The organism is Filifactor alocis ATCC 35896 (assembly GCF_000163895.2).
Classification (GTDB): domain Bacteria; phylum Bacillota; class Clostridia; order Peptostreptococcales; family Filifactoraceae; genus Filifactor; species Filifactor alocis.
Genome location: NC_016630.1, coordinates 1 through 115343 on the forward strand (window position 1 = coordinate 1; position 115343 = coordinate 115343).

General features: G+C 36.1%; 93 protein-coding genes, 2 pseudogenes, 1 CRISPR repeat array, 1 riboswitch and 1 other annotated feature (1 of these 98 running past the window's edge). Of the genes and pseudogenes, 83 read left to right on the forward strand and 12 right to left on the reverse strand.

What is annotated here, in order from left to right; all coding sequences use genetic code 11:
- The first annotated feature begins 87 nt into the window (after positions 1 to 87).
- The 57 genes from dnaA (at position 88) to HMPREF0389_RS00295 (ending at position 72800) form a co-directional block, all read left to right on the forward strand.
- Entirely contained in the window at positions 88 to 1419 is a 1332-nt protein-coding gene (dnaA, locus tag HMPREF0389_RS00005) for a chromosomal replication initiator protein DnaA (protein WP_014261683.1), read from the forward strand.
- Between the two features lie 411 nt (positions 1420 to 1830).
- The gene (gene dnaN, locus HMPREF0389_RS00010; protein ID WP_041250718.1) at positions 1831 to 2919 is read left to right on the forward strand and encodes a DNA polymerase III subunit beta; all 1089 of its coding nucleotides are present in this window, start codon (positions 1831 to 1833) and stop codon (positions 2917 to 2919) included.
- Between the two features lie 162 nt (positions 2920 to 3081).
- The gene (locus HMPREF0389_RS00015; protein ID WP_014261685.1) at positions 3082 to 3993 is read left to right on the forward strand and encodes a D-2-hydroxyacid dehydrogenase; all 912 of its coding nucleotides are present in this window, start codon (positions 3082 to 3084) and stop codon (positions 3991 to 3993) included.
- Positions 3994 to 4375: 382 nt separating this feature from the next.
- On the forward strand, positions 4376 to 8584 hold the full coding sequence (locus HMPREF0389_RS00020; RefSeq protein WP_014261686.1) for an acyl-CoA dehydratase activase-related protein: 4209 nt from the start codon (positions 4376 to 4378) through the stop codon (positions 8582 to 8584).
- Positions 8585 to 8939: 355 nt separating this feature from the next.
- Positions 8940 to 9908: a copper amine oxidase N-terminal domain-containing protein gene (locus tag HMPREF0389_RS00025; RefSeq protein ID WP_014261687.1), complete on the forward strand. Its 969-nt coding sequence runs from the start codon at positions 8940 to 8942 to the stop codon at positions 9906 to 9908.
- 364 nt (positions 9909 to 10272) lie between these two features.
- Positions 10273 to 10980 carry an ABC transporter ATP-binding protein gene (locus HMPREF0389_RS00030; protein WP_041250719.1) on the forward strand — a complete coding sequence of 236 codons (708 nt, stop codon included), beginning with the start codon at positions 10273 to 10275 and terminating at the stop codon, positions 10978 to 10980.
- Between the two features lie 31 nt (positions 10981 to 11011).
- Positions 11012 to 13369 carry an ABC transporter permease gene (locus HMPREF0389_RS00035; RefSeq protein ID WP_014261689.1) on the forward strand — a complete coding sequence of 786 codons (2358 nt, stop codon included), beginning with the start codon at positions 11012 to 11014 and terminating at the stop codon, positions 13367 to 13369.
- 222 nt (positions 13370 to 13591) lie between these two features.
- Complete coding sequence (locus HMPREF0389_RS00040) at positions 13592 to 14851, forward strand: efflux RND transporter periplasmic adaptor subunit (RefSeq protein ID WP_014261690.1); 1260 nt, start codon at positions 13592 to 13594, stop codon at positions 14849 to 14851.
- A gap of 548 nt (positions 14852 to 15399) precedes the next feature.
- A complete protein-coding gene (locus tag HMPREF0389_RS00045; protein ID WP_014261691.1) occupies positions 15400 to 16053 on the forward strand; it encodes a hypothetical protein in 654 nt (217 codons plus the stop codon).
- Between the two features lie 751 nt (positions 16054 to 16804).
- Complete coding sequence (gene yaaA, locus HMPREF0389_RS00055; RefSeq protein ID WP_014261692.1) at positions 16805 to 17017, forward strand: S4 domain-containing protein YaaA; 213 nt, start codon at positions 16805 to 16807, stop codon at positions 17015 to 17017.
- 7 nt (positions 17018 to 17024) lie between these two features.
- The gene (recF, locus tag HMPREF0389_RS00060; protein WP_014261693.1) at positions 17025 to 18092 is read left to right on the forward strand and encodes a DNA replication/repair protein RecF; all 1068 of its coding nucleotides are present in this window, start codon (positions 17025 to 17027) and stop codon (positions 18090 to 18092) included.
- An 11-nt stretch (positions 18093 to 18103) separates the two neighbouring features.
- Positions 18104 to 20020 (forward strand): DNA topoisomerase (ATP-hydrolyzing) subunit B, encoded by a 1917-nt coding sequence (gene gyrB, locus HMPREF0389_RS00065; protein ID WP_014261694.1) that lies wholly within the window; start codon positions 18104 to 18106, stop codon positions 20018 to 20020.
- Between the two features lie 14 nt (positions 20021 to 20034).
- On the forward strand, positions 20035 to 22473 hold the full coding sequence (gyrA, locus tag HMPREF0389_RS00070) for a DNA gyrase subunit A (RefSeq protein ID WP_014261695.1): 2439 nt from the start codon (positions 20035 to 20037) through the stop codon (positions 22471 to 22473).
- Positions 22474 to 22652: 179 nt separating this feature from the next.
- Positions 22653 to 22934: a YtxH domain-containing protein gene (locus HMPREF0389_RS00075; RefSeq protein WP_014261696.1), complete on the forward strand. Its 282-nt coding sequence runs from the start codon at positions 22653 to 22655 to the stop codon at positions 22932 to 22934.
- Between the two features lie 82 nt (positions 22935 to 23016).
- Complete coding sequence (locus HMPREF0389_RS00080; protein ID WP_014261697.1) at positions 23017 to 23274, forward strand: DUF948 domain-containing protein; 258 nt, start codon at positions 23017 to 23019, stop codon at positions 23272 to 23274.
- Positions 23275 to 23297: 23 nt separating this feature from the next.
- Positions 23298 to 23621, forward strand: a complete 324-nt coding sequence (locus tag HMPREF0389_RS00085) for an STAS domain-containing protein (RefSeq protein ID WP_014261698.1) — start codon at positions 23298 to 23300, stop codon at positions 23619 to 23621.
- 21 nt (positions 23622 to 23642) lie between these two features.
- Positions 23643 to 24068, forward strand: coding sequence for an ATP-binding protein (locus HMPREF0389_RS00090; RefSeq protein ID WP_014261699.1), 426 nt, complete (start codon positions 23643 to 23645; stop codon positions 24066 to 24068).
- Positions 24069 to 24890 carry a SigB/SigF/SigG family RNA polymerase sigma factor gene (locus tag HMPREF0389_RS00095; protein WP_014261700.1) on the forward strand — a complete coding sequence of 274 codons (822 nt, stop codon included), beginning with the start codon at positions 24069 to 24071 and terminating at the stop codon, positions 24888 to 24890.
- 410 nt (positions 24891 to 25300) lie between these two features.
- The gene (locus tag HMPREF0389_RS00100; RefSeq protein WP_014261701.1) at positions 25301 to 26044 is read left to right on the forward strand and encodes a hydrolase; all 744 of its coding nucleotides are present in this window, start codon (positions 25301 to 25303) and stop codon (positions 26042 to 26044) included.
- A 442-nt stretch (positions 26045 to 26486) separates the two neighbouring features.
- Entirely contained in the window at positions 26487 to 27245 is a 759-nt protein-coding gene (locus tag HMPREF0389_RS00105; protein WP_207635078.1) for an N-acetylmuramoyl-L-alanine amidase family protein, read from the forward strand.
- 13 nt (positions 27246 to 27258) lie between these two features.
- Positions 27259 to 27993, forward strand: a complete 735-nt coding sequence (locus HMPREF0389_RS00110) for a SagB/ThcOx family dehydrogenase (RefSeq protein ID WP_041250721.1) — start codon at positions 27259 to 27261, stop codon at positions 27991 to 27993.
- A 485-nt stretch (positions 27994 to 28478) separates the two neighbouring features.
- Positions 28479 to 30200: a proline--tRNA ligase gene (locus tag HMPREF0389_RS00115; RefSeq protein ID WP_041250722.1), complete on the forward strand. Its 1722-nt coding sequence runs from the start codon at positions 28479 to 28481 to the stop codon at positions 30198 to 30200.
- A gap of 340 nt (positions 30201 to 30540) precedes the next feature.
- A complete protein-coding gene (locus HMPREF0389_RS00120) occupies positions 30541 to 31431 on the forward strand; it encodes a bifunctional 5,10-methylenetetrahydrofolate dehydrogenase/5,10-methenyltetrahydrofolate cyclohydrolase (RefSeq protein ID WP_014261705.1) in 891 nt (296 codons plus the stop codon).
- A 545-nt stretch (positions 31432 to 31976) separates the two neighbouring features.
- Positions 31977 to 32072, forward strand: a riboswitch (THF riboswitch).
- Positions 32073 to 32116: 44 nt separating this feature from the next.
- Positions 32117 to 32641: a folate family ECF transporter S component gene (locus HMPREF0389_RS00125; RefSeq protein ID WP_041250884.1), complete on the forward strand. Its 525-nt coding sequence runs from the start codon at positions 32117 to 32119 to the stop codon at positions 32639 to 32641.
- Between the two features lie 359 nt (positions 32642 to 33000).
- On the forward strand, positions 33001 to 35589 hold the full coding sequence (locus tag HMPREF0389_RS00130) for a CRISPR-associated helicase/endonuclease Cas3 (protein WP_014261707.1): 2589 nt from the start codon (positions 33001 to 33003) through the stop codon (positions 35587 to 35589).
- Positions 35590 to 35776: 187 nt separating this feature from the next.
- The gene (cas5c, locus tag HMPREF0389_RS00135; RefSeq protein WP_014261708.1) at positions 35777 to 36520 is read left to right on the forward strand and encodes a type I-C CRISPR-associated protein Cas5c; all 744 of its coding nucleotides are present in this window, start codon (positions 35777 to 35779) and stop codon (positions 36518 to 36520) included.
- Complete coding sequence (gene cas8c / locus HMPREF0389_RS00140) at positions 36517 to 38439, forward strand: type I-C CRISPR-associated protein Cas8c/Csd1 (protein WP_014261709.1); 1923 nt, start codon at positions 36517 to 36519, stop codon at positions 38437 to 38439. The genes cas5c and cas8c overlap by 4 nt, the downstream gene beginning before the upstream one ends.
- Positions 38432 to 39274, forward strand: a complete 843-nt coding sequence (gene cas7c / locus HMPREF0389_RS00145) for a type I-C CRISPR-associated protein Cas7/Csd2 (RefSeq protein ID WP_014261710.1) — start codon at positions 38432 to 38434, stop codon at positions 39272 to 39274. The genes cas8c and cas7c overlap by 8 nt, the downstream gene beginning before the upstream one ends.
- A gap of 2 nt (positions 39275 to 39276) precedes the next feature.
- Positions 39277 to 39930 (forward strand): CRISPR-associated protein Cas4, encoded by a 654-nt coding sequence (gene cas4 / locus HMPREF0389_RS00150; RefSeq protein ID WP_014261711.1) that lies wholly within the window; start codon positions 39277 to 39279, stop codon positions 39928 to 39930.
- A complete protein-coding gene (gene cas1c / locus HMPREF0389_RS00155) occupies positions 39927 to 40958 on the forward strand; it encodes a type I-C CRISPR-associated endonuclease Cas1c (protein WP_014261712.1) in 1032 nt (343 codons plus the stop codon). The genes cas4 and cas1c overlap by 4 nt, the downstream gene beginning before the upstream one ends.
- Before the next feature lie 3 nt (positions 40959 to 40961).
- Positions 40962 to 41255 (forward strand): CRISPR-associated endonuclease Cas2, encoded by a 294-nt coding sequence (gene cas2 / locus HMPREF0389_RS00160; protein WP_014261713.1) that lies wholly within the window; start codon positions 40962 to 40964, stop codon positions 41253 to 41255.
- Between the two features lie 166 nt (positions 41256 to 41421).
- Positions 41422 to 43752: a CRISPR direct-repeat array (repeat unit 32 nt; unit sequence GTCGCGTCCCACAGGGGCGCGTGGATTGAAAT).
- A 190-nt stretch (positions 43753 to 43942) separates the two neighbouring features.
- Positions 43943 to 44755, forward strand: coding sequence for a hypothetical protein (locus tag HMPREF0389_RS09120; RefSeq protein WP_207635080.1), 813 nt, complete (start codon positions 43943 to 43945; stop codon positions 44753 to 44755).
- 38 nt (positions 44756 to 44793) lie between these two features.
- The gene (locus HMPREF0389_RS00170; protein WP_014261715.1) at positions 44794 to 45030 is read left to right on the forward strand and encodes a hypothetical protein; all 237 of its coding nucleotides are present in this window, start codon (positions 44794 to 44796) and stop codon (positions 45028 to 45030) included.
- Between the two features lie 139 nt (positions 45031 to 45169).
- Positions 45170 to 45907, forward strand: a complete 738-nt coding sequence (locus HMPREF0389_RS00175) for a DUF4241 domain-containing protein (RefSeq protein ID WP_014261716.1) — start codon at positions 45170 to 45172, stop codon at positions 45905 to 45907.
- Positions 45908 to 46155: 248 nt separating this feature from the next.
- On the forward strand, positions 46156 to 46608 hold the full coding sequence (locus HMPREF0389_RS00180; protein WP_041250725.1) for a hypothetical protein: 453 nt from the start codon (positions 46156 to 46158) through the stop codon (positions 46606 to 46608).
- A gap of 230 nt (positions 46609 to 46838) precedes the next feature.
- The gene (locus HMPREF0389_RS00185) at positions 46839 to 47477 is read left to right on the forward strand and encodes a hypothetical protein (protein ID WP_207635081.1); all 639 of its coding nucleotides are present in this window, start codon (positions 46839 to 46841) and stop codon (positions 47475 to 47477) included.
- Positions 47478 to 47725: 248 nt separating this feature from the next.
- Entirely contained in the window at positions 47726 to 48520 is a 795-nt protein-coding gene (locus HMPREF0389_RS00190; RefSeq protein ID WP_014261719.1) for a DUF4261 domain-containing protein, read from the forward strand.
- A gap of 247 nt (positions 48521 to 48767) precedes the next feature.
- Positions 48768 to 49238, forward strand: a complete 471-nt coding sequence (locus tag HMPREF0389_RS00195; RefSeq protein WP_156775211.1) for a DUF6756 family protein — start codon at positions 48768 to 48770, stop codon at positions 49236 to 49238.
- A gap of 144 nt (positions 49239 to 49382) precedes the next feature.
- Positions 49383 to 49889: a YfbM family protein gene (locus HMPREF0389_RS00200; RefSeq protein WP_014261721.1), complete on the forward strand. Its 507-nt coding sequence runs from the start codon at positions 49383 to 49385 to the stop codon at positions 49887 to 49889.
- 581 nt (positions 49890 to 50470) lie between these two features.
- Positions 50471 to 50914 (forward strand): very short patch repair endonuclease, encoded by a 444-nt coding sequence (locus HMPREF0389_RS00205; protein WP_014261722.1) that lies wholly within the window; start codon positions 50471 to 50473, stop codon positions 50912 to 50914.
- A gap of 3 nt (positions 50915 to 50917) precedes the next feature.
- Positions 50918 to 52045 (forward strand): DNA (cytosine-5-)-methyltransferase, encoded by a 1128-nt coding sequence (gene dcm, locus HMPREF0389_RS00210; RefSeq protein ID WP_014261723.1) that lies wholly within the window; start codon positions 50918 to 50920, stop codon positions 52043 to 52045.
- 270 nt (positions 52046 to 52315) lie between these two features.
- Positions 52316 to 52549 (forward strand): hypothetical protein, encoded by a 234-nt coding sequence (locus tag HMPREF0389_RS00215; protein ID WP_014261724.1) that lies wholly within the window; start codon positions 52316 to 52318, stop codon positions 52547 to 52549.
- 18 nt (positions 52550 to 52567) lie between these two features.
- Positions 52568 to 54499 carry a hypothetical protein gene (locus tag HMPREF0389_RS00220; protein WP_014261725.1) on the forward strand — a complete coding sequence of 644 codons (1932 nt, stop codon included), beginning with the start codon at positions 52568 to 52570 and terminating at the stop codon, positions 54497 to 54499.
- Positions 54496 to 55431, forward strand: coding sequence for a hypothetical protein (locus tag HMPREF0389_RS00225; RefSeq protein ID WP_014261726.1), 936 nt, complete (start codon positions 54496 to 54498; stop codon positions 55429 to 55431). Before HMPREF0389_RS00220 ends, HMPREF0389_RS00225 begins: the two co-directional genes overlap by 4 nt.
- Positions 55431 to 56234 (forward strand): DUF6339 family protein, encoded by an 804-nt coding sequence (locus HMPREF0389_RS00230; RefSeq protein WP_014261727.1) that lies wholly within the window; start codon positions 55431 to 55433, stop codon positions 56232 to 56234. Before HMPREF0389_RS00225 ends, HMPREF0389_RS00230 begins: the two co-directional genes overlap by 1 nt.
- The gene (locus tag HMPREF0389_RS00235; protein WP_014261728.1) at positions 56231 to 56650 is read left to right on the forward strand and encodes a hypothetical protein; all 420 of its coding nucleotides are present in this window, start codon (positions 56231 to 56233) and stop codon (positions 56648 to 56650) included. Before HMPREF0389_RS00230 ends, HMPREF0389_RS00235 begins: the two co-directional genes overlap by 4 nt.
- A gap of 844 nt (positions 56651 to 57494) precedes the next feature.
- Complete coding sequence (locus tag HMPREF0389_RS00240; RefSeq protein ID WP_014261729.1) at positions 57495 to 59636, forward strand: beta-propeller domain-containing protein; 2142 nt, start codon at positions 57495 to 57497, stop codon at positions 59634 to 59636.
- Positions 59637 to 60009: 373 nt separating this feature from the next.
- Positions 60010 to 60483, forward strand: a complete 474-nt coding sequence (locus tag HMPREF0389_RS00245; RefSeq protein ID WP_014261730.1) for a QueT transporter family protein — start codon at positions 60010 to 60012, stop codon at positions 60481 to 60483.
- A gap of 152 nt (positions 60484 to 60635) precedes the next feature.
- Positions 60636 to 61136, forward strand: coding sequence for a hypothetical protein (locus HMPREF0389_RS00250; protein WP_041250726.1), 501 nt, complete (start codon positions 60636 to 60638; stop codon positions 61134 to 61136).
- A gap of 34 nt (positions 61137 to 61170) precedes the next feature.
- The gene (gene trpS, locus HMPREF0389_RS00255) at positions 61171 to 62166 is read left to right on the forward strand and encodes a tryptophan--tRNA ligase (protein WP_014261732.1); all 996 of its coding nucleotides are present in this window, start codon (positions 61171 to 61173) and stop codon (positions 62164 to 62166) included.
- Positions 62167 to 62175: 9 nt separating this feature from the next.
- Positions 62176 to 62640 carry a signal peptidase II gene (gene lspA / locus HMPREF0389_RS00260; RefSeq protein WP_014261733.1) on the forward strand — a complete coding sequence of 155 codons (465 nt, stop codon included), beginning with the start codon at positions 62176 to 62178 and terminating at the stop codon, positions 62638 to 62640.
- Positions 62641 to 62734: 94 nt separating this feature from the next.
- Positions 62735 to 63328, forward strand: a complete 594-nt coding sequence (locus HMPREF0389_RS00265; protein WP_014261734.1) for a tRNA (mnm(5)s(2)U34)-methyltransferase — start codon at positions 62735 to 62737, stop codon at positions 63326 to 63328.
- Between the two features lie 81 nt (positions 63329 to 63409).
- On the forward strand, positions 63410 to 64294 hold the full coding sequence (locus tag HMPREF0389_RS00270; protein ID WP_014261735.1) for a DMT family transporter: 885 nt from the start codon (positions 63410 to 63412) through the stop codon (positions 64292 to 64294).
- A gap of 236 nt (positions 64295 to 64530) precedes the next feature.
- Positions 64531 to 64824: a hypothetical protein gene (locus HMPREF0389_RS00275; RefSeq protein WP_014261736.1), complete on the forward strand. Its 294-nt coding sequence runs from the start codon at positions 64531 to 64533 to the stop codon at positions 64822 to 64824.
- A 65-nt stretch (positions 64825 to 64889) separates the two neighbouring features.
- Positions 64890 to 65675 carry a hypothetical protein gene (locus HMPREF0389_RS00280; RefSeq protein ID WP_014261737.1) on the forward strand — a complete coding sequence of 262 codons (786 nt, stop codon included), beginning with the start codon at positions 64890 to 64892 and terminating at the stop codon, positions 65673 to 65675.
- 249 nt (positions 65676 to 65924) lie between these two features.
- The gene (locus tag HMPREF0389_RS00285) at positions 65925 to 66098 is read left to right on the forward strand and encodes a hypothetical protein (protein WP_156775212.1); all 174 of its coding nucleotides are present in this window, start codon (positions 65925 to 65927) and stop codon (positions 66096 to 66098) included.
- A gap of 408 nt (positions 66099 to 66506) precedes the next feature.
- Positions 66507 to 72800: an S-layer homology domain-containing protein gene (locus HMPREF0389_RS00295; protein ID WP_014261739.1), complete on the forward strand. Its 6294-nt coding sequence runs from the start codon at positions 66507 to 66509 to the stop codon at positions 72798 to 72800.
- A gap of 138 nt (positions 72801 to 72938) precedes the next feature.
- Here the strand turns inward: HMPREF0389_RS00295 and hydF are convergent, their stop codons facing one another.
- The 5 genes from hydF to HMPREF0389_RS00320 all read right to left on the reverse strand — a co-directional run bounded on the left by hydF (position 72939) and on the right by HMPREF0389_RS00320 (position 79240).
- Positions 72939 to 74120 carry a [FeFe] hydrogenase H-cluster maturation GTPase HydF gene (gene hydF, locus HMPREF0389_RS00300; protein WP_014261740.1) on the reverse strand — a complete coding sequence of 394 codons (1182 nt, stop codon included), beginning with the start codon at positions 74118 to 74120 and terminating at the stop codon, positions 72939 to 72941.
- A gap of 17 nt (positions 74121 to 74137) precedes the next feature.
- The gene (gene hydG / locus HMPREF0389_RS00305; protein WP_014261741.1) at positions 74138 to 75562 is read right to left on the reverse strand and encodes a [FeFe] hydrogenase H-cluster radical SAM maturase HydG; all 1425 of its coding nucleotides are present in this window, start codon (positions 75560 to 75562) and stop codon (positions 74138 to 74140) included.
- A gap of 78 nt (positions 75563 to 75640) precedes the next feature.
- Positions 75641 to 76636 (reverse strand): [FeFe] hydrogenase H-cluster radical SAM maturase HydE, encoded by a 996-nt coding sequence (gene hydE / locus HMPREF0389_RS00310; protein ID WP_014261742.1) that lies wholly within the window; start codon positions 76634 to 76636, stop codon positions 75641 to 75643.
- Between the two features lie 4 nt (positions 76637 to 76640).
- A complete protein-coding gene (locus HMPREF0389_RS00315) occupies positions 76641 to 76895 on the reverse strand; it encodes a TM1266 family iron-only hydrogenase system putative regulator (RefSeq protein ID WP_014261743.1) in 255 nt (84 codons plus the stop codon).
- 698 nt (positions 76896 to 77593) lie between these two features.
- Positions 77594 to 79240: a Na+/H+ antiporter NhaC family protein gene (locus tag HMPREF0389_RS00320; RefSeq protein ID WP_014261744.1), complete on the reverse strand. Its 1647-nt coding sequence runs from the start codon at positions 79238 to 79240 to the stop codon at positions 77594 to 77596.
- A gap of 550 nt (positions 79241 to 79790) precedes the next feature.
- Between HMPREF0389_RS00320 and HMPREF0389_RS00325 the strand changes: the two genes are divergently transcribed.
- From HMPREF0389_RS00325 to HMPREF0389_RS00350, 6 genes are all read left to right on the forward strand, one after another.
- Positions 79791 to 80312, forward strand: a complete 522-nt coding sequence (locus HMPREF0389_RS00325) for a hypothetical protein (RefSeq protein WP_014261745.1) — start codon at positions 79791 to 79793, stop codon at positions 80310 to 80312.
- 351 nt (positions 80313 to 80663) lie between these two features.
- Positions 80664 to 81344, forward strand: coding sequence for a hypothetical protein (locus tag HMPREF0389_RS00330; RefSeq protein ID WP_014261746.1), 681 nt, complete (start codon positions 80664 to 80666; stop codon positions 81342 to 81344).
- Positions 81345 to 81698: 354 nt separating this feature from the next.
- Positions 81699 to 83300, forward strand: a complete 1602-nt coding sequence (locus HMPREF0389_RS00335; RefSeq protein ID WP_014261747.1) for a CTP synthase — start codon at positions 81699 to 81701, stop codon at positions 83298 to 83300.
- A 192-nt stretch (positions 83301 to 83492) separates the two neighbouring features.
- Complete coding sequence (locus HMPREF0389_RS00340; protein WP_014261748.1) at positions 83493 to 84989, forward strand: 4Fe-4S dicluster domain-containing protein; 1497 nt, start codon at positions 83493 to 83495, stop codon at positions 84987 to 84989.
- Positions 84990 to 85149: 160 nt separating this feature from the next.
- On the forward strand, positions 85150 to 85800 hold the full coding sequence (locus HMPREF0389_RS00345; RefSeq protein ID WP_041250892.1) for an HAD family hydrolase: 651 nt from the start codon (positions 85150 to 85152) through the stop codon (positions 85798 to 85800).
- Positions 85801 to 85864: 64 nt separating this feature from the next.
- Positions 85865 to 86536 carry a trimeric intracellular cation channel family protein gene (locus HMPREF0389_RS00350; RefSeq protein WP_014261750.1) on the forward strand — a complete coding sequence of 224 codons (672 nt, stop codon included), beginning with the start codon at positions 85865 to 85867 and terminating at the stop codon, positions 86534 to 86536.
- Between the two features lie 355 nt (positions 86537 to 86891).
- Here HMPREF0389_RS00350 and HMPREF0389_RS00355 read toward each other — a convergent pair whose 3' ends face one another.
- Together HMPREF0389_RS00355 and HMPREF0389_RS00360 are read right to left on the reverse strand one after the other, a co-directional pair.
- The gene (locus HMPREF0389_RS00355) at positions 86892 to 88253 is read right to left on the reverse strand and encodes an APC family permease (protein WP_014261751.1); all 1362 of its coding nucleotides are present in this window, start codon (positions 88251 to 88253) and stop codon (positions 86892 to 86894) included.
- 532 nt (positions 88254 to 88785) lie between these two features.
- Positions 88786 to 89484: a cysteine hydrolase family protein gene (locus HMPREF0389_RS00360; RefSeq protein WP_014261752.1), complete on the reverse strand. Its 699-nt coding sequence runs from the start codon at positions 89482 to 89484 to the stop codon at positions 88786 to 88788.
- 573 nt (positions 89485 to 90057) lie between these two features.
- Here HMPREF0389_RS00360 and HMPREF0389_RS00365 point away from each other — a divergent pair.
- From HMPREF0389_RS00365 to pheT, 15 genes and pseudogenes are all read left to right on the forward strand, one after another.
- A pseudogene (locus tag HMPREF0389_RS00365) lies at positions 90058 to 90465 on the forward strand (IS30 family transposase); the annotation flags it as partial.
- Positions 90466 to 90480: 15 nt separating this feature from the next.
- Positions 90481 to 90672: pseudogene (locus HMPREF0389_RS09325) on the forward strand (Maf family protein); the annotation flags it as partial.
- Between the two features lie 33 nt (positions 90673 to 90705).
- The gene (radC, locus tag HMPREF0389_RS00370; protein ID WP_014261754.1) at positions 90706 to 91389 is read left to right on the forward strand and encodes a RadC family protein; all 684 of its coding nucleotides are present in this window, start codon (positions 90706 to 90708) and stop codon (positions 91387 to 91389) included.
- Positions 91390 to 91464: 75 nt separating this feature from the next.
- Positions 91465 to 92253 (forward strand): rod shape-determining protein MreC, encoded by a 789-nt coding sequence (gene mreC / locus HMPREF0389_RS00375; RefSeq protein WP_169308497.1) that lies wholly within the window; start codon positions 91465 to 91467, stop codon positions 92251 to 92253.
- A gap of 14 nt (positions 92254 to 92267) precedes the next feature.
- Positions 92268 to 92759 (forward strand): rod shape-determining protein MreD, encoded by a 492-nt coding sequence (locus tag HMPREF0389_RS00380; protein ID WP_014261756.1) that lies wholly within the window; start codon positions 92268 to 92270, stop codon positions 92757 to 92759.
- Between the two features lie 4 nt (positions 92760 to 92763).
- Complete coding sequence (locus tag HMPREF0389_RS00385; RefSeq protein WP_014261757.1) at positions 92764 to 95580, forward strand: penicillin-binding transpeptidase domain-containing protein; 2817 nt, start codon at positions 92764 to 92766, stop codon at positions 95578 to 95580.
- 98 nt (positions 95581 to 95678) lie between these two features.
- Positions 95679 to 96395 carry a septum site-determining protein MinC gene (gene minC, locus HMPREF0389_RS08660; protein WP_014261758.1) on the forward strand — a complete coding sequence of 239 codons (717 nt, stop codon included), beginning with the start codon at positions 95679 to 95681 and terminating at the stop codon, positions 96393 to 96395.
- An 18-nt stretch (positions 96396 to 96413) separates the two neighbouring features.
- The gene (gene minD / locus HMPREF0389_RS00395; RefSeq protein WP_014261759.1) at positions 96414 to 97208 is read left to right on the forward strand and encodes a septum site-determining protein MinD; all 795 of its coding nucleotides are present in this window, start codon (positions 96414 to 96416) and stop codon (positions 97206 to 97208) included.
- 11 nt (positions 97209 to 97219) lie between these two features.
- Positions 97220 to 97489: a cell division topological specificity factor MinE gene (gene minE, locus HMPREF0389_RS00400; protein ID WP_014261760.1), complete on the forward strand. Its 270-nt coding sequence runs from the start codon at positions 97220 to 97222 to the stop codon at positions 97487 to 97489.
- A gap of 34 nt (positions 97490 to 97523) precedes the next feature.
- Positions 97524 to 98663, forward strand: a complete 1140-nt coding sequence (locus HMPREF0389_RS00405) for an FtsW/RodA/SpoVE family cell cycle protein (protein WP_014261761.1) — start codon at positions 97524 to 97526, stop codon at positions 98661 to 98663.
- Between the two features lie 142 nt (positions 98664 to 98805).
- Positions 98806 to 99069, forward strand: coding sequence for a hypothetical protein (locus HMPREF0389_RS00410; RefSeq protein WP_156775213.1), 264 nt, complete (start codon positions 98806 to 98808; stop codon positions 99067 to 99069).
- A 480-nt stretch (positions 99070 to 99549) separates the two neighbouring features.
- The gene (locus HMPREF0389_RS00415) at positions 99550 to 99981 is read left to right on the forward strand and encodes a flavodoxin (RefSeq protein WP_014261763.1); all 432 of its coding nucleotides are present in this window, start codon (positions 99550 to 99552) and stop codon (positions 99979 to 99981) included.
- 4 nt (positions 99982 to 99985) lie between these two features.
- Entirely contained in the window at positions 99986 to 100630 is a 645-nt protein-coding gene (locus tag HMPREF0389_RS00420; RefSeq protein ID WP_014261764.1) for a DUF3793 family protein, read from the forward strand.
- A gap of 549 nt (positions 100631 to 101179) precedes the next feature.
- Positions 101180 to 101392, forward strand: a binding site (T-box leader).
- A 115-nt stretch (positions 101393 to 101507) separates the two neighbouring features.
- Entirely contained in the window at positions 101508 to 102527 is a 1020-nt protein-coding gene (gene pheS, locus HMPREF0389_RS00425; RefSeq protein ID WP_014261765.1) for a phenylalanine--tRNA ligase subunit alpha, read from the forward strand.
- Positions 102528 to 102554: 27 nt separating this feature from the next.
- Positions 102555 to 104927: a phenylalanine--tRNA ligase subunit beta gene (gene pheT / locus HMPREF0389_RS00430; protein ID WP_014261766.1), complete on the forward strand. Its 2373-nt coding sequence runs from the start codon at positions 102555 to 102557 to the stop codon at positions 104925 to 104927.
- Positions 104928 to 105247: 320 nt separating this feature from the next.
- On the opposite strand, the gene HMPREF0389_RS00435 is transcribed toward pheT, so the two are convergent.
- Positions 105248 to 105499, reverse strand: a complete 252-nt coding sequence (locus HMPREF0389_RS00435; RefSeq protein WP_041250727.1) for a hypothetical protein — start codon at positions 105497 to 105499, stop codon at positions 105248 to 105250.
- Between the two features lie 250 nt (positions 105500 to 105749).
- On the opposite strand from HMPREF0389_RS00435, the gene HMPREF0389_RS00440 reads away from it, so the two are divergent.
- The 4 genes from HMPREF0389_RS00440 to HMPREF0389_RS00455 all read left to right on the forward strand — a co-directional run bounded on the left by HMPREF0389_RS00440 (position 105750) and on the right by HMPREF0389_RS00455 (position 109932).
- Entirely contained in the window at positions 105750 to 106544 is a 795-nt protein-coding gene (locus HMPREF0389_RS00440) for a GTP pyrophosphokinase (protein WP_014261768.1), read from the forward strand.
- Between the two features lie 23 nt (positions 106545 to 106567).
- Positions 106568 to 107263: a metallophosphoesterase gene (locus tag HMPREF0389_RS00445; protein ID WP_014261769.1), complete on the forward strand. Its 696-nt coding sequence runs from the start codon at positions 106568 to 106570 to the stop codon at positions 107261 to 107263.
- A gap of 71 nt (positions 107264 to 107334) precedes the next feature.
- On the forward strand, positions 107335 to 108258 hold the full coding sequence (locus HMPREF0389_RS00450; RefSeq protein WP_014261770.1) for an alpha/beta hydrolase: 924 nt from the start codon (positions 107335 to 107337) through the stop codon (positions 108256 to 108258).
- A gap of 612 nt (positions 108259 to 108870) precedes the next feature.
- Entirely contained in the window at positions 108871 to 109932 is a 1062-nt protein-coding gene (locus HMPREF0389_RS00455; RefSeq protein ID WP_014261771.1) for a CPBP family intramembrane glutamic endopeptidase, read from the forward strand.
- A gap of 262 nt (positions 109933 to 110194) precedes the next feature.
- Here HMPREF0389_RS00455 and HMPREF0389_RS00460 read toward each other — a convergent pair whose 3' ends face one another.
- The 3 genes from HMPREF0389_RS00460 to HMPREF0389_RS00470 all read right to left on the reverse strand — a co-directional run bounded on the left by HMPREF0389_RS00460 (position 110195) and on the right by HMPREF0389_RS00470 (position 112973).
- Complete coding sequence (locus HMPREF0389_RS00460; protein WP_242821727.1) at positions 110195 to 111145, reverse strand: lysylphosphatidylglycerol synthase transmembrane domain-containing protein; 951 nt, start codon at positions 111143 to 111145, stop codon at positions 110195 to 110197.
- A 74-nt stretch (positions 111146 to 111219) separates the two neighbouring features.
- Complete coding sequence (locus HMPREF0389_RS00465) at positions 111220 to 111882, reverse strand: polysaccharide deacetylase family protein (protein WP_014261773.1); 663 nt, start codon at positions 111880 to 111882, stop codon at positions 111220 to 111222.
- On the reverse strand, positions 111876 to 112973 hold the full coding sequence (locus HMPREF0389_RS00470; RefSeq protein WP_041250729.1) for an MGDG synthase family glycosyltransferase: 1098 nt from the start codon (positions 112971 to 112973) through the stop codon (positions 111876 to 111878). The genes HMPREF0389_RS00465 and HMPREF0389_RS00470 overlap by 7 nt, the downstream gene beginning before the upstream one ends.
- A 386-nt stretch (positions 112974 to 113359) precedes the next feature.
- On the opposite strand from HMPREF0389_RS00470, the gene HMPREF0389_RS00475 reads away from it, so the two are divergent.
- Positions 113360 to 114202, forward strand: a complete 843-nt coding sequence (locus tag HMPREF0389_RS00475; protein ID WP_014261775.1) for an AraC family transcriptional regulator — start codon at positions 113360 to 113362, stop codon at positions 114200 to 114202.
- Positions 114203 to 114281: 79 nt separating this feature from the next.
- Here HMPREF0389_RS00475 and leuS read toward each other — a convergent pair whose 3' ends face one another.
- On the reverse strand, positions 114282 to 115343 hold the 3' end of the coding sequence (gene leuS, locus HMPREF0389_RS00480) for a leucine--tRNA ligase (protein WP_014261776.1). Its footprint extends 1350 nt past the window's final position; 1062 of the gene's 2412 nt are visible here — the last part of the coding sequence; its start codon lies beyond the right edge, outside the window — the gene reads right to left on this strand; the stop codon is at positions 114282 to 114284.

Sequence of the window (115343 nt, forward strand, 5' to 3'; positions counted from 1 at the left end):
CTTTTTCAAAATATTTTATTCTGACCGGTTTAATTTTTTTGTGGATAATCCCTCAAAAAAGTAAAAAATAGTTCAGGAGGGTAAGTTATGAACGCACAAGAATTATGGGAAGCAGTCAAGCAGGAATTTGCTGCCACAGTTTCTGCAAAAACAACAAATATATACAAAACTTTCATTGACCGATTGGAACCTATCATGATAAAAAACGATAAGTTGGTTTTGTTTGCTACAAACCAGATTATCTTAGAAATGATAGAAAGAGAATACTTAGATATTTTGAACGGTATCTTAGAAAAAAAATCAAACTCCTCTCTGTCAATTCAACTGATTCTGTCACTTGACGATTTGAATTCGGAACCGAAAGAAGAGAAAAAAGATATCTATCAAAAAAATATTACCTTGATTCCAAAGTATACTTTTGACAGCTTTGTTGTAGGAAACAACAATGTACTTGCACACTCCGCATGTGTTGCTGTCGCTAATGACCCGGCACATTCTTACAATCCGTTGTTTATTTACGGAGGAGTAGGACTTGGAAAAACTCACTTGATGCATGCCATCGGAAACCACGTGTTGTCTCAAAATAAGGATGTAAAAATTTTGTATCTTTCTTCTGAAACCTTTACAAACGAATTGATTAACTCTATTAAAGATGACACAAATGAAGAATTCCGAAATAAATATCGAAAAGATGTTGATATTCTTCTGATTGATGATATTCAATTCATTTCGGAAAAAGAAAGAACACAGGAAGAATTTTTCCATACATTCAATACATTACACGGAGCGGATAAACAAATTATTATTTCAAGCGATCGTGCACCGAAAGAAATTCCGATGCTTGCTGATCGTCTGCGCTCAAGATTTGAAATGGGACTGATTGTAGATATTCAACCGCCGGATTATGAAACAAGGATTGCTATTTTAAGAAAAAAAGCACAAGAAGAAAAACATCATGTTCCCGATCTCGTATTTGAATATATCGCAAAAAATATCAAATCGAATATTCGTGAGTTGGAAGGTGCTTTGACAAGAATTTTTGCTTACTCCGATCTTACAAAACGTGAAATTACACCGGAACTTTCTCAAGAAGCATTAAAAAATATTTTTCAAAGTAAACAACATGTTGAAATCACTCCGACATTTATCAAAGAAAAAGTTGCGGAATCCTTCTCGATTCAGGTAGATGATTTTTCTTCAAAAGGTCGTAAGCGAGAGATTGCTTATCCGCGACAAATCGCAATGTACCTCTGTCGTGAATTGACAGGCTTGTCACTTCCTAAAATCGGAACGGAATTCGGAGGAAGAGACCATACTACCGTAATGCACGCATGTGATAAGATTACAAGTGATATCAAAATAGATGAAAAAACAAAAGAACTGATTGAAAATCTAAAAAAAGATATTCAAAATGCATAATTCATGAGATAACTTTTTTGTTATTTAAATAACAAAGTGAGAGAAAAAGAAAGATTGTTTTCTAAAAAAATTTTTATTTTTTTCTTTCTTTGTTATTTTTTTTATTGCTTGAAATTCCAATATTTTATTAAAAGTACATTTTTTCCGTTGTGATTTGATTATCCACATTTTATTTTTATGTTCTGTTTTTTATCCACATACTTTTTCAAAAATCCAACTCCTATAAAACAATTATTTGTGTGAGTTATCCACATATTCACACTCTCTACTATTACTACTATAATCTGTTATTATTTATATTTAGACAGAACTTCATCACAATTCGCTCTACAAAAAATTAAGTAACACAGATTTCTTTTTTTTGTGTATAATACTAAATAAAGAATTCACTGAATAAAAGGAGATTGTATGATGAAATTTACCGTAAACCAAAGAGAGTTTTCTGATGCACTGGCAATTGCATCAAAAGCAATTATTAGTAAAACTCCTCTTGATATTTTAAAAGGATTTTATTTAGAAGCGTATGAAAATGAATTGACTATCACAGGAAACAATTTGGAGATTGGAATTAGAACCTCCATTGATGCTGCTGTTGAAACAGAAGGAAAATCAGTTATTGATGCGAAAATTCTGTCAGATATTATTCGAAAATTACCTAATGAAGAAGTGACTGTTTCTATCAAAGACGGAAATGTTTTGTTACAATGTCAAAAACTGAAATTTACCATCAAAGAGATGTTGGATAACGGTTTTCCGACAGTTGACGAGTTGGAAGAGGCAGTTTATCAAAATATTCATCCTGCGATTTTGGAAGAGATGATTAAGAAAACACATTTTGCTGTTACAACAGATGAAACAAAACCTGTTTTTATGGGAGAGTTGGTAGAACTGGAAGATAATCAAATGAATGTGATTGCATTGGACGGATTCCGTTTGGCATACAAAAAATGTGAACTGAAATCTTCTGTCGGTTCACGAAGTATGATTATTCCGGGAAAAACAATGGTTGAAATTATGAGACTTTGTCAAACGATGGAAGAAGATGTGAAAATCGGAATCGAAGACAGACATGCCAGTTTCTTATTCGGAAGAACTCTTGTAAATACACAGTTGATTCAAGGGGAATTTTCAAAATACGAAGAAATTATTCCGAAAGAATTTTCTACTAAAATTAAAGTAAACCGTCAAAAATTTATTGATGCATTGGATCGTGCTACCCTGGTTTCTAAGAATTATTTGGTAAAACTTCGTATCCAAAATGATGAGCTTCTTATTACCGCACATGACAATGAAGTCGGAAATTTGGAAGAAATTTTGGATGTGGAATTAGAAGGAAAAAATTTGGAAATTGCATTTAATATCCGATTTTTCTTAGATTCTTTGAAAGTAATGGAAGATGAATACATTTACATGAACTTCAATACGAATGTGAGTCCTTGTATTATTAAACCGGAATTCGAAACAGACTATACTTACTTGGTATTACCGGTTCGTATTTAACAATAGCTTATCTTCAAAAACTTTTTTTCACATATGTTTTATCATCTCAAATCTATGATGATAAAAACAGAAGGAATCATAATTGACAGAAAATAAATATGTGATACAATGATATGGACAGGTTAATTATTGTGTTACATAAAAAATAGGAGGAATTTTGAGATGAAATGTTTAATTACTGAATTAGTACATCCATCAGGAGTGGATATTCTAAAACAACATTATGATGTAACTTTGGCTTACGGAAAAAGCTTAGATGAAGTAAAAGCGATGGTAAAGGATTATGAAATCTTAATCGTTCGTTCTGATACACCGGTTCAAAAAGATATGATTGATGCCGGAGTAAAATTAAAAGCAATCGGAATGGCAGGAATCGGTCTTAACCATATTGATACAAAATATGCAGAAGAAAAAGGTATCAAAGTATTCAATGTAAAAGATGGAAGTATTGATTCCGTTGCAGAATTGGCATTGACATTGATGCTTACCGTTATGAGAAAAGTAAACCCTGCAAACAATGCGGTAAAACAAGGTAAATGGGATAAAATGGGATTCACAGGAAACCTACTGACAGAAAAAACAGTTGGTATCTTAGCTGTCGGAAGAATCGGAAGTCGTGTTGCACAACTTTGTCAAGGATTCGGATGTAATGTAATCGGATATGACCCATATCTTCCGCAAGAAGTAGCTGATAAAATCGGTGTGAAATTGATGAGCTTGGACGAAGTGTTAAAGACAGCTGATATTTTATCTATTCATATGCCTTTGACACCTGAAACAAAACACATGATTGGCAAAAAACAATTGGATATGATGAAAGAAGGAAGTTTCTTATTCAACCTTGGAAGAGGTGGACTTGTGGATGAAGATGCACTATATGATGCATTAAAATCAGGACACCTTGCAGGAGCAGGACTTGATGTTGTGGAAGTAGAACCACCTGCACCTGATCATAAATTATTTGAATTAGATAATTGCATCATTACTTGCCATATCGGAGCAGGTTCTTATGAAGCTCAAGAAAAAATTGCAAAATCTTTAGCAAATCAAATTATTGAATATTTATCAAAATAAATCTTTGATTTGATGGTTTAGTAAGAATATCAGACTGATGTGAGAGTTACTTTGTGACTTCTCACATCAGTTTTTTTATATTTTTGATATATAATTGACAGAAAGTGTTTTTATAATTGAGAGATGGAAATTCAGAAACGATATAAAATCTTTATTTTGTATGATTTATTATTTCTATCTGTTTTAAAACAAATAGATTTTCACAGTATATTATAATCAAAAATATACTTACATCTATACTGTAAAATTCTTTCCGATATGAATGATTCCTATCACTAAATTTTGCAAATAAAAAAGTAAAATAAAGCATATTTTTATGAACGGTTTGTGATATAATTGGCTTGTCAAATTATTTATCTTCCTATGAGAAAGAAGGGGAATTATGTTATTTCATTTGGGCTTAGATGTAGGATCAACAACAGTAAAACTAGTCTTAATGGATGATACCGGAGAAGTACTATATGAAGTATACAGAAGACACAAGTCTGATGTCGTTGAAACAGTTAAGAATATCTTGAAAGAGGTATATGATAAATTCGGTAATTTGGATATCACGATTGCCGTTACGGGCAGCGGAGGTATGTTTGTCGAAAAATATTTCGGGATACACTTTGTGCAGGAGGTTATTGCAGGAACAAAGGCGATAAGAGAATATATTCCCGAAACGGATGTTGCGATTGAGCTTGGGGGAGAAGATTCAAAAATAACTTATTTGTCGGGAAATATCGAACAGAGAATGAATTCAATCTGTGCGGGAGGAACCGGCGCTTTTATCGATCAGATGGCTTCTTTGATGGAATTGGATGCCGGAACATTGAATGAAAGAGCAAAGAACTATCATAAGATTTATCCGATTGCTTCCAGATGTGGGGTGTTTGCAAAGACAGATATTCAAGCTCTTATGAACCAAGGAGCATCGAAGGAGGACATTTCAGCCTCTGTTTTTCAATCTGTTGTGAATCAGACAATTTCTAATTTGGCATGCGGAAGACCGATAAAAGGAAACATTGCGTTGCTTGGAGGTCCTCTTCATTTTTTAAGCGAGTTAAGAGTGAGATTTGAAGAGACAATCGGACAGGATAAAAACACTTTTATTGTTCCGGATAATTCACAGCTTTATGTGGCTTTAGGCGCTTGTTTGGCATCAAAATTCTGTGAAAAGACAACTTTTTTTGAATTGATGAAAAAGATAAACGGAGAAATCCTGTTGGAGATAGATGAAAGTCAAACATTAGATCCTCTCTTTACTTCACAGGAAGAAATAGACTCTTTCAGAGATAGTCATAAGGATGTGAAAGTTCAAAAGAACAGTATTGAGACTTATCGTGGTCCCTGTTATTTGGGAATTGATGCCGGATCGACAACTTCAAAATTAGTGTTGTTGGATGATGATTCCAAGATTCTGTATTCTCACTATTCAAATAATAACGGTAATCCGCTTGAGATAGCGATTGAAGTTCTGAAGGATATTTATGATAAGTTGCCGGAAGGTGCTTGGATTGCATCATCCGGTATCACAGGCTATGGGGAAGATTTTTTAAGAGCGGCGATAGGGATTGATGTCGGTGAAGTTGAAACGATTGCCCACTATACAGCAGCAAAATATTTTGAACCGGATGTCGATTTTATTTTGGATATCGGCGGACAAGATATGAAGGCGATGCACATTACGGATGGAATCATCGACTCCATTCAGTTGAATGAAGCGTGTTCTTCCGGTTGCGGTTCTTTTATTGAAACATTTGCCAAGTCTCTAGGTATGACGGTTGAAGATTTTCAAAATGCTGCACTGCGAGCAGAAAGACCGGTTGATTTGGGTTCAAGATGTACGGTTTTTATGAATTCTAAGGTGAAGCAGGCACAAAAAGAGGGAGCAAGTTCGAAAGATATTGCTGCAGGATTGTGTTATTCCGTCATCAAAAATGCTCTTCAAAAGGTCATTAAGTTGAGAGATCCAAGTAAACTGGGCAACAAGGTAGTTGTTCAAGGAGGTACTTTTTACGGTGACGGAATTCTAAGAGCTTTTGAAAAAATTTCCGGCAAAAAAGCGATAAGACCTTCCATATCCGGTCTTATGGGTGCTTTCGGTATGGCTTTGATTGCAAAGAAGAGACAGAATGAAACATCGACCTTATTTACTTTGGAGCAGTTGAAGCATTTTTCTTACAAGCAAAAGAATGCAAGATGTGGGCTTTGCCCTAACAATTGTGCCTTAACCATTAATATTTTTTCTGACGGTTCCAGATATGTAACCGGAAATAGATGTGAGAGAGGCGCAGGAGTGAAAAAGCAGACCAAGACATTACCTAACCTCTATGATTACAAATATAAGAGGGTGTTCGATTATGAGCCTCTTCCAATTGAACTTGCACCGATGGGAAGAGTCGGATTGCCGAGAGTTTTGAATATGTATGAAAACTATCCCTTCTGGTTCCGATTTTTTACAGACTTAGGTTTCTCGGTTGTCTTATCTGAAGATACGACAAGAAAGACTTATGAAAAAGGAATCGCATCCATCACTTCGGAAACGTGTTGTTATCCTGCAAAAATAGTTCATGGGCATATTGAATCTTTGGTAGAACAGGGTGTGGACCTTATTTTTTATCCTTCTGTTTTTTATGAGAAGAAGGAGTATGAAAAAAGTCAAAACCATCTGAATTGTCCTGTTGTAGCAGGATATCCGGAAGTGATTAAAAACAATGTGGATTCTATAGAAGAAAAAGGAATTGAATATCTGAATCCGTTTCTTTCTTTTGACTCACGAAAGGGAATGACAAAAAGATTGTTTGAAGTGTTCGGAAAGAAAGGAATCAGCAAAGAGAGAATTAAAACAGCAGTCTCTTCCGCTTATGAAGAACTCGAAAGATACCGAGAGGATGTAGCAAAAGAAGGAAGACGAGCTTTGGAATATATTGAAGAAAACAATACAAAGGCGATTGTCTTGGCAGGGAGACCTTACCATATCGACCCTGAGATTAATCACGGAATACCCGGTTTGATTACTTCACTCGGTTATGCGGTGATTTCAGAGGATTCTCTTGTAAAAAACTATGATATTTCACAAGAGCTTAGAGTTTTGGACCAATGGGTTTATCACTCAAGACTCTATCGGGCGGCGGAATTTGTCGGAAAGAGAAAAGACCTTGAAATGGTACAGTTAAATTCCTTTGGGTGCGGACTGGATGCGGTAACGACAGATCAGGTCAATGAAATCCTAAATGCCAACGGAAAAATATATACCGTGATTAAAATCGATGAGGTTTCGAATTTAGGTGCAATCAAAATCAGACTGAGATCATTGATGCAGGCGTTGGAAGATAGGAAGTTTGTTCCGAAAGAAGAATATCTTTTGGATAACTGTCATGTACCGTTTACCAAAGAAATGAAACGTGATTACACCATACTTTGTCCACAGATGGCAAAAGATCATTTTGAAATTTTAGAGGGAGCGTTGAAAAGCGAAGGATATCAAATCGAGTTTTTGCCGAATGTCAATTCACAGGTAATAGAAGAGGGATTGAAGTATGTCAACAATGATGCTTGTTACCCTTCCATTATTGTAGTTGGTCAAATGATGGATGCAATCTCTTCCGGAAAGTACAATGTCAACAAATTAGCTCTTCTTATGACTCAAACAGGAGGAGCCTGCAGAGCTTCCAACTATGTCGGTTTCATCAGAAGAGCATTGAAAGACAGAGGTCTGGAGCAGATACCTGTCATTGCAATTTCAGCACAGGGAATCGAAAAAAATCCTGGCTTTAAGATTTCGTTAGATTTGTTGAAAAAAGGACTCGGTGGGATTCTTCTTGGAGACCTGTTGATGAGATTGAGAAATGCCGTGAAACCTTATGAAAAAAAAGAAGGTGAAACAGACCGATTAAAATCTTACTATATTGAAAAATCTAAAAAATTTATTACAAATCCTGACATCATTCACTATAAGAAACTTGTGAATGAAATCGTTGATGCATTTGAAAAAATTGAGGTTTACGATAAAAAGTTAATTAAAGTTGGAATCGTCGGAGAAATACTTGTCAAATATTTGCCGGAGGCCAATAACAATTTACAAGATATCCTGGAAGAAGAAGGATGTGAGGTTGTTATGCCTGACTTGACCGATTTTCTGATGTATTGTCTGAGAAATTCTGTTCATAAGGGCGAGTTTTTCTCAAAATCCAAGATGTCGGCGATGTACGGACAGTTGGGAGTAGACCTAATCGAACATCTTAGAAAACCGATCAGAAAAAGATTGAAAGAGTCACGTTTTCATGAACCTGAGTACATTGAAAACTTGGAAAAAATGGCAAAACCTATTGTATCGCTCGGAAATCAATACGGAGAAGGTTGGCTATTGACATCGGAGATGATAGAGCTGATTCAACAAGGAGTGAGCAGTATTGTCTGTATCCAACCTTTCGGTTGTCTTCCAAACCATATTACCGGCAAGGGAGTTATCAAAAGAATCAGAAAAGATTATCCGAATGTTACCATCACCCCGATAGATTATGATCCGGGAGCTTCCGAGGTCAACCAAATCAACAGAATCAAATTGATGTTATCAAGTGTAAAAGAGAACTGTATGGATGAGTGATGAGAGACTTAACCATATCTCATAAGATGAAAAAGATTCCGATGTTTTGAATATAAAAATTAAGATTCCAACCAAGGATTAATTAAAATGACAGTAGAAATTTGATAATTTATACTGTGTCTATATGTTCAAATTATGTTCAGTGTCATATCACAAACTTAAGCAAACACTCTCTTTTTTGTCAGATGGATGAAAAAGAGAGTGTTTTTATGGTTTCATATTACATAGTAATTACGATATAGTATCATTTTAACGTAAAGTATGCTATTCATCGTTTTTATTGATAGAATGACTGTAAATATTATGTTTCAGTTATGATGTATGAAATCGAAAGTGATAAGGAGTGTGAACAATCATGAGGAATTACAAAAGGATTTTTGTGATGTTTGGAATGACGGTACTGTTGTTTTCAGGTGTTTGTAATGCAAGTTCGGTAGAATACCGGCTTATGGTAGACGGAAAACAGATTAAAACGGATGTAGAGCCTCAATTGATTCGAAATTCTACCTATGTTCCAGTCCGTTTTTTTGGGAACGGTGTGGGTGCAAGTGTTCAATTTAATAAGCCGAATATCACCATTCACAAAGGAGATACTACGGTTACCTGTGCGATAGGCAGCAGTGTCTATACAAGGAACGGAGAAAAATTTTCTACAAAAGAGAAACCTTACCTTTTTCAAAATCGAGTGTTTGTTCCTCTTCGTATCGTAGGAGAATTACTTCATTGTGAAGTGAACAGTTCTGTAAAATACAGTATGACAGACGAAGATAAAACCATTCATCATTTGGAGCTTCGTCAAACAACAGGTAAAGATGTGACTGTGACCGCAAAAAATCTTGAGAAAGAAATCAAAGTATCTCCCGATGGAAATTGGGGAATTTTGACCGATAAAATTGAAGATACAAAAAATAACAATGTATATGCATTCTATATTAAAAATATGAAAACACAGGAGATAAAACAGGTATACAGCTCAAATGTGTTTGCGACCGAAGATGCGGAGTGGATGAAGGACAATACAGTTCTGTTCGGTGGAATAGATAATACGAATGAAGATTACGCAAGAGTATTGATGATGTACAATCCAAAAAAAGATAAGATACAAGAACTGTTTCCTGCAAGCAGATACCGTTATTCTATGAAGAAACACAAAATTATCTATACCCATCAAACAGAAAATGAAAGAATGCGATTAGAATTGGGAACTCCTTATCTTTATGATGTTGCAACAAAGAAAAAAACTAAAATTACTCCTGAACAGTATGAAAAATGGGACGAGGAATACTGGCAGGAAAAATCCGTTGCTTCAAACAGTAAAAAATAATAAGTATCTTTTCTGTCGTTTTTACGAATACGAGAACTTTATGAAATCGTTATAACGGCATCTAAAAAATGTCCTGAAGTTCTATTTGTCAAAGTTTGGAATACCATACTTGATTTTGTGAATCAAATTGAGCTCTGTGAATAAAATGAGATGAGGAATTACAAGAAAAAATAGAGATAATACTGATTTATTGAAAATAGAGAATATGATGATAATAGAATCCTTAGCAAAAGTTTTGTGGGGATTCTATTTTTTATTTTGATAATATTATTTAATTGATACTATTTATTGAAATGGTAAATAATAAGAGATATAATAGAACCATAGAACAGTTTATTTGAATGATATGAGACGGGTGAATAGAATGAAAAATGTATTGATTAGCGCAAACAACATCTATAAAACATATTCGTTGGACTCAATAGAGGTTCATGCTCTGTCAAATGTCAGTTTTGAAATATATGACGGAGAGTTTTTGGTTATTTTAGGTCCTTCCGGTTCAGGAAAAAGTACCATGCTGAATATCATCGGAGGAATGGACACTTTGACGAAGGGAACTCTTTTCTTTGAAGATACTGCAATACACGATGCCAATGAAAAATATTTGACCGTCTATCGAAGAGAAAATATCGGATTTGTATTTCAATTCTACAATTTGATGTCCAATTTAACCGCACTGGAAAATGTGGAATTGAGCGCAGAAATTGCCAAAAATCCGTTTTCTGCAAAAGAAATGTTGCGTTCCGTAGGTTTGGAAGATAGACTCTATCATTTTCCGATGCAGTTGTCCGGTGGAGAACAGCAACGCGTCGCGCTTGCGCGTGCATTATGCAAAAATCCGAAACTTCTGCTGTGTGATGAACCTACCGGAGCGTTGGATTCCAAAACCAGCGTTGAAATACTGAAGGTTTTGAAATCGTTTCACACCGATTATGGCAAAACGGTGATTATTATCACGCACAATGCCGCCATTGCGGATATGGCGGACCGTGTATTTTTTATTAAAGACGGCACCATCACCCACATCCAAGAAAACCCTTCTCCGATTCCCGTCGAACAGTTGGTGTTCTAAATAACAGTCATCTTTCTTAGGAGGTGATACCATGATTCTATACAAAAAATTAAAAAGAGATTTGATAGGGAAAAAAGAATCCAATTTTGCGGTAATTGTCTTAATTGCGATCGGTATTACCGTTTTTTCCGCATTCGATATGCTCGGTGCCAATTTGGTCGATGCACAACAGAGTTTCTATCGTTCCTGTAACTTTGCAGACGGATTTATTGACATCCAATCCATTCCTTATCAAAAAATCAAATCTTTGAAACAAATTGAAGGAATTTTTCAAATTGAAGGGCATATTGCAGAAACGTTTCGTATGAATTTTTCGCGTAGTCGCGATGATATTTATATCAGGTTGATGTCCTATGACGATTCGGTCAATCAGGTCAATCAGTTTTTATTACAAGACGGCACATACCCTAAAACCGGAAAAAATGAGATTCTGCTTGACAGTAACTTTGCAGAATACAACCATTTGTCTGTCGGTGATACCATCTACGTCGTGTACAACGGAACGGAAAATCCGTTCACTGTCAGCGGAACAGGTGCAAGTCCGGAATTTATTTATGCACTGAAAGATGTTCGAGATATTGTTCCTGATTACAGTACCTACGGAATCGGAATTACATCATTGAGAACGATGGAAAAAATGACATCTCTCAATCAATCATACAACAATATCGTGTTTACCTTGAAAGAAGGATATGAATTTACCGATGTATCCGAAGTCCTCAAGAGTTTATTGAAACATTATTCTGTATCTTCCATTATCTCAAGGGAACATCAAACAAGTCACACTGTTGTAGATGATGAAATTAAAGAGTGTAATACAACAAGCCGTATTTTGCCGTCTCTGTTTCTTTTGATTTCTTCCATGATTCAGATTATGATGCTGGAACGGTTGGTACAGTCCCAACGAACACAAATCGGTATTATGAAAGCATTCGGTTATTCAGAACGACAAATCCAATTTCATTACATCATGTTTGCTGTGATCCTTGGAATTGTCGGATCTGTACTCGGAATTTTGCTTTCCGTTCCCATCCTGTATTCTTTCGTGGATATGTATGGTAATTTTTTTAATTTTCCGTACATTTCAAAAGCATTATCAATGCAGGTTTTTGGTATCAGTCTCTTGACAGGAACTCTTTTTTCCGTTTTTGCAGGGTACCTCGGAGCAAAAAAAATTTTATCGCTCTCTCCCTTAGATGCATTCAAGGCGGAAGAGCCGCATTATGTTCAAAAAAAGACCTTTTTAGATTCTTTTACCTTTTTGTTTCATACATTCGGTAAGATGTCGCTTCGCAATATCTCTCGTAACAGAAAGCGCAGTTTTTTTATTCTTATCGGAATTACACTCTCTTTTGCACTGACTTCAGTGATGTTTATGATGTACAGCCTATGGAATACCGTCATTACGGATAAATATAGCTACAATGAAATCTATACCGGAAAAATGGAGTTTCAGCGTGTTGTAAACAAATCGGATGCGATGTTGGAACTAAAAAAGAGACAGGAAGTTTCGGAGATTGAATCGTTGTTGGAAGTTCCTGTATCGTTTCAATATAAAAATCATATCAAAGAGGTAAATATTATCGGTGTGGAACAACATTCCGATTTGTATCATATTGTAGATGTTCACAACCATGAAGTTCCGATACAGAACGAAGAAGTCTTTCTTTCACACAAGCTTGCAGAAGTCTTGCAGGTGCAAGTAGGAGATATGGTATATGTGGAAAGCTCTTTCATGAAAAAGAGAAAAAAAGTTCCGGTACAAGTGACAAAAATCATTCCGCAAAGTGTTGGAGTCAACGCCTATATGAGTCAAAATACATTGGAAAAGTTGCTGAATCAAAAAAATATTGCAACCTCGCTTATTTTTCATGCAAGCCAAGAATCTGTGGAACAACTCAGAAAAGATTATGATGAGAGCAATATTGTATCGAATGTTGTTCACACCGGTGTCAGAAAACAAAAAATGTTGGATTTTATGGCTCATTTTCAATTTATGATGTATACCTTTTCCAGTCTTGGAGTGATTATGTGTTTCATCGTTATCTACAATTCCTACATTATCAGTATTGCCGAAAGAAATCGAGAACTGTCATCCCTTCTTGTGCTTGGTATGAGTCGTAAGGAAGTTGCTCAAATCATTGCATTGGAACAGCAAATCATTGCATTCTTCGGGGTGCTTTTCGGACTTCCGTTGACAAAGGTGTTGTTGAAGTATGTTTCCGTTGCTCTGTCAGATGACAATTTCAGTATTCCGACAACCATAATACCTTCCAAATTTGCAATCTCACTGTTGTGTATTGTCGTATCCATGGTACTTGCACAGTACTCCGGAAGGAAAAAAATCAATGAGTTGGTGATTGTGGAAGTATTGAAAGAACGTGAATAATATGAACATATCATAACAATTGTTATAAAAATAAATTTGAAAAATGTACCTTACTCTCGTCTTACTTGAAGTGACGATGTTAGATTGATGTAAGAGAGCAATCCTGTGGATTTATCATTTCAATCAATATGATAGCAGGAAAGTGAAACAGAACATCGTACAAAAATGAGATGGGAATACTTTTTATAAATAGGGAATACTATCAAACAAGAGGTGTAAAAGATGAAGAAGAAATACAAACTTATAGTAACAAGCATCATTTTAGTTGTCATACTTGGAATTTCGGTCATACACCTTACCGATAAATTGACCGTCAATACCGAGCAAGTTGAAAAGACAGACTTTCAGGATACCATTGAAGAAAACGGTTCTGTGGTAAGTGCAGATAAAGTGACACTGTCTGCTGAGCTGAACGGAGTTGTTTTGTCCGTTGTAAAAGAAAATACACCTGTCACACAGGGACAGGCAATCCTTACTATTGATTCCTCACAGATAGAACACCAAATTGCACAACTTCGAGGAAATTTACAGAGCATTCAAGGACAAAAAGAGATGAGTATGCCGTCGGTGTATCAGTCGCAAATCGAAGCGCAGAAGCTGGAAATCGAAAGTACAAAAGTTGCAATGCAAGATTTGGAAAAAAACATTCAGGATGCCAAACTGTTGTATGAAGCCGGTTCCATTTCAAAATCCGAATTGGATAACTTGGAGCTGTCGTACAAACAGCTCCAAATCAAGAAAAATGCACAGGAAAAACAACTGAATCTCATCTATGAACAGAGTAAACCGAAAGCAGGAACCGACAAAATGTATGACGGTCAACAAAAGTCCGTTTCCGAAAATATGAAATTGTTGGAAAATCAGAAACAAAAAGCGGTACTTCGTTCTCCTATCAACGGCGTTGTTTCGGAAATTTTGGTAAAATCCGGAGAACTGGCTCAACTTCAGTCACCCGTCGTTACCATCATTAACAAAGATCGCTTGCAAATCGAAAGTTATGTATTGACAGACGATGTCATTTATCTTCATGTCGGTGACAAAGTGAACATTCGTCAGGAAACCAACAGTGAAGACCTCTCCGGTACCGGTGTTATTTCAGAAATCAGTGCTTATGCAACAGAGCAACGCTCCGGTCTCGGATTAGACGAAAAAAAGGTGAAAGTTACCGTCTCCATTCAAGACAAGGGAACATTGAATATTTCTGCAAACTATGATGTCCTGCTTGACTTTGTTCTAAAAGAGATGCATGATGTTATCACTATACCGAAATCCGCAATGTTCCATTCCAAAGACGGAAAAGATGCGGTATTTGTTGTTAAGAACGGAAAAGCAGTCATTCAGGAAGTGAGCATTGCATACGAAAGCAATTCCAAATATGTGATTGAAGAGGGACTGGAAGAAGGAGATGAAGTCATCAAAGATCCGAATATAGAAGGACTGAAAGAAAATATTGCAGTCAAGTCAGAGAAGAAAAAGAATTAAAAATGGTCATTTTTCTTTTTAATTTCTACAAAATGTGATGAAAATTTAATAGATTGTGTTTTGAAAAATGTGTCTGAAAAAGCAAATTGTTTTTTTAGACACATTTTTTGTATCATACTGACGATAGACACTCCAAAACATCAGTCACAGAATTAAAATTATGATAAAACTTTTTTCTAATATATATACTATTCTTCAATAAAATAGCCACTTTTTTAAAATGACAAATTTTTTGGCAAAAAATATGAGATAAATAAAATATTCCGTCAAAATAACGATGGATTTTCAGTAGAATCGTAGTATCATGATACTTAACAGACTATTTTCAGAAAATACCATAAAATAAAGAAATAATTGATTGACAATTATGCAATAGTATTCTATGCTTTAAGTAAGGTATATTTTCGGTATAGAATACATACCTTATTTAGGAACTTACATACTGTATAGAAAGGAGATATTGTCATGACACCAAAAACATAAGTTAAGAGAGTTTTATGTTAAGCAAGTTGGTATATTGATATTGTAATGAAACTAAGGAGGTTTTTATGAATACTACATGGAAAAGAAAAAGTTTGTCGGCAGTTCTAATTGTTACATTATTGTTCTCGTTTATTTCTCCTCATCAAGTTTTGGCAACAGATATAACAACGAGTATGACAACTATGTACAATGGTGAGAGAGTAGAAATAACAGCGATAGATAGTCAAACAATATCTATTAAATCTAATTCTGAAAACGGAACAATCAAAATTTTGAATGATAACTATGCTACCAGAGAAATATCAATCAATAGCAGTAAAGAAGGTTCTTTTAAATTAATTTACGATAAAATAAACGGGACAATCTATTCAACCAAAACAGGGAAAACGATAGCCGTTCCTTATAGTTCTCCCTATGTTGGTCAAAGAAAAACTGTTCGTATCTCCTATAAAGAAATTAAAGATGAAGTAGAAAATGCTGGATCTGCAATAGCTATTGCCGCTGTTATTGCACTTTATTTTAGTGGAGGTACTGTTGAATTGCTACAAACGATTGCTACTCTTTTAGGTGGTATTATAGGAATCAATCACTTTGTAGCAGAAGGCGACCCTAATCATGGCATAAAAATTACTTGCATATATAAAGAGTGGAAGGTTACAAAAGGCGGACAAAAATATACATTGCGTGATTGGAAAGTAGAAAAATTCGGTACCTATTAGATAAGAAAGTAAATATTATGAAAAAACAAAGAAAAAATTTAATAAATGTAGAGGTGTTTTGTATGGTGTTGATGCAAACTTACGACATTCCACATCACCTTCGTGTTTTAAAATGGATAAATAGTATTCCAAAGCCTTTTATGATCCTATTTGTAATACTATCTGTTCCAATTTATGTCTATGGTATCTACACTTTTATCAAACAGAAAAATAAACGGAATTTGATATTCTCAATTCTTTTATTTTTGATATTTATGGCTCATGCTGTTGATTTTTTCTACCATCTTTTGTAAAAATAAGACAATATCATCCTATTGATTTGGGAAGATGACAATCAAAAAACAATTCTATTACGAATTGAAATGAAATATAATTTATCAAAAAGAACAGGTGTATCTCATCTGTTCTTTTTTGTAATCATACGAATGATTGGTTCAAGGAAAAATAAAAATAAGATAAAAAAAGTGTCAAATTTTTAATTTTATATTTTGTGAATATAAAAATATAGTAATTATGACAAGTTAGTAAATACATAGCAAATTTGTATTATTTTATAAAATATGATATAATTACGCTGTAAAAAATAGAAAATAAGCCTAAATAAATCTATCATTTTGATGGAGTACGGAAAAGTTATTTCTTATGTCATTGTTTATTTGATGAGAGGAATCCGTTTCTATCAAAAGTTCAGTTCAAAGCGTATTTTGTATGATATTGTGAAACGAAACGGAAAACAGAAGAGGAACAACGAATGAAAGAACAAAGAATTAAAATTGATACTGAATTTATCAAATTGGATCAGTTGCTGAAATTATCGAATCAAGTTTCTACCGGAGGAGAAGCGAAAGTTTGTATTTTATCAGAAGAAGTTAAGGTAAACGGTGAGATTGAAACTCGTCGCGGAAAAAAGATTCGTTCAGGCGACAAGGTGGAAATAAACGGAGAATTGATTGTTGTAGAGTAGGGTTTGTATGAAGATTCATCAACTGACATTAAAAAATTTCAGAAATTACGAACAGTTGGAACTGCTTTTCAAAGAAGGTGCCAATGTTTTTGTGGGACAAAACGGACAGGGAAAGACGAATGTATTGGAAGCAATTTCTCTCTTTTCGGTCGGGCGTTCCTTTCGTACGGTAAGAGATTTGGATATGGTTGCATTTGGACAGGACGCTGCAACGGTATCTGCAATAGTTGAAAATCTTCACGGACGGTACACGATTGATATGAAACTTGGAAAATCAATCAAAAAAGCTGTCAAAATAAACTCTGTTCCGATTGAAAAGTTACAAGATTTGTTTGGCGTATTGAATATCGTCGTGTTTTCTCCTGATGACTTGAAATTGGTCAAAGACGGACCGAAGGAGAGAAGGCTGTTTTTGGATCGTGAAATCTCACAACTAAAGCCACGATATTATCGGATTCTGTCGGAATATTACAAGGTGTTGAATCAAAGAAATACTTTGTTGAAACAGGAAGTTGACGAGGTGTTGCTTGAGATTTATACACAGCAGATTGCAAAGTCCGGATTTCAGATTCATAAGATGAGAGAGGAATTTATTGAGCATATAAGAGAGTTTGCACAGGAGATTCATTCCAAAATTTCTTCTAAAAAAGAAGTGCTTGAAATTGAGTATGAACCGAATGTGTATGCAATATCGGAAGAAGAATACTTCCGTTATTTGATGGATGGAAAAGAACACGATTTTATTCGAAAACACTCTACAAGAGGAATTCATAAAGATGATGTAGCACTTGTCATCAACGAGATGGATATTCGTCATTTCGGTTCGCAAGGACAAAAGAGAAGTGCTGCTATTTCTCTGAAATTATCTGAAATTCAGATGATTTATCAAGATACAGGGGAGTATCCGATTGTGCTGTTGGATGATATTTTCAGCGAATTGGATTACTCCAGACAACGGATGTTGTTGGATTATGTGACAAATACTCAAGTGTTTGTGACAACTGCGGAAAAATTTTTGGATAACGGCAAAATTTATGCTGTAGAAAACGGTAAGATTAGTGTTGAGGAAGGGTAGGAGGCAACGAGATGTCTGAAACAGAAAATAAGAATGTTCAGTATGGAGCTGATCAGATTCAAGTGTTGGAAGGCTTGGAACCGGTTCGTAAGCGTCCCGGAATGTATATCGGTTCTACCGGTGCAAAAGGATTACACCATTTGGTGTACGAGGTTGTAGACAATGCAATTGATGAGGCTCTTGCAGGGTTTTGTAAGACGATTTATGTAGCAATTGAAGAAGGAAATGCGATTCGTGTCATTGATGACGGAAGAGGGATTCCGACAGAGGTGCATCCGAAAACAGGAAAATCTACCGTAGAAACCGTATTGACCGTATTGCATGCGGGCGGTAAGTTCGGAACGGGAGGATATAAAGTTTCCGGTGGACTTCACGGAGTCGGGGTCTCTGTTGTAAACGCACTTTCCACTTTTTTTAGAGTGACCGTAAAAAGAGGCGGCAAAATCTATGTTCAGGAGTTCAGCAAAGGAATTTCCGAAACGGAGTTGCAAGAAGTCGGTGTGACGGAAGAAACAGGAACAATGGTTGAATTTCAACCGGATGCGGAAATTTTCGACGAGTTGGAATATCGCTATGAAACTTTGGAATACCGATTGCGTGAGCTTGCTTTTCTAAACAAAGGAATTTCTATTGTATTAGAAGATAAGAGAGCCGGACAGGAGCAGAAAAAAGAGTTCTCTTATCTTGGAGGACTCAAGGAATTTGTTGTTTTTTTGAACAAAAATAAGACTCCGCTGCACAAAGATGTGATTCATTTTGAAAAACAGATTGATGAATATTATTTGGAAATAGCAATTCAATATACAGATGCTTATATCGAGAATATCTATTCTTTTGCGAATAATATCAACACCATAGAAGGCGGAATGCATTTGATTGGGTTTAAGACCGCTTTGACGCGTACCATCAATGATTATTTAAAAAAATCCAACAAAAATAAAGAAGAGTCTCTGTCGGGAGAAGATGTTAGAGAAGGTTTGACGGCAATTATCTCTATCAAATTGCCGGAACCGCAGTATGAAGGACAGACTAAAACAAAACTTGGGAATCCGCAAGTTCGTTCTGTAGTAGATTCGTTCTTGGCAGAATATTTCGGAGCCTATTTGGAAGAAAACCCTCAAGTTGCCAAAATTATTATTGAAAAGGCAATGAATGCAAGAAGTGCAAGAGAGGCGGCAAAAAGAGCGAGAGATTTAACCAGAAGAAAGGGAGTATTGGATTCCACTTCCCTTCCGGGTAAGCTGGCAGACTGTAGTGAAAGAGATCCGGCGTTGTCTGAGATTTATATTGTCGAAGGGGATTCTGCGGGAGGTTCCGCAAAACAGGGACGAGATAGAAAAACACAGGCAATTTTACCGCTTCGAGGTAAGATATTAAATGTTGAAAAATCAAGATTGGATCGTATTTTGACGTCAGAAGAAATTAAAAATATGATTACTGCATTCGGTTGTTCCATCGGAGAAGAATTTGATGAATCCAAACTTCGTTATCACAAAATTGTCATTATGACCGATGCCGATGTCGACGGGGCGCATATTCGTACGCTACTTCTTACATTCATGTTCCGTTATATGAAGCCGTTGATTGAAAACGGATATGTCTATATTGCACAACCGCCGTTGTTCAAGATACATCGCGGAAAAAAAGAGGTTTATGCCTATAACGAAAAGGAACTTCCTGCTATTTTGCAAGAGTTTGGAGAAGGACATAAACCGGGTATTCAACGATATAAAGGTCTTGGAGAAATGAATCCGGAACAACTTTGGGAAACAACGATGAATCCCGATACACGCACCTTGCTTAGAGTAACGGTAGAGGATTTTTCGGGAGCGGACGATACTTTCTCCATGTTGATGGGAGATAAGGTAGAACCGAGAAGAGAATTTATTCATAACAATGCGCAGTATGTGAAGAATTTGGATATTTAGAAAGGAGGGTTATGATGAGTCAAGAAGAGATGAGAGATAAGATTATTGAGGTAGATTTGAAGCATGAAATGGAGCAATCCTATATTGAATATGCGATGAGTGTTATCGTCGGTCGCGCACTTCCTGATGTAAGAGACGGTTTGAAACCTGTTCACAGAAGAATTCTATACAGTATGGGACAAAATAATTTGACACCGGATAAACCTTACCGAAAATCCGCTACCATTGTAGGGGATGTACTGGGAAAATACCATCCGCACGGAGATACGGCGGTATATGATGCCTTGGTTAAGATGGCACAGGATTTTTCGATGAGATATCCTTTGGTAGACGGACACGGAAACTTCGGTTCGATTGACGGAGACAGTGCGGCTGCGATGCGTTATACCGAATCGAGAATGGAAAAATTGTCGATGGAAATGCTTCGTGATTTAAACAAAGAGACCGTCGATATGGTTCCGAACTATGATGAAAATGAGTGGGAACCGAGTGTTTTGCCGGCACGATATCCGAATTTGTTAGTCAACGGTTCCAACGGGATTGCAGTAGGGATGGCAACTTCCATTCCTCCTCACAATCTGGGAGAAGTTATCGATGCGGTGGTAGAGTTGATTGACAATGAAGATGCGACCTTGGAAGACATCCTGAAACACATCAAGGGACCGGATTTTCCGACAGGAGCTCACATTATGGGAAATTCTTCCATGTTGCAAGCATATCGAACAGGAAGAGGAAAAGTTGTTCAACGAGCAAAAACTTCCTTTGAAGAAATGTCAGGCGGAAAAACGAGAATTGTCGTGACGGAAATTCCATATCAGGTGAATAAGGCACGATTGGTGGAAAAAATTGCAGAGTTGATGAAAGACAAGAGAATTGACGGAATCACCCATATCGGAGATGAAAGTAACCGAAAAGGAATGCGAATTGTCATTGAATTGAGAAGAGATGTGAATCCTGATATTGTATTGAATCAGCTGTTTAAGTTTTCTCCGTTGCAACAGGTGTTTTCCATCATTATGCTGGCATTGGTCAACAACATTCCGAAAGTGCTGACATTGGAGCAGATGTTGCGATTGTATCTCAAACATCAGGAAGAAGTTGTCACAAGAAGAACACAGTTTGATTTGAAAAAAGCACAGGATAGAATTCATTTGGTAGAAGGCTTGTTGAAGGCGATTGACCATATTGATGAAGTCATTGCGATTATCCGTTCTTCCTATTCCGATGCGATGGAACGATTGATGGAACGCTTTGATTTTTCCGAGATTCAGGCAAAAGCTATTTTGGATATGCAGTTGAGAAGATTGCAAGGTTTGGAAAAAGAAAAATTGGAAGACGAACAAAAAGACTTGCAACAAAAAATAGACTATTATCAGGAAATCTTGTCAGATCGTTCACTGCTTCTTTCCATCATCAAAGAAGAAATTTTGGAAATCAAGGCGAAATACGGCAACGAAAGAAGAACGACATTCTTGGCGTCCTATGAAGATATTGATATCAAAGACATGATACCTGATGATGAGGTAACGGTTACTTTGACACATTTGGGATATATCAAAAGAGTTGGAATCGATACCTATAAGACACAGAAGAGAGGCGGAAAAGGGATTGCATCCATGTCTACCAGAGATGAAGATTTTGTGGACAAACTGCTTTTGACAAGCAACCATAGCAAAGTGATTTTCTTTACCAATATGGGAAGAATTTATCGTTTGAATACCTATGAAATTCCGGAAAGTTCCAGAACGGCAAAGGGAACCAATATTGTAAATATCTTGCCTTTGGAAGACGGAGAAAAAGTCAATACCATGCTTTCGATTCGTGAAGAACAGGCATCATCCGGATTTGTGGTAATGTGTACTCGCAAAGGAATTATGAAAAAGACACCGTTGGAAGAATTCCAACGAAGCAACCGAAACGGTTTGATTGCAATTTCACTCAAAGAAGACGACGAGCTGATCGGTGTGGAACTGACAGACGGAAATTGCAACATTATCTGTGTTGCCCGTAACGGAAAAGCAATCATGTTCGATGAGAGCGATATCAGAAGTATGGGACGTACTGCACAGGGAGTTCGCGCAATGAACTTGGAAGAAGGAGACGAAATCGTTTCTATGATGATTGCAGATCCCGAAAAAGATGTGTTGATTATTTCAGAGCGGGGATACGGAAAGAGAACACCGATTGCGGAATACAACCTTCAAACAAGAGGAGGAAAAGGTTCCCGAACCTATAAGATTACTGAAAAGACAGGGCGATTGGTAGGCGGAAAAGTGGTATCCAACGATGATGAAATTATGATTGTCAATATAGACGGAACCTTGATTCGTATGGAAGTCAAAGGCATTTCCGTACTGAGTCGTGTTACCAGCGGAGTTCGTCTGATGAAGACGGCAGAAAATCAGGATATTGCTTCGTTTGAAAAAATCGAAATCAGTGAAGAAGAGGAATAAGTGTCCGATTGATAAGCCTGCTGTGCAAATAGCGGAAAAAGGAAGGACTTCCTTTCATAGACAGAGTTTTGTGTCGTTAAATAGGATTGATGAAAAAATATTAAAAAAATGATTGAAAAGTATTTTTGTGGGTACTATTCAAGTATGATTATATTTAAAATACGGAACGGAGGGCAATTATGTTTACCAGAAGAAGAGAATCACACTTATTGCAAACGGTAGGAGCAACTGTAATCGGTATGAGTGCAGGAGTTATACTTGGAATGTTAATTGCACCGAAACAAGGAAAAGAAATCAGGGCATGCATTACCGATAAGACAAGAGGATTGGTGGACGGCGCAAAAGACTTGGGAAAAAATTTGAAAGAAGCAATTCAAGCGGATGATGAAGAAATCTTCTATTATGATGATGACGATAAGCTTGTTTTTTCGAAGAATTTTATGGAAAAGGAAGAGGAATAAATAAGTGAAAGAAAAAGCTCTCATTACAAAATAGAATGTTTGATGAGAGTTTTTCCCTTTACATAAGTAAGGAGGATTCTGTATGTGGGAAATAGGAGTTTTATTAGCCGGGATAGGATTTTTAATTTTATGCATTTTCGGAGCGGTAACGCTTAGGGATTTTGGATATGCAGCAAAAAGAATAAGTCATATTCTGGATGAAAATGAAAAAAGCATTAAGGAAATTACAGATTCTGTAGCAGACATTACAGATTCTGTGGACAATGTTTTTACAACATCCGAAAAAGTAATCAAAGCATTGACAACATTCGGTGCAATTAGGAGCGTTAAGAAAAAATAAAAAGAGGGAGAGGTTGATTTGATATGTCAGTTATCGTTGAAAAAAAATACAGTGAAGAGAACAATCAAACCGAGATGGTTGTATCAGGTGAAATAGATATCTATGGTTCCGAGAAGTTCAGAGAAGAGATTCAAGCCTTGGTAAAGCAATATCCGGATAAAGATTTATCCATTGATATGACCAATTTGGACTATATTGATTCGACAGGTTTGGGAGTTTTGATCGGTGCGCTGAAAGTGTTGAAAGCCAATCAAAAGAAAATTTCACTACACGGTTTGAAACCGAGTGTATATAAGGTATTTACGATTACAAGTTTGACGCAACTTTTTGAGGTAAAGGAAGCATAATATAGAAAGGCGGAGTTTTCATTGGTTCAAGATAAAATAATAAAAAAAGACTGTATTACAATGGATTTGCCTACAAATCCGGAATATGTTTCAGTGGCGAGGCTAACCGTTTCTGCTATCTCTAATACAATCGGATTCAATGTAGAAGAAATAGAAGATATCAAAATCGCTCTTTCCGAAGCATGTGCAAATGCGATTCGCCATTCTCAAAAAGATACATTCTCTTTACATTTTGAGGTGGAAGACGGGAAGTTGACCATTCAAGTGAGCGATCAGGGAGTCGGATTTGATGCAAAAGAAGTAAAAGAGCCGGTCGTAGAAGAAATGAAAGAGAGCGGACTGGGATTCTTCATTATCGAAAGTTTGATGGATGAAGTAAAAATTGACAGTGAGGTAGGAAAAGGAACAAAGATTCGGATGTCAAAATTTTTGGAGGATAATAAATAAATGAATAAGGAAAATGGAAAGAGCAATAAAAAAACTGCACAATCTTTTGCTGAAAATCCTAAATTCCTTGGAAAAACTGAAAAAGAATTATTCCTTTTGTACAATGAAGACAAACAAAACAGAGAACTTAGAAATGAATTGATTCAAAAAAATCTCTATATTGCAGAAATTTTATCCAAAAAATATCTGAATAAAGGGATAGAGTATGATGATATTTTTCAAGTGGCATCCTTAGGTCTTATTTTGGCAATCGAACGATATGATGTTACAAAAGGGTTCAAATTTTCTAGTTTTGCAACTCCAACCATCATTGGAGAAATCAAAAAATACTTTCGTGATAAAGGGTGGTCGATTCGTGTTCCGAGAAAAATTCAGGAACTGTCTAAAAAAGTAACTCAGGCAAGAGAATATCTACAAAACGAAAAAGGTGCCATTCCTGAAGTGAAAGATATTGCAGAATATCTGGAGATTTCGGAAGAAGAAGTGATGGAAGTGATGGAAGCATCACAGGTGTATCACTTAAAATCTCTCGATGTTACCTATGAAAACGGTGGAGAAGACAAGGAAGTATCTCTGATTGATGTATTGGGAGATGAGGATAAAAGCTTTTCCGAAATTGAAAACAGAGATTTTTTTGAGAAAATGTTCCAAAAATTGGATGATGTGGAACGAGAGATTATCATAGGTCGTTTTTTTAAGCAAAAAACACAGATGAAAATAGCGGAAGAATTGAATATTTCTCAAATGACTGTTTCGAGAATCGAAAAGAAAGTGCTTTCTAAAATCAAAAAAGAATATGAAAGAACGATGAGTGAAGGATAAGAAAAAACAGAACTTGTCTGTCGATATCACCGCTTGCCGGAATCAGAATGAGTATCGTGAAAAAAGATGAATTGTAAGGATTTGAAAAACTTTTGTAAAAGGTTTGTTGTCGTCGAATCCTACAAGCTTTTGATTCGGTAAAAAATTGTATCCGATTAGATATCAAAACAAGTCAGGGAATCGAAAGATGCAAGAGCGTGCGTTGTTCAAAATGGGATGCACTCAAATTGAGAATAAGAGATTACGTCAGGATGTCTGCAAAGTCATTCTGAAAGATAACAATTAGGAATATATTGTAAAAAATTTTTAATAAAAAAATTCCAAGAAAAATAATACTGTGTTACAATGAAAGAAGAGCGTAGTATTTGTGTTGGACATGATATCATAGCGGTAAGGAAGAGGGGGTTCATATGGCGGATTACGAAAATAAAGAAAAAAATTTAGATGAATACAAAGGCAATGTTATTCATAAATTAGAAAAAAGAGACAAAAAATATACTCCCGTGATTGAATCTAAGTTGAAAAAAAGAATTGTTGAGATGCCATCTGCAGTTTATTCAGCCAGTGGAATCAATATTTTTGGGAAAAGAATCAAATCTTTACTTTTTTCGACTGACTTATCAATTATCAAAAACAACAATGCAGACGGAATTATTGCAGTATATCCGTTTACTCCTCAGATATCAATCAGTCATGCCATTATTTCCGCTTCAGCCACACCGGTGTTTTGCGGTGTTGGAGGAGGAGTGACCTCAGGACAGCGCTCGATTGATATTGCGATGAGCTGTGAATTGAACGGAGCCTATGGTGTGGTATTGAATGCACCGGCAACCAACGCACTATTGATGGAAATGAGAAAAAGATTGGATATTCCGATTGTTGTGACGATTATTTCGGAAAAAGAAGACTTTGAGAAACGAATCAAGTCGGGAGCTGCAATTTTTAATGTATCGGGTGGTGTAAACACAGCGAAAATTGTTCGAAAAATAAGAGAAAATCACCCTTATTTCCCAATTATTGCAACAGGAGGAAATACAGAAGAAAGCATTTTGGAAACCATTGAGGCGGGAGCAAATGTCATTTCTTATACTCCACCTTCCACAGCAGAGATCTTCGCACAGATTATGAAGAATTACAGAGATACCATGTACTAAAAAAGAGGTAGCAACGAAATGAGGATGGCAGATTGCGTAATATCCTTCGGTTGCTACCTCTGTTTGTGTGCAGAACAAACGGTAAACGTTTGTATGCTAATGCGGTTATTTGTTTGAATTACCCTTATCTGATCATATCGAACGGATATCCATAACTTTATTCTCTCAGAATGCAGGGGGGAGCATGTTCTTTCACTCCAAGAAAGTTGAGATGGAGGAACGGTTTTTCAAATTTGAAGTTATGACAATGTATTAGGTTTTAGCATCATACCGAAACCCGATTACATTTCCGTAAATTTGAAACAGTTCTCTTTAGCCTTGTCATCACAGAAACAAGTAGAATCAGAGAAACAAAGTCATTGAACTGCGAAAGGAAACTTAATATTACGGCTGGGGGCAAGTGAAACGGATAATGGTATAAGAAAGTAAGAAAGGAAAAAATATGAAGAAGAGTAAGATGAAATCAGGATTGCTTTTGATACTTGCAACGATACTGTTTGTACAAGTGTTTGTAGTGGACTACAGTTTGGCAAAACCGAAAAAGCAGACGAAAACAGAGGAATTAAAAGGGATGGTAATCGGGCTTGATCCGGGACATCAAAAGAAAGGCGACAACAAAAAAGAACCGGTTTCTCCAAACTCCAAGAGGATGAAACCGAAGGTATCTTCCGGAACGGCAGGGGTTGTTACAAAAGTCTCCGAATATGAATTGAATCTTGCGGTAGCGAAGAAAATGAAAGCAAAACTGGAATCAATGGGTGCAACCGTTGTGATGTCAAGAGAGACGCATGATGTGAATATCAGCAATATTGAGCGTGCAAAACTCATGAACGATGCAGAGTGTGATATTGTGATCAGAATTCATGCAGACGGTTCGGATAAGAGCAGTGTAAACGGATATTCCATTTTGATTCCATCCGGAAAAGATACCACATCCATTCAAAAAAAGAGCAAGAGTTTTGCGACCTTGCTTGATAACAGTATGAAAAATCAGGTCAAAGGAATTCGTTCCAGAGGACTTGTGGAACGCTCCGACTTGACAGGATTCAACTGGTCCACCGTTCCGGTTATTCTACTGGAAATGGGATTTATGAGCAATCCGAGTGACGATAAAACAATGCAAACCAAAGAATATCAGGAACAGTTGATACAATCCCTTGCAAATGCTTGTATCCAATATCAAAAGGCGAACAAGAAATAAGGTGCATGATATGATGGATTATACAGAACATCGAAACATGATGAAATCAACCTTTCATATCCCAAAAGAAGAAAGGTCGGATAAGAGAAACGGAATTAAAGAACCTGAGCTTGTCAAACGAATTGCTGATGTGAAAGAGAAGATAGTTCTTCCATTTGATGGGCTCAAGCATTTGTCTGAAAAAAATTTGTGGGAGATTTCAGAGTCTCGAAAAAGTCGAAGAGTCTATACGGAAGAAAACCTCTCTTTGTCAGAACTTTCCTATCTTTTGGCACTGACACAAAAAATAGGGGAGAGAGGGGAGCATTTTCGCGTTGTTCCGTCCGGCGGTTCCCGTCATGCATACGAAACCTATCTTGCCATTCAGAGAGTAGACGGGTTGAAACAGGGGATTTATCATTATCATTCGAAAGAACATGCGTTGGAACTGGTGGAAGAGATTGACAACTTACAGGAACCACTTTTGAAAGTTGCGGAACGACAAGTCTTTTTGGCAAAGGGAGCTGTTGTTTTCTTTTGGACATGCATCCCTTATCGGGGAGAGTGGAGATATATGGAAGACTCGCACAAATCCATGCTTTTGGATGCGGGGCACATCGGACAGGCACTGTATCTGGCGGTAGAGGCAATCGACCTTGGAGTCTGTACTGTTGCCGGCTATCATCAGGAAGAGGCGGATGCTTTGGTTGGTGTGGACGGAACAGAGGAGTATACGGTATATCTGGCATCTGTCGGAAAATGTAAGTAATTTCAATCGCTGATTAAAATTAAAAGCAGAATCTGTTTTTTTTGATGCCATTCGCGTGTTTCTTTGTCATAAGCTACAGGAGTCTATCGTTTAAGAAAGTGTTTCGTATTAAAAGTAAAAGGAAACGGATTCGAGGGATGGAATGGACAGTTATCACATGGGTTGATAGCGAAAAATTTGAGCTGACAGTCAAAAGTATAAAACAAAACCAACAGTGCATTCTGATACGCAGGAGATAACTCATTCTATGAATTTATTCGGATATAAGTACACTTTGTATCGAAAGAGAGAAGAAACAGTTTGAAGTATTGAAAGCATTTGAAATAAGTGATAAAATTTAACGGTATATCGTTTTTATAGTACAATGAGCAAATTTGGGAACAAAAAACGAAAGTTTCATGAAATAAGTCTTACAAATGTTGAAATTTGCTTATTTTATAGAAGGTGGACATTACGCCCACAACAACGGAAAAGGGGAATTTTTTATGAAAATGTCAAGAATGTATTTGCCTACATTGAGGGAAGTACCATCTGATGCTGAAGTAATCAGCCATCAATTGCTTCTTCGTGCGGGCTTGATTCGAAAATTGGTATCAGGCGTGTATTCTTATCTTCCACTTGGAAAAAGAGTACTTGCAAAGATTGAGCGTGTCATTCGAGAAGAAATGGATGCTGCAAACAGTCAGGAAGTGTTGATGTCTGCGATTCAACCGTCCGAATTGTGGAAAGAATCCGGTCGTTGGGAAAATTTCGGGCCTGAGATGTTCCGTCTGTACGATCGTAACGAAAGAGAGTTTTGTCTTGGACCGACACATGAGGAAATCTTCACTTCTTTGGTAAGAGATGAGCTTAAGTCTTACAAACAGTTACCGCTCAGTTTGTACCAAATTCAAACAAAATATCGTGATGAAAAAAGACCGAGATTCGGTGTGATTCGTGCAAGAGAATTCATTATGAAAGATGCCTACACATTTGACAGAGATCCCGATGGCATGAAACAGTCTTACCAAGAAATGTGGGAGGCCTATACCAAAATTTTTGACCGTCTGCACATGAAATATCGTGTAGTAGAGGGAGATTCCGGTGCAATGGGAGGTTCCGATTCTCACGAATTTACCGCAATGGCAGAATCCGGAGAAAGCACGGTCATGTATGCGGAAGGTTGCGACTATGCGGCAACTGATGAAAAAGCGGAATGTATTTTTGAACTTCCTGTACAGGATACAGAGAAAAAAGAACTCGAAAAAGTTTCTACTCCAAATGTCGGAACGATTGAAGACTTGGAGAACTTCTTTCAAGTTTCCGCAGATCGTTTTGCCAAAACATTACTCCTTACAGTAAAGGGAGAGCCGATTGCAGTCATGATTCCGGGACACAGAGAACTGAATTTGATTAAATTGCTCAAGGTTGTTGACGCAGCGGAACATGAAATAGAAATGGCGGAAGAAGAAACGGTAAAAGAGATTACAGGAGCTCGTGTAGGGTTTGCAGGTCCGATCGGTTTGAAAAAAGACATTCCTCTATACATTGATAAGAGAGTAACAGAAATGACCAATATCATTGTCGGAGCGAACGAATCCGACTTCCACTATAAAAATGCAAACTATGGAAAAGATTTTGAAGGAACCGTTGTGGATGATTTGATTTTGACACAGGAAGGGGATATTTGTCCTCAAGACAGAAGGTTGAGATTGAAATCAGACCGCGGAATTGAAGTAGGAAATATCTTCCAACTCGGAACAAAATACAGCGACAGCTTGAATTTGACTTATTTAGATCAAGACGGAAAGAGCAAAAAAGTTTGGATGGGCTCTCATGGAATCGGTGTAAGCAGAACCATGGCAGCCATTATCGAACAAAATTATGACGAAAAAGGAATTATTTGGCCGTTGGTGGTTGCTCCGTACCATATTTTGATTACAGTAGTCAATGCGAAGAAAGAAGACCAAATGCAGTTGGGAGAACAACTGTATCAAGAGTACACCAAATTGGGATATGAAGTGTTGTTTGACGATAGAAACGAAAGAGCCGGAGTAAAGTTCAATGATGCGGATTTGATTGGAATTCCGATTAGAATCAATGTAGGAAGACGCGCGGAAGAAGGAATTGTAGAGTTTTCACTTCGCCGCGGAGGAGAAAAAGAAGAAATTCCGGTTTCGGAAATTGCACAAAAAGTGAAAGATGAATTTGCATATCAAGGATTATAAGATGGACATCTATCGTTATTGGGAAGTCTGTGCCAACCAACAGATGGACGAAAAAAAAGATAGGAAAACCGATTGTTCTTTGACAAAAGTAATAAATAAAAAGCCATGTAGTTGTGTTGTAGTACATGGTTTTCTTATATCGACTTTTTCGGTTGGAGCTTTATGACAGAAAATGGAAAGAACTTTTTGAAGAAACTACTTTATGACTTAAAAAAACTACTTTATCGACCTGTCTTTATGGAAGGAATCAAAATAGATGACAGGATTCATTTCATGACGGATAGTAAGTGAGATGATCGAGAACGACGAAAACGGACAACGGTAGGAAAAAGAAGTGTAGATGGTTGAATTGGAAAGGAGTGTTACCATGGTATTGGAAGAAAAATTATTGCTCGGAACAACTGTGGCAAAAGACAAGACAGAACAACTGAGAGAAAAAGTAGAGGAATTGCACAAACAAGGTATCAAACCGAAACTTGTGATGATGAGAGTAGGGGATAAGGCAGATGATTTGGCATATCAACGAAGCGCTTTGAGCAGAATGGAGAAAGTAAATATCTTATCGGAAGTTCAGGAATTTCCAAACGATGTAACAGAAGAAGTATTTTTGAGACAACTGGAAGAAAACAATCAAAATGATGAAGTGCACGGTATTTTAATTTTCCTTCCCCTTCCGAAACACTTGGACTTAAAAAAAGTAAAGGAGTGTATTTCTCCCGACAAAGATATTGACGCCATCAGCCCTATCAATATTGCAAGATTGATGAATGCAGAAGAATGTTTCGTGCCTTGTACCCCAAAAGCAGTGATGGAACTGTTGTCCTACTATAACATTCCGTTGCAAGGCAAACATGTTGTTGTCATCGGAAGATCCATGGTTATCGGCAAACCGGTGAGCATGTTGTTGTTGAACGAAAATGCAACCGTTACCATGACACATTCCAAAACAACAAACTTACAGGAACTGACAAAGCGTGCGGATATTATCGTATGTGCGCTTGGAAAATCAAAATTTTTGACAGAAGAGTATGTTTCCCCGCACAGTATCGTAATTGATGTAGGAATCAATGTAGATGAGACGGGAGCTTTGACAGGGGATGCGGACACAGAGCAAATTTTGCCGATTGTCAAGGCAATTACGCCCGTACCGAGAGGAGTCGGCTCCGTGACGACAGTCATGCTTGCAAAACAGGTGATAGAGAGCGCTGAAAGAGGACTGCAACAAAAGTAAGAGTCCGCGATTTCATCATATGGAAGTTGAAAATTACAAAAAGAAATAGTACAATAGAAGTCACAGTAATTACTGTGACTTTTTTGATAGCAATGCTGTCAGAAAAAACCAAGACAATTCAATATGGAAGTGCCTGAATCATTGTACTTTTGGAGATAAGAGAAAGCTATTTTCCATACTGTGATTTGTGATACTGATACGAAAACCGATGGTCAATATCCATTCAGTATGATGCAACATATCATAAGAACGATTATTCATAGAGTTTTTCATAGGTTTTTTGTATAACAACCTAATAAACTTGCCAAAACTTCAAATTTGAAAAATATCCCTGAATCTCTTCGTTCTAAAAATTTTTGAAACACGGATGAAATCGGTTAGGGCAAATAAGCAATTCAAATGACGATAGGATAACAAACACAGAAATTGCATTGCTATCGTTAAGCGATGTGAATTCTTCTATTTTGTTGATGGAATGATAGAAGAGGTATGTTGTATCGGAAATAGAGATGGAGGTTTCTTTTTGTCAAAAGAAAACAGAGAAAGGCAGAGTAGGAAAAGTGCGTTAAGTGCCATAGGATGGGATGTTGCCTATGGACGAAAAGAGAATTTTCTTGCGGTACTTTTTTGCATCCACTGTTTTTTTGTTTTGGAACAGATTGACAAAAAGAGAGGAGTTTTTGAAATGAAAAAAAGTAAATTTTCGACACAACAACTGGTAATGGGAGGATTGTTGCTTGCGCTTGCAGTCATTGTAAGTTACCAAAATATTTACCTTTATCCCCCGCACAGCGGAAGAATCACCCTTCGATTTATTCCGATTATCTATGGAGGAATTTTACTCGGACCTCAGGTAGGATTGTTGATGGGGGCACTACAAGATCCGTTGACTTATTTTTTGACACCGGGTTCTCCGGGAACCTATTTTCCGGGATTTATGCTAACCTCAATGTTGATGGGATTTTTTCCGGGATTCATCATTAAGTCAATCAGGGATGCAAAGATGTGGAATGTTACCCTTGTAGCTTTTGTGTCTTACATCATTACTATGGGATTGGACTCTTTGTGGTTGTCCATTTTGATGGGCAAAGCCTATCTATATTTCTTGACAACAAGAGCTATTCCGAATTTGGTACAGGTGGCAATTACAGTAGCCGTATTGATGGTGCTTGTAAAAAGAGTAAAAATCAAAGATTTTCGAAATGAATAAGAGTAGAACATAAATAGGAAAAACAAAAGTTTTGTCAAGTAGAACCGAGAAATTTTGATTGCAAATAAAGAACATCAAACAATAGCATCGTCTCTTTTTATTAGATACAAATGGTTAGATACAAAAAGGAACGAGTTATTGTTTGATGGAAATGAAGGATATCAGAAAAGAAATAGTTATGTTAGAAGAAAGACGATATATACTTAGATTTTTGACTTATCATAATGTGGTAAGCTCATAAAAATTCAGTTCAAACGGCATCTCTGTGGAGAGGGGATAAGGGCTGAACAGTTTTTTCTATTACCTGATATCGAAGAAGAGTTATTTAACCATTCATTTCAGAAACAGGAGGGTTTTCCATGCATAACAGCTCAAATTTGCTTGCTCACTATGATAGAGAAAATCAAAAAGAACAACTTTTAACAAATCATTTATTAAATACAGCAACCATCGCATCCGATATCGGAAAAGAAATCGGAATGGGAAATCTATGCTTTCTTTTGGGAGTACTTCATGATAGCGGAAAAGCTGATATACAATTTCAAACAATGTTGAAAAATATGCCTGGCAGCAAGAATATTAGAGTAATACACTCGACTGCGGGGGCATATTTTTTATTTGAAACAAAATACAACAGAAATCTTGAGGATAGGAAGGAATCCAAAAGTTACAATGAGTTTATTGAAGTTTGTATGTATGTGATAGAAGCGCATCATGGATTGTTTGATATCGTTGGAAAACGCGATGAAGATGGTTTCTCCGGTATGGATTATGTAAACAAAATTTTTGAAAGAGTGGAACATTATCAGGCGGACAGTAGGTATGACAAGGAGAAACTGAAACATTTTATTGACAATGAAGTAGCGTTGATTGTCAAAAGTGAATTGGGGTTTGATTCGATAGAAGAATTGATTGATTCTGCATTTCAGGAATATCATCACATCATGGAACAATTCACGAAAAATTATGTGCCCTTTGAGAGCGAAAGTGAAAAAAACAGAAAGAGGAATAAAAATCATAAACTGAAAGAACGAAGATTTTTTGATATGATGTTGGTTCGATTATTGTTGTCGATAATAAAAACAGCTGATGTGGAAGACACCATCAATGCGTATGACTTTTTGATACAGAGGAGAACAGAAGAAGAGATACGATGTTTGAAAAGACACTATATTGAGAGAATTGAAGGGGAATACAAAAAATATCATAGAAATAACAATGCTACGAAGCCTATCAACCAAATGAGAAATCAGATTGCAGATACTTTGTTGGTGAAAGGACAGCAGGATAATGCAGGAATCTATCGTTTAGAAGTTCCGACCGGTGCCGGAAAAACGAAGGCTGTATTGAGATACGCATTGCACCAAATGGACGACAAATCCAAGAACAGATTTGTTTATATTACAGCATTTTTGTCAGTTCTGGAACAAAATGCCGGAGAAATCAAAGCGGTGATAGGGGAAGATGGGGTGTTGGAACACCATTCCAATGTAGATTTGTTCCATGGAACAGATAAGTACAGTAAAGGGAGTTTCGATGAGAAAGAGGATATAGAATATGTTCAGAGGTCTTTTATCGTTGATTCATGGGACAGTCCGGTTGTTCTAACGACAATGGTTCAATTTTTTAGTACGCTGTTCAAGGGAAAATCTGCAAATTTAAGGCGGTTTTCATCTCTTATCAACAGTGTTATCGTCATTGATGAAGTTCAGTCACTACCGATTGAAGTAATGTATTTTTTTAATTTAACAATGAATTTTTTGAGAAATGTAATGAATTGTACCGTGGTACTTTGTACGGCAACGCAACCGATTTATGATGATAAGAGTATCAGACATAAACTCCAATATGGCAGCTTAAGCGAAGAAAACAAAAACGCCGATTTGGTTCTATTATCACAAGAAGATAGAAAATGCTTTGACAGGTATTCGGTGAAGAAGTTTAAGGATAGAACTGTTGACAGTTTGGAGAACAGCCATACTTCCATTGAAGAAGTTTCACAATTTGTGTTTGAAAACAGAGACAAATCAATCTTGATTGTAGTAAATACAAAAGCTGCCGCGGGTAGCATTGTTCGGAGTATAGATGCTTTGAACATACCTGAGAGTGATGTATACTACCTCACTACGAACCTCTGTCCGGCACATCGGAAGAACATCATATCAGAAATAAAAGAACGGCTCTCATTGGGCGACAAAATAATCTGTGTCAGTACACAGTTGATAGAGGCAGGAGTTGATGTTGATTTTGAACTTGTTATGAGATCCTATGCGGGTTTAGATTCGATTGTTCAGGTCGCAGGTCGGTGTAACAGAGAAGGAAAATTACCAAATGGCGGAGAAGTCATCTTGTTCAATCCGGATGAAGGCATTGAACATACCAAAAGAATTCTTGGAATTGCCGATAAAAAGAAAATTACGGAAGAGATTCTTGCACAAAGACATGGAGAAATACAGTTGGGCAGTTTGGTTGAAGAATTCTACACAAGTTATTATTTCAATGAGGCGGATAGTAGCAACAGAATGGAATATCGTCTAAAAAATGATGAATCTTCCCTATTCGATTTGTTCATAAAGGGTGGAGGAATTGTAAAGAGCGATATCAAAAATGAAACGGGGTCTTTGAGAGGACGACTAAGAGAGGTAGCAGATAAATTTCAGCTCATTTCAGATGATACGGAGGGTGTTTTTGTTTTTTATGAAGATGGGATTGAGGATTTGAATGATTTGTTAAGGATTGCGGAACAGAGGATGATTTCTTCACAAGATTGGTTGAAAATAAAACAGCTCATCAGAAAATTGCAACCCTACTCTATCAACATTTATCAGAGCAACAAGTTGAATGAATTTGTGGACAGCTATCTTAACGGATCCATCAAGGTATTACAAAATGATCACTACAATGAAAGATTCGGAGCAAGTGAAGAAATTGATTCTCTTATCATATAAAAATTGGGCTTACGCCCAATCTTTACTGCATTACATTTTTACAATATTTCAATCCACACAATCCAATTGTGATATGGAACATTATAACAAAAAATACAATAAAAAAAAAGAAAGATCAAAAGTTTTCTTTTTCTACTTGACAAATTATTATTATATTTTTACAATGAAGATAAGAAAGGAGGTTATCATGTCAAAAAAGTTGGAAATGGAAAAGTCAAAACATTTTTATATGCGTATCACAGGAGACTATGCCTTATGGGCGGATCCTGCAACAAAAGGCGGTGGTGAGAGAATCAGTTATCAAGTGCCGACAGCACAGGCAATTCAAGGAATCTGTGATGCAGTTTATTTTAAACCGACAATTCGTAATGTTGTCGATGCAATCAAGGTCGTAAATCCGGTAAGATTTCATAGTATGGGATACAGAGCATTGTATGGGGATTTATCTGCGGGTTTGAACTATGTCACGGTTCTGGAAAATGTAGAATATTTGGTGCAATATCACTTCGAATGGAACTTGTATAGACAGGATCTTTCCCGGGACAGAATTATGAAAAAACATGAGACCATTACAGAACGAAGTTTAAGAAAAGGAGGAAGGAGAGATGTATTTTTAGGTGCAAGAGAGTTTCTCGGTTATGTCGAGCAGATTACGGAACAAGAGTATCTGACGGAAAAAACCTTTTATTACGGAAGCGACTTTGATTTGGGCAATATCTTCCACTCTTTCATCTACTCAAATGATGAAACAGAACCTTTGAAATCACTTTTTACACATACAATCATGAGAGATGGAATCATTCAAATCAAACCTCAGGAAGAATGTGAAATTACAAATATCCTTTCCTCTTATACCATCAAAGCACATAAAGGGGTAGTAAGTGTGGACGAGGAATTGAAAGAGTATGGGGAAGGCGGTGAGTCCATATGAGCGTTTTGACCAATTTACTGAGATGTTATGAATACTCTGAAAAAGAAGGTTTGGTAGGAGAGTACAATGGCAATGACGCTGTTCTATTACCGCTGTATCATCAAAGCATAACATCGAAAAAAAATAATGTTTTGAAAGTAACTTTGGATGAAGAAGGACAATTATTAAATGCAGAGTTTGCTGTTGACGGTGAAGTGTATTTGTTTCCAATCACCGAAGATTCCGTTGCACGTTCAAGTGGTGTTGCTCCTCATCCTCTTGAAGATAAAATGCAGTATTGTATTTCAAAAATTGCGGATAAGAAGAAGATTGAAGCTTACCGGAAAGAATTTGATAATTTTTATGATTATGCTGAGCATCCGAAAGTAAAATTATTTTTGAATGCTGTTAAACTCTTTTTGTCGAATGAGAAGAACTATGCTCTGATATTATCCAAATTGCCACTTAAAGATATTGTGGAAACGGGAAAAGGAAAGATAAAATATACCAGTGAGAAGAATAAAAAAACAGAGTATGATTTCAAAGATACTTTTGTATGTTTTGAAGTAAGGTGTCATAACGGCAGCTATTTGAAAGTGAATACTTTTTCTGAAATGCAAGAAGAATTTGTTAGCTATATTGATGATAGGTATGAACGAGAAGGAACCCTTAGTATTTGTAACATCAGCGGGACGAAAGAGACCATTACAGAGAAACACAGAGGGTTGATGGGGACTGCTAAGGTAATTTCGGTCAGCAATAATAAAGAAACCTATTTCGGAAGATTTCATAATGGCAGCGATATTATCAGAGTTGGCAGAAAGAGTTCAGAAAAGATTCATTTGATGCTGAAATTCTTGTTGGAGAATCGCAATAGTCATATCCATTTGGCAGATACATTATTTTTGGTGAACTGGTTTTCGGGAGATATCAAAAATACCATGGCGTTTGATTTGACCGGCAGTGACATGGATGACGATATGGAAGAGGAAGGAAAAAATCCTGTTTCAGAATCCAACAAAGAGATTAGCAGAGCATTTATAAGAGGGACAGGAAAGCTGAATCCGGAAGAACAGTATTATATAATGCTTGTAGATAAGTCAAGTAACGGTAGGATGTCTATCAGATACTATAAAGAAATGCCGAACTCCCAGTTGATTGAAAATCTTCAATCATGGCAGAAAAAATATATTTGGGAACAGTGGAAGCAAGCAAAAGAAACTTATGTTGAATATGTACCGAGTTTACATTATATTCTTTTGGCATCGTATGGAATTGAACGAAATAAAATATTGGTAATAGATGACGGAAAATTTAAGAAAGATCAATTTCAAAATTTGGTGACCGCTTTAGTGGAAGGCAAAAGCGTTCCGTCCAATATCAAAAATGCCTTGGCTCAAAATATCAGAAACAGGCAAAAATACAGTGAAAAATGGAGATTTATGTTATTGGTAAGTTTGGCAATCCTTAGCGAAGGAAGAAAGGAGTATCAAGAAATGAGAGAAGAGAGTCATCAAACGAGATCGTATCTGTATGGACGACTTCTTGCTATTTATGAGGGATTGGAGGAGGCGGTTTTGCGCGATCAACAACGCAGTTCACTCGCTTCATCAGACGATTCAAGCAAAAAATCGAAGATTAGAGCGACGAATGCATTAAGGTATTGGAATTCTTTTGTAAACAAGCCGGATACCACGATGAAAACATTGGAATTGGCTACAAAATACTGTGCAAGTTATATATTGTCTTCAAACAAACCGGATTATTTAGTTGGAGTTCTCATCAAGACAGAAAAAGCCAAAAGTGAGATTTTTGAACTTCTTGATACACAAGAAAACAGAAAATATAAAACTAATACACAGTTGGATAACGATTTTATTTTTGGATACTATGCTCAGAAAAAAGATTTGTATACAAAGAAGGAGAATGATGATGAATAAGGTAGATTTTATAATGACTTTTACAGTACAAAATGCAAATGTCAACGGAGATCCTTTGTCAGGAAACAGACCGAGAATGGATTCAAACGGATTGGGAGAAGTATCGGATGTATGTTTGAAAAGAAAGATAAGAAATAGACTTCAAGATAACGGGAATGCAATATTTGTTCAATCAAGAGAAAGAACAGAAGACGGATACACTTCTCTTGAAAAAAGATATGCAGCTCATTTTAAAAAAACGATGTCTGATGAAGAGGTTGAAAAAGGATTTCATGAAAAATGGATTGATGTGAGAGCCTTTGGGCAGGTAATTACTTATGATAAGCGTTCCATCGGTATCAGAGGGCCGATATCTATCGGAATCGCAAAGTCTTTGGAGCCTATCACTATTGAGGATATGCAAATTACAAAAAGTGTGAATGGAATGGAACAAAAAAATCCGAATGATAGAGCACCTGACACCTTGGGGATGAAACATTTTGTTGAATTCGGGACTTATGTCGTACATGGAGCTGTCAATTCCTATTTTGCTGAAAAAACAGGATTCAATGAAAAGGATTTGGAAGAGTTCAAAGCAGCACTGAAAACAATTTTTGTGAATGATGCATCTTCAGCAAGACCCGACGGTTCTATAGAAGTAAAACAAATCTTTTGGTTTGAACATTCCTGCAAGGTTGGGGACGTGTCCAGCGCAAAGATAAAATCTCTATTAAAATGGGATAAAGAAGACAAAGAACATCGTTGCTATGAAGACTATCATATTCATATTGATGAGAATGCATTGAAAGAATATGAAAAGCTGGGATTGAAACTGACAGTGATAGAAGGACTGTAAACATGTATAATGAAGATGATTATCTCATGTTAAGTGGGATTCAGCATTACTATTTTTGTAAACGACAATGGGCACTGATTCATATTGAGCAACAGTGGGCTGAGAATCAAAGCACAATGGAAGGGAACTATCTTCATGAAAAAGCGGATATGCCGTTTTTAAAAGAAAAACGAAGAGGTTTTTTGATGAGTCGTGCGGTTCCTGTGTCATCCAAAAGATTAGGACTTAGTGGAGTGATAGATGTGATAGAATTTCAAAAATCTGATCATGGGATAAAGCTAAATCGCCACAAGGGGACATGGTTTCCGGAGATTATTGAATATAAACGAGGAAAAGAGAAACCGGATGAAAGAGACATCGTTCAGCTTTGTGCCCAAGTAATTTGTTTGGAAGAAAAATGGGACATAAAGATAGATAAGTCATACCTCTATTACTTTAAAACGAATAAACGGCTTGAAGTTTCAATAACAGATGAGCTTAGAAAAAAAGTGATTGAGATTTCAAATGATATGCATCATTTGTATCATCAACAAAAGATTCCCCCGGCAGAATTTTTTAAAAATTGTCAATTATGTTCGTTATACGATATTTGTATGCCAAGGATTACAAAAAGGAAGGCATCGGTTGAACATTATTTATATGAGGATGAAACATGAAAAAATTACTGAATACGTTGTATGTAACAAAAGAACAAGCCTATTTATCAAAAGACGGTCAAAATGTTGTGATTACCGAAGATGGAGTACAAATCGGCAGATATCCGATTCATATTTTGAACGATATTATCTGCTTCAGCTATCTTGGAGTCAGTCCGGCTCTGATGAGGCTCTGTTCAGAAAATAATATAGGAATTTCCTTTTTAACACCACAAGGTCAGTTTTGTGGCAGAGTCATCGGAAAAGAAAACGGGAATGTTTTGCTAAGAAGAGAACAGTATCGAATGGCAGATTCTGAAACATCAGTAGGTTTTGTTCGAAATATTATTTATGCAAAAGGTTTGAACTCAAAACGAATTTTGAGAAGATGTCTTTTAGATCACAAAGATAAGGTAAATTCTAAAAAATTTGAAGAAAATATAGCAAAAATAGATGGCTGTCTTGCAAAAATAAAAGAATCTGACGAGAAAGATACCATCAGAGGCTATGAGGGAATCGTTGCAAAAACATATTTTGATTGTTTTGATGAGCTTATTTTACAACAAAAGTCAGACTTTTATTTTAACGAGAGAAGTAAAAGGCCTCCCGAAGACAATGTAAATTCTATGTTATCTTTGTTATATACTCTATTGGCACATGATGTCGGTTCTGCGCTTTCAGCAGTTGGTATCGACAGTTACGTAGGATTTATGCATACGGACAGACCGGGACGCATGTCAATGGCACTTGATATGATGGAAGAATTAAGAGGCTTTATGGTCGATCGCACAGTTCTGACGATGATTAACTTAAAGATTGTGAAAGAAAATGATTTTGAGAAAAAAGAGAGCGGTGCAGTGTTAATCAAAGACTCCGGCAGGAAAAAAATAATCGAATATTGGCAGAAGAGAAAGCAAACAGAAATCGTTCATCCGTACCTCAAAGAAAAAGTGAAGATTGGGTTATTGCCACATGTACAATCCATGTTGTTAAACAGATATATCAGAGGTGATCTTGAGTCATATCCGCCATTTATCATAAAGGAGTAGCAAATGTTAGTGATTATTGCTTATGATGTTGAAACTTCTACACAAGAAGGAAGAACAAGGTTGAGAAAAGTTGCAAAACTTTGTGTGAATTATGGGCAAAGAGTCCAGAATTCAGTGTTTGAGTGTAGTGTTGATCCGGCACAATTGGTCAAAATCAAACATCAACTTGAGAAAATGATTGATCCCGATTCAGATAATATAAGAATATATCATATGGGAAAAAATTGGGAAAGAAAGATAGAAACCTTAGGGAAAAGTGAATCCTATAATCCTGATAGCGGGGTTCTGTTTGTTTAGAATGCATCAGTGTAATGAATAAGATTATTTAGAGAACCTGTGTTACACATTTTTTGATATAGGATTCAAGTAAAAAGTAATAGAAAAAGAGTTTTTTTTCACTATTGATTGAATCAAAATTGTTGTTAAAAATATATAGCCGTAATAAATGATACAATATATTGCGGTCGCGTCCCACAGGGGCGCGTGGATTGAAATATAACCTCACCGAATCCATCAATCAAAGAGGATTGGTCGCGTCCCACAGGGGCGCGTGGATTGAAATGTTTGAATCTGCTATGAAAAGCCTAACTGATTGCAGTCGCGTCCCACAGGGGCGCGTGGATTGAAATTTTTTTACATTTTTTACATTTTACATATACTTTTTGTCGCGTCCCACAGGGGCGCGTGGATTGAAATCACCAATGCAACTCCTCGATGTTTAAGTCTATCCCGTAGTCGCGTCCCACAGGGGCGCGTGGATTGAAATAAATAAAATTGATACTCTAAAATCGCTTGAGATTGGGTCGCGTCCCACAGGGGCGCGTGGATTGAAATTTGAGACGATTGAAAACCTAAACGGACAGCCTGCATGTCGCGTCCCACAGGGGCGCGTGGATTGAAATGTTTTCTGTTCCAGTAATCTTATATCCAAATTTCCGTCGCGTCCCACAGGGGCGCGTGGATTGAAATCAGATCAATCAGCTATTTTGACAAAATAGTATATGGGTCGCGTCCCACAGGGGCGCGTGGATTGAAATTTTTATTGCACCTCTCTTCCAGTGTATCAAGTCTGTCGCGTCCCACAGGGGCGCGTGGATTGAAATCAATTTATGAATTCTATCGGGATTCGGAAAATCAAAGTCGCGTCCCACAGGGGCGCGTGGATTGAAATCGGTAATATTCAAAGAAACACCCTGAAATGTATGTCGCGTCCCACAGGGGCGCGTGGATTGAAATTTTATATCTATCCTGATCGTCTACTCTCGAGTGGTCGCGTCCCACAGGGGCGCGTGGATTGAAATGTTCATAAATCACCTCTTAATATAAAATATGAGCAACGTCGCGTCCCACAGGGGCGCGTGGATTGAAATCTGTTAAAACAATTGATTCTTCAATATTTCCATCGGTCGCGTCCCACAGGGGCGCGTGGATTGAAATAATAACATTGTCTTCGATATCCGCCAACGTAATATCGTCGCGTCCCACAGGGGCGCGTGGATTGAAATCAAATTGACCGTATCATTGCGGGATTTGGTGGAATTGTCGCGTCCCACAGGGGCGCGTGGATTGAAATTACCATAGAGTTCGGATACTGTGAGAGTGAGAGGTCGCGTCCCACAGGGGCGCGTGGATTGAAATTTTTAGCGGATAACATATTGACTTCTTCATACATCTGCCGTCGCGTCCCACAGGGGCGCGTGGATTGAAATTTACAATCATACTTGCGTTATCAGGCATATACGTCGCGTCCCACAGGGGCGCGTGGATTGAAATTTAATCATCGCTAAATTCCATAACTCTACTGTAGGTCGCGTCCCACAGGGGCGCGTGGATTGAAATCATACACCAAAAAGGTTTTGCCGTCTAAAATATATAGTCGCGTCCCACAGGGGCGCGTGGATTGAAATCGGAGTACTGTCCTGCTTTACCTGCTTGGCCTAAGTCGCGTCCCACAGGGGCGCGTGGATTGAAATGCTTATCAACAATCAAGAGGTGGACGAAGAGGTGGCGGTGGACGTCGCGTCCCACAGGGGCGCGTGGATTGAAATAAATCCTCTCCGTTTCCCAGCAACTGAAAAAGCTTGTCGCGTCCCACAGGGGCGCGTGGATTGAAATTTTGCCTCTGCTAAAGTTACTGGCATAATAAATCATCCGTCGCGTCCCACAGGGGCGCGTGGATTGAAATGTTGCGTCTTGCAAGTTCGTTGATAGCTTCCTCGTGTCGCGTCCCACAGGGGCGCGTGGATTGAAATACTTATTGCTGTTTTATCCATTGTGTCTGATTTTTGAGTCGCGTCCCACAGGGGCGCGTGGATTGAAATTGTTGATATGTCAGATGTCGGAAGTAATACAACAAAGTCGCGTCCCACAGGGGCGCGTGGATTGAAATAGCAAATTCTTAGCCGGAACGTATATTAATATGGCAACGTCGCGTCCCACAGGGGCGCGTGGATTGAAATGCAATACACCCATGAAAGTTTTGTTGCCGGAACGGTATGTCGCGTCCCATAGGGGCGCGTGGGTTGAAATTTTTTTACAAAACGTATTAAATCTATCACTTTCGTCGCGTCCCATAGGGGCGCGTGGGTTGAAATATTTGTTTTTATGTCATTTGTAGTTTTAACATTAAGTCGCGTCCCACAGGGGCGCGTGGATTGAAATCGTTCGTGCAACGGCTAAAGGGTTTGCGGTCGGTGTCGCGTCCCACAGGGGCGCGTGGATTGAAATTTCTCTTACAATTTCCAGTTCAGATTTTGGAATTTGTCGCGTCCCACAGGGGCGCGTGGATTGAAATTTATGAAAGATAGAAAAAGGGGTTTTGAAAAAATGTGTCATGTCCCATAGGGGCACGTGGATTTGAAATATCATTAACTATGATGTAAAATATTGTTTATGAATAAAAGCACAGGGAAGAAGATGAGATGTTTGGTTAGAATATGGTATTTTTTGGGCCTACCTTCCAAAAAGAAAGAGAGTTGTGATTGATGAGAAAAACAGAATTTCGATGTAATAAGTATTCGCCGGGCGTATTGTATATGATGGTAATAGTAGGAGTTGCAACGGGGCTGTTGCTTTTTTACGGATTTCTTGTTGTTTCGGGCATCAACAAAGGTCCGTACGATGGACCGATATACTTCCAAGACAACCCAAGACATGCAATTTATTTGATATTCTCTTTGATTCCGATTGCGATGGGATTGCCGGCATGGATTGCCAAAAAATATTGGAGCAGTAAAGAGGAAGAAGGACAGCTTGAACTGTATGATGAGTATGCTGTGTTGTATTGGAAAAACAAAGAATTCAAAATTGAAAAGGGAGAATTACAGATAAAGATTCCGGAGCCACAAGCTATTTGGTATTCCACCTATCTATTGCAATTTCCGGGACACAGAATTGTATTGGTCAACTCCTTGAAAGAAGGCAAAGAAAAGAGAAGAGGGGCTTGTTCTTTGGATATTGCAATATCTGAACTTTCGCCTTACAAAAAATTAAAAAAAAGAAAGCAGAAAGACAGAGCTGTTTTCAATTTTCATGGAATCCGTATTGTGTTTGGGATAACTACTCCTGCTGTCTTTGCGGATTCTCCTTACTATGTAGATTATCAAAATATCGTGACAATTCCAAATGCACCGTTTGTGACCTGTATGGTGAGAGAGAGAGCAAATCCTGTTCATGTTGTCGCAGATGTGCAAATAGACATCAAACTGTTGCAAGACGATAGCTTAGAGGAAAAGCACTTGAGCCGACAAGCAATTTTGAGAATGGTAGAACTGGACAAGCAGATTGAGATAGATTGAATAGGAAAATCATATTTGATTGCAAGGGATGATGCGCTATGAGAAAAATAATGACAAAAGCAATTTGTATCAAGAATATCACAACATTCAGTTTTATGACACTCACATCTTTTCTTGTGTTAGGAGTCTTTGTTGTGAAATTGATAGAAGATATTCAAAAAGGGAAAGAGCTTTTTATCCCGGGAGTAGCAGTTTTGTTTGCAGGAGCGATAGTTGTTATGGTATTCAGCATCATACAAATTGTAAAGCATATCAGGATGTTAACCAAACTTTAGGATATGGAGTATGAGTTTGGTTTATATGACTTTGGCTTATAATGGTGTGGAATGATATAGTAAAACAGAATCATATTCTGAAAGAAAGCTTGATAGGTTTTCTTTCAAGAACCTAACGATAGGAGAGAAGGAGAAAAGGATGGAATTATCAAAAGAGTGGTTGGAACAATATGAACAAGTGAAAGATTTGTTGGTATCACCGGTGAATTTTTCCGAACTTTTTAAAAGTGATGAAGTAGAGGGAAAAAATCTTTTTTTGTTAAATATGGGTACGGTAAACTTTACGACAGATGAGATTTTGGCAAGAGATCCTCTTGTTTGGCTCAAAAGAGAAGAAGAGCCATACTTTACCAAAGTACCGATGGGAACATATCCTCTTGAAACTTTAGTGGTAGAATTGGAAGAAGATCATTACAGATATATAGCCAGCAGAGTGAGATTCCATGAGAAGGATTCCGTTGTCTATCGTCAAGCATTGGAAGGTACTGAAAATTTGGAAGGTATCGACAGTGACAGTTTCTTCGGTTTCAATGTGGATGCAGGCCTTGCAACTATCGTTGATACCAACACAAGAGATGCCTATTGTGATTTTGTGGACGCTTGGGAAAAAGAACATCCGGAAGGAAATATGTATGATGATTTTTTTGCAGAGGAATTTAGAAAAAGCTATCTTGAGCATCCTGAATTTCAAAGAGACGGCGGAGACTGGATTAACTTTAAAATTCCAAATACAGAATATACTGTACCGATGATTCAATCAGGGTTTGGAGACGGAAAGTATCCTGTCTATTTCGGTTATGATGAATCAGGAGAGCTCTGTGATGTGGTGATGGAATATATTTATGTTGGAGCTGAAGAAACAGACGAAGAAGAATAGTTTGTCAACATAAAGTGGTAGAGAGGAAGTAAGCGAATGCAGGCGATACTTCCTCTTTGATTTTTTGGATAGAACCGATGTGTTGAATCTGATGTTTGACTGAAACAGAAAGAAATAAAAAGGAAAAGTAGTCAAGACGACGATGACTCAAAAGAGTGTTCTGAAACTCCCGTTTTTGGAAAATATGATTTGCTTACTTCCAAAGATTGGAATACAATATTATCATATTGGTAAGAGGAGAAGATAGTATGGTTTTTGACGGACAAAATGATGTTGCAATTTTCAAAATAGGATACATGGAAGATCATACCGGAAAATTTGATGAAAGACTTGAAAAGTGTGGAATAACTGTTCATTATGAAACAGAACCTCCTCGGGGCGACGGTATTTATTCTGTTATTCTAAGTGGGAATCAAAAACTTCCGTTTTGGATATATGATCGGGATATTATTTTGGTAGGAGAAGACTTCATGATAGTAGAAAGTGTTCAGTATGATACATTTGAACCGATTTCAACTGTTATGATTGACATCAAAAAAGCAAGATATGCAGATTTCAAAGAATGGTATCCGGATATTTGTGTTACAAAGGATGGAATAGAGTTGGACAATCGATTCCACAAAGTGAAAAAAATGATTTTAAAGAACACCTGTGATTTAGAGTGGATAGACTTATCGACTGGAATTGGAACAACAAAGTGAGAAAATCAAATGGAATATGGTAAGAATGTCAGGACACTTCAAATAAAGAGCAAGACAATCACTTGATTGTTAGAGTAAGATATTAGTAGCAAATAACGGTTTATGTTCTATTTCTTCTGATGTTCCGGTTCATCCATAACCAATCGATATCATTTCAGTTTCTATTGTGAAACAGCAACACAGTTTCGTATGGAACACATTTGCAGAGAATAAGAAAGAGATAGTTTAAGTTGACAAAGGAGTTTCAAAAAGGCAAAAACAGATTACGTGAGATTGGATTATGGTCAAACGAAAAGGTTTGGGAGGATGAAATGAATTTAATCGCAAGCATTGGTAAGAGTGCAGAAAACAAAACAGTAGGAAGAATCGGAGGGAATCTACCTTGTTTATTTCTTGATAGAGAAAGTGAAATAGAAGGATATCGGTTCTATATGATGTTTCAAAATCCGGACAATCATGAAGAATACTTTTCTATCTTTGTGCCGGAAGATTATGGTGTTATGATTGACAACAATACCTATCCCAATTGTTCGGTAAAGGTCTTTTCTCATCGTTTTTCAAAAGAGAGTGACAACACAAACTATACCTTGAAGGGTATCAAGAAATCATTTCTTACCGGATATTCTGAGGTGGATGACAATACCTTTGATTTTTTCACAAAATCGAGATTCCCTCAATTGATACAGGAGGAATCGTATGATACGGAGAAATTAGAGAAAGAGGGATATGAGTTTTTTGTTCAAATAGATGAGGATTATTACACAGAAGATTTGATAAATGAGAATTATATCTTCGGTTACGGAGCATTGTACTTGTATCGACATTCTGAAAATGGAACTGTGATTGCTGGTTTTTGGCAATATTCATAATCATAATGTTGCAACATTACAATCTGTACAAAAGATATGTTCGACAGAGAATAAAAGGATAGTGATGTCTGAGAATACTTTGGGAATATCATGTATGGTTCTATCGGAGAGGGTAGATTTCTGCCAAAAATGTTTATCAATTGATGAGATGGAACAAAATCATGACAATATAAAAATAAATTTACTTGTAATAGAGATTTGTATGAGTAGAAACATTAAAAAAGATGATTTGAAATAAGGAGGAAAGTATGGGAATTTTTAAAAATCCGTTTGGGAAGAAGAACAAAAAACCGGAACAGAAAGGACAACTGGTTTTGTCAATGCCGATGTTTCAAGGTGACAGTTCGTATTCAGCAGATAAAGTGATACAGGATTTACAATCTTATTGGGGGCTGAAAGTGGATGAGATAGAACATAGTGATACGACAATATCATTCAACATTGATGGGGAGGTTATTGTGATTGGATTGATACCTGCACCGATACCGGATGAGGAATTTGAATCCATGTACAGCTACTCCTATCTTTGGGAAGATGCAGAACAAGAAATCAAAGAGCATACACAACATGCAATCGTATCTATATTGGGCAGCAGCACATCTGCACTCAAACGGTATTCCATCTTGTCCAAAGTCAATGCCTCTATTTTAAGAACTTCCGAAACTGCAATAGGGGTATATCAAGGAGCATCGACATTACTGCTTCCAAAAGATTTTTATATCGACCTTGCAGATTTGTTATTAGAAGATTTATTACCGGTTCAACTTTGGGTTTATATCGGAATCATCAACAACAATGACAAAACCGGTCTGTATACCTACGGAATGAAAGAATTTGGAAAGTCTGAGATAGAAATCATCGATACTTCGATGGAATCTGATGACGCATACGTTTTTTTATTGACAGTCCTTCAATATATCATAGAACAGGATGTGACATTGGAACATGGAGAAACGATAGGACTTACCGAGGACCAAAAAATCAAAATTACAGAATCAAAAGCAATTTATTTGGACGGCAATTCCTTAAAACTGGAGTTGTAGGATAGAGCAGGAAAACAATAAAGTAAGAAAAAACAATGGGAAGAGATTACTCCTTTCTGACATCATGATGTAACAGAAATCAATAGAAAGAAGTCACATTACTACAGAGTGGTGATAAAGGATGTCATAAAATTTAATGGAAAAAGAGATGTCAGTCAAGTAATTTGTGATATCTGCAAATTCCGATACGGCATATAGGGGGCAAGCAATATGACAGAGCTGATAGATGGAATATTTGGGGGATACCATGGAGATACGAAATGAAATAGAGAGAGTCATCAAAGAACATACACTGGATAGAAAAAGATGTTTTGAGTGTTCCAAGATGAGTTATCATTCTATTATCAAATCAATAGAACAAAAATTCACGAGAACAAATAACATTCATTGGTCTAATATGGGGCAAGGATTCAAACGGAACTTTCTGTGTCAAATAATTGATGTATCAGAAGACTCTATGTGGGTTCAACAGTTGCCGAAGATCATATCATCTCATGACGATATGGTATATGTACTATTTGAAGATGTCATCCATTTTCAGCCGAAATACTGGATATACGAAATGGGTATTTCGGAGTTGATTTGTATCATTGGAAATGTGAATGGGCTCAATGATTTTTATATTGTATCCAAAAAATTGGATTGGTTAATCAGTGAAAATCATGAAGACATCGTATCATTTGTAGGGGATACACTTGATATTTCCTGCTTTGAATAGACTAAATTTGTGATGACACAAACAATATGGATGGATATGGTTGAACGATAGGTTATCAGATAACAACTTGACGTTGACATGGGTAATAAAATAAATTATTGTATAGAAAGAAATAATAAAATCAATATTAGGGAGGTAGTTAAAATGGGATTGATTGCAAACTATCAATATTTGAGTGATGAAAATTTAAAAGAATTAAAAGAGTTTTCCGGCAGTGAAGATGACCTTATGGAACAAGTGGAAGAGTGGAATGAAGAAGCAGATATTTTGCTTGACATTGACAAAATGTGGGATGTTCTTCACTTTGTATTGACAGGGGTGGACAGTAGCGAGCCGATAGAAAATGACCCTTTGAGCGAAGCTGTTGTTGGAGTATCCGTTATGGAAGGAATCGAAAACTTTATCGCTTACACCGATAAGTCAAAAGTTGCAGACGTTCTATCCGCTTTGGAGGACTTTGACATAGAGTCTGCGATGGATGAATTCAGCATGGAAGATTGTAAAAAAGCAGACCTTTATCCTAATATTTGGGACTATGAAGAAGAGGAAGATGAGATTAAGGAAGAAATTACAGATTATTTTGAAGCGATGATAAATTTCTATCGAAAAATTTTGGAAACAAACGGCAATGTACTGGTTACCATTTATTAGAAACGATAGAACAAAAGAAAAAAACTATCGTTATCACCGAACAGGGAAAAGAACAAATAAGATTGTTTGAATAAGCAGTTTCCCGATTTAGAGATTGTATTCTTTGTGGCAATATGAAAATAAAAATCAAATTACTTAAACAAAAAAGTAGTATTGTAGCTACTTTTTTGCGTCTATAACCATTCAGTTGACTTTCTATTTGGTATGCATTAAAATATGTGGGTGAACTCACATATTTATTTTTTGGAGTAGATAATATGAATGACCAATCTTTCAGTGCGTATTTGCGGTCATTAAGAAAAAATCAAACTCCGATTTTGACTCAAGAGCAATTAGCTAAAGCAATTAATCGGAGCAGCATGATTGTCAATTAGTATGAAAAACGGGAAAATGTTCGTCAGTAAGGCGCGTTGTTGAAAAAATTATTTTCATATTAACCCGTACACCTGAGCAAGAAAATAAATTGTACACCCTGTCATCAGAAATATGCAAAAAGACACCTTGTCATATGGAATCTTCTTTTTTTGAATGTAGATCAATAAGAGTTATATTGGTATCTTCTGTCGAGGATTCATTCTAAATTGACCTATCAGAACGGATTGGTAAGAATAATGAGTAAAAAGACCAAAGAACAAATCAGTTTCAATATGCGCCGTGTCAAAAACAAAGATTCTGAAATTGAATTACTTCTTCGCAGAGAACTCCGGTCTCGTAATTTGTACTATAGAAAGAATGTGAAGACTATTTTCGGAAAGCCTGACATTGCATTTATAGGAAAGAAAATTGCAGTGTTTGTCGATAGCGAGTTTTGGCACGGCTACAACTGGGCTGAAAAAAAGAAAGAAATCAAGAGCAATCAAGAATTTTGGATTTCTAAAATCGAAAGAAATATGCAGCGCGATGTGGAAGTTAACGAACACCTACAATCGCAAGGATGGCTCGTCCTTAGATTCTGGGGGAATGACATTAAAAAAAACGTGACTACTTGTGCCGATATCGTTGAATCTGCATTTAGGGAGAGATGATTTATGCTGTTTACAACAATTGATTTATGTGCTGGAATTGGCGGCATTCGGAAAGGTTTTGAATTGACAGGCCATTTTAAAAACTTGGTGGCTGCAGAAATCGATCGTTATGCTTGCTTAACATATCAGCATTTATACGGCGAAGATGCTGATAATGACTTGACAAGTGAAGAATTCAAAACCGCATTAGAGGGGCTGCACTATGATGTTCTGCTTGCAGGATTTCCTTGCCAAACATTCAGTCGAGCAGGATTGGAAGAAGGCTTTAACAATGAACAGAATGGTGTTGTTTTTAATCATATTGCAGAAATCATCCAACGGACACGTCCAAGAGCTATATTTCTTGAAAATGTAGATAATCTTGTTCGACACGATAAAGGAAATACTTTTCGTGTCATAATACATACTTTGGAAGAACTCTTAAACTACAAGGTTATAGGGGTCACTTATAATGATATCGGTGAACTCATTTATAATGGGAAAGATTTTATTAGAAATTCTCGTAATTTCGGTATTCCTCAAAATCGTCCACGTACGTACATTATGGCATTTAATCGTCAACTCTATGGTGCGGATACACTCCTTGGAATTGGAAATTTACTTCCTACAGAAAAAAACAGGTATTTGTATGAAGATTTGAATTCGCTTCTTGAGTTCCGAGCCGAGCCAAAATACTATATGTCTTCGGGTTATTTTAACACACTCGTTCGTCACAGAGAGCGAGAGCGTAAAAAGGGAAACGGATTCGGATACCGTGTTGTTAATGAGCCTGGTATTGAACACCCTGTAGCGAATACAATAATGGCTACTGGTGGTTCCGGAAAGGAACGTAATTTGATTTATGATCCCCAGGAAGGTATTGCGGGAATGACTATACCTCCCAAAAGAACAGCATTAAATAATAGAGGTATTCGAGTTATGACACCTCGAGAATGGGGTAAATTACAAGGTTTTATTAATTATGCATTTCTTGATGAAGAAGGTGTTGATCATTTTTCATTTCCGTCTGAAGTTTCCGTTGCACAGCAATACAAACAGTTTGGAAATTCGGTTACTATTCCGGTGATAGAAACCATGGCGGAATTTATGGTTGATTGTTTCACAGTTCTTGGGGATATTCCAAAAAAATAATAAAAAATCTTGTTTATTAATGCTATTATATTTTATTCTCTTCTCTTTTTTAGACGCGTACACTATGTCTATATTTTAAAATAGTGTTTAATATTAAAGGATATTTTAAATGTGCAATAGTTACTATATTTTTAAAATATTATTTATATTTAAAAAATATATTGATGAATATATAGAAAAATTGTTATTATATATAACAGAATTACACATTTTTGTATGTCTTATTACATTTTAGAAATAGATTTATATTTTTCATACGGAGGGCACATTATGGCAAAGAATGAAACCAAACGTGAACGTTTTGTAAGACTTGCAGAAGTTCGTACAAATAAAATTATTGATATGCTGAAACTTCTCGGAAATTGTTCCAACACAGTGAACTATGAATATACTGACGCAGATGTTAAAAAAATTTTTGCTGCTATCGAACGTGAACTTAAAAACACAAAGGCAAAATACAATGGTAGTGATTCTGTTAATGAAGAAAGATTCACACTAGAATAGATAAAGAGGTGACTGTGAATGACACACATTAGTTGGCGTTTTCCTCCTCTCTCAGGTGGAACCCGGCAAGGATATACTAATAATGATATTGAAGTTTTCAAGGGGCAGGAACTTTTTGATAATCTCACAAGAGAGATTTGTCAGAACTCCCTTGACGCACATCTTGAGACTACTGATGCTCCCGTAAAAGTTGTATTTGAATTCAGACAAATTAATATGGCTCAATACGATGTTTTTTCTGAATACGGAGAATGTCTTAAGGGCTGTCGCAACTATTGGGGTGATGAAATGGATGCCAAGCTGTCTCGTTTTGTCACCGGAGCCGAAACGACTCTACAGCAGGAAACCATTCCCGTATTGATTGCAAGTGACTACCATACCAAAGGATTAAGCGGAAGCCATAGCGGAAAGCTGTCATCTTCGTGGGAAGCCTTGACCGGATCGGATGGTATTTCCGTTAAAAGTGACGAAAACAGTGCGGGTTCATACGGAATCGGGAAAAATGCACCTTTTGCATGCTCTTCGCTTAGTATGGTTTTCTATAACACACTTGCCGAAGACAATGAAAGTGCTTTTATCGGTGTTGCTCGTCTTGCCACTCTTCTGAACTCTGACGGAAAACCCACACAGCGTGTCGGAAAATATCAGAATAACGATGAGGAAAACGAAATATGGAAACCCATCTTTGATACCGACACTAATGCATTCCGTGACTGCTTTACCCGTACCGAAAGAGGAACGGATGTAATTATTGTCGGTTTTACACAGTCAAAAGATTGGGTAAAGAATATAACAAATGCTGTTCTCAAGAATTTTTTTGTTGCTATCAGTGAAGGTAGACTCATTGTGGAATTAAAAGATTCTACCGAACATCACATGATTAATGCAGATACTCTGTCACGTCTTTTCTTTGATTTGTCAAACAACCAAGAGATGATTGCCACAACGCAGCTATATAAGGCGTTTACCACACCTGATTGCAAGGAATTTCTTGAAGTATTAGAACCGGATGATGTAGAGGTCTATATTAAGTCTGATAGCAGTTATAAACGTACTATTGCCAATTTCAGAGCAACAGGAATGCTTGTCGGTACATACTTCAAGAGGATTTTCCAGCATTATGCGGCGGTTGTAATCGTTCGTGGTCAGAAACTCGGAGAACTATTAAAGGATACCGAACCACCCAGACATAACAAATGGGATTACAAACAAATTGAATCTTCTGACAAAGAAAAGCGAACGCTTGCAAAACGATCCATACAGGAAATTGATACTTTTGTACTGAACCTTTTGAAGGATCAATTCGAAATTGTCACCGAGGATACTATAGATGCGGCAGGTATTGGTGAATATATTCCTGACGATATTGATGGTCTTGGCGCTCATTCTGAAGGTGAAGACATCCTGAAAGTCAAAATCAAAATTGGTAAAATCATAACAAATCGCACACAACGAGGTACTGCCACACAGAGTGCGGTGCAAGAAGAAGGAGCTGAGCAAGAAGGGGATGTACGCAACCATACTCATAATCCCAATCCGATGCCTCCGAAGCCTCGTCCTCCGAAGCCTGTTACTCCTGACCCGGATGATCCGAATCCACAGCCTGGTGCTACTCCCGGAAATGGTATAAAGACTGTAAATACTCCTAATCTTACGGCACAGAGAGCGTTCCCTATCAGTTGTTCTCAAGGACTCTATAAGATTGTAATTAAGCCTGCCGAAACTTATGAAAATCTATATGTAGAGTGCTTCGCGGTAGGTGAGGACAGTCGTTCTGATATCCTTGAAATGGAATCCTTTACCTATAACGGGAAGCGTATAAAAATTGCCGGTGGAAAGGCTGGACCTGTGAAGGTTGAGGTTGATACCACAGCAATGTTCTTCGTAAAATTTGTAAAGAAGGAAAAAATGAAACTCAGTGTTCATTTAACGGAGGTGGTTAAGAAATGAAAGAAATCAAGGACGAATTTCCGAATCCTGTGTTAGCATTGGGACGTGATGATTATATTGAAGGTTGTAGTTTCTGTACTGCATTTGATGAAAATGAAATTATTGTAGACAGTGAAAATATAGTTATCCCAATGAAGTATTCTCTTGTTTGCAACGGATTACAGACTTTGATTGATTCCGGAGATGCTGTGGTAGTAATCAGTGTCAAAAGTAGTGCAGCATCATATAGCAAGCTTTTCAAATTTCCGGTAGGGTCTACAGAAATGCCGATATTTGTGCCGAAATTTTCCGTAGTTACTAAAATGGATATTATCGGCTCTGTTATTGCTACTCATAATATCGATAATTTCCGCTGTGATGGTGAATTTAATGATATGTACTTCGGAGGTGTCAGCTTTGAGATTCGCAAAGGAGATATTTTGGCAACAGAGGATAGGCGTTCAATTTATGTAGATGACACAGAACTTGAAAAGCCCATTTCTTCTATCTTCGATATCAGTAGACATGATAATCAGGAATCAGATGTCGTTCCCAATTTTGAGGATGAGAAGATTCAGATTTTTCTCAAAAATGAATTATATGATTTGTATTACAAATTCAAAGATTTTAATAATGGTGTTTTGAGAAGATATGCAGCAGGAGTAATTGTTTACCCGGTTTTAGTTGAAGCTGTCGGATATGTAATTAGTCACTACCAGAACGGTGGCGAGTCAGATGACGGAACCGGATACAGTGGTAAGCGCTGGTTTAGAGCAATAGATCATAAAGCAGATGCAAAAGGAATCGACCTGCGTAGTTATGAAGGTTATCCAACTACACTTGCAAACGATATGCTCGGAGATATTGCTCTCGATGCTCTTAAGAGTTTTAAGGATACTTTAGACAGTGAAATGAATAGCGGTGAAACACAAATGATAGGAGGTGTTGATTAATGCTTTTAGGATATTTTACAGAAGAAGCCTATGAAAAACTCCTCCACGAGATCCCGCAAAATGCTGACAATTACTCTTCCAACGAAGACTGGCTGCCTACTTATTTCGGTAGTTCCGATGGATATTTCAAAACATCATCTGTAGATGTCGGAAGGTTTAAGCCTTCATATACTTCTGGAAAAAAAGATGATGCTCAAAAATCTCAGGAGGATTTGGTTAACACAAGGCTCATATATGAAGCTTTCCGTAACCTTACACCCTTGCAAGCATCAAATAAGTATATGTGGACATATCTTTGTCATGTTATTCCTGAATATAGAGGTTATATTCAAGATCGTTGGATGCAGGAAGAACGCTCAAATACCATTAAAAACAGGTACTTTGTTACAACTCCCGGTAGTCTTCTAAATGATAATGCGTTGTCTCGTCTTTGGTGGTATGGATATCTCACTTATGATTGCAACGGAAGTAACCACTATGCTTTAACCGAAATTCTTTTTACAAATCAGACAATATGTACCGATGTCATGGATACCTTCAATCGTATGAATTTTGACCGTATACGTGGTGTGCTGACGGCAATTAAAGATTTTAAAGAAGAACTATCAAACAACGAGGGAATTACTGACTATTTCCGTGAATGCAAAAAGTATTTGAATCATTACGCAGCAGTTACAACTTTGGAATTTCTTGATAGTGATGAAATCCATAATCTTGCATTCAACTATATGATGAAGCTGCGTGAGGAAAAACTAAACGGAACATTTACTAATGCAAAGAACAAGAGAAAGAAAAAGAAATGACACATTATTTAGATTGCATATGGTGTTATTCTGCATTCTATGGTGAACAGATTCGTATTTCGGTACAATTACATGAGGAGGGCAATAGCTATGCTGCGTTTTTACTTTTGTTTAATATTTTTGAACTTCTCTGTAAGTTATTAAAGGAATCTGATGATGAAAATGTAGTATCGGATATAAAATGGATGCTTGAGAATGCTCTAATAACTTCAGAAGAAGAGGTGTTTCTTAACAGTCAAGATGGTATTCGAAAAATCCGTAATATTATGACACACAGAAATCTGTATGAATACTATTTTGAGGATGATGGAATTGTTTATTCGTTTGCAGATTTCGAGACTTGGGATATAGCATACACAAAGTATGCTCCTCGCATAATTGAGATAATGTACAATGCAATTGTAAATAAAGACTGAACCGCTAATAATGCCTACCCTGAAAATATGGGGATGGCACTACTTACATATATTTAACAATCCCGTCTATCCATTCGTTCAGTGAGAGTTTCTGTCAAGTTTTTTCGCTGAATATTCTTGATAACAACCGCAATGGTAGAGCAAACACCATACAGTTAAGAAAGAAATAAATAAATATCGGTTATGTACTTTTACTAAAAAAGAGAGAAAGATAATTTGATTCGCCAGGAGAAAACAACCACACAAGAGTAGAACTGCTCATTTGTTGGTCGTTTTCTATTTAAAGGCATCATTGCACAAAATCTTCTTATTTTTTTAAAATTTTTTGTTGTAAAAGCAGACAACAAGAGAGTGTCTTTTTTGCAAATAAAAGGAGTCATTTTAATGGGATGATTGGTTGGACTGACTGATCATCGTTGTTTCAATTTCGTTTGTACAAGCAATGCTATTAACTATTAGAACTGACAGGTTGAATGCTTTGAACTATATGATTCTCCAAATTATTTTTCAGCAATTGTACATTTTGCATACCCGGCATTTTAAACGGAGAATAGTATAACAATACATTTGGTTTGTATCACGAGTGCCTTATGCCGGAGTTACACCATTTCACACTACAAATAACAGCAAATCAAATTGATTGTAGAACGCTTTGAATTATGGCACTTTGCAGAAATTTGAAAAAATGTAGGAATATGGTATAATGGTATTACTTATCAGAGCAAAATGCAAAGTATGAGGTTGAATGTTCAGAGTGTGATAAGGTAATTACACAAATTTATTTTTAATGAGAGGAACTTTTTGAAGGTTATTTTTTTACAGTATCAAAAAAGGAGGAAACACCATGAAGAAAAGACTGGTTTCTACAATGATAATGGTCCTGATTGCAAGTATTATATGTTGCACAACGGCATTTGCCTATGGAAAGAAGTCAACTGATACAAAGCAGGTAAATATCTATGAAACAATGGAAATTCAACTGAATAAGTCTGATGATAAGATAAGAGACAAGATTGTGTTCACTAATTTGGATGGAAAGGTATTACCTTACTTTTTGAATCAAAAAAGCCCTAATACCTATTTGATTTTGCCGCTCTATGGCGAAAATGAAGAAATTAAAATGAAGATTAACTTGAATCCGAAGGACTATACGCTGAAGAACACAAAGGAAGTTTTTTATTTAGATAACGAACAAAACGCAAAAGAGTTGCAGACCCATCTTTCACAGTACTACCGTACGATGGATTACGGATTAAAAGACGGAATGCTTGCTATAGAGGAGGAAGCTGGTGCGGCGACACCTGCTAAAGAGAAACGTGATTATAGTGAAACAAATCATCAAGTGGAAGGCGTAGAAGAAGGTCATGTGATAAAAACGGACGGACAATACATCTATTATATTTCTGATGATTCCGTTATGATTACAAAGGCGGAAAAAGGAAAGTTATCTATCCAAAAAACACTTGTTTTACCGGAGAATGTGATTCCGATGGAGTTGTATGTCGATCAAAAAAAATTGATTGTCATAGGCGACTTTTATAATCCGAATTACTATGACCCTCATATAGACTCTGTGACACCTTATGGAGGAACAGTGACATTGGTATATGATGTGACCAATATCGAACAGCCGAAAAAAATAAGAGAGTTGGTGCAACAAGGATATTATCTATCTTCCAGAAAAAATGGTAAAGTGGTTCATGTGGTAACACAAAATGCACCGTTTGTAAGTATGCCGATGGCGGAAGATACAAAATCTCCTCAAAGGGATATAGGAATTTTGAAGGAAGAATTGAATGGTACAAAAGCACCTCATAATGTTGCGAGATACGATAAGATAATCGTATTTCCGGGAAACTATACTTCTAATATGGTCACTATGACAAGTTTTGATGTGGCAACCAACCGGAGTGCAGAACAAATCTCCTATATCGGCAATGGAGAAGAACTGTATTTATCTCAAAATGATTTGGTCATCTCTTATACAGGATATCCTCGTACGGAGGAGACTTTGGCAAAGGATTCTGCTAAAAAATCTAACATTCAGCCAAAAGGATATCCGTTTTATTGGGAACCATATACGTTTTTAAATCGTTTCCGATTGCAAGGAACAAAAGCAACTTATATCGGTTCAAATCGAATCAAGGGAACATTGTTGAATCAGTTTGCATTGGATGAACACGATGGATTTTTGCGTGTTGCCTTCACATCAGAACGCAACGGAGGCAACGGGATTGCCGTTTTTGATTCAAAGATGAATTTGGTAAGTTCGTTGAACGGTTTGGCAAGGGGAGAGAGAATTTATTCTGTTCGTTTTATGCAGGATAGAGCTTATCTTGTCACATTTAAGGAAGTCGATCCGTTTTTTGTCATAGATTTGAAAAAAGCAACAGCTCCGAAGGTAATGGGATATCTTAAATTACCGGGATACAGCACCTATCTTCATCCGATTGACCAAAACCATGTATTGGGATTTGGATATTCTGTGAAGCAGGAGAGAAACAGAATTGTAAATGATGGAGTGAAAGTGGCAATTTTTGATGTGACAAATGTTTCAAAACCGGTTGTATGTTCCGAACAGCTGATAGGAAAGCAGGGAACTTACAGTGACCTTGGATATACACATAAAGCGTTGTTATATCATCCGACCAAAAAATATTTAGGTTTTCCGATTACAGTAGCAACGCCGGATTTACGAAAATCAAGTATAGGATCAGTAGATTTTCAGGGAGCATATTTTTACCAAATTTCTCCGAAGTATGAATTGAAGAAAAAAGGACAAATTTCTCATGTAACGAAAGAATTGACATTCGGAGGTTACAATTACAATATATCAGGAATGGTTTATATCGATGATGTCATCTATGCTATTTCTCATGATAAAGTAAGTTCGCATGAAGATGGTGCTTTGCGTCAAATTGATGAAAAGTATTGGGAAAGACTGCCTCAAAAGAATCCCACGGTAGGATCGATTGCGGTAGACTAAACGATAAGAACAAACAACTTTCTGTAAGAGAGTGATACAACTTGATAGGAAAAGTGAAGGGAGAGGGAGACCTCTCTCTTTTTTTGCTTGTATGATCTGTTTTGTATCATATGCCAATGTCAAAAAAGAGTGTTTTTTACATTTCAATTGATAGCCTTTTGATTGATAGCTTTTCTACGGGAGATTTGATGAGCAGGATTTTTTAACAGGAGTGAGAGTTTGTGAACGGCATCACTTGACAAAAGATATTTTTATAGGCTATACTGAGTAGCCTATCTTTTTTGAAAAGAAGTAGGAATCTACAACTTGCTTTGTAGAAAGAAATGTTTTCTTGGTAACCCATTTCTATAAAAAAACAAGAGGAGGAAACAGAATGAAATGGAATGTGAAACTTTTGGTGTGGAACGCAATGATTGCGGCATTGTATGCGGTGCTTACGATAAGTTTGGAACCGATTAGCTATGGTGCGGTACAATTTCGACTTTCGGAAGTGATGACCTTATTGGCATTTGCAAATCCGATGTTTGTGCCGGGATTGGTGTTGGGTTGCGTGATTGCAAATCTCTTCAGTCCGCTTGGTGCGATTGATGTGTTCGTAGGTTCTTTTGCGACATTCCTTGCAATTTATCCTATGAGATATTGTAAGAATGTGTATTGGGCATCTTTGTTGCCGACAATTGCAAACGGAATCATCATCGGAATAGAGCTTACTGTATTGTATCAAATTCCGATTTATATGAGTATGGCATCCGTTGCTGCAGGAGAGTTTGTGGTGGTATCCGTAATTGGAACACAACTGTACCGTATTTTTGTGCAACGAAAGTGGAATCAATCCCACGCATCTTAATTTTGAACATAATAGATGGTTGAAAACAGGAAAAGCTGTGTTATTTTTTGATAAAATAGCATAGTTTTTTTGTTTTTATGGTATACTTTTGACAGTACAGGATTTGTGATGGGAAACAAGTAGAAATAAAAAATAGATATAAGGTGAAAAAGATGAATACAATGTTACGAAAAAAAATGGCACTGATTGCCATGCTTATCATAGGGACGGCTTTTGTGGTTACTCGATGCAGTGTGAATCGCGGAAATTCTTTTCACAAGATACATGCACACTATGACAAAATTACTTCCATTGAGATAAAAGCGCCGAAGGGAACTGTTGTGCAAGTGGATAACAAAGGGCTTGTCAATCAGGTTAAAAAGTATTGCAAACCGACAGACAAGATGTCAAGTTATCGGGAAGATTTTGAAAAAAATACAACAGGAACGCCGATTACCATTTCATTTTATCAAGAGGATAAGTTGTTGTTTGAAGAAAAGCTCTATCGCTTGAAGGAATCCGTTTTGGACAAGCAGGAAGTCGGAAAAGCCCGTTGTATCTATATTCAAGCAGTGCCGTGTGCTGTCAAGATAGACGATGAATGGATTGCAATCAACGGCTCTGATGCACAAGTAGAAAAATATATCGGAGAACTTTGGAGTGAAAACAAATAGACAAAACAGTGGAATAGATAGAGAGGAGATTATCATGGAAAAGAAAAGACTGTTCAGCGGAGTGCAACCCTCCGGAAGAATTACCTTAGGAAATTATTTGGGCGCATTGTCCAATTGGACAACATTGCAGGATGAATATGAATGTATTTTTTCGATTGTGGATATGCATGCCATTACGGTACCGCAAAATCCGAAGGAGTTGAGAGAAAATGCGTTGTTGTTGTTGGCACAATACCTTGCGATTGGAATTGATCCGCAAAAAAGCACGATTTTTATCCAATCTCATGTACCGGAACATGCCGAATTGAGCTGGGTGCTTTCCACAATGACCTATATGGGCGAACTGAACAGAATGACACAGTACAAAGAAAAATCTCAAAAGAACAGCGATAATTTGAATGCAGGGCTATTCACTTATCCTGTTCTGATGGCGGCGGATATTTTGCTTTACTGCACAGACTTGGTGCCGGTAGGAGCGGATCAAAAGCAGCATTTGGAGTTGGCAAGAGATTTGGCAAACCGATTCAACCACAGATATTCGGATACCTTCCCTGTACCGGAAGGATTTTTTCCGAAAGTTGCGGCAAGGGTGATGAGCTTGCAGGAGCCGAACAAAAAAATGAGCAAGTCCGATGCCAACGAAAACGGATTCATTTCTCTGTTAGACGAGCATGATGTGATTATCAAAAAAATAAAACGAGCCGTGACAGACTCTGTCGGAATTGTGCAATACAACGACGAACAGGCGGGAATCAAGAACTTGTTGGAAATTTACAGCAAAATGACAGGAGAAAGCATTGAATCAATCGTTGCAAAATATGGCGGAAAAGGATACGGAGACTTCAAACAGGATACCGCAGAAATCGTAGCGGAAGGACTTCGACCGGTTCGAGAAAAAACAAAAGAATTGTTAAGCGACAAAGCTTATTTGGAATCCGTTTATCGTGAAGGAGCAGAAAAAGCGGAGGCGATTGCAAGAAAAACATTGAGAAAAGTTCATAAGAAAATAGGATTTTTGCCAAGAGGATAGGAGTAAGTCATGGGTTATATCGTGTTATTTGTCGTGTTGTTGATAGCCGATCAAGGGAGCAAGTACTGGGCAAGAACCGTATTGTATCAACAATCGAGTATCCAAGTGATTCCCCATGTGTTGCGATTCAGCTATGTAGAGAATCGAGGGGCGGCATTTGGAATGTTGCAAGGACAAAAATTCTTTTTTGTGATAATGACATTCTTGTTGATTGGTCTGTTTTTTGTTTATCTCAAAAAGGTACATGCAAACAAGTGGATGACATTGACAGCAACCGTTATCATTGCAGGAGCGATCGGAAACCTGATTGATCGCATGTTGCTTGGTTATGTGGTTGATTTTATCGATTTTCATATTATTTGGAGATATGTGTTCAATGTTGCGGACATCTATGTAGTGGGTGGAACTCTGTTGACGGCACTTCAAGTTTTGTTACAGGACGAAAAGGACAAGGATACTTCCTTATCGGAATAGTACAGATGAAAACAAGTTAGGAATTAGTAGCGTTGCTTACAATATCCGAAAAATGATTGAAGAATAATACAGTTGACGAAAAAGGAGGAATCGCATGGGATATATTACAAACTTGAATGAGCTGTCCCTGTTGATATGTGAACAATATATGCCGGATGTCAAAGTGGCAGTGGATATTACCTTAGGGAACGGCTTGGATGTCCAAAAGTTTCTTCCCTATATTCAGGAAAAATTGATTGCCATCGATATCCAGCAACAAGCGATTGATGTATCGAAAGAAAGGTTGCAAAAAGTACTTTCCGAAGAAGAGTACAGCAAGATAGAATTTGTTACGGATAACCATGTCAATATCGATCGGCATGTGGATAGAGTGGACTTTGTGTTTGGGAATTTGGGATATCTTCCCAATTCCGACCATAAAATTATGACGAAGTCGAACACTACACTGATTTGTTTGGACAAAGCATTGAAACTGTTGAATCCCAACGGATTGTTGTCCATCATCAGTTATTTGGGACAAGACAGAGGGCAGGAGCATCGCAGTTTGTGTGCTTTTTTTGAAAGCTTGGATTCCAAGCAATACAAGGTAATTCATATCAATCCTTTGAATCAGGATGAGATGGCGCCGACCTTGTTTTTGTGTCAAAAACTGTATGATGAACCGTCACAGGAAAGAGGAGTTTTTTGATAGAGATAGAATTGTTTGAATAAGAAGAAGTTTAGGAGAGGTACGGTCTGAAAAAGAAATTTCAAAAGAGGGAGTGAGTATATGCAACCGAAGGATAACCAAAAAGTGCTTGCACTGATGTTGTTACTATTTACTTGTGTTGCTTGGGGAGGTTCTTATGTCAGCATCCAAATTTGTTTGGATGCGATGGGTCCTGTTTATCTTCCGTTCTTTCGATATTTACTTTCAGCAGTGCTTCTTTTTGTTGTATTGAAAGGAAAAGGAATGTCCTTACGACTCGAAGCATCTGATTGGGTAAAAGTAGGATTGACGGCATTGTTCAGTATTACAGTCTATTTTTATTTTGAAAACAGTGCCATTAAAAAAATCGGAGCCAATGAGGCTGCAATTTTGGTGGCAATGTTACCGATTGTGGCATTGATTGGAAATCGTATCTTTTTGAAACAAAAACTGTTGCGTCGCAATGTCATCAGTGCGGTTATTTCGATTGTAGGAATCTATTTTGTGATTGGAGGAGTACAGTTCGGACAGAACAAATTAGGATATTTCTACATTTTTTTATCCAATTTAAGTTGGTCTGCTTACTTAATCAATACCAAGCCTCTCCTAAAAAAATATGACGGTTTGGTACTGACTTTCTATCAATGTCTGATTGGAAGTCTTGCTTTCCTTCCTGCCTTACCGATGGACTACTTCTATATTGACAAGATAACTACCGGTATCATACTTCACTTTTTGTTTTTAGCACTGATTTGTTCGGCAGTATGTACAGTCTGCTATACCTTTGCAATCAAACATTGCGGAGTTGGAATTTCAGCACTGTGCTTGAACTTTATCCCTGTTGCCACATTCTTCTTCAGTTTTTTGATTTTACGAGAAGTGATGAGACCGATTCAGTTGATAGGAGCATTTGTTGCGATTTCAGGACTGATGTTGATGAAAGAAGACCAAGCAATTGATGGATAGAGGAATGACTGATAAAAAGGGACTAAAAATTTAGTTTATTATGCGATTCATTTGTTCTCTTTGTATCGTGACAAGTATCATTTACGTTTTGAGAGATTGTTTCACATCATACCGAAACATGATCATTTTATCGTAATGCAATAGGATGAAACAAGATACAATTACAGAACGAGAAGGATATGAGATGACAGGTAGGAAGTTGTCATCGAATCAAAAGGAATAGGAGGTGTTGGAATATGATACAATTTAGCGGATATGGACTGATTATTGTAGTATTGGATTATTTTGGAGGAATATTTCTTCTCAGTCAGCTGACACCTTATTTGTTTAAGACCTTCAAAGAGCAGTATATTACTCTCTTGTTATTTCACATTATAATTACAGTCATCAATTTCTGTTTGGCAAAGTACTTGAACCGCGAAGAAGTAAACCATACCGTCTTTGAGCTGAGATTGGAATATGCGGTACTTGCCACCGGATTACTACTCCTTCCAATCGTTATTATGATGGGAAAGGGCATTGTCTATTAAAGGTAGGATGATTTGGAGTTCTTTATGATGATAAAAGCAATGGATTACAATGGGAGGAATCAGATATGAGCTTTGATTTGTTTGTGTTTGAGAGAAGAGAGAATATCAAAACTTCTTTGGATGTATTTTCTTATCAGGAAGAGTTTACAGAGTATCGCGAGGATAAAGATTATGATTCTTTGACCGGTTGTTCGGATATTATTTCTCGTTGGGCGAAAAAAATCTTTGAAAAATTTCCACCGATGAACGGCGAATATGCGCCTCCTGATGAAATTGCTTATGCATCGGAAGAATCGGAGAATCATTTGACGGATTACAGTTTGGGAGAGCATGGCGTATATTGTGCATTTTCATACAAAGTTTCGGATGAGGCACTGGAATATGTAAAGAGTATCGCAGATGAATACATGGTGGGAGTGTATGATATCCAAAGCAATGATGCGATTTTCGGCAAAGGCATCGAAATATTGAAGTATCGAACGGAACATCATGACGATACCGTATGTGACTGGGACAATATAGAACAATCCATTGATACCCTTGACAGTACAGAAAGAGGAACAAGCAATAGAGAAAATGCCTTCATCACAGTGTGGTTTGATTCGGACGAAACGAATTACAATTATATTCAATGCACACCGAACTATGTCTCTCATGGATTGTTTGGAAGACTGTTTCAAAAAAACAAATCTGACCATGTATCCGGCTATTTTTTTGAAATTACTGAGAATAACAGCTTATATCGCACCTTTGTTGAGGATAAGGATGACCTGAAAAAACTGATGAAAGCATGGTGTGTCGAAAGAAAAGACATAGATGTCGGCAACTATGAAAAAATTCTTGATTTATAGTGTCCATCGCATGTTCCAAGATAGACTTGCAAGATAGACATGGTATGCTTACAAAAACGGTATGCTTATGAAAAAGACAATAATGTGATGCATATAAAAAAGAGAATAAAAGATATTGTCATTAGAAAAAAGCAGATTTGTTATAATATTTTTCATCCGTGAGCCATCTAAAAATAGAAACCTTAGGTTTTGTTGTGTTTGTGATAAAAAATGGGTAAAGATATCAATAAAGAAGGGGGATTGATGACAATGACATTCAAAGAATGGATTCACAAATTTCATCCCGAATGTGAGGGTGATATGATGGAAGAGCAACTGATGGAAGAGTATGCGACTTGGCAAAAAACACACAGCGACTCCATGTGTTCCTTCTGTGCGACAGGAGAAATGCCGGAATCGTCCGACTTAGATGGAATTTTATAACATGTAATATTGTATAAGAAAAATTGTAATGAATTGGTGTCGAATGGTTTGTTTCGGTAGCAATTCATTTTTTTATTCCTCAGTCAATAGAGCACATGAACTGTTAGATTTTCCATGTTATTAGATATGAACTTTTGTCATGTGCTCCTGTTTTTGATAAATAAACAGTATGGTATCATCATGATATTCAACATTTGCTAACTGTTTTCAACGGATTAACGTAGTAGAGAAAAAATATGATTATCATCATAAAAACTTGCAAAAGGGTAAAAAAAATAATATAATATGCAAGATAAAGATTATCATTTTCTTGTGATATTAAATATTAAAAGTAGGAAGGATGTTCTTTATGTATAAAATGAGTATTGATTTTTCAATTCAACATCAGGATAGATAAGGAGATTTTTTATGAGAAGAAATTATATTTTTTCAAAAACAATGGCGGTTTTGTTATCGGGGATTATAACAGTGTCTGCCTTGCCGTTGTACAGTTTTGCGGATACGATAAATGTATCAAATACTTTTACCGATGTACAAAAAGGGAATTGGGAAGAAAACGGAATTATGAGTTTGGTTCACAAAGGCGTAATATCCGGATATCCGGATGGAACATTCAAACCGAATCAAATCACTAAAAGGGGAGAATTTGTATCTTTGCTAAATAAGATATTCGGACTAAAAAATTCTTCTGAAATAAAATTTACAGATGTTCCAAAAGAATTGTGGTGCTACGACGCCATTTGTGTAGCAGTTGGTGAGGGATACATAGCCGGATATCCGGATGGAACATTTAAACCGAATGCACCTATTACTCGTGAGGAATCAGCTGTATTGCTTGCCAAAATATTGGAAAAAAAGGGTGAAAAAATAGAAGGCAACATCGTTTTACCAAAAGATGAAATTTCTCCTTGGGCAAAAGAGGCAGTTGCTTTTGTGATGTCAAAAAAATTGATGTCCGGATATCCGGATGGGACATTCAAACCGACCCGACAAATTACAAGAGCAGAGTCTGCTGTGTTAATGAATCAAACTGATGAATATATCAAAGGAATTTTTTCAGATAAGAATGACGCAACCAATCAAAAAGAAGAGCCGAAAAAAGAAAATCATTCAAATCAGAAGGATAAGGGAGATTCTTCAGGCGGAGGAAGCGGTTCTATACAACCAAAAGAGACTCTGTCTATGTATCATCTTGAAAATAATTATTATGTTTTCAATGTGAAACCGGAAATGACAAAAGCAGAAATTCATAGCCTTTTGAAGAAACAATATCCTACATTGAAACAATATTATATCGGAAAGATTTTTAAGGACAATACAAAAGTCTTTTTGTATCTGGAAGATGGTGTTTTGAATTGTCCGTCATTGGCAGAAGTTCCGGAAGGAATCAGCGGAATCTATGTAGGTAAAGATGGAGAGTTCATTGGATATGAGGAAGGAAAAGAAAAGGGAAGAGTGTCTCTTTTTGTAGGAGAGGTGAAATTAGATACTCCGTTTGAAACAACGGAAACAGTGCTGGGGTTGAAAGGAAATGAAATCAGCGGAGGATTGGATTTACAAGCGAATACGAGAAAAATTGACGGTTTGAATTTTCATTTAGAAAAAACAGAAAAGAAAAGCATGGTCTATCAGTCTGCGATTGCTCAATCTTCATCTGTTAAATCAGAAATCTCTAATCTTGAAATTACAAACAACACCTTTGATTTCGGAAACAGTACCGTTTCTGCAAAAAATGCGATTATCATCACATCTAAAGTGGGTTCAGGATATTTGAAAATCAATCACAATACCATCAAAGGGTGGGGTGCGGAAAACAACAGCACTTTTTACAGCAATTATGCGATTGCAATTAAGACACAGACAGAAGACGGTACACTTACTGAGATAAAAAATAATGAAATTTCGGATTACGGATATAACGGGATTTCAGTCAGTGCCGGAAAGAGAGCAAGTGTTTCTATTGAGAATAATAATTTGAACAATCTCGGACAAAATGGAATCGGAGCAGCTTTATTTGGAAAAGGAGAAGAAGTTTCTATCAAAAACAACACCATTTCTCGCTATGGTTCCAAAAAGATTATGGTAAAGAAAAGCTTTTTAAGTTCAGAGACAGTAGAGTCTGATGCGCATGAAGAGGGCTTGACAGTAGGATATATCGGAGTAGTTCGCGGTGTAAAATTCAACGGCAAGTATTATAGCAATCAACAAAAATTCTTACAAGATTTGTCCCGTTTGAACAATATTGAAGAAAAAGAAAGCAATGACAAGAACGAAGGAGTTTTGAATTGTACACCAATCAAACTGAGTCATGATTATAACTTTAGAAATCCGATAGAAGAAATTAATAAATCGTATTCAAGACTTCAAGATGCTGAGCTAATTATTGTAAAAGATGATGATGAAGACTTGATTTTGCCAAATGAACAAATCAAAGAAAAGACGGTAAAATCATTAAGAATTGTGGGTGAGGGAAGCGGAAAGGTAATTTTGAATCAAACTCTTTCTATTACGGATGATTTGACAATCGATTTACCGAACTGTAATCTACAAAACAACGCAAAAGTGGACAAAGAAAAAGTGCATATTATCAGAATCAGAGATAATGATTACTCCAATTTTGTAATAAAACCTGAAATGACAACTATTCCGCTTAAAACAGTATCTTCTTTAGCAATTCAAATTTTGGATATTCAGGATAAAGAAGGAAAGAAAGTAGCAAAAGAGCAGTCTAACTTGACAAATAATATCAAAGTGTTTGTAAATGATGAAACATCGCCCGATTTTACAGTCAACGATGAACAAGACACAGTTATTTTGAACAAGAGCTTACTGGATCAGATATTGCGATTTGCGACAGTTAAGATAGAGTATCAAGATAACAAAAATAATGTTTCCGGCGTCAAAAAATCGTTTGATGTGAAAGTGGAAAACAGTTCTACTCTGAAAGCGGAATTTGAAAAAGGAGCAGAGCCGAGCATTATAGAAAGTTTTGCGCCTGAGGAAGGCTTAAGAATAAAAATAACAGAAGTAAAAAATGCAAGCGGAGAGAGTGTTCAACCATCTGAATTAAACCTAAAAGATGGCGTTTCTCTTAAAATTTCGTACCGTGAGGCAAAATCACAAGATCTTGAAATTGATGGAGATACCATTACACTAAAAAAAGAATTTTTGGATACAGTTTCGGTACCGCTGTTTGCATTGACACAAGATGTTATCATTTCCGTTACAGACTTGCAACAGAAAGTGTTGGATGCAAAAGCAACTTTGAAAATTAAAGTTTTGAATCATTCCGGCGGAGAAGTAACTCCGATCAGCACCTTGACATTTACACAAGGAAAAGCACCTGAAAGCGGAATGACATTCAAAATAACAAGCTTACGAAATGCCAAAGGAGAAGAATTAAGCAAAAATGAAATCGATTTAGAAAATTGTGTTGACATTGAGCCTTTCCCGGTAGATTGGAAAGATGACAGTCTTGAAAAACTGGAAGACGGTCGTATTCGATTCAACAGAAAGTACCTGTCGATTGACAAAGAGCAAAACACAATTACAATCAAAAAGGAATACTTGAACAAATTGGTTGTTAACGACAAAGATACGGAATTTGGAACAAAACAGATTATTGTAAAATATAGAGATAAAAGAGTAGGAATTGATTTTAGAAGCGATAAATTTTTGATTCATATCAAAAAAGCATTGAAACCGTTGAGCAATGATACAAGCATTGTGTCAAGCGAGTATACGATTCAAGGAGATAAAATCACTTCCGGAAACAGTTCTATTACGAAGAACACAACAGTATCGGAATTGATGAAACATATTCATAAAGGAAATGAAAGACAAGTGTTGAGAGTGTATGATAAAAAATATATTCTGAACGGGAAATTGGATAAAAATCATATCTATGATTATCGCAAATCTTATGAAAATATGGTAAGCGGAGATTATTTGGCAGTTACTGCAGAAGATGGAATTGCCGTCAAAGTTTATGAAATTTTGTTTGAGGGTTCAGCAAATCAATCTCTGATTTCTGTCAAAGACAGTAATGTAATATTGAATTTGGGAGCTACCTTTATAGAAGTTACGGAAAAGGTTACAACATCAGAACAATTGAAAGCTGCTTTGGAAGTGGTGCAAGGAGCAAGTCTTCAGGTATTAGATAAGCAGGGTAATTCTGTTTCTGAAATAAAAGACGGTTATCAACTCGTTGCACAAAAAGAAAATCAAAGAGAAGAAAGAATCATCAAATTAAATTATTCTAAAAAAACATATCGAGCTTTGATTATTGCAAATAGTGATTACGGTAACGAAAAATTGAATTTGGTGGGACCGAAAAACGATAAAGTGTTGATGAAAAAAGTTTTTGAAAATCAAGAAATTTCTTCCAATCCGTTTGAAAAAATTACAGTAGAAGAAAATGTAGACAAAGCACAATTTTTGGCAAAAATAAAAGAAGCCTTTGAAGGTGCAAACAGCAATGATGTCAGCTATCTATACTATTCCGGACACGGAAACAATATAGATGGAGTAAGTTACATCTGTACTACTGATTTGAAAGAGAACAAGGAAGAACAAAAACAAGCGTGGATTAGTGTAAATGAACTCAGAGAAGCATTAGATGATGTACCCGGAATGAAGGTATTGATATTCGATTCTTGTAACGCAGGGGGATTTATCGGCAAAAAGGTGGATGCGATTACGACACCTACACCAAACTCCTCCAAAAATGCAAAGGAATTTAATGAAAATATCGAAAAAGTATTTGTAAAACAAGAAGAAAAATCAATTCATTATTTGACATCGAATGACTACAAGGTGTTGACAGCAAGTTCGGAAGACGAATATTCATTTGAAGATAAGAAAGAAAAAGTGGGAAAATTCACCAAGGTATTGTCTCAGGTTGCCGGAATCTATGGAAATGTAGTAGGTGATACGGATAATGATGGTAAAGTTTCTTTAGAAGAGGCATATCGATATCTTGAGGACAATGTTGTGTATACCTCACATATTCAAGCCTTTCCGCGAAATGACAGTTATACATTGTTTGAAGTCGGTGCAAATGCGAAACCGATCAGCAGTGATACTTCCGTTCAATCTACAAAACAAGCCGGAGAAGATGAGCTATTAATTATTATTCGTGGAAAACAGCGATTGATTCAATCGAAAATATTCCAAATTACAGAGAGAGTTACAGTAGAGGAATTTTTGAGTAAAATTGTAAAAGGTCATCCAAATCAACAACTAAGGGTTGTGAAAAAAGAGCTTCAAGGAATGATAGAAAAAAAGGGAACCGATTTACTGGAAAAATTGGATTTCTTAGAGGTGACGGCAGAAGACGGAACAAAAGCAAATTATATCATTACCGTGCAAAAAGCGACCGGCTCCGATGTTTTAGATATCAGCTCAAAGAAAGATGAAAAAGAGATTGCATATTATACAATTATTTATAATGCAAAATTGATAAAAAGCAGTTTGAAAAAACTTACAGAAGAGACGACTGTAGAAGAATTCTTATCCAATATCGTAAAAGGAGATGCGAAACAGACACTTTCTGTGATAGATAAAAACAAACAATCGAAAATCGACTCGGATAAACTGGCTTCAGGGGATAAATTGTTGGTTAGAGCAGAAAGCGGAAAAACGGCAGAATATACGATTATCTTGGATAAAAAACCTTTGGAGTTGGTATTCAAAGACAATGCCTTCAAGGTTGAGCATGGTGAGGGAGCTTTCGGCACAAAAATTGTATCTGACAAAAAAGAATTAGATACGAATGTAACAGTAGAAGAATTCCTGAATTTAATTGTGAATAAGGATAAATTCAAGAGTATAAAATTGAATAGCGGAAATGCCGATGAACCGAAGAAAAAAGACGAAAAACTGGAACAGGGAGATTATTTGCTTGTTGCAACGGGTGGTTATCCTAAGAGATATACTTTGATGGTTAAAAAGGCAGGAACACCGACTCTTCCGGAAGAACCGAAACCGCCGCAAGAAGAGAAAAATGAACCTGACTTTGGAGAGGATTTTGCAATTTCAAAAAATCAGTATGGTTTAGGAAGAATTGTTTCAAAAGATACAAAGATTGTGGACACGATGACAGTACAGGAATTTTTATCAAAAATGAAAAATAAGGATAAATTCCAAAAAGTTGTTGTGAAGAGCGGATGGGATGAAAAATCATCAGACAAGCCTTTGAAAAACGGAGATAGATTGTTTGTAGAGATGAAATCTTCAAATTCCGGAGGGTTGAGTGTAACACCTCCTCCACAAATATACACAATTGTAGTGGAAAAAGCTTCTGTTGAACCTCCTCAAGAAGAAATCAAAGAACCTGACTTTGGCGGGGTATACAAAATAGGAGTGCTTAATAAAAGTGAAATTATCTCCGGAACAAAAGAATTGACCACAGATACGACAGTAGAAGAATTTATCGCAAGTATCAAAAATTCTTCCGATTATGACAGTATTGTGATTAAAGAAGCTTATGAAGAGCATGTCAAAGAAAATAATAAAAAAATCGAAAGTGATGATAAATTGGTGTTAAAAAAGGGAACGCAGGAAAAATTGTATTATTTGAGAAATGTAACAAGCAGCGGTGGCGGTATTGTCATTCCCGGTATTCCTACACCCAATCCTCCGATTATAACACCACCTATTGTGACACCTCCGGAAAATAGCAAGTTGGATGATATTGGTTAGTATTATTGTAATGATAGTTTGATTATGTTGAAATCCTCTTTTTTAAGAAAAATAACTCTTAGAAAAGAGGATTTTATTGTATAGAGAAAACCTCCTAATTACTTTAGCGTTAGGAGGTTGAGGTTTTTTGTAGATTATTTAGTAGTCAATATCTTCCAAAATACCATTCAATTTGGCAATGGCAATGCCGTAGTTGGTAATTGGAATCTGTGAATGGACTGCCTGTTCTACACGACTCATCACATGTTTTTTGTTAAACATACAAGCACCGCAGTGAATGATGATATCGTAGGGGCTTAAATCGTTTGGAAAATCATTTCCGGAAACAATATCAATCTTCAAATCGGGATGTATTTTTTTTCGTAGCAGTCGGGGCAATTTTACTCGACCGATGTCTTCTTTGAGCGGTCTGTGGGAGCATGCCTCTGCAATCAAAACACGCGAGTGTTCATTTAAGGAATCCAATATTTGTGAACCGCGAATGAATTCCTCAATATCTCCTTTGTGCCTGGAAAACAGTACGGAGAAGGAGGTCAGTAAACTCTCTTCCGGTTTTTTGGGAAATACTTGTGCGAACAGTTGGGAATCCGTAATAATCAACTTGGGAGGTTTATTTAGGGATTCGAGGGCTTGGTCATACTGTTCGAATGTCGTTGAAATCACAATACATTGATGGTCCAGCAAATCACGAATGGTCTGTACTTGCGGTAAAATGAGGCGTCCTTTTGGGGCTTGGATGTCTTGGGGCATTACCAGCAGTACGGTATCAAGCGGTTTGACAAGGTGACCGCAGATGGATTCTTCTTTCTCTAAGGTAGTACTGATTGTTTGAAGTTCTTTCAGTAAAGTGTCGATATTTTCTTTGTGTAATGCACTGACACAAATCGGTTTCTTTCCGAATTCTGTTTCGATTACAAGAGCTAAGTTGCTACTGTCTACAATGTCGGATTTGTTCAGTACAAAAACAGTTGGGATGTTTTTGTCATGCAAATAGGTAATCCATTGTCTTTCTTCTTCAAAGGAACTGTCACCGAACAAAAAGATGGCAATGTCGGTTTGTTCTACGACCTGTTTGGTCAGCTCGATTCGTTCGGTTCCCAATATGCTGTTATCATCAAATCCTGCGGTATCAATCAAAAGGCATGGTCCTATCGGATGCAGCTCAATGGCTTTTTTGACAGGATCGGTGGTCGTTCCTTTCTGTTCAGATACCAGTGATACGGTTTGATGGGCAATGGCATTGATGAGCGAAGACTTTCCGACGTTTGTTTTTCCGAAAAAGGAAATGTGAATACGGTTTGCGTTTGGAGTTGTCTGCAATTGATTTCCTCCTTATCTTAGAATCTGAAATCACGGGAGCCGTGTTCCATTTGAAGGATATATTCTTCTGAGCGTCTCTTTACATTGGCATCCAAAATATGCGCCAATTCTTTTTGGATAAGCTGTTCTCCAAGTTTTTTCGTTTCGGGAGATGCATAGTCAAGAAGATACTCGGTCAATGTCATAAGTGAGTTTGGTTGACAGACATTTCCGATTTGACCTGATTTTGCAAGAGCCATGAAACGATCTCCTGTACGCCCTGCTCGGTAGCAAGCAGTACAGAAACTTGGGACATATCCGGAGTTCATCAGCCAATAGATGATTTCATCAAGGGTACGCTTGTCACTGGTATCGAACTGTGCAGAGTTGTCTTCCAATAATTCTTTTTCGGCATAGCCACCGACACTGGTGGAAGAACCGCCACTGATTTGGGAAACTCCGATTTCCAACACTTCTTCACGAGAGGATGCAGATTCTCTTGTGGAAATAATCATTCCTGTATACGGTGTGGAAATACGAATCAATGCAACAATTTTTTTGAACAGGGAATCAACAATTGCTTCCGGGAATTCGCTGACATCGATATCATCTGCCGGACGAATACGAGGAACGCTGATGGTGTGAGGTCCGACACCGAATTTTGCCTCTAAGTGCTCTGCGTGCATAATCAATCCGACAAAGTCATAGCGATATTTGTAAAGTCCGAACAATACACCGATACCGACATCGTCAATATCTCCTTCCATTGCACGATCCATCGCTTCTGTATGATATGCGTAGTCATGTTTCGGACCGGTTGGATGAAGTTGCTCGTAGGTTTCTTTATGGTAGGTTTCTTGGAATAGGATATAGGTACCGATTCCTGCTTGTTCCAGTTTTTTGTAGTTTTCTACAGAAGTTGCGGCAATGTTGACATTGACACGACGGATGGCACCGTTTTTGTGGTGAATATTATAGATGGTGTCGATACTTTCCAAAATATATTCGATTGGAGAGTGAAGCGGATCTTCTCCTGATTCCAATGCAAGGCGTTTGTGTCCCATATCTTGCAGTGCGATTACTTCTTTTCTGATTTCTTCTTGTGTCAATTTTTTGCGACGAATATGTTTGTTCTTTTGATGGTATGGGCAGTATACACATCCGTTGACACAGTAGTTGGATAAATAAAGCGGTGCAAACAGCACAATTCTTCTGCCATAGATACGCTCTTTGATTTGTTTTGCAAGTTCAAACATTTCAGCAAGGATTTGTTCGTCTTCACATTCCAGCAAAAGCGCTGCCTCACGGTGTGTTAAGCCTTGTTGTTTTTTTCCTTTTTCCAATACTTTACGCATTAACTCCAAGTTGTCTTTATTTTTTTGTGCATATTCAATGGTATCCAAAATTTCTTGGTCGTTGATAAATTCTTCTGCACGGCTAGATGCAGGATTGTATCTTGTCATAATGATTCCCCTTTCATCAATAAATATAAGCTTTGTTGTTTTATTTCATTGAGTTTGTGTTCGAAAGATGTTGTGAGGTTACCTCGGTATTTTGCCAAGGGAACGAATCGTTGTTTCCAGTTCTTGTCGTTCTTCTTCGATATTGTTTACCTTAATTGCAGTTGGATAGATGTCGTACAGTTGAACATATTCCGGCGGAGTCACTTTTCGCATAATGACATTGGCACCGCAAGAGAATATGTTGTTTTTTTGTTTGGTATCCAGTACACCGAGTGAAGTGGTTGCCGGCAGGTTCGCCTTCGGTAAGAGAATGCGAGCAATGGCAACTGCTTTTTTGGTCAGTTCGGTATTTCCCGCTGAACAATCTCTGAGTTCCGTCTCCGGATGTGGGATAAAAGGTCCGATTCCTGCCATATCACATTGCAAATCGTAGAGAAGAAAAAGGTCTTCCGCAATGGTGTGTAGGGTTTGAGTCGGTAGACCGATCATAAAACCGCTACCGGCGTCATATCCTAATTTCTTGATATCTCTCAAACATTGTGTTCGAGCGGCAAGGGTTCCACAAGGGTGGAGGTTGCCATAGAGCGAGGTATCAGCCGTTTCATGTTTTAGGAGATAGCGATCCGCTCCGCAATCTTTGAGATAAGCAAGTTCTTCAAACGATTTTTCACCGCAGCTTAATGTAATAAACATATCGACTTGTTTTTTGATTTCCTTGACGATAAATCCAAGTTTTTCTACCGTAAAATAAGCATCTTCTCCGGATTGCAGGACGGCAGTAAGGTATCCCGCTTTTCGTGCGTGGATGGCTGTTTGTATCACTTCTTCTTCTGTCATGCGATAGCGTTTGGCAGAAGAGTTAGTCGCATTCAACCCGCAATATTTGCATTTTCGTCTACAGTAATTGGAAAATTCCACAATCGCACGAATATCGATATACTTACCGTGATGAAAATGATTGATTCTGTCGGCATAGTCGAATACCGGAGAAAAGTCCTCTAATTCCAGTAAGGTAAGGATATTTTCAACAGAGATATCGTCAATGAGTTTTTGGATTGCCGGATGTGTGTTCAATCCATTACTCCTTTGATTTGGTATAAGAAGTCTTGACATTGACACCCTCGAGCATTCCTAATTTACCCGACAAGCTGCTGATTACATTGGTAGGCGCATCGACAATGACGCTGATTAAGGAAACTCCTCTGGTTCTGTAAGGAATCCCCATTCTACCCACAACATAACTTCCGTATTCATGGAGAATATCATTAAGAGCATTTGTTTTTGTTAAGTCCTCTACAATAATCCCAATCAGTGCTAAGCGATTTTCTTCCATTTTATTAACCCCCTTTATTTCATAAAAAAAACCGTATGAAAGAAGATATACTCTGCTGTCATACGGTGTCGTACTTTTGGTTTTTTGATATTGTTTGCAAACGAATTCTTGATAAAAGATGTGAAAGGATAGAATCAAATTGATTTTGATAAAGTTTGTCATAGTTGTTCAGATAAAGATGTTTTTCCAAAGTTTTCTAAAAGGTTGTTTCAAAAACTTCTTATCTGAAATGATACTTATTTTCTCACATCAACCAACACAACTTTTGTTGTGGTAATTTTTGCAAACAAAAAACACCGCCTTGATACTATGGAACGAATCCATACTATTGAGTACGATACCGGTAAGTCAGGACATCTTTCTTTCAGAAAAGAACGATACATTCTTATCTTTCAGTCAGACATGATAGATGATACCATATCCCACAGATTCCATTGTGTGAACTTCGTTTGCACGCTGCTCTCACTTAAGAACCATGGATACATGAGTATTATATCATAGTGGAATATAATACGCAACTTGTAACAGTACGGGAAGAAATTTTTGTGTTCTGTTTACAGAAGGATTATTTCAAAAACACAATCAACAAAAATTTTCTTTTGCTGATACTCTCTGCATTACTTTGCTACCCAAAAATTTCAAAAAAAAACATCCTCTTCAACATTGGAAGAGGATGAGATATGTTTAGAAGTATTACATTAGCATTCGTTAGAAGGATTTAATACATTGACCGGTACCGATTTTGTTGCAGTTACTTTTTTGAGTACGACAAGTGTAATAAACATCAGTACAAAAGAAAGAGGTAACATAATAACGGCACTCTTTACAAATCCGGCAATCACATAGTTGACAAATGATACAACGGCAACTGTCATTGCATAAGGCATCTGCGTATTGACATGGTTGATGTGGTTACATTGAGCTCCCGCCGATGACATGATTGTCGTATCGGAGATAGGGGAACAGTGATCTCCGCAAACAGCACCTGCCATACAAGCGGAAATGGAAATAATCATCATGGTTTTGTCATGTCCGGCAAAAACAGATACTACAATCGGAATCAAAATACCGAACGTTCCCCAGGAAGTACCTGTTGCAAAAGCAAGTGCACAACCTACAACAAATACAAGTGCAGGAACTAAATTCATAAAGTGTCCGGCAGTATTTTTCATCACTTCCGACACGAATACAGTAGCACCGAGGCTGTCTGTCATAGATTTTAATGTCCAAGCAAAGGTTAGAATCAAAATGGCAGATACCATTGATTTGAATCCTTCCGGAATACATTCCATACATTCATGGAAAGAAAGCACTCGACGAGCGATATAGAACAGGATGATAAGAACCAATGCAATCATACTTCCCAAAGACAATCCGAAGGAAGCATCACTACCTGAAAAAGCACTGATAAAGTCCACGCCGGTGAAAAATCCGCCGGAATAAAGCATACCTGCTGCACAGAAGAAGATTAAAATCAAAACAGGTATCACAAGGTCATTGACATTTCCTTTGCCTGAAATTTCATGTGAAGCGATATTTTCGTAGGGACGATCCGGAGTCGTATAGATATCTCCGTTTTTGGCATTTTCCTCATGTGTTTTCATCGGACCGAAGTCAAAACCCATCCATGTGATGGCAAACATCATAAAGATGGTCAAAAATGCATAAAAGTTGTAAGGAATCGCTTGGATAAAAATTTGGAACCCGTCAGCACCTGGAACAAAACCCGTTACAGCTGCAGCCCAAGAAGAAATCGGTGCAATAATACAGATAGGTGCAGCGGTAGAATCAATCAAGTAAGCCAGTTTCGCACGAGAAAGTTTATACTTGTCCGAAATCGGCTTCATCACACTTCCTACGGTAAGGCAGTTGAAGTAGTCATCAATAAATACAATCAGTCCCAATATAATGGTCAAAAACTGTGCGCCTTTACGAGAGGAGATTCTTTTTTCTGTCCATTCTCCGAAAGAAGAAGATCCACCCGTTGCATTCATCAGATTGACAATTGCACCCAAAACGACCAAAAAGACCAAAATACCGACATTATATTTATCTGACAGAACATTGATAATTCCCTCCGTCAGAATATGATTCATTGCACCTTCAATAGAAAAGTTGGCATAAAACAGTCCTCCGATAAAAATTCCGATAAAGAGAGAACTGTAAACTTCTTTTGTCAATAATGCAAGTGCGATTGCTACAATAGGAGGTATTAATGCCCAAAAAGTTGCATATAGAGCTGGGGGCACCTGTTTATCTTCCGCAAAAACCATCGAAGGAAATAAAATAAACAGTGAAAACAATACCATGAACATACGTGAATTTTTTGCGTTAAAACAGATCATAATAAACGCTCCTTTCTAAAAATTTGAGATGTTATTGTTTGATTTCCGTTTTCGCCATCATAAGGAATAGGACATTCTGTTAGAAATAAAACAATACAAACTATTATATTTTCAAAATGAATATAATTTCAACAGTATACCATTGAAAGACAATTCAGTCAATTCAAATAAGCAGTATGTTACAATATTGTAAAAAATATTTTTGTGTTTTACCTTTGAACGAAGAATCAAAGGGTATTTTCTGAACAGACATCCTGATAACTTGCAACAAAAGGCTTATTTATTTGGCAAATAATAAAAGATTGACCAAATAATATTGAAATTTCATCAATTGGAAGGAATGGACAATTCGGATAATGAGATTGGAATGCTCCATAAATTATGGTATGATATTATTTATCAAAAAGATAAGAAATGATATCATAAATCTGAGATTTTTGTTGAGGAATGGAATATAATATAAGTGAATGTATGATAGGTTCTTGATAAAAAGAAAAACCGTTTGCAATGATTGGTTCGCTAACAAGTTTAGAGAAAGGACGATGAGAAGATGAAGCGAAAAATTTATGATGATATAATCTATCTACTATTCTTTTGCGGATTGGTATTTGGCGGTGGAGTCAAATTGGTTTTGTATGGTTTGGGCTCTTTGTTCGGAAATTTTGATATAGAACTTCAGAGTAGATTCTTTTTTCATGAAGGCTTTCTTGTTTTTCAACAAGATGCATTTTGGGTTGTGTATGCTCTGATATTGATTCCTTTGGTTATCATCAGAGTGTTTCAAAGTGCTTTTGAAGACAAGGTGGAATCTGTGAATCGGACAGTACCGTATGGAAAATTGTCTGACGGCTTAAGAACTGTAACATGGATCGTGAGCTGTTTTTTGGTGGACAGCATTCTCAAATTCTTTACTCCGTTCGTTGTATTTCTTGTGGCAAGAGATATGGATTCTATCAAAAGGCTATTGCTATTTGATGACGGACTGTTCAGTATCTATATCAAATTGTGGGCGATATTGTTACCGATAGTTCTATTTGTCATTCTTCCACGATACCGCAAAAGCTGTCAATGAGTTGTTAAGACAAGAAACAGAGAGTGATGAGTTATCAATCAAGAGATAGAGAATAAAAAAGTCCTGTAAGGGGAATGTTGGATTTCACTTTGCAGGGCTTTTGTTGGTAGTGTGTTTTTGTTGTGAGGGAAGTGTGTGCAATAGTTTTCTTACTTATCAAGTTCAATCGGATTCTTGTAGTATGCCACATTCATCTGAAAAAGGCGTTCTACAGTTATTTCAACATAGTGTTAATCTTTTTCCAAAGATATCAATGCATCAAATTCACCGGTAGAAAAAATGTGTTAAGAATGGTATCATAGTGGAAAATACACAAAGAGTTAAGTTGTGATAGAAGGAGATACCCAAAATATGAAAAATTTTGAAGAGATGTCACCAAAAGAAATTATCACCTGTGCAATGATAGAGATTGCTGAATGTATGAAACATGACGGTTTTTGTTACAACAAAAATAAATTGGAAATTCGCAAAGAGTTTGATTTTATGGTTTCTATTTCTCCTCAAATGAATCGTAACAATCGAACCGGTATTGCTACACAAGCTTTATTACAATGCTCTATTTTTGATAAGGAAGGCAAAGAATGTTTTTGGAGTAAAGGATTGGCTGTTTCAAATAAGAAACAAGATTCTTTCTGTTGGTTTGATTTTTATGGAATAGAGTCATATGAGCAATCAGTAAAGGAAATAAAAGAGATAATATCACAACATTTTTTACCTTTTATACGACGAATGGAGGATAATCCGATGGCGGTTGTACAAGAGGTTGCCGAGAAAGGTTTTTGTGTGTTTTCAGATGAACCTGTATACGATGCCAGATTTGTAGTTCCAACTGCCTTTTTGTTGAGATACGGAACTCATGAACAATTAACTCTGTCATTTCAAAACTATATAGACAGACATCAATTACCTTATGTTAAGACAAATATGCAAAAAGCAGTTGCTTTACTGAAAGAGAACAAAGAGGTAAAGAATAATGGTGAAAAATATTATGCAGAATTTGTTGTTAAACATGATATAGAATTGAAATTCTAAATTTGGAGATGTTATGCTGAGATATGATATGTTAAAAAACAAAAAGACACATTGGAGAAATGACAGATAAATGCTTGGGATGAGAACGTTTTTTATTGTTAAAAAATTATTTATTATTTTATTGCTTTATATTGAACAAACTGTAAAAATATGGTAGGATGAATACATCAGATAGTATCTTTATTATTAGGACAGTTTTGATATAAGATAATAGCAATGGAGAAAACCGAGCAGGCAACTGAATAGGGTGTTTCTAGACATAGAATCAATTACCCCAAAGGGGGTGTTGCAGTTTTGAAGGACAGATTGCCCCTGAAAAGGAGTAGCTGTCTTGTTTTTTGTTTGGAGGAGATTATGGCAAAATATGTATTTGTAACAGGAGGGGTAGTGTCATCTCTTGGAAAAGGGATTACGGCAGCATCTCTGGGCAGATTGCTCAAAGCAAGAGGCTTGAAAGTATCTATCCAAAAATTTGATCCATATCTGAATTTTGATCCCGGTACGATGAGTCCGTATCAACATGGGGAAGTTTTCGTAACGGAAGATGGCGGAGAAACGGATTTGGATTTAGGTCATTATGAAAGATTTATCGACGAAAATCTTTCTATCAATTCAAGCGTTACATCCGGGAAAATTTATTACAGTGTCATCAGTAAGGAGAGAAAAGGAGAATACTTGGGAGGAACAGTCCAAGTGATTCCGCATATTACCAATGAAATCAAGGAGAGAATTCAGCGAGTTGCAAAACATAACGAGCTGGATGTTGTCATTACCGAAATCGGTGGAACTGTAGGAGATATTGAATCTCAACCGTTCCTTGAGGCGATTCGTCAAATGAAGTATGAAGTTGGGGAAGAAAATGTTTGCTATATTCATGTGACACTTGTTCCGTACTTAAGACGAGCAGGCGAGCTCAAGACCAAACCGACGCAACACAGTGTCAAAGAACTCCGTTCTATCGGAATTCAACCTGATATTGTCGTTTGCAGGACAGAAGAAGAATTGACAGAAGATATGAAAGATAAGATTGCATTGTTCTGTAATTTGAAACCGAATCATGTGGTTCAAAATATGGATGCAGAAACCTTATATTCCGTTCCGTTGATGTTACAAAAAGAAAAATTGGATCGTTTGGTGATTGACCGTCTCGGACTGGATGCCAAAGAGGCTGATTTGACCGAATGGATTGCTATGGTGGAGAGAGAAAAGAGTTTGACCGAAGAGTGTACCATTGCATTGGTGGGAAAATATGTCGAGCTGAAGGATGCCTATCTTTCGGTAGTGGAGGCACTCTACCACGCAGGATTGGCAAACGGAATTAAGGTAAATGTGGATTGGATTAACGCAGAAGAAATCGAATCTTATACAGACCGACAAATTCAAGAACTGTTTCAGAAGACAGACGGAATCTTGGTTCCGGGAGGATTTGGAGATCGAGGAATCGAAGGAAAGATTTTGGCAGCAAAATATGCAAGAGAAAACAATATCCCTTATTTCGGAATTTGTTTGGGAATGCAGTTGGCAGTGATTGAATTTGCAAGACATGTTGGCGGAATTGAAGATGCGCATAGTGCAGAACTCAGTATAACAACAAATCCGGTTATCAATTTGATGCCGGAGCAGGAAGATATTGAAGAAAAAGGCGGCACCATGCGTTTAGGGGTGTATCCTTGCAAGGTGTTGGAAGGTACCAAAGCGATGGAGGCTTATGGAAGCAATTTGATTTATGAGCGTCACAGACATCGCTATGAATTCAATAATATTTACAGACAGCAATTAGAAAACAAAGGGCTTGTGATTTCAGGGGTGTCGCCTGATGACCGCCTGGTAGAAATTGTAGAAATTCCGACTCACAAATGGTATGTTGCTTGTCAATTCCATCCGGAATTTAAATCAAGACCGACAAAATCACATCCGTTGTTCCATGATTTTATTCAAGCGACAATGGATAAGTAACGGAATGATATTATTCTGAAATAGTAACAAAGGTAGTATTTTTGAGAGATAACAGACAGCCTTAGCGAAAAATGGGGGCATTTTGTGATAAGGCTGCACTTCGAGAGAATGGGGCGTTTTCTTAGGTGCTGTCAAGGTTTCTCAAGATGATAATATACAAAATAAGTAGTAATTTTATGGGAGGTTTTTTGTATGAATCAATTGTATACGGATATTATACAAATTAGACAGAATGTATTTGCAGAAATCACAAGAATTGCGTATTCAGATGAAGATTTAATTGAAGCATTAGAGAATGCACCGATGAAAATTTTGCCGGGAGAAGTATCTGAACGACGTCAAAGTATTTTTAAGGAAAGAGCAATTGTTGGGGAAAGATTGCGTCTTACTTTGGGATTACCGGTTAGAAAAGCATCTGAATTCAGAAGACTTTCAGAAGGTATTAAAGCAATTGACGAAACAGAACGCGTGTATGAAGCACCGCTTGTAAATGTAATTCCGTTTGCTTGTAATGCTTGTCCTACAAAAGCTTTGGAAGTAACTTCCACTTGTAGACAGTGTATGGCGCATCCATGTATTCAAGTTTGTCCGGTCGGAGCAATTACAATGGGCGAAACACAAACTCACATCGATAAAGAAAAATGTATCAAATGCGGAAAATGTAAAGAAGCTTGTCCGTACAATGCAATTATACAATATGACAGACCTTGTGCAGAGGCATGTGGTGTGAATGCAATCGGCAGTGATGAATACGGAAGAGCATTGATTGATCACGATAAATGCGTATCTTGCGGTCAATGTATGGCACACTGTCCATTTGGAGCAATTGCAGACAAGGCACAAATCTATCAATTGGTAAAATCTATCCGAAATAAAAAACAAAAACATATCGCAATTGTTGCACCGGCGTTCGTTAGCCAATTCGGAGATAAAATTACACCTGCACAAGTATTTGAAGGAATCAAAATGTTGGGATTCGATGATGTTGTAGAAGTTGGTTTGGGAGCAGATATTGCAACAATCAACGAAGCAAAAGAATTCTTACATGTTGTACCGAATGAACTGCCATACTTGGCAACAAGCTGTTGTCCTGCTTGGGTATCTATGGTAAACAAAATGTTCCCGGAAGTAGTGCCGCAAGTATCTGATGCATTGTCTCCAATGAAATTTACGGTACAACATATCAGAAAAACAGATCCGGATGTAAAAATCATATTCGTAGGACCTTGTGTTGCCAAAAAATTGGAAGCACTCGGAGAAGAAATGAAATCTTATGTGGATTTTGTTATCACATTTGAAGAGTTGATGGGAATGTTTGTTGGAAAAGGTATTGATTTGGCTGCTATCGAAACAGACAATGTAATCAATGACTCATCTGCAATCGGAAGAGGTTTTGCACAAGCCGGAGGAGTTGCCGGAGCGGTGCAAGCATATATCAAAGAAATCGAACCGGAAAGAGAATTGATGTTAGAAGCGGCAGACGGATTGCATGATTGTGTGAAATTGGCACGTCTTGCAAAAGCAGGAAAGAAAAACGGATATTTAATTGAAGGAATGGGATGTCCGGGTGGATGTATCGCAGGTGCAGGAACATTAGCTCCATACAACAAAGCACAAAAAGCATTGAACAACTTTATGAAAGCTGCAGAATATCAATCACCTACTCAAAATCCATTGCTTGATAAATAAGCATCCTATTTTGAACATGATATCAAAATAGAATAGCATGACAGAAGATGAAATCATAAAAACTGTGGTTTCATCTTTTTTTGTTCAAAAAAGATAGGTGATTTGAGAATTTTGGTATAAAATGGAAAATATAGAGAAACAGAGAAAGGAAGGTACCGAAATGAAAAAAGCATATATCTTTGATTTAGACGGAACCTTAGTGGATTCGATTCCCACCATTTCGCATTTTGCAAACCAAGCATTGATACAGTACGGATGTAAGCCGGTGGAAGAAGATTTATATAAACTGTTTTTGGGAGAAGGTTCGGTTAAATTAGTACACCGTTTGTTGGACTCACAGGGAAAAGATATAGAAGAAAATTTTGAAAAAGTACACACCATGTATAACAAAACATATGATGAAGATTATCTCTATCTATGCAAACCGTATGAAGGAATTACAGAACTGATAGACGAATTGAAAAGACGGAAGTATATCATTGCCGTGCTATCCAACAAACCGCACAGTACCACTGTAAAAATTATTGAGGCATTGTTTGGCAAAGGAACATTTACCAAAATTTATGGGCAGAGAGAAGGAATTCCGTTGAAACCGGATGCACAAGCCTTACATTCGATATTGGATGAGTTGGAGTTATCGAAAGAAGAATGTGTCTATATCGGCGACACGAAGACGGATATGTTGACAGGAAAAAATGCAAATGTATTTACTGTCGGAGTATTGTGGGGATTTCGAGATCGAGACGAATTGGAACAATATCAGGCGGATGTCATCATTTCATCACCGGAAGAGCTGTTGACAATAGAGTAGACAAATTTTTGGTCATATCAATACAACAAATCGAAGGAATGATATCAGAAAGGAACATCAAACAATGTTTTTATTTGTATTAGAAATTATGGGAAGTATTGCATTTGCCATTTCGGGTGCAATGGTAGCAATCAAAAAAGAATTTGACCTGCTTGGAGTCATTGTACTGGGGATTACCACCTCTATCGGAGGAGGTATTATTCGTGATGTGATTTTGGGAATTACGCCACCCAAAACATTTCAAAATTCAATTTATGCAAAAGTTTCTATCGTATCTTCCGTCATCGTATTCCTTTTTGTATATATCAATCGAAGTAATATGATGAAACGGGAAATTAAAGTGCTGTATGAAAAACTACTTTTGATATCCGATACAATAGGATTGGGAGTATTTACAGTGGTTGGAATTAACATCGCATACAGTCAGTTGGAAGAGCCGAATACATTCCTATTCATTTTTGTAGGAGTTCTGACCGGAGTAGGAGGGGGACTGTGCAGAGATATGATGGCGGGAAACAAGCCGTATATCTTTGTGAAACATATCTACGCCAGTGCATCTATCGCCGGTGCGCTTACGACGGTATATCTTTGGGAAGTCACCAATAAAAATATTGCGATGATGTGTGGAATAGCAGTTGTTTCCATCATACGATTTCTTGCAGCACATTTTGAGTGGAATCTACCTAAGATAAAGAGAACAGAAGAGAACAATAATAGAATGATGATTCAGAAGTGAAAAAACTAACTTCTAAAAAAAGGCATTCAAAATTAAGTATTCAAGTTGGTATTGCTTTGGTATATTTTAAAATAGTGTTTATACTAATATTCCTTAGGATTATGGAACAATTAAGATAAAAATACTGATGAAAGGTAGAAAATGCATAAAATTATAAAAAAAGACACAGAAGAAATAAAAGAAATAAAAAATAATGCTTGTAATTCCAATGTATTAGAAAGTTTTTATCAACACTTTTTGTCCTATAGGCCTTTGTTACCGAAAAATAGGCGCTGATGTTCTGAAACAAAAAACAAGAGATGGTCTTATAAAACCATCTCTAAAAAAACGTTCCCGATTTTCATTAAACTTAGAATTATTTGCTATTTATAGGTGTATTTTCTGGATTAATGATAAACGGCTTCCACACATCAGGCTCTGACTTCTGTTTATATCTTGCATATAGCCAAAATCCTATGCCTATGACAGCATATCCCAATAATGTAAGCCAAGCTCCTACCTCCATAGCCATTACAGAAGCAATCAAAATCCAAATGCAAAACAAAACTCCGACAGTAGCAACAATATTCGCATGCTTAACGTAAAATGGTCTTTCCCAGTTAGGTTGTTTTTTTCTCAACTTCAAAAAGCTCAACACAACCATCAAGTAAACCAATCCTGCTGCAATTCCATATATTGTATAAATATAATTTACCCAAGTTTCTGGTGCAAAAACGGTGAAATAAACCGATGTTACACCTACAAGAATATTCGCTATATGGGGCTGACCATTTTTATTTATCTTTGCAAATACAATGGGAAACTGTCTTTGCTTCGCAGCTCCATATAATGTACGTGAAGCCGAAAGCCAAAAACCTGACAAGGTAGTTAAGCAAGTTCCTGTTCCCATAACCACGAGGACTACTCCTAACCAGTGTTTTCCTATGATATCTGCAACCCTTGGATCTACAACATCAGTTTCAGCTACCCATTGCTGACTAACAATCCCTCCTACTCCAATTACCGCAAGACAATAGATCAAAACTGTCAGAAACAAAGAACCAATAAAAGCTACTACAAGCCTTTTTCTTGGAAAATTCGTTTCTTCCGATAATTGGGGAATCAAATCAAATCCTACAAACTTCATGACCAAAAGCCCTACCGCAGCACTATATCCACTGAAACCTTTTGGAAATATAGGTTTCAGTGTATTTATGCTCCATTGCTCACTCCCGATGAATGTTATTGAAGCTAAAATAGAAATGACCAGTGTGGACCAAAATAATACATTTTGAATTCTTGCTAAAAACTTGATTTCAAAATTCGTCAAGATAAACCAAACTAAAAGAATCACTGCCGCAATAATTTTAACCTGCAAAAATGTTACCGGAAACAAGTATCCCAACATACTCGCTATCCCATAAGATACAGTAGGCATTGCCATAATGTACAAAAGCATTACACACCAAAAACACAGCCAACCCGAATTCCATCCGAAGGAATTCGATATCCAAATATTAGCTCCTCCGGCATAAGGCAACATACCTGTCAACTCAGCATAAATCAAACACAAGGATAAAACAAGTATGGCACAAGTAATCAAAGCTACCGAAGAACCTACACCGCTCAGTTCAAACCATAATTTAATCTCTACCATCCATGCTGCGATCATTCCTCCCGCAGCCATTGCAATAACCTGAAATAGTCCTAATTCTTTCTTGAATTTATTTTCGCTCATGACATTCTCCTATTCCTAATTTAGACAAATTAAGTTTTTTTGTTTAAGTTTATCAAATCAAAACCCTTTGATTGTACCAATCAAATTTATTTTCGATTTGACTTTTCCAAAAACTTTCTTATCCACACCAAAGAGCAGCTTTTAAATTCAACCTCAAACTTCGCATATAATAAAGTGAAAAAAAGCTTAAAATATCAATCAAAATCAAAAATAAAACAGCATGAAACCGTCCTATTTGGTATCATTGAATTACAAGAAAAACAACACACAGAGAAGGATTATGCTATAAACAATGACATAACACAAACTATCCAAAAATGGAACGGGATTTCCCAATAGGTACAACCATTTTTTTAACGCTTTTCCATTTTCTCAGCCTTAAGAACATCCAATGTCTACAAGAAAGGAAGAAACCCTGTTCTATTGGTGCTACTATTCTAATTATGAGACATCCTTCTAACCTTGATGTTCCATCTGGAAAAGAAATAACAGTAATTACGTATAACCCTTCAAGTTCAAATAAACTACTTTCCTATAGCTTTTCTTTTATCAGTTTGATTATATCCTTTGCTTCCATTACATAGGTATAAATAATATTCATAATTTTCAGTTCTGTGTCATGCAATTGCATATCTGGAGCTGCACAGGCATCATCTATCGTAATGACTTGATATCCTGCATCAGCCAAACCTCTTACCGTAGAGGCTACACACTGATCCGTTACAATTCCACACACTACCACTGTTGTAATTCCCATATTTTGTAGTAATTGTAAATAGTTTGTTCCTGTCGTAACACTATCTGTTGTCTTGTTTACAACAATTTCATTTTTTTGAGGTGTTAATTCCTTAACCATCTCCGCAGCATAACTATCTACATGAAGAAGCATACCATTCCATCCTTCAGTCTTCTGAACAGGGGAACGATCCTCCCCATCTTCACGCAAACAAGCTATTCTTCCAAAGCTGACAGGCAAACCGTTCTCTCTAAAAAAATCCAAAATCTTTCTCGAATTTGGTATTACAACCTTCTCCAATCTGTCATAGTGGGGTTCCCACCGTTCCCAATCCCCTGCTTCTTTAAATCCAAGTGCTTCTCCAAAATCCCTTAAACAAAATTCATTTTGAAGATCGACAATAAGTAACATTGTTTTTTTTGGTTCAATAACATAGTCAGGAAACTCTTCAACCCCATCATAATAGAAAGATAAAAATTTACGATTAAGTTTCATACTACTCCGCCTCCTTACAATTCCAAAACATGGATACCTATCACAAATAACACACCATCGTGAATACACAGTTTTTTGAAAATACAGAATATTATGTGTTCTTAAATTTCAAAATATAGAATACTGTGTATTCTTATAAATATTTATACCATATTAATGGTGTAATTGTCAATATTTTTGCATATCCGCTTAATATATTTCTCTAGGATTGTCAAACATATGTGACAAAACCACCCGGTAAAAGTTTAAGCTACAGTCTTAAAATAATTCTCTACCATTTCATTCGGTGTTCTAAATTTTAATACTCTTCTTGCTATGTTATTGGTTCTGATACTATACCTCTTAAATGATTTGTACATCTCTTCTTCACTCTTGAATCTTCTTCTTCTGTAGAATAGTTCGTTGTCTATCTTATGACTTCTTTCTACTACTCCGTTTTGCCATGGGGAATACGGTCTTGTTCTTAATATATTCTATTCCTAACTTTTTCATAACTTTTTCAAATAGTGACTTCTTTTGTTCTCTTTCATTACAAAACTCTCTTCCGTTATCTGTCTGTATTGGATCTATACTAAAAAAGCATCCATAGTAAATGAAACATTAAAGAACACATTGAACAGATTGAAGGAACCACAAAAAATATTTAGAAGCATAACAAGTGATAACGGCTTAGAGTTTGCGAAATTATGTGAACTTGAAAAAACATATATAGGAAACATCTATTACTGTCATCCCAATAATCCTCAAGAAAGAGGAACAAATGAAAAGCACAATAGCCTAATCAGAAGATTTCTACCGAAAGGAAAATCATTAAATGATTATGAAGAAGAACACTATATAAAGATAATGAATTGGATGAACAATTTGCCAAGAAAAATCCTAAATTACCGCACTCCTATAGAAGTTTTTATAGAAGAACTAAATAACTTAGGACTTTTAGATGATAATGAGGAATTAGTTCAATTTGATATTGCAATTTAAGTTAAGAAATTAAGCAATCAAACAATTAAAAAATATATTGATACCGGAGATTATAAGGATAAAGCAGGAGCATATGGCATACAGAGTGGAGCATATGATTTTGTAGATTATATTGTAGGTGATTCGGAAAATGTAATCGGATTACCCACAAAGAAGGTACTTAATGCGATGGGACAAGTTGAACATTTGTTGTCAGAGTTGGATTAAACATCATCCTTTACGGTAATAGGGGAGTAGGTTATGTCAGATTTAAGAATGAGAGATATTTCTTTAGATGAGAAACCAAGAGAAAAAATGATGAAGTTGGGCGTTTCCGCTTTGTCTAATGTAGAATTATTGGCAATTATTTTGGACACAGGTTCATCTGACAAATCGGTATTGGATTTATCACAGGAAGTTTTATCTTTGTCGAAAGGGCTTTCCGGAATACGAAGTCTTTCCATAAACGATTTTCTCTCAATTAAAGGAATAGGTCCTGCAAAGACAGGTAGGATCTTAGCTTCATTGGAGCTAAGCAGTAGGATAGCAAAACAAGAATCCGAAGATTTGTTTCAGATTGATAGTGCGGTTTCTGTTGCAAATCTGTTTATGGAAGAATTGAGATACTTAAAGAGAGAGGTGTTCAAAGTTTTGTTCTTGGACACAAAGAACAAAATCATCTGTGATAGAGATATTTCCGTAGGCTCTCTTAATGCATCCATTGTTCATCCTAGAGAAGTGTTTAAGGAGGCACTTTTGTATAGTTCAAATAAAATATTTTTGATTCACAATCATCCTTCCGGAGATACGGAGCCAAGTAGAGAAGATATTTTGATTACCGAGCGTTTGAAAAAAGCAGGAGAGTTGTTAGGTGTGGAAGTGTTGGATCATATTATTATCGGAAACGGAAAATACAGTAGTTTAAGAGAGTGTGGATACTTATAAATGGAACGAATAAAAGAAATAATTTTAAAGAAAATAATTAGGAACAAAAAAACATACTATATCATGGGGTTACTCTTGATAACATTGTTTTTGTTAAACTCAATTAACGGAAATTTCGGTTCGGAAAACAGGGTTCTTTCGTTCTATGCAACATCTTCAAAACTAATAACTTCAAGCAGTAATAAAATAAAGTTTGTTTTGGGTTCTAAGGGAAAAAGCTCTGAAGAAGAAATTGAATTGTTGAAAGCAAAGAATGAAGAATTGAAATCGCAATTGATTGAAAATATGATTACAAAGTCAGATTTGGAAGAGCTGAAGAATTTGAAATCAAGTTTGAATTATGTTTCAAACAATGAAAATTCAGAGTATATTTCGACATCGATTGTTTATAAAAATGATGGAAATTTTTTCACTTCCTTTGTTATAGATGCAGGTAAAAATTTCGGTGTTCAAAAAGACAGCATTGTGATTGGGCAAAACGGATTAGTGGGAATTATTTTTGAAGTCAATGAAAAATATTCCAAAGGAATGTCTATTTTGGATTCGGATATTTCCGTTAGTTTCCAAGCGTTGCGAAACAAGGAGGTAGCAGGAATTGCAAGTCAAAACATCATTATGAATATAAATGATGATTTTTCGGGATACTTAAAGGGATATTTATTTGATAAGGAAGCAAGTGTTTTTACCGGAGATATTCTGGTAACTTCCGGGTTAGGACTCTATCCTGCCGGAATCCAAATCGGAGAGGTAGAAGGAGTGGTTGAAGACAAATCAAATCTTTTACAATATATCAAAATTAAACCTTATGTTAATTTTAAGACAATTGACAAGGTAATTGTAATCAACCCGAGAGTGTTGCATTAGGGGATGGAGAAGTTATGAAGAATGTAATATATATATTATTTGGATTTTTTATATTGCTATTGGAACTGATTTTGTTCAATAGGGTATCTTTATTTGTAATCAGTGCCAATATTCTTATTATTTACATTGCAACACTATCTATTTTTACAAGTTTGGATAGAGTATTATTTGTATCTTTGTTTCTTGGATTGGGAAAAGACTTTGTTTTTGAAAGAATATTTGGATTAAATGCGATGATTCTTATTATATTAGGAATTCTGTTCGGGAATTTAAAAGGGAGTATTTATAAAGAAAAATGGACAATTCCTATTTTTTTATCAGGTATTTCATCTGTTATTTATATGCTTATCTATTCATTATTCTATAGAATGTATTTGGGAAGAGCTTATTCTTTTTTGTATTCCATTAAAATGTTAGGAGCATTTCTTTTTGTTGAAATTGTAGTCAGTTTAGTAATATACTATCCTCTTCGTAAGATAGTGCAAATTGTGGAAGATAGATGGTGAAACTATGAAATATAATATGCAGAGTAGGTTTTATGCTTTTTTTGTTGCGGTTGTGGTCATGTTCAGTTTGATTTTTTTGAAAATAACATATTTGACAATTTTTTCCGGAGATTTGTTTAGTAGAAGAGAGGCCAGTTTCGTTTACAAAAAAATTGAAGTGAAAGCTCCAAGAGGAGAGATTAGAGATCGTTATGGACGCCTGTTGGCCGGAAATAGACCCAGCTTTAATGTACAATTATCCAGAAATAACAGCTTGTCTCAAGAGGAGCAAAACAATGCTATCCTAAAAATAATTTCTATTTTGAAACAAAACAACGAAAAAATTGTAGATGAATTTCCAATCAAGATAGATGCAAACAACTACTACTATTTTACTTACGATGAAGAGCTTCGAAAGTGGAAAGAAAAGAACAATATTGATCCAAATGCCAGTGCAAAAGAATCTTTTACACTGATTGCAAACTTGTTAGTGGAGCAGGGAGTTATCAGGATAGATAAGGATACCACATCAAAAGAAATTCAACAGAAGATGATTGCCGCGGGATATTATCCTCCCATTTCTATTCAACAAGAAATGAAATTTTCACACCAAGTTAAAAAAGAAGAGTGGATACAAAAAAATTTTCCGAAAGAATATAAACAATATCTGAACAAACCGGCAAAAGAAATTTTTCAGTTACTAAGAGAAAAAAATAAAATTTCGTCTTCCATGGACGACAGAACAGCACGAGATATGTTGAATGTACTCAATATCTTGAAAATGCAAAGTTATCAATATCAACCGGTTGGAATATCGTTTGATATTAAAAATAATACAGTCATTCAATTAGAGGAAGCATCCCAAGATATCCCGATGGTATCGGTCGTAGTAGAACCGGTAAGGTACTATCCTCACGGAAATTTTGCTTCTCATATTTTGGGATATCTCGGTAAAATATCAGATAATGAAATACAAGAGTATGTAAGAGATAAGAAATATAATCCTTCTGATATCATTGGGAAGACAGGAATTGAAAAAACATTTGAGGAACAACTTCGCGGCAAGGCGGGATATCAAGAAGTTCAAGTAGATTCCAGGAATCGTATGGTTGGAAATTTAGGGTTTCAGAATGCTGAACCCGGAGATACGATCTACCTGACATTGGACTACAAGCTCCAAAAAACAGTAGAAGATACTCTCAAAAAAACATTGGGTTGTATCCAAAACGGCTCCGATTATCAAAGTGATTGGGGAAATATCCGAATGCGAGAGAACAAAAAGGTGTTTTATAAGGCACAGTCCGGAGCAACAATTGTGATGGATGTAAATACCGGAAAAATATTAGCAATGGCAAGTTATCCGGATTATGATCCCAATAAATTTGTACACGGAATTTCTCAGGAAGATTATGAGCTTTTGATGCCGAAAAACTTAAACGATCCGATGTCACCTAAACCGCTTTTCAACATTGCGACAATGATGTCAGTGCAACCGGGTTCCACATTTAAGATGATTACCGGTTTGGCAGCTTTAGAAAATGGTTTGAGTCCTTATTACAGAATTCAGGATAAAGGTTCGATAAAAATAGGAAATCACTCTTTCGGGTGTTGGATTTGGAACAGTAGCGGACATTCTCAAACGCATGGAATGGAAAATTTAATGGATGCAATTCAGGATTCTTGCAACTACTATTTCTATTGTTTGAGTGTAGGATATGACTATTCTGTGGACAAACCTCTACCTATTTCTATGAATTCACAAAAAATATTGGATTATGCAACCAAATTCGGTTTGAACGAAAAGACCGGGATTGAAATAGAAGAAACGAAAGGTTCTGTACCGACAGTTGGAATGGAGAGAGAAAAAAAAGTTATTGCATTAAAAAATTTTTTGAAAGAATTTTTGGCGGATAAGTTTGAAGATATTGATTCCAATTCCGGTGAATATATAACTCGAATTAATACCATTATTTCATGGGCAGACGAAAATCCATCACGTGGAGAATTGATACGAAGATTGAGGGAAATAAAAGTAAAAGAAAAAGAACTGAATAATGTAACAGATCGTATCAAATATGATTATTTCATTTCTATGGGGGGATGGAAAGAGGGAGATGCATTCAATTTGGCGATTGGACAGGGCGCCCACTCTTATACCCCTTTGCAACTGACAAGATATGTTGCTTCTATTGCGAATAAGGGAAATCTCAATAAAGTCAGCTTAATTGATAAGAGAGAAAACTATGAAAAGACCGATATTATCCGGCATGAGTTGGAGACGGAAGTAATCCAATTGAAGAATAATAAAAATTTAGAGTATTTAGTGCAAGGTATGAAAAATGCTTCCGATGAAGGAACATCCAAAAACACTTTCAATCGTTTTCCGATTATGGTTGCATCTAAGACAGGTACAGCGCAGAGAGCAGGAAAGATACCGACTGTTGATGAAAAAAAATATTATTTGTCTCATCTATCTTCGTACGGAGTTAACTACTCAGATGTTATGAGAGTTGCAGAAGAATTAGAAAAAAATTCAAAAACAAAATTACAGGATTATCAATACATCGTTCAAGCGATTTTAAAGTTAAACAAGAATTTGAAAAAAGCTGATTTGGATCAATACAAAGATTCTTATGACGAATTTGCATGGTTTGTTTCCTTTGCACCGGCAGAAAAACCTGAAATTGCAGTCATATCTGTTATTGTGCAAGGTGGACACGGGGGGTACGCCGCACCTATGGCACGAGACATCTATGCTCAATATTTTGAATTGACTCCGTATGGAACAAAACCACAAGAAACCATTCAAAAGAAAATACAATTTTTAGATGAATTAAATTGATTTCATCTATAAGTAATGATACAATGAGGGAGATTGTAATTTGATTTTTAGTGAATCAAGTATGATTAGGTGTTTACAAAAAGTGAAGGAGTATTGCTTTGCAAAGAGAAAAAGTAGAGATTAAAGGTTCAAAGGATGGATTTTATGCTGTTTTTGAACCGGGATTAACATTAGTACATGCAATTTCATTATTACAAGAAAAGTTACAACAGGATCATGATTTTTTTGAAAATTCATATTTTACTCATTTGACAAGTGATACTTTGAGTGAAAATGATAAATTGATTATCGCAAGATTTATGGAAGAACATTATGGAATTCGATTTGATAAATCTACCTTTCATACAGAAGAAGATAATACAAAAAAAGATGAAACTTTAGAAGAAGAAATTAATCGAAGAGTACAGGAGATACTAAAAACTCAAACTAAGAACACAACCTTTAATTTAAATAAAAATGCTATTGTGGACGATAAAAATCAAATGAAAACGTTCTTTGTCTACGAAACATTGCGTTCGGGAGGAGATATACAATTTGATGGTCATGTTGTAGTGATTGGAGATGTCAATCCGGGAGGTAGAGTGACAGCAAGCGGAAACATCATCATTTTGGGATATTTAAGAGGTATCGCACATGCCGGAGCAAAAGGAGACAAGAATTGTTTTGTTGTTGCAGAACGATTAGCGCCAATTCAACTTAGGATTGCAAACGCAATTGCGATTGCATCGGAAAATAACAAGTTGATTGAAGAACCGTTGATTGCGAAAATTTTAAATGATACCATTGTGATAGAGTCGGTTCTGTCACATAGATAATAAAAGGAGGATATATTTATGGCAGAAGTGATTGTAATTACTTCCGGAAAAGGTGGAGTGGGCAAAACAACAACCACGGCGAATCTTGGAACATCTTTGAGTTTGAATGGAAATAAGGTGGTTATCATCGATGCTGATATCGGATTGAGAAACTTGGATGTTGTTATGGGGCTTGAAAATAGGATTGTATATGACTTGGTAGATGTAATAGAAGAACGATGCAAGTTAAAACAAGCTATGATTAAAGATAAAAGATTCGAAAATTTATTTTTGATTCCTGCCGCTCAAACGAGAGACAAAGATGCAGTGAATCCGGAACAGATGAAAAAAATTTGTGATGAATTGAGAGAAGAATTTGATTATATCTTGGTAGATTGTCCTGCCGGAATTGAAAACGGATTCAAAAATGCAATTGCCGGAGCGGACCGTGCATTGATTGTAACGACACCGGAAGTTTCTGCGGTAAGAGATGCGGATAGAATTATCGGGTTATTGGATGCAAATAATATTTCAGATCACAGATTGGTAGTGAATCGCTTTAAGCCAAATATGGTAGAGCGTGGAGATATGATGGATATTGAGGACATTTTAGAAATTCTTGCAATTGATTTAATCGGAGTTGTTCCGGAAGATGACAGTATTGTCGTTTCTACAAATACCGGAGAACCTGCAGCAAATGATCAAGCTTCAGTAGCAGGAAAGGCTTATCGAAATATTGCGAAAAGGGTACAGGGAGAAGAAGTTGAATTTTTAACTTTTTCTACAAATGATACATTTTTGACAAGATTGAAAAAACTGTTTACAGGGAAGTAGAGGTATGTATAATGGGAGTATTTAGTTTTTTTAGAACGGAAAAAAAATCCAAAAACATTGCCAAAGATCGTTTGAAACTGGTTTTGATTCATGATAAAAGCGGAGGATATTCACCACAGATATTAGAAAAATTACAAGCGGAAATTTTATCTGTAATCACAAATTATTTGGAAGTAGATGAAGAGCAAGTAGAAATTAAAATCATTAAAACGAAGAAAAATACAGAGGACGACATGGTTTCTTCACTTGTTGCAAACGTTCCGATTAAGAAGATAAAATAAGAACAGAGTTGAAACAATCATAGAAGGTATTAATGTGAATATAAAAGAAAGAACTAAAAATTTTGAATATGGACTTACTATCACTGTAGTACTCCTATTTTTGATAGGAATCGTTCTGTTGATGAGTGCGACTCATTATAGTGAATACAAAGCATTAGGAGATTATAAAAAAGTAATTATTCAAACAATTACTTTTTTGATAGGGATAGGAATCTTGTGTTTTAATAATATTTTTGATTATACGAGAGTAAGGAAGTATTGTAAGAAAATATATGTATTCTGTATTTTTCTGTTGCTTATTGTATGGATTCCAAAAATCGGAAGTCCTCAATTCGGTGCACATTCATGGGTTAATATATTCGGAGTATTCAACCTTCAGACTTCAGAGATAGTAAAACCGTTGTTTATTTTATGCTATGCTACTTATTTGGAAGATAAAAAGGGTCATATACAGGATTTTGGAGACTTGGGAAAGGCAATTTTGTTTGCAGTACCAATTGTTGGTCTGGTATTGATACAGCCGGATTTAGGTGGAGCGATTGTTTTTTTGAGTATTATGTTCGGGATGTTATTCATCTCAGGTATGGATGTGAAGTTGATTTTATATGCAGGCGCTATTTTTGTTTTATGTTTTCCTCTTGTCTATAAATTCGGATTACGACCACATCAAGTAGAGCGATTGGATGCATATTTTACACTTTTATTTCATCCGTCGAACCTTTCTGAAATCTATAAAAACAATTTGCAGGTAGCACAGTCAATGACTGCGATAGGTTCAGGCGGAGCACTTGGAAAAGGATGGTTGCGAGGTACTTACAGTCAATACGGATTTATTTTCGTGTCGGAAAGCGACTTTATCTTTTCTGTTGCAGGAGAAGAATTCGGATTTGTCGGAATGAGCATCATTATTTGTTTATACATTTATTTTCTCTTAAGATTATTAACGATTTCTATTCTGTCAAAAGATTTTTACGGGAAATTGATAGGAATAGGAGTATTTTCATTGTTTTTTTATCAGGTTGTCCAAAATATCGGAATGACGATAGGTATTATTCCGGTTACAGGGTTACCTTTACCATTTGTCAGTTATGGAGGGAGCTCTATGATATCTTCCATGATGTGTGTAGCATTATCATTAAATGTTGCTAAGAACAAAAGAAAGTTTGATATTTAGTTTGTTAGAATTAAAAAATTGGAGAAGAGACCTCTCCATTTTTTTATGGTAGTTTCGGTACAGAATACATGTTACCGATGTAATAACATCACATGTGTTTTGAAAATCGATGTAATATAGAAAGAAAAAGGAGAAATAAATGATGGATACATTTGTAAGTAAAGAAGGAATGGTTTGTTTCGGATTCAAAGACGTAGAAGAAAAGCTTGCAGAAGAGTGGAAAGGAAAGCTTGGAGAATCTTTTATTCCACTTACATTCATTTCTGTAGGACAGGAAGCTCTTAGTTATGGAACAGGACATAATTTTGTCATCAATACAATGATGGTAAAAACCAGAGTAGACGAATTGAAAATTGACATGAGCAAAATGGAAAAAGATATTAAAGATGCATTGGACATCAGATAGTATCATTGTCTATCGTGTTGTATAAAAAGCACTTATTTATTTTGAGAAAAATAAAGAGTGCTTTTTTGATTGGAAATAACATTCGTTTCATAATTTTTTTAATTGATGCGAAAAGTTAATTAAATTGCAATGGTAAATTGCAATAGATGATAATTTGAAAGAAAAGCTCCCTTTTGATATTGTTATATCTGAAATAATCGCTATATGGTATTGGACTCATTAAAAACCATGAACAGCACAACTTAAGATAATGAAACATGGTAAGTGAAAGAGATAATGGTATAAGATATTTTATACAATCATATTATCTGAGAATCTTGAAATTTTATCTCTTTTATACTTTACAAACCCATATGAGATATATTATAATCATTAATAGAAAAGAATAATCATTAACAATAATAAGTAATTATTTCTATTGTTTTATTTTTTTCAAAAAATATTACTAATATTATTATAAAATAAAAGGAGAGATTTAAAATGGCTAAGATTAGTTTAGTTTATTGGAGTGGAACAGGAAATACACAAGCAATGGCAGATTATGTAGTAGAAGGTGTAAAATCAGCCGGAGCAGAAGTGGATGTATTTGAAGTAACAGAAGCAAATGCTGACGATGTTTTGAAAAGTGATGTTATTCTTTTAGGATGTCCTTCTATGGGAAGCGAAGTATTGGAAGAAGAAAGCATGGAGCCTTTTATGGAAGAAATCGAAGGCGGACTTTCCGGCAAAAAAGTAGGATTATTCGGATCTTACGGATGGGGAGACGGTCAATGGATGAGAGATTGGCAAGAAAGAGTAGAAGGTGCAGGAGCATCTATGATTTGTGATGGAATTATTGTAAACGGAGAACCATCCGATGACAGTGTTATCGATGAATTAAAATCAATGGGAAGCAATGCTGCTTTAGCATAATATTATGATGAAGAGTAATTTGTTTGACTTTGTGCAATGTATGCGTCAAATGGAGGATTATGAATATCTATTATCTTTATTGGCACATCACTGTGGACCTACAATTGAAAGAGTAAAAGTATCTTCTTTATTAAATATCCGAAATTCAAAAAACAGATTGCTGTCAGAAGTATGGGAGAACAGAAAAGAAGAATTGTTGCAGTTTTTTGGCGTGTCCTCTTTTTCTCTCAAAAAGGATGATTCTGGGGAAATTGTTTTGATTTATCATGAAGATTTGTTAAAAGAACAGTTGTGTAAGAAAGAACATATTGAATTCTTGTCACGATTCGGTTATCAAAATGATTGGGATTATCTACAGTATTTGGAGTTTTTGAAGAAAAGATATACGAATTTATGTCCTCATGAAATAGGAGTCTTTTTGGGATATCCTATTTATGATGTCATGCAGTTTATCTCATGTCCAAATAAAGAATGTCGTTTTGTTGGATATTGGAAAGTGTATGAAAATGAAGAAGTTGCAAAAGAAATCTTTCGTTCGTATGATGAAGCGAAACAAATTTCTTGTTTGAAAACAGTGGAAAAGATATTCCCTGAAAGTGCATTGAAGAGGAAGATATATAAAAGTTTGATGAATTCTACCCTATCATGAAATGAGGGTGATGTTATCTTCTCTTAAAATAGAAAAAGAGCCGCTATTAAAAAATTTTGGTAGCAGTTCTTTTTTTGTTTTATCATAGTATTTATAAGAAACATAGTAAACATTTTTGATGAAAGGAAATTTAGGTATCGTTTGTATTCTATACTTTTGTATTGTATTCTACCATAATAAAATAGCAGAATGTAGTTACAACTTTTCATTGTTTTTGAGAGTAAATTATGGAGAGCAAGCGCGGGAATAACTTGAAGTTAGAAAATATTTGTTCGTATTTTTTTGATATCATGATAGGCGAAGTGACTCATTTATAAGTTGCTTTGTATCAAACTTGTAATTACAGAGTTATTTATGTTAGTGTTGGAAGTATCTTTTATCAGTTGAGGTATTAAAAGAAAAGGGTAATAGATATGCATGATATTATCAATGTAAAAATTTCACAAATTGAAATTGAATAGTATCTGATTACTATGAATAAAGCAAGTATCTCACAAGATAGAATATATGGTTGAAATATCAAGTGAAATATGCTATGATATTCACAGTAAAATGGCTGGGAAAGAGATTAGTAAAAAGGATGTATTGAGTACAGAAAGAAGGAGAAAATGAGAGCCTTTCTTGAGAAACCTTTTGAATTCACTCTGGAGCTGAGAGAATGAAAACGGAGTAGTTCCTTCGCAAGAAAAAGCGTTATAATATCAATGAGTATGAGTCCTTATGGATGTTAGGGTGGTACCGCAGATGAAATTTGCCCCTACAGACATAGAGGATTTTTTTATTGCCAAAAGGAACAAAATCTTCGGTACCATTTGAAATCAAAATCTTATAAACAGATGAAATACTTACTTTTTTATAATTAATGGAGGGATAAGGCATGAAAGAACGCTTGGAAGCGATTAGAAAAAATGCACAGCTTGCAATTGAGCAAGCAAAGGATGTCAATTTGCTGGAACAGGTACGGGTTCAATTTTTAGGAAAAAAACAAGAGTTAGCTTCTCTTTTGAAAGAAATGGGGAAATTATCTCCGGAAGAAAGACCTACTATGGGAAAGATTGTCAATGAAGTTCGTGATGAAATAGAGACGGCAATCAGAGAAAAAAAAGAACATTTGGAAAATATTGCATTGGAACAAAAATTGAATCGTGAAATGATTGATGTGACGATTCCGGTAAAAACAAATTTTGTAGGGAAACCACATCCGATTACAAAAGTAATCAATGAAATTGAAACCATCTTTATGAATATGGGATTTTCCATTAAAGAAGGACCTGAGGTGGAAACGGTAGAAAATAACTTCGATAAATTAAATGCACCGAAGAACCATCCGTCCAGAGATATCTCCGATACATTTTATATCTCCGATACACTATTGCTTAGAACACAGACATCTCCTGTTCAAATTCGAACGATGTTGGAAGAAGGGCTTCCGATTCGAATGATATCTCCGGGAAGATGTTTTCGTTCCGATACTCCGGACGCGACACATTCTCCGATGTTTCATCAGGTAGAGGGTTTGGTGATTGGAAAAAATATTACTTTTGCGAATTTGAAACATACGTTAGAAGAGTTTGCAATCAAATTTTTTGGAGAAGATACCAAAACAAAATTCAGACCACATAATTTTCCGTTTACAGAACCGAGTGCTGAGGTAGATGTGTCATGTTTCAAATGTCATGGCGAAGGTTGTTCTATTTGTAAAGGAGAAGGCTTCATTGAAATTTTAGGAGCCGGAATGGTACATCCGAATGTATTGGAAAACTGCGGAATTGATTCTGATGTATATAGCGGATTCGCTTTCGGATTGGGTGTAGAGCGTGTTGCGATGTTGAAGTATGAAATTGATGATATTCGCTTAATGTATGAGAATGATATGAGATTTTTGGAACAATTCTAATAAAAAAGATAGATAGGAGCTGGAACAATGATATTACCTTTGAAATGGTTACGAGATTATATAGAAATGGATATTTCAGCAGAAAAATTTGCTGATCAAATGACATTGACAGGAACAAAATCAGAAAGAGTAGAACATATAGGAGAAGCTATAAGTGATGTAGTTGTAGGAAAAATTACTGAAATCACGAAACATCCGGATGCTGATAAATTGATTGTTACTCAGGTTGATGTAGGAGAAGAAGTAAAACAAATTGTTACAGGAGCAAATAACATTAAAGTTGGAGATTATGTTCCTGTAGCGATGCATGGAGCAAAACTTCCTGATGGTACCAAAATCAAACGAGGAAAAATGAGAGGTGTAGTATCTGACGGAATGTTATGCTCTGCAGGAGAGCTTGGAATAGATAGTAAATTTTTGTCGGAAGAACAAAAAAACGGACTGTATATTTTGGAAGGAGAGCCGGCATTAGGGCAAGATATTCGTGATGTGTTAGATTTGAAAGATGCTATTATAGAGTTTGAATTGACGGCAAACCGTCCGGATTGTAATTCTATTATCGGAATAGCCTATGAGGCAAAAGCGACATTAGATAAAGAAGTGACAATTCCTACTTTAAAAGTAAAAGAAGAAGGAGCAAATATTGGAGTAGATGTAAAATGTGAAAATAACAATCTTTGTGGTCGCTATATGGCAAGAGAAATCACAGATGTTAAAATAGCACCGTCTCCATACTATATTCAAAGAAGATTGATTGAATCCGGGATTCGACCAATCAATAATATTGTAGATTTAACAAATTATGTTATGTTAGAGTACGGACAACCGATGCATGCATTCGATTATGATAAATTGGAAGGACATACCATTTATATCAAACAAGCAAGCGATGGACAAAGTTGTATTACATTGGATGAAGAAGAAAGAAAATTAGATTCTTCTATGATTACGATTTGTGATTCTAACAAAGTCATTGCATTGGGTGGAGTGATGGGAGCAAGCTGTTCTCAAATTGATGAGAGCACCACACATATTGTGTTGGAGAGTGCACATTTTGATGCAGATACCATCAGAGCAACTTCCAAAAAATTGGGACTTCGAACAGATGCATCAGCCAGATTTGAAAAAGGAATCGATAGGTATCGATGTGAAAAAGCATTGAACCGATTCTGTCAATTAGTAGAAGAATTAGAGATAGGTACGGTATGTAAAGGTTTTGTGGATACAGCAACTGAATTAGATGATAAATCTACTGTTACCTTTTCAAAGAATAGAGTGAATGAGGTAATCGGAATTGAGTTTTCATCAGAAGAGATTTGTTCCATCTTATCGAAATTGAATTTTGAATCTAAAATCGAAGGAGATATGATTACCACGGTTGCACCTGAATATCGTACTGATATCGAAAAAATAGCTGATATCATAGAAGAAATTTCGCGTATTTACGGATTCAACAATGTAGTATCGGCGCCGATTGTCGGAGAAATTATCCCTGCTACAAAAAGTGAGAGCAGACTTTATGAAGACAGTATGAAAGCATTTGCTATGAAAAATGGACTGACAGAAATTTTGACTTATTCATTCGTGAGTCCTATCGGAGTAGAAAAAGCTAAACTGTCTGAAACGAAAGAAAATGATTTTGTAAAGTTGTTAAATCCTTTAGGGGAAGAAACTTCAGTTATGAGAACAAGTCTAATACCGAATATGCTTGAAGTGATTTCAATGAATGCTGCAAGAAAAAATGAATTTTTTGCAGGATTTGAATTTGGAAATATTTTCTGTTTAAAACAATCCAATCCTTTAGAGCAAAAATCTTTTGTGGCAGGTGTTTATGGTAAAGAAGAAGATTTTTTTAGCTTAAAAGGAAGAATAGAGGGCATTTTGAATGGTTTGAGATATCAGTCAAGAGTATATCTTCCAAACAAAGAACATCCAACCTTCCATCCGGGAAGATGTGCAGATATTTTCATCGGAGAAGAGAAAGTAGGAATTTTGGGTGAAGTTCATCCAAAAGCGGCATCCGCTTTCAATATTAAAAAGAAAGTATATTTGTGCGAATTAGATATTCCGTTTTTGATGAGCTTGTTTGATAATATGATGAAATATCGTCAAATTCCAAAATTCCCTGCAATGAAAAGAGATATTGCTTTGGTTGTAGATAAGAATCAATATGTATCGGAAATAGAACAAATTATTTGGAAGAACGGAAAATCCTTGATTGAAAAAATAGAACTGTTCGATATTTATGAAGGAGATCAAATCGAAAAAGATAAAAAATCTGTTGCGTACTCCGTTGTATATCGCAAAAAAGAAGCAACTTTGACAGATGAAGAAGTGAATCGTATACAAGAAAAGATTTTAAAAGAGTTGGAAGAAAAACTCCATGCAGTATTGAGATAGTTTTATGTAAAATAAAAAAACAGTTCGAAAAGAACTGTTTGAAAAATACCCTCTTTACCGAAAGTACGGCAGAGAGGGTATTTTGATGTGTTGACCTATAGGTACAACGGAAAGTAAGTAGAAGTGTTTTTTGAAGAATAATCATTTCTATTAAAAACTTCTTATAATGTAGACATAGTGTATGATACTGCAAAATAATATAATACAAAGTTGCAATTTCAAACAACAGTTTTGTTAAAGCGGCAATCTGGCGATTTGATGATTAAAACAGAAAAAAATAGATGTATTTTTTTGAAATTACAGTTGTAATCATAAAACTGTTACTTTGGCAAAAAACTTTTGCCGAGATATTTTACAATCTCTTCTGTCGGAGAATCCGGTGTGATAAGAATTTCTTTTTCTGTTTCCTCGAAAAAAACAACAACAGAACAATCACGATTTCTAAAGACTTTTCGTACTGTTTCTTCTAAAATTTTTCTTATTTTCACCTTATTCTTTTTAGGTTTTTCATAGCTTTTGATAAAGTAATATCCTCTTAGGCCGATTACTTTTGTGTAGTTATTTTCTTCCATTGACAATACCTTTTCTTTCATCATAAAAATTTTATCGATTTGTAAGCTATCATAACCAGATTTTATGTTTCCGTCAAGAGAAAGAGAACAAAATACATAAAAAACTCAAAATTTGAATGTTTTAATATCAATTATTCCAAAAATCATTTATAATAGTGAGAGTAAAAGATTTGTTGCATAAAAATATTCCTATTATAGATTGAAATAGGGGATTTGTATAGACAAAGAGAGGTGTATCATTGTGGGAGAATTGATAGATTGGAAAAAACTACTATTACCCTATGAATGTGCAGTAGAAGAACTGAAAGTGAAATTTAAGAATATCCGGAAAGAATTGAGAGCGAACGGTCAATATAGCCCGATTGAGTTTGTTACGGGAAGAGTAAAAAAAGTAACTTCTATTTTGGAAAAAGTCAAGAGAATGGATATTGAAGTAGAAGAAATTGAAGATAAGATAGAGGATATTGCCGGAATTCGTATCATGTGTCAAATGGTGGAAGATATTTATCTTTTGGTAAAATATATCGAAGAAAGACAGGATATGCAGATTGTATATGTCAAAGACTATATCAAGTCACCGAAAGAAAGCGGTTATCGAAGTTATCACATTATTATTAAATATCCGATTCAAACGGTATATGGATACAAAGAAATTTTGGCAGAAATACAAATAAGAACTTTGGCAATGAATTTTTGGGCAACGGTAGAACATTCCTTGAATTACAAGTATGATAAATATGTTCCTGTGGAAATCAGACAACGATTGACCAAAGCAGCAGATGCCGCTGCTCGTTTGGATGAGGAAATGGCATTTATTCGGGAAGAAATTGTCAGTGCGCAAGTTGCTTTTGAACATAAGTCTTTGGTAGTAGCAGAAATTACATTGTGTATCCAAAAAATAGAACAGCTGGGATATACAGAAGAAGCACTCTATTATCAAAAGAGATTGGATGTAACCAATGACGATAAAGAAACAGAAGGGTTGTTGAACCTAAAAACAGAAGTAAATTTATTTTTAATAAAATTGATGGAAGAAACCAAGTAGCATGAAGATAGAAGGGAGTAGAGATGTCAGTTTTTGCAATTGGAGACTTGCATATGTCTACTGTTCAAAAAAAGACCATGGATCAATTCGGATGGTTTCATCATGTAGATAGAATTTTAGAAGATTGGAACAATAAGATTACAGAAGACGATATTGTATTGCTGGTAGGAGATATCTCTTGGGCATTGCGATTGGAAGAAGTGGAACCTGACATCAAGATCTTGTCAAAATTACCCGGGCATAAATTTATGATACGAGGGAATCACGACTATTGGTGGAGCAGTGTGAGTAAGATGAGCAAAAAATTTCCTCAGATTCATTTTTTGCATAACAATCATTTTGTAATAGGAGATTATGTTATTTTTGGCACAAGAGGTTGGATTTGTCCAAATGATACTCAATTTACAGAAACAGATGAAAAGATATATGAAAGGGAATTGAAGCGATTAAAGAATTCTGTGAACAGTGCATCGGAAACAGTGATTCAAAATAAAAAGAAACTATTGATGTTACATTACCCTCCTATGAATGATAAAAAAGAGCCGTCGGGATTTACTGATATCATTGAGGAAGCGAAGATAGACGTTGTATGTTACGGGCATCTACATGGAGAAGAATTTCACAAAATGGGATTTGAAGGTATCAAAAATCACACAGAATATCACTTGGTAAGTTGCGATTATTTGGATTTTAAAGTGAAGAAAATATTGGATGGTTGATAAAACAAAAAGACACTTTGAAAAACTGAAGTGCTTATATGAGTAGAATGATTTAAGAAAGAAGGATAACTTTGGGTGTAGTAGAAAAGTATTTTTTATCTCCTACTGATGATTGGGAAATACACTATTACTGTGCATTTCCGCAAGAGAAAATAAAAGCGATTGTTGAAATTTCACATGGAATGTATGAAAATGTGGATGCATATCAATCGTTAATGGAGTTTTTGTGTAATAATGGGTATGCTGTTTATTTTTTGGAACATCGGGGACATGGAGATTCAGCATCACATGGATTGGGCAATTTGGGAGAATCAGATATTTATTTGAAGATGATTCGAGATATTCGGGCATTGAATGTCATAATAAGGAAGCAATTTCCATATAGCAAAATTTATCTTTTGGGAAATTCTTTGAGTGCTTTCTTGGTACAGCGATATATCCAAATTTATCCTAACACAATATCAGGAATGATACAGTGTGCAGCGGGTGGGAAAGATCAGGTTCCTCATGTTAAATTAGGAAAAAACATCGCATATAGTTTGAAGAAAATGGGATTTTCACAGAAAAAAAGTCCACTGTTATTTGAACATCAACAATCATTTTTGGATTCGATGGAAAATAGTAAATGGCTGCTTTTTTCTGTCAAAAATGCTATTTCAAAGGAAAAGTTGTTAAGCATTTTTTCAAAAAAAGATGAGAAAGCATATACAGTAAATGCTTATTATTGGATTTATCGTGGAATTTGCGAAAATTTTAATCGCAAAGCGATGAAGCCCGTGAATAAAGAGTTGCCAATCTTACTATTGTCCGGAAATCGAGATCCTATCGGAAGTTTTGGAGAAGGGATTTTACATTTGGTGCGCTGGTATCAAAGTTTTGGTATGAACTCAGTTCAATATAAGATATATGAAGAAATAGGACATAATATTTTACGTTCATCTAAGAGAGAAGAAGTGTATCAAGATATTGTAGATTGGTTAGAAACAGTATATTAGATCGTAATTTAAAAAATTAATCAGGTGAATATTGTAATATCACTCTTAAAATGTTAGTTTCTGGCGTAGCAATCTTCCATTGCTACGCTATTTTTATGTATATAAGAGTAACATAATCTTTTTGTTGTTATAATAATATTAACAATGATATAATCAATATAAGTAGAAAATATTTTTATACTAAGATTTGATAAAGTAAATGACAAATTGTCTATATTATCAACCGTATTTTAATTTACAATGTAAGGTTTGGATTTGTCAAAAATTTCAAATAGAGTTGTTATCTGCATTTTATCAATATTTTTCTATCTGTTAAGAATTAAGAGTGACGGGAAAGTTCACAGGAATAAGAGATTAAGTGATTTCAAAACAAACATGTATAAATCTAAGAGGAGCTTAATATGAATAACGAAAGAAAAACATAACAAAACAAAAAAAGAGAGAGGCAACAATTAAATAGAATAGAGATGAATTACAGTCAACCGATTACTCAAGTGGAATGGTTAGATTACAGGGAAAAAATAAAGAGTCTATCGTATCTGAGTTGTAGGAAATCATACATATAAAAATGAAAAGAGAGTATGATTTAACTAATTATATAGGAGGGGAATTATGAAGAATAAAATTGAATTTTCAGCAGATGGTAGAGAGATATGTCGTTTTTTGACAGTAGTTTTTATTTTAACTCTGATTATAGGAATTGCTACAGCGTATGGATATTATATAGGTTCAAATATACGAATGGCAGGCTATGTTATGATGTTGATACCGGCTTTATCCGTTATTCTTACCGTTAAGTGGGACAAAACAAAAGTATACCCTAAAAAAATATTTGATTTTTATCAAGTAACAGCATTTTTAATTTTTCTGTATGTGGTAATATCGATTTTTATGGGAATTGATTTACCTTCTGATTTAGGTATTGTCGGGTGGCTTTTCAATGGAGAATCACTTGTTGGAAATATTTTTCCAATTATAGTAGGATTAACAAATTTCTTTTTGATTTTTTTCATATACGAAAACAATCAGATGGAAGAAAATAAAGAGTTAATGAAGTTATGGAAACTTTCCGATTTTAATTTCAAGAAAATAATACAATATACATGTTATTTCATTGTTCTGAAAAATATAATCATGATAGTTGTGGGAATTTTGTACGTAAATATAGACTTTGTGTTGTATATACTTGACTATAAATTTTGGTTGGCAGAAGTAATTGTGATACCAATGGTTTTTTTGTATGTACCTTTCTTTTTTGGAGAAGAGTACGGTTGGCGTTTTTTTCTTCAGCCTCGTTTGCAGAAAAAGTTTGGGAAAATAAAAGGTGTGATACTTCTTGGAGTGATATGGGGAATATGGCATTTACCACTGGTTTTATTTTATTATTCCACACCGGAAAATTTCTTTTATGCTGTTACACACCAAATTATGTGTTGTATCTTTCTAAGTATTGTTTTTGCATATTTTTACGAAAAATCAGGCAGTCTATGGTGTGTTGTATCATTTCATTCTATAAATAATGCAATTGCGGGCATTGTGGCTGTGAAGCAAGGTGGAATTAAAGAGTTGTATTCCGGAGATTGGATGGATTTAGGAGTATCTTTCGCAGTTTTTGCATTTATAGCCATATTTTTTTTGAAAACGGATGTATTTACTGAGAAGAAGTTAAATTAAAAAGGAAAGATGTTTAGTGAATAAAATACTTGTTATTGTTGTTATGTTGTATCATAACATAGATAGATATTGGAGGATGGAATAGATAAGTCAATTTGAAAGTACAGTAAGAGTTCAATAATATATTCTGTAAAAGAAAACACCTCTTTTTTCATTGATGAAGAAGGAGGTGTTTTATAAAATAGTGGAAAATTTTTGAACTACATCAGCTTACATTATTTCTTATCTGCCGAAATAATAGGACTGTTTATTTATGTGTTACTTATGCTATATTTTTGATTCTATGAACTTTTTGTCCTTTTGATAAGAATGACATAAATGCTCCCAACAACAGATAGCAATAATAAGTAATTCCCCTAGTTAAGAGAAGTGCTCCGGCGAGTGTCTCTTTGGTGTAAATTCTTGAAAAAATGCGCAAAAATCCTGTTTCGGCAACTCCGATACCTCCAGGTAGAGGAAGTGATTCGAAGGTCATGATAAATACACCTTGGTAGGCAATCATTTTGATAAGACTGATATTTTCAACTCCAAATGCTTTTCCTATCCAATATGAAATAGAATAAAAGAGTGTGATTTGAAGAAGTATGATTGGTATGATTTCAAGAAAGATTTTAGGATTTTTTGCAATCCAGTCTGCACTTGTTTGATAGGAAACTAATGTTTTTTTGATAGTTTTTTCCAGTTTATCAACTTTTTTGTACTCATAGGATTTTAAGATGAGTACGATTCTGTCCATAATGTTATAGACAATATTTGCTGCAAAAATAAGCAGAAAGAAGATAGTTGCTAACAGAAATTGTATTAGCATTCCCACCTTGAATAAAGTGAGCATAATGCCGCTTTCTCCCAAAATATATCTGATATTTCCCAAGGTGAAGATAAATATGACAGCAATGACGCCGATATGATACATACTGTTATAAAGTAACATAATAAGAGAACTCTCAGAGACGGCGATTCCGTCTTTTTTCATATAGTAGATTTCGGATGGTTGTCCACCTGATGATCCAGGAGTAATAGATGAAAAATAGTAGTCAATCAGGCTGTATCGGAAGCATTGAACGACTGTTGCTTTGTATCCGAAAGCGTGCAAAAGTCTTTTCGTTGTGATGCTTTGACATAAGAAAAATAAAAACATTGTAAAAATGGCAATTAAAATATATTGTTGTTGTACATTTCTTATGATTTTGGGAATTTCATATAGTTCTTTCATCCCAAAGGAGTGATAGAATGTCAGAAGCAAAACAAAAAAAATCAGGATAATATTTTTTAGATACTTTTTATATTTTATGTCCAATTTGTATCACCGCATTTCTTGAAATATTCGTTTAGGGCTGAAATAGTGTTTTCAGGTGCTTTGGAAGAGCTATTCATCTTGTGGTTGGAATCGTGAAGGCATATGACTCCGCCTTTTTGTTTTTCTTTTTGCATTGCATCATAAATATCCTTCCAATCTTTATTTTCGTTCCAATCTCCTACGATACACGTCCATAGTTTCAAAGGCATATTCCATCTTTTGGAAATAAGTATCATGGATAGATTTACCCATCCGTGGGGTGGCCGATAGTAGGATGGTTTGATACCATGGTTTTCCAAGATTTGTTTGGATTTTTGCATATCTTTCTTTGTTTTCCATATTCCCCATAAAAACGGATGGGTATGATGGTAGCAATGAAGTCCGACATCATGACCTTCCTGATGTATTTTTTTGAGAATATCAGGGTATTTTTCAACTTTTTCAGCAATGACAAAGAAAATAGCCTTTGTATGGTGTTGTTTGAGAATATCTAAAATTTGTTCTGTATAAATAGGGTTAGGTCCATCATCAAAGGTCAGTTGCAACTCATTTTTTTGATAACGTTCTTTGTAGATGAACTTGTAATATACTGTTGGAAGGATGGAGTAACCACTCCATAAAAATGCCGGAATTAAGATTGTTTTTATTAACATTTTTGAACACTCTCTTCTAAAATGGTTTCTTCTAATACATTAGAATCAATACCGTTTTTTATCTTTCGGATATTGTATTTCATATCTTCTAAAAGATCGTCGTTCTCAACAATTTCCAAAATAAGATCAATATCTTTTTGACAGCGTTTCATTTTGGAAGGCAAAACATACCCGATTTCTTTATTGGAAATATATTCCGCATTGTGTACTTCTTGTTCAAGAAACGGTTTGAATACAATCATGGGAGTTTCGTTATAAATTGCTTCGAATGTAGTGATTCCGCCGGCTTTCGTAAGTAAAATATCTGAATTTTGCATCAGGTAATCTATGTTGTTTACATATCCCAGAATATTTAATGTGGGAAATTTATCAATTAATTTATGGTAGAGTTTTTTATTTTTGCCCGTTACAATCGTTACCTCAACATCAGGTAAGGAGGCTAATTTTTCGTAAAATTTCATTTTTTTAGGAAGGAGACCTAACCCGCCACCCATTACCAGAATGTTTTTTTTGTTATTTTTGTTTTTGCTTATTTCGAAATCAAATTTGTTTGATATGGGAATTCCTCCGATTTTGATTTTGTTAACATCTATTCCCAATTTTTGTAATTCTTTTTTTGTCACTTCATCGGCGATAATATATTTATCTGTGTTGAAATTAACCCATCCGTTGTGTGGTTTTACATCGGTAATCCATGTAATCAGAGGAATTTGGGAGCCTGTTTTCTCTTTATACAATGACATGAGCTGAGATGTGAAAGAATAAGTAGAAATCACAATATCAGGATTTTTGATTTCGATGAATCTTGAAAAATCATCAAGTAGAATTTTTGACATTATTTTTGTCAATGCCGGATTTTGATTGTTTTTGGTTATTTTTTTGTAAGCTAAATTGTATAGCAGGTTTCCTGATTCTACGATTATATTGTAACATTTGTAAAACAATTCGGTTTTATCATCGAATTTAATTTCGTATATGTCAACACATTCGACATCAGCAAGATAAAAGTCTTTTTTTAGTTGTTCTTCGATGGCTTTTGCACATTGAAAGTGTCCCATTCCACATTTTGCTGTTAGTGTCAATACTTTCATTTTATTCACCACTTTCTCTTTTGATAGAATGCTGTCACATCTACTACCTATTATATACAATATTCTTTGTAAAAACATTATAAAAAGTGTGTGATTTAATCATAAAAATCATATAAAGCTGTAGTTTTGTAGGATTTTTATAGGTAGATGTTTGAAATAAAGTGGTGTATTATATTTGTTGTTGAAAGGGTATAAAACGAAAAATAGGGTAAGAAATGAATTGACATACTATTAAATAACAGTAGTTGTGAGTAAAGTGTATTTACCGTATTGAGATAATTGGTGATATTGATGAAATAGATAGTAGTTCGATAAAATTTGTACAAGAATGATGGAGTGAAGTTTGTGGATTTGTTTTATACTAAAATTAAAGAGGGGGGAATATCATGAATATGATGCAATCTTTCAATAGGACGATAGATTATATTGAGACAGTTTTGGATGATCAAGTAGATGAAAAGAAGATATTATATCTATCCGGATACTCTTATCCGATGTTCAGCAGATTATTTTCTGTTTTGACAGGAAGCTCCTTGTCGGAATATATCAGAAATAGGCGGTTAACGGAATCGGCAATTGAATTAAGAAATTGTGATAACAAAATAACCGATATTGCATTCAAGTATGGTTATGACTCTTTGGATTCATTTGGAGCTGCATTCAAAAAGTTTCATGGTTTTACCCCTTCTCAGGTAAGGCACGGTAAACCGTTTCAATTGGTTTCTCGTGTTCAATTAACACTGACAATAAAAGGAGGAAGAAGTATGAACGTTTCCATTCAAAAAAAGGCGGGATTTTTTGTTGCGGGTATTGTTGCAAAAGAGATTGAATCGTCATTATGTGAAGAAGTATGGGCAAAATTATTTGAAAACTACAGTCATGAGGAATTATCTAAATTAGGAACCGGAGAGAGTGTAGGTGTTTGTTATGATATGAGTAATCCTAATAAGATAAATTATATGGCAGGGTATATTGTTTCTGAACTTGTGAAAGCGAAAGGTATGGGATTAGATATTTTGGAGGTAGAGGAAACGGAATATGCGGTCTTAGAGTTGGAAGGGAAAGTGCCGGACTGTATTCATAACGGTTGGAAGTATGCTATGGAAGTATTTTTCCCGGAACACGGTTATCGTCATTCGGGGAAACCGGATTTTGAATACTATTATGAAGGAGATATGGATAGTTCTGATTATAAGATGGAACTTTGGATACCGATTGTAAAAGAATAGAGCAAGCAAAAAGCATTTTGTTGAGAAATATTCTAACAAAATGCTTTTTTGTAAGTTATGAACCCTATTTTAAGGTTGGTTATTTAATTACCATATTTAATATTTTTCCCGGAACATAAATAGTTTTTATGACTTTTTTATCTCCGATAAAGTTTTTGATATTTTCTTCTGTTTCTACAATTTTGAGAAGTTCTTCTTGAGTAATATCTTTTGAAACGGTTACTTTACCACGAATTTTACCGTTGATTTGAATAGGAATTTCAACAACAGTATCTATCGTTTTGGATTCATCCCATGTTGGCCAATCGGTATGGTCCATATCTTTTTCAAATTGTTGCAGTTCCCAAATTTCGCAACAAATATGAGGTGCAATCGGATAAAGTAATGTGATAAAATCTTGAAGTTCTTTTCTTGTGATAAATTCATCATCATAGAATTGGTTAACGGCTGTCATCATAGCAGCGATTGCCGTATTGAATTTTACGTTTTCGAAGTCTTCAGAAACTTTTTTGATTGTTTTGTGCATTAATGAAATATGTTTTTTGTCATATTCATTTTGTTCAGTTACCATTTCCTGTAGTTTCCATACACGTTCCAAGAATCTTTTACATCCTTTTACACTGCTGTCAGACCAAACGGCAGGGCGTTCATAATCCCCGATAAACATAATGTAAGTTCTCAATGTATCGGCGCCGTAGTTATCGATAATTTCGTTCGGATTGATAACATTACCACGAGATTTGGACATTTTTTCACCGTCAGGACCTAAAATTAAACCTTGAGCGGTACGCTTTTTGTATGGTTCCGGATAGGATACTGCATCGATATCATGTAGGAATTGATGCCAGAATCTGGAATAGATAAGATGGCGACTCACATGTTCCATACCACCGTTATACCAGTCTACAGGTCCCCAATAATCCAAGGCTTCTTGGGATGCAAGTGCATCATTGTTGTGAGGATCCATATATCTTAGGAAGTACCAAGAGGAACCTGCCCATTGTGGCATGGTATCCGTTTCACGTTTAGCAGGTTTTCCGCAAACTGGACAGGTTACCTTTACCCAGTCTTCGATATTTGCAAGTGGAGATTCACCAGTGTTGGTAGGTCGATATTCTTCAACATCGGGAAGAGTGACAGG

Bases quoted from the DNA above. Each gene is read 5' to 3' on its own strand.
- dnaA (WP_014261683.1), top strand. From the start codon at position 88: ATGAACGCACAAGAATTATGGGAAGCAGTCAAGCAGGAATTTGCTGCC.
- dnaN (WP_041250718.1), top strand. From the start codon at position 1,831: ATGAAATTTACCGTAAACCAAAGAGAGTTTTCTGATGCACTGGCAATT.
- HMPREF0389_RS00015 (WP_014261685.1), top strand. From the start codon at position 3,082: ATGAAATGTTTAATTACTGAATTAGTACATCCATCAGGAGTGGATATT.
- HMPREF0389_RS00020 (WP_014261686.1), top strand. From the start codon at position 4,376: ATGTTATTTCATTTGGGCTTAGATGTAGGATCAACAACAGTAAAACTA.
- HMPREF0389_RS00025 (WP_014261687.1), top strand. From the start codon at position 8,940: ATGAGGAATTACAAAAGGATTTTTGTGATGTTTGGAATGACGGTACTG.
- HMPREF0389_RS00030 (WP_041250719.1), top strand. From the start codon at position 10,273: ATGAAAAATGTATTGATTAGCGCAAACAACATCTATAAAACATATTCG.
- HMPREF0389_RS00035 (WP_014261689.1), top strand. From the start codon at position 11,012: ATGATTCTATACAAAAAATTAAAAAGAGATTTGATAGGGAAAAAAGAA.
- HMPREF0389_RS00040 (WP_014261690.1), top strand. From the start codon at position 13,592: ATGAAGAAGAAATACAAACTTATAGTAACAAGCATCATTTTAGTTGTC.
- HMPREF0389_RS00045 (WP_014261691.1), top strand. From the start codon at position 15,400: ATGAATACTACATGGAAAAGAAAAAGTTTGTCGGCAGTTCTAATTGTT.
- yaaA (WP_014261692.1), top strand. From the start codon at position 16,805: ATGAAAGAACAAAGAATTAAAATTGATACTGAATTTATCAAATTGGAT.
- recF (WP_014261693.1), top strand. From the start codon at position 17,025: ATGAAGATTCATCAACTGACATTAAAAAATTTCAGAAATTACGAACAG.
- gyrB (WP_014261694.1), top strand. From the start codon at position 18,104: ATGTCTGAAACAGAAAATAAGAATGTTCAGTATGGAGCTGATCAGATT.
- gyrA (WP_014261695.1), top strand. From the start codon at position 20,035: ATGAGTCAAGAAGAGATGAGAGATAAGATTATTGAGGTAGATTTGAAG.
- HMPREF0389_RS00075 (WP_014261696.1), top strand. From the start codon at position 22,653: ATGTTTACCAGAAGAAGAGAATCACACTTATTGCAAACGGTAGGAGCA.
- HMPREF0389_RS00080 (WP_014261697.1), top strand. From the start codon at position 23,017: ATGTGGGAAATAGGAGTTTTATTAGCCGGGATAGGATTTTTAATTTTA.
- HMPREF0389_RS00085 (WP_014261698.1), top strand. From the start codon at position 23,298: ATGTCAGTTATCGTTGAAAAAAAATACAGTGAAGAGAACAATCAAACC.
- HMPREF0389_RS00095 (WP_014261700.1), top strand. From the start codon at position 24,069: ATGAATAAGGAAAATGGAAAGAGCAATAAAAAAACTGCACAATCTTTT.
- HMPREF0389_RS00100 (WP_014261701.1), top strand. From the start codon at position 25,301: ATGGCGGATTACGAAAATAAAGAAAAAAATTTAGATGAATACAAAGGC.
- HMPREF0389_RS00105 (WP_207635078.1), top strand. From the start codon at position 26,487: ATGAAGAAGAGTAAGATGAAATCAGGATTGCTTTTGATACTTGCAACG.
- HMPREF0389_RS00110 (WP_041250721.1), top strand. From the start codon at position 27,259: ATGGATTATACAGAACATCGAAACATGATGAAATCAACCTTTCATATC.
- HMPREF0389_RS00115 (WP_041250722.1), top strand. From the start codon at position 28,479: ATGAAAATGTCAAGAATGTATTTGCCTACATTGAGGGAAGTACCATCT.
- HMPREF0389_RS00120 (WP_014261705.1), top strand. From the start codon at position 30,541: ATGGTTGAATTGGAAAGGAGTGTTACCATGGTATTGGAAGAAAAATTA.
- HMPREF0389_RS00125 (WP_041250884.1), top strand. From the start codon at position 32,117: ATGAAAAAAAGTAAATTTTCGACACAACAACTGGTAATGGGAGGATTG.
- HMPREF0389_RS00130 (WP_014261707.1), top strand. From the start codon at position 33,001: ATGCATAACAGCTCAAATTTGCTTGCTCACTATGATAGAGAAAATCAA.
- cas5c (WP_014261708.1), top strand. From the start codon at position 35,777: ATGTCAAAAAAGTTGGAAATGGAAAAGTCAAAACATTTTTATATGCGT.
- cas8c (WP_014261709.1), top strand. From the start codon at position 36,517: ATGAGCGTTTTGACCAATTTACTGAGATGTTATGAATACTCTGAAAAA.
- cas7c (WP_014261710.1), top strand. From the start codon at position 38,432: ATGAATAAGGTAGATTTTATAATGACTTTTACAGTACAAAATGCAAAT.
- cas4 (WP_014261711.1), top strand. From the start codon at position 39,277: ATGTATAATGAAGATGATTATCTCATGTTAAGTGGGATTCAGCATTAC.
- cas1c (WP_014261712.1), top strand. From the start codon at position 39,927: ATGAAAAAATTACTGAATACGTTGTATGTAACAAAAGAACAAGCCTAT.
- cas2 (WP_014261713.1), top strand. From the start codon at position 40,962: ATGTTAGTGATTATTGCTTATGATGTTGAAACTTCTACACAAGAAGGA.
- HMPREF0389_RS09120 (WP_207635080.1), top strand. From the start codon at position 43,943: ATGAGAAAAACAGAATTTCGATGTAATAAGTATTCGCCGGGCGTATTG.
- HMPREF0389_RS00170 (WP_014261715.1), top strand. From the start codon at position 44,794: ATGAGAAAAATAATGACAAAAGCAATTTGTATCAAGAATATCACAACA.
- HMPREF0389_RS00175 (WP_014261716.1), top strand. From the start codon at position 45,170: ATGGAATTATCAAAAGAGTGGTTGGAACAATATGAACAAGTGAAAGAT.
- HMPREF0389_RS00180 (WP_041250725.1), top strand. From the start codon at position 46,156: ATGGTTTTTGACGGACAAAATGATGTTGCAATTTTCAAAATAGGATAC.
- HMPREF0389_RS00190 (WP_014261719.1), top strand. From the start codon at position 47,726: ATGGGAATTTTTAAAAATCCGTTTGGGAAGAAGAACAAAAAACCGGAA.
- HMPREF0389_RS00195 (WP_156775211.1), top strand. From the start codon at position 48,768: ATGGAGATACGAAATGAAATAGAGAGAGTCATCAAAGAACATACACTG.
- HMPREF0389_RS00200 (WP_014261721.1), top strand. From the start codon at position 49,383: ATGGGATTGATTGCAAACTATCAATATTTGAGTGATGAAAATTTAAAA.
- dcm (WP_014261723.1), top strand. From the start codon at position 50,918: ATGCTGTTTACAACAATTGATTTATGTGCTGGAATTGGCGGCATTCGG.
- HMPREF0389_RS00215 (WP_014261724.1), top strand. From the start codon at position 52,316: ATGGCAAAGAATGAAACCAAACGTGAACGTTTTGTAAGACTTGCAGAA.
- HMPREF0389_RS00220 (WP_014261725.1), top strand. From the start codon at position 52,568: ATGACACACATTAGTTGGCGTTTTCCTCCTCTCTCAGGTGGAACCCGG.
- HMPREF0389_RS00225 (WP_014261726.1), top strand. From the start codon at position 54,496: ATGAAAGAAATCAAGGACGAATTTCCGAATCCTGTGTTAGCATTGGGA.
- HMPREF0389_RS00230 (WP_014261727.1), top strand. From the start codon at position 55,431: ATGCTTTTAGGATATTTTACAGAAGAAGCCTATGAAAAACTCCTCCAC.
- HMPREF0389_RS00235 (WP_014261728.1), top strand. From the start codon at position 56,231: ATGACACATTATTTAGATTGCATATGGTGTTATTCTGCATTCTATGGT.
- HMPREF0389_RS00240 (WP_014261729.1), top strand. From the start codon at position 57,495: ATGAAGAAAAGACTGGTTTCTACAATGATAATGGTCCTGATTGCAAGT.
- HMPREF0389_RS00245 (WP_014261730.1), top strand. From the start codon at position 60,010: ATGAAATGGAATGTGAAACTTTTGGTGTGGAACGCAATGATTGCGGCA.
- HMPREF0389_RS00250 (WP_041250726.1), top strand. From the start codon at position 60,636: ATGAATACAATGTTACGAAAAAAAATGGCACTGATTGCCATGCTTATC.
- trpS (WP_014261732.1), top strand. From the start codon at position 61,171: ATGGAAAAGAAAAGACTGTTCAGCGGAGTGCAACCCTCCGGAAGAATT.
- lspA (WP_014261733.1), top strand. From the start codon at position 62,176: ATGGGTTATATCGTGTTATTTGTCGTGTTGTTGATAGCCGATCAAGGG.
- HMPREF0389_RS00265 (WP_014261734.1), top strand. From the start codon at position 62,735: ATGGGATATATTACAAACTTGAATGAGCTGTCCCTGTTGATATGTGAA.
- HMPREF0389_RS00270 (WP_014261735.1), top strand. From the start codon at position 63,410: ATGCAACCGAAGGATAACCAAAAAGTGCTTGCACTGATGTTGTTACTA.
- HMPREF0389_RS00275 (WP_014261736.1), top strand. From the start codon at position 64,531: ATGATACAATTTAGCGGATATGGACTGATTATTGTAGTATTGGATTAT.
- HMPREF0389_RS00280 (WP_014261737.1), top strand. From the start codon at position 64,890: ATGAGCTTTGATTTGTTTGTGTTTGAGAGAAGAGAGAATATCAAAACT.
- HMPREF0389_RS00285 (WP_156775212.1), top strand. From the start codon at position 65,925: ATGACATTCAAAGAATGGATTCACAAATTTCATCCCGAATGTGAGGGT.
- HMPREF0389_RS00295 (WP_014261739.1), top strand. From the start codon at position 66,507: ATGAGAAGAAATTATATTTTTTCAAAAACAATGGCGGTTTTGTTATCG.
- hydG (WP_014261741.1), bottom strand. From the start codon at position 75,562: ATGACAAGATACAATCCTGCATCTAGCCGTGCAGAAGAATTTATCAAC.
- HMPREF0389_RS00315 (WP_014261743.1), bottom strand. From the start codon at position 76,895: ATGGAAGAAAATCGCTTAGCACTGATTGGGATTATTGTAGAGGACTTA.
- HMPREF0389_RS00320 (WP_014261744.1), bottom strand. From the start codon at position 79,240: ATGATCTGTTTTAACGCAAAAAATTCACGTATGTTCATGGTATTGTTT.
- HMPREF0389_RS00325 (WP_014261745.1), top strand. From the start codon at position 79,791: ATGAAGCGAAAAATTTATGATGATATAATCTATCTACTATTCTTTTGC.
- HMPREF0389_RS00330 (WP_014261746.1), top strand. From the start codon at position 80,664: ATGAAAAATTTTGAAGAGATGTCACCAAAAGAAATTATCACCTGTGCA.
- HMPREF0389_RS00335 (WP_014261747.1), top strand. From the start codon at position 81,699: ATGGCAAAATATGTATTTGTAACAGGAGGGGTAGTGTCATCTCTTGGA.
- HMPREF0389_RS00340 (WP_014261748.1), top strand. From the start codon at position 83,493: ATGAATCAATTGTATACGGATATTATACAAATTAGACAGAATGTATTT.
- HMPREF0389_RS00345 (WP_041250892.1), top strand. From the start codon at position 85,150: ATGAAAAAAGCATATATCTTTGATTTAGACGGAACCTTAGTGGATTCG.
- HMPREF0389_RS00350 (WP_014261750.1), top strand. From the start codon at position 85,865: ATGTTTTTATTTGTATTAGAAATTATGGGAAGTATTGCATTTGCCATT.
- HMPREF0389_RS00355 (WP_014261751.1), bottom strand. From the start codon at position 88,253: ATGAGCGAAAATAAATTCAAGAAAGAATTAGGACTATTTCAGGTTATT.
- HMPREF0389_RS00360 (WP_014261752.1), bottom strand. From the start codon at position 89,484: ATGAAACTTAATCGTAAATTTTTATCTTTCTATTATGATGGGGTTGAA.
- radC (WP_014261754.1), top strand. From the start codon at position 90,706: ATGTCAGATTTAAGAATGAGAGATATTTCTTTAGATGAGAAACCAAGA.
- HMPREF0389_RS00380 (WP_014261756.1), top strand. From the start codon at position 92,268: ATGAAGAATGTAATATATATATTATTTGGATTTTTTATATTGCTATTG.
- HMPREF0389_RS00385 (WP_014261757.1), top strand. From the start codon at position 92,764: ATGAAATATAATATGCAGAGTAGGTTTTATGCTTTTTTTGTTGCGGTT.
- minD (WP_014261759.1), top strand. From the start codon at position 96,414: ATGGCAGAAGTGATTGTAATTACTTCCGGAAAAGGTGGAGTGGGCAAA.
- minE (WP_014261760.1), top strand. From the start codon at position 97,220: ATGGGAGTATTTAGTTTTTTTAGAACGGAAAAAAAATCCAAAAACATT.
- HMPREF0389_RS00410 (WP_156775213.1), top strand. From the start codon at position 98,806: ATGGATACATTTGTAAGTAAAGAAGGAATGGTTTGTTTCGGATTCAAA.
- HMPREF0389_RS00415 (WP_014261763.1), top strand. From the start codon at position 99,550: ATGGCTAAGATTAGTTTAGTTTATTGGAGTGGAACAGGAAATACACAA.
- HMPREF0389_RS00420 (WP_014261764.1), top strand. From the start codon at position 99,986: ATGATGAAGAGTAATTTGTTTGACTTTGTGCAATGTATGCGTCAAATG.
- pheS (WP_014261765.1), top strand. From the start codon at position 101,508: ATGAAAGAACGCTTGGAAGCGATTAGAAAAAATGCACAGCTTGCAATT.
- pheT (WP_014261766.1), top strand. From the start codon at position 102,555: ATGATATTACCTTTGAAATGGTTACGAGATTATATAGAAATGGATATT.
- HMPREF0389_RS00435 (WP_041250727.1), bottom strand. From the start codon at position 105,499: ATGGAAGAAAATAACTACACAAAAGTAATCGGCCTAAGAGGATATTAC.
- HMPREF0389_RS00445 (WP_014261769.1), top strand. From the start codon at position 106,568: ATGTCAGTTTTTGCAATTGGAGACTTGCATATGTCTACTGTTCAAAAA.
- HMPREF0389_RS00455 (WP_014261771.1), top strand. From the start codon at position 108,871: ATGAAGAATAAAATTGAATTTTCAGCAGATGGTAGAGAGATATGTCGT.
- HMPREF0389_RS00460 (WP_242821727.1), bottom strand. From the start codon at position 111,145: ATGAAAGAACTATATGAAATTCCCAAAATCATAAGAAATGTACAACAA.
- HMPREF0389_RS00465 (WP_014261773.1), bottom strand. From the start codon at position 111,882: ATGTTAATAAAAACAATCTTAATTCCGGCATTTTTATGGAGTGGTTAC.
- HMPREF0389_RS00470 (WP_041250729.1), bottom strand. From the start codon at position 112,973: ATGAAAGTATTGACACTAACAGCAAAATGTGGAATGGGACACTTTCAA.
- HMPREF0389_RS00475 (WP_014261775.1), top strand. From the start codon at position 113,360: ATGAATATGATGCAATCTTTCAATAGGACGATAGATTATATTGAGACA.